At 68.3% G+C, this 115,343-nt stretch carries 89 protein-coding genes and 3 pseudogenes; 41 read left to right on the forward strand and 51 right to left on the reverse strand.

Annotated elements, in window-relative coordinates; genetic code table 11:
- Nucleotides 1–241 precede the first annotated feature (241 nt).
- The 7 genes from MFF21_RS12275 to MFF21_RS12305 are packed head-to-tail and all read right to left on the reverse strand — an operon-like array spanning nucleotide 242 to nucleotide 9,465.
- Nucleotides 242–1,915 carry an electron transfer flavoprotein-ubiquinone oxidoreductase gene (locus MFF21_RS12275; RefSeq protein WP_238311400.1) on the reverse strand — a complete coding sequence of 558 codons (1,674 nt, stop codon included), beginning with the start codon at nucleotides 1,913–1,915 and terminating at the stop codon, nucleotides 242–244.
- A 35-nt stretch (nucleotides 1,916–1,950) separates the two neighbouring features.
- On the reverse strand, nucleotides 1,951–3,081 hold the full coding sequence (locus tag MFF21_RS12280) for an NAD(P)/FAD-dependent oxidoreductase (RefSeq protein WP_238311401.1): 1,131 nt from the start codon (nucleotides 3,079–3,081) through the stop codon (nucleotides 1,951–1,953).
- Nucleotides 3,082–3,116: 35 nt separating this feature from the next.
- Nucleotides 3,117–4,289: an NAD(P)/FAD-dependent oxidoreductase gene (locus MFF21_RS12285; protein ID WP_238311402.1), complete on the reverse strand. Its 1,173-nt coding sequence runs from the start codon at nucleotides 4,287–4,289 to the stop codon at nucleotides 3,117–3,119.
- A gap of 8 nt (nucleotides 4,290–4,297) precedes the next feature.
- The gene (locus MFF21_RS12290) at nucleotides 4,298–5,905 is read right to left on the reverse strand and encodes an FAD-dependent oxidoreductase (RefSeq protein WP_238311403.1); all 1,608 of its coding nucleotides are present in this window, start codon (nucleotides 5,903–5,905) and stop codon (nucleotides 4,298–4,300) included.
- Between the two features lie 15 nt (nucleotides 5,906–5,920).
- Nucleotides 5,921–7,180, reverse strand: coding sequence for a cystathionine gamma-synthase family protein (locus tag MFF21_RS12295; protein WP_238311404.1), 1,260 nt, complete (start codon nucleotides 7,178–7,180; stop codon nucleotides 5,921–5,923).
- Nucleotides 7,180–8,226, reverse strand: a complete 1,047-nt coding sequence (locus tag MFF21_RS12300) for a flavin reductase family protein (RefSeq protein WP_238311405.1) — start codon at nucleotides 8,224–8,226, stop codon at nucleotides 7,180–7,182. Before MFF21_RS12300 ends, MFF21_RS12295 begins: the two co-directional genes overlap by 1 nt.
- A gap of 30 nt (nucleotides 8,227–8,256) precedes the next feature.
- Entirely contained in the window at nucleotides 8,257–9,465 is a 1,209-nt protein-coding gene (locus tag MFF21_RS12305) for an aromatic ring-hydroxylating oxygenase subunit alpha (protein WP_238311406.1), read from the reverse strand.
- Between the two features lie 267 nt (nucleotides 9,466–9,732).
- Here MFF21_RS12305 and MFF21_RS12310 point away from each other — a divergent pair, with 267 nt between their 5' ends.
- From MFF21_RS12310 to MFF21_RS12335, 6 genes are all read left to right on the forward strand, one after another.
- Complete coding sequence (locus tag MFF21_RS12310; protein WP_238311407.1) at nucleotides 9,733–10,671, forward strand: LysR substrate-binding domain-containing protein; 939 nt, start codon at nucleotides 9,733–9,735, stop codon at nucleotides 10,669–10,671.
- A 28-nt stretch (nucleotides 10,672–10,699) separates the two neighbouring features.
- On the forward strand, nucleotides 10,700–12,319 hold the full coding sequence (locus tag MFF21_RS12315) for an ABC transporter substrate-binding protein (protein ID WP_238311408.1): 1,620 nt from the start codon (nucleotides 10,700–10,702) through the stop codon (nucleotides 12,317–12,319).
- An 89-nt stretch (nucleotides 12,320–12,408) separates the two neighbouring features.
- Nucleotides 12,409–13,404: an ABC transporter permease gene (locus MFF21_RS12320; RefSeq protein WP_238311409.1), complete on the forward strand. Its 996-nt coding sequence runs from the start codon at nucleotides 12,409–12,411 to the stop codon at nucleotides 13,402–13,404.
- Nucleotides 13,404–14,270: an ABC transporter permease gene (locus MFF21_RS12325; RefSeq protein ID WP_238311410.1), complete on the forward strand. Its 867-nt coding sequence runs from the start codon at nucleotides 13,404–13,406 to the stop codon at nucleotides 14,268–14,270. Before MFF21_RS12320 ends, MFF21_RS12325 begins: the two co-directional genes overlap by 1 nt.
- A gap of 113 nt (nucleotides 14,271–14,383) precedes the next feature.
- Nucleotides 14,384–15,985, forward strand: coding sequence for a dipeptide ABC transporter ATP-binding protein (locus MFF21_RS12330; protein ID WP_238311411.1), 1,602 nt, complete (start codon nucleotides 14,384–14,386; stop codon nucleotides 15,983–15,985).
- Nucleotides 15,986–16,326: 341 nt separating this feature from the next.
- The gene (locus tag MFF21_RS12335) at nucleotides 16,327–17,691 is read left to right on the forward strand and encodes a hypothetical protein (protein ID WP_238311412.1); all 1,365 of its coding nucleotides are present in this window, start codon (nucleotides 16,327–16,329) and stop codon (nucleotides 17,689–17,691) included.
- Nucleotides 17,692–18,157: 466 nt separating this feature from the next.
- On the opposite strand, the pseudogene MFF21_RS12340 reads toward MFF21_RS12335, so the two are convergent.
- Both MFF21_RS12340 and MFF21_RS24110 read right to left on the reverse strand, forming a co-directional pair.
- Nucleotides 18,158–19,354, reverse strand: a pseudogene (locus tag MFF21_RS12340) (IS3 family transposase).
- A 45-nt stretch (nucleotides 19,355–19,399) separates the two neighbouring features.
- Nucleotides 19,400–19,504 (reverse strand): annotated as a pseudogene (locus MFF21_RS24110) (IS630 family transposase); the annotation flags it as partial.
- Nucleotides 19,505–19,740: 236 nt separating this feature from the next.
- Here MFF21_RS24110 and MFF21_RS12345 point away from each other — a divergent pair.
- On the forward strand, nucleotides 19,741–20,604 hold the full coding sequence (locus MFF21_RS12345; protein WP_283206529.1) for a LysR substrate-binding domain-containing protein: 864 nt from the start codon (nucleotides 19,741–19,743) through the stop codon (nucleotides 20,602–20,604).
- Here MFF21_RS12345 and MFF21_RS12350 read toward each other — a convergent pair.
- Both MFF21_RS12350 and MFF21_RS12355 read right to left on the reverse strand, forming a co-directional pair.
- Nucleotides 20,598–22,259 (reverse strand): DUF3987 domain-containing protein, encoded by a 1,662-nt coding sequence (locus MFF21_RS12350; RefSeq protein ID WP_238311414.1) that lies wholly within the window; start codon nucleotides 22,257–22,259, stop codon nucleotides 20,598–20,600. The two genes, MFF21_RS12345 and MFF21_RS12350, sit on opposite strands and share 7 nt — an antisense overlap.
- Before the next feature lie 252 nt (nucleotides 22,260–22,511).
- The gene (locus MFF21_RS12355; protein ID WP_238311415.1) at nucleotides 22,512–23,447 is read right to left on the reverse strand and encodes a plasmid recombination protein; all 936 of its coding nucleotides are present in this window, start codon (nucleotides 23,445–23,447) and stop codon (nucleotides 22,512–22,514) included.
- 351 nt (nucleotides 23,448–23,798) lie between these two features.
- On the opposite strand from MFF21_RS12355, the gene MFF21_RS12360 reads away from it, so the two are divergent.
- The gene (locus MFF21_RS12360; protein WP_238311416.1) at nucleotides 23,799–24,182 is read left to right on the forward strand and encodes a hypothetical protein; all 384 of its coding nucleotides are present in this window, start codon (nucleotides 23,799–23,801) and stop codon (nucleotides 24,180–24,182) included.
- Nucleotides 24,183–24,835: 653 nt separating this feature from the next.
- Nucleotides 24,836–25,507, forward strand: a complete 672-nt coding sequence (locus MFF21_RS12365; RefSeq protein ID WP_238311417.1) for a DUF6538 domain-containing protein — start codon at nucleotides 24,836–24,838, stop codon at nucleotides 25,505–25,507.
- Nucleotides 25,508–25,689: 182 nt separating this feature from the next.
- Here MFF21_RS12365 and MFF21_RS12370 read toward each other — a convergent pair whose 3' ends face one another.
- Together MFF21_RS12370 and MFF21_RS12375 are read right to left on the reverse strand one after the other, a co-directional pair.
- The gene (locus MFF21_RS12370) at nucleotides 25,690–26,637 is read right to left on the reverse strand and encodes a transporter (protein WP_238311418.1); all 948 of its coding nucleotides are present in this window, start codon (nucleotides 26,635–26,637) and stop codon (nucleotides 25,690–25,692) included.
- A 223-nt stretch (nucleotides 26,638–26,860) separates the two neighbouring features.
- Entirely contained in the window at nucleotides 26,861–27,745 is an 885-nt protein-coding gene (locus MFF21_RS12375; RefSeq protein ID WP_238311419.1) for an AraC family transcriptional regulator, read from the reverse strand.
- Between the two features lie 202 nt (nucleotides 27,746–27,947).
- On the opposite strand from MFF21_RS12375, the gene MFF21_RS12380 reads away from it, so the two are divergent.
- The 5 genes from MFF21_RS12380 (at nucleotide 27,948) to proA (ending at nucleotide 39,040) form a co-directional block, all read left to right on the forward strand.
- A complete protein-coding gene (locus tag MFF21_RS12380) occupies nucleotides 27,948–30,074 on the forward strand; it encodes a molybdopterin-containing oxidoreductase family protein (RefSeq protein ID WP_238311420.1) in 2,127 nt (708 codons plus the stop codon).
- A 45-nt stretch (nucleotides 30,075–30,119) separates the two neighbouring features.
- On the forward strand, nucleotides 30,120–30,425 hold the full coding sequence (locus tag MFF21_RS12385; RefSeq protein WP_238311421.1) for a ferredoxin family protein: 306 nt from the start codon (nucleotides 30,120–30,122) through the stop codon (nucleotides 30,423–30,425).
- Nucleotides 30,422–31,741 carry an FAD-dependent oxidoreductase gene (locus MFF21_RS12390; protein WP_238311422.1) on the forward strand — a complete coding sequence of 440 codons (1,320 nt, stop codon included), beginning with the start codon at nucleotides 30,422–30,424 and terminating at the stop codon, nucleotides 31,739–31,741. Before MFF21_RS12385 ends, MFF21_RS12390 begins: the two co-directional genes overlap by 4 nt.
- Nucleotide 31,742: 1 nt before the next feature.
- Entirely contained in the window at nucleotides 31,743–32,762 is a 1,020-nt protein-coding gene (moaA, locus tag MFF21_RS12395; protein ID WP_238311423.1) for a GTP 3',8-cyclase MoaA, read from the forward strand.
- Between the two features lie 410 nt (nucleotides 32,763–33,172).
- The gene (gene proA, locus MFF21_RS12400; protein WP_238311424.1) at nucleotides 33,173–39,040 is read left to right on the forward strand and encodes an anti-phage protein ProA; all 5,868 of its coding nucleotides are present in this window, start codon (nucleotides 33,173–33,175) and stop codon (nucleotides 39,038–39,040) included.
- 661 nt (nucleotides 39,041–39,701) lie between these two features.
- Here proA and MFF21_RS12405 read toward each other — a convergent pair.
- The 6 genes from MFF21_RS12405 to MFF21_RS12430 form a co-directional block, all read right to left on the reverse strand.
- Nucleotides 39,702–40,046, reverse strand: coding sequence for a hypothetical protein (locus MFF21_RS12405; RefSeq protein WP_238311425.1), 345 nt, complete (start codon nucleotides 40,044–40,046; stop codon nucleotides 39,702–39,704).
- Between the two features lie 115 nt (nucleotides 40,047–40,161).
- Nucleotides 40,162–41,679, reverse strand: coding sequence for an FAD-dependent monooxygenase (locus MFF21_RS12410; RefSeq protein ID WP_238311426.1), 1,518 nt, complete (start codon nucleotides 41,677–41,679; stop codon nucleotides 40,162–40,164).
- A gap of 510 nt (nucleotides 41,680–42,189) precedes the next feature.
- Nucleotides 42,190–44,448: a xanthine dehydrogenase family protein molybdopterin-binding subunit gene (locus MFF21_RS12415; protein ID WP_238311427.1), complete on the reverse strand. Its 2,259-nt coding sequence runs from the start codon at nucleotides 44,446–44,448 to the stop codon at nucleotides 42,190–42,192.
- A 10-nt stretch (nucleotides 44,449–44,458) separates the two neighbouring features.
- Nucleotides 44,459–44,905 carry a (2Fe-2S)-binding protein gene (locus tag MFF21_RS12420; protein ID WP_238311428.1) on the reverse strand — a complete coding sequence of 149 codons (447 nt, stop codon included), beginning with the start codon at nucleotides 44,903–44,905 and terminating at the stop codon, nucleotides 44,459–44,461.
- Nucleotides 44,906–45,145: 240 nt separating this feature from the next.
- On the reverse strand, nucleotides 45,146–45,628 hold the full coding sequence (locus MFF21_RS12425; protein ID WP_238311429.1) for a DUF302 domain-containing protein: 483 nt from the start codon (nucleotides 45,626–45,628) through the stop codon (nucleotides 45,146–45,148).
- A 17-nt stretch (nucleotides 45,629–45,645) separates the two neighbouring features.
- On the reverse strand, nucleotides 45,646–46,434 hold the full coding sequence (locus MFF21_RS12430; protein ID WP_238311430.1) for an SDR family NAD(P)-dependent oxidoreductase: 789 nt from the start codon (nucleotides 46,432–46,434) through the stop codon (nucleotides 45,646–45,648).
- Nucleotides 46,435–46,562: 128 nt separating this feature from the next.
- On the opposite strand from MFF21_RS12430, the gene MFF21_RS12435 reads away from it, so the two are divergent.
- The gene (locus MFF21_RS12435; protein ID WP_238311431.1) at nucleotides 46,563–47,519 is read left to right on the forward strand and encodes a GlxA family transcriptional regulator; all 957 of its coding nucleotides are present in this window, start codon (nucleotides 46,563–46,565) and stop codon (nucleotides 47,517–47,519) included.
- Between the two features lie 802 nt (nucleotides 47,520–48,321).
- Here the strand turns inward: MFF21_RS12435 and MFF21_RS12440 are convergent.
- The 3 genes and pseudogenes from MFF21_RS12440 to MFF21_RS12450 form a co-directional block, all read right to left on the reverse strand.
- A pseudogene (locus MFF21_RS12440) lies at nucleotides 48,322–48,596 on the reverse strand (hypothetical protein); the annotation flags it as partial.
- 110 nt (nucleotides 48,597–48,706) lie between these two features.
- On the reverse strand, nucleotides 48,707–49,879 hold the full coding sequence (locus MFF21_RS12445) for a CaiB/BaiF CoA transferase family protein (RefSeq protein WP_238311496.1): 1,173 nt from the start codon (nucleotides 49,877–49,879) through the stop codon (nucleotides 48,707–48,709).
- Nucleotides 49,880–49,881: 2 nt separating this feature from the next.
- Entirely contained in the window at nucleotides 49,882–51,099 is a 1,218-nt protein-coding gene (locus MFF21_RS12450) for an acyl-CoA dehydrogenase (protein WP_238311432.1), read from the reverse strand.
- 114 nt (nucleotides 51,100–51,213) lie between these two features.
- On the opposite strand from MFF21_RS12450, the gene MFF21_RS12455 reads away from it, so the two are divergent.
- Nucleotides 51,214–52,107: a LysR family transcriptional regulator gene (locus MFF21_RS12455; protein WP_238311497.1), complete on the forward strand. Its 894-nt coding sequence runs from the start codon at nucleotides 51,214–51,216 to the stop codon at nucleotides 52,105–52,107.
- 57 nt (nucleotides 52,108–52,164) lie between these two features.
- On the opposite strand, the gene MFF21_RS12460 is transcribed toward MFF21_RS12455, so the two are convergent.
- The 5 genes from MFF21_RS12460 to MFF21_RS12480 are packed head-to-tail and all read right to left on the reverse strand — an operon-like array spanning nucleotide 52,165 to nucleotide 56,790.
- Nucleotides 52,165–53,232: a branched-chain amino acid ABC transporter permease gene (locus MFF21_RS12460; RefSeq protein WP_238311433.1), complete on the reverse strand. Its 1,068-nt coding sequence runs from the start codon at nucleotides 53,230–53,232 to the stop codon at nucleotides 52,165–52,167.
- The gene (locus tag MFF21_RS12465; RefSeq protein ID WP_238311434.1) at nucleotides 53,232–54,086 is read right to left on the reverse strand and encodes a branched-chain amino acid ABC transporter permease; all 855 of its coding nucleotides are present in this window, start codon (nucleotides 54,084–54,086) and stop codon (nucleotides 53,232–53,234) included. The genes MFF21_RS12460 and MFF21_RS12465 overlap by 1 nt, the downstream gene beginning before the upstream one ends.
- Before the next feature lie 7 nt (nucleotides 54,087–54,093).
- Nucleotides 54,094–54,804 (reverse strand): ABC transporter ATP-binding protein, encoded by a 711-nt coding sequence (locus MFF21_RS12470; RefSeq protein ID WP_238311435.1) that lies wholly within the window; start codon nucleotides 54,802–54,804, stop codon nucleotides 54,094–54,096.
- Entirely contained in the window at nucleotides 54,801–55,574 is a 774-nt protein-coding gene (locus MFF21_RS12475) for an ABC transporter ATP-binding protein (protein WP_238311436.1), read from the reverse strand. Before MFF21_RS12475 ends, MFF21_RS12470 begins: the two co-directional genes overlap by 4 nt.
- Before the next feature lie 25 nt (nucleotides 55,575–55,599).
- Nucleotides 55,600–56,790 carry a substrate-binding protein gene (locus tag MFF21_RS12480; protein ID WP_238311437.1) on the reverse strand — a complete coding sequence of 397 codons (1,191 nt, stop codon included), beginning with the start codon at nucleotides 56,788–56,790 and terminating at the stop codon, nucleotides 55,600–55,602.
- Nucleotides 56,791–57,133: 343 nt separating this feature from the next.
- Between MFF21_RS12480 and MFF21_RS12485 the strand changes: the two genes are divergently transcribed.
- From MFF21_RS12485 to MFF21_RS12535, 11 genes are all read left to right on the forward strand, one after another.
- The gene (locus MFF21_RS12485; protein ID WP_238311438.1) at nucleotides 57,134–57,718 is read left to right on the forward strand and encodes an amino acid synthesis family protein; all 585 of its coding nucleotides are present in this window, start codon (nucleotides 57,134–57,136) and stop codon (nucleotides 57,716–57,718) included.
- On the forward strand, nucleotides 57,715–58,299 hold the full coding sequence (locus MFF21_RS12490; protein ID WP_238311439.1) for an amino acid synthesis family protein: 585 nt from the start codon (nucleotides 57,715–57,717) through the stop codon (nucleotides 58,297–58,299). Before MFF21_RS12485 ends, MFF21_RS12490 begins: the two co-directional genes overlap by 4 nt.
- Nucleotides 58,300–58,353: 54 nt before the next feature.
- The gene (locus tag MFF21_RS12495) at nucleotides 58,354–59,787 is read left to right on the forward strand and encodes an NAD-dependent succinate-semialdehyde dehydrogenase (protein WP_238311440.1); all 1,434 of its coding nucleotides are present in this window, start codon (nucleotides 58,354–58,356) and stop codon (nucleotides 59,785–59,787) included.
- 396 nt (nucleotides 59,788–60,183) lie between these two features.
- A complete protein-coding gene (locus MFF21_RS12500; RefSeq protein ID WP_238311498.1) occupies nucleotides 60,184–60,867 on the forward strand; it encodes a cysteine hydrolase family protein in 684 nt (227 codons plus the stop codon).
- A 1-nt stretch (nucleotide 60,868) separates the two neighbouring features.
- A complete protein-coding gene (locus tag MFF21_RS12505) occupies nucleotides 60,869–61,405 on the forward strand; it encodes a MarR family winged helix-turn-helix transcriptional regulator (protein ID WP_238311441.1) in 537 nt (178 codons plus the stop codon).
- A gap of 80 nt (nucleotides 61,406–61,485) precedes the next feature.
- The gene (locus tag MFF21_RS12510) at nucleotides 61,486–62,703 is read left to right on the forward strand and encodes an amidohydrolase family protein (RefSeq protein WP_238311442.1); all 1,218 of its coding nucleotides are present in this window, start codon (nucleotides 61,486–61,488) and stop codon (nucleotides 62,701–62,703) included.
- Nucleotides 62,704–62,799: 96 nt separating this feature from the next.
- A complete protein-coding gene (locus MFF21_RS12515; RefSeq protein ID WP_238311443.1) occupies nucleotides 62,800–63,042 on the forward strand; it encodes a hypothetical protein in 243 nt (80 codons plus the stop codon).
- Between the two features lie 174 nt (nucleotides 63,043–63,216).
- Nucleotides 63,217–63,540, forward strand: a complete 324-nt coding sequence (locus MFF21_RS12520; RefSeq protein WP_238311444.1) for a DUF971 domain-containing protein — start codon at nucleotides 63,217–63,219, stop codon at nucleotides 63,538–63,540.
- 70 nt (nucleotides 63,541–63,610) lie between these two features.
- Entirely contained in the window at nucleotides 63,611–65,356 is a 1,746-nt protein-coding gene (locus MFF21_RS12525) for a fumarate reductase/succinate dehydrogenase flavoprotein subunit (RefSeq protein ID WP_238311445.1), read from the forward strand.
- A 25-nt stretch (nucleotides 65,357–65,381) separates the two neighbouring features.
- A complete protein-coding gene (locus MFF21_RS12530) occupies nucleotides 65,382–65,615 on the forward strand; it encodes a 4Fe-4S dicluster domain-containing protein (protein ID WP_238311446.1) in 234 nt (77 codons plus the stop codon).
- Nucleotides 65,616–65,623: 8 nt separating this feature from the next.
- Nucleotides 65,624–66,589, forward strand: a complete 966-nt coding sequence (locus MFF21_RS12535; RefSeq protein WP_238311447.1) for a HEAT repeat domain-containing protein — start codon at nucleotides 65,624–65,626, stop codon at nucleotides 66,587–66,589.
- Nucleotides 66,590–66,766: 177 nt separating this feature from the next.
- Here MFF21_RS12535 and MFF21_RS12540 read toward each other — a convergent pair whose 3' ends face one another.
- From MFF21_RS12540 to MFF21_RS12555, 4 genes are all read right to left on the reverse strand, one after another.
- Nucleotides 66,767–68,332 carry a sodium:solute symporter family transporter gene (locus MFF21_RS12540; RefSeq protein ID WP_238311448.1) on the reverse strand — a complete coding sequence of 522 codons (1,566 nt, stop codon included), beginning with the start codon at nucleotides 68,330–68,332 and terminating at the stop codon, nucleotides 66,767–66,769.
- Nucleotides 68,333–68,342: 10 nt separating this feature from the next.
- Entirely contained in the window at nucleotides 68,343–68,639 is a 297-nt protein-coding gene (locus tag MFF21_RS12545) for a DUF485 domain-containing protein (protein ID WP_238311449.1), read from the reverse strand.
- A 105-nt stretch (nucleotides 68,640–68,744) separates the two neighbouring features.
- The gene (locus MFF21_RS12550; protein ID WP_238311450.1) at nucleotides 68,745–69,851 is read right to left on the reverse strand and encodes a carbon-nitrogen hydrolase family protein; all 1,107 of its coding nucleotides are present in this window, start codon (nucleotides 69,849–69,851) and stop codon (nucleotides 68,745–68,747) included.
- Between the two features lie 101 nt (nucleotides 69,852–69,952).
- Nucleotides 69,953–70,849 (reverse strand): LysR family transcriptional regulator, encoded by an 897-nt coding sequence (locus tag MFF21_RS12555; protein ID WP_238311451.1) that lies wholly within the window; start codon nucleotides 70,847–70,849, stop codon nucleotides 69,953–69,955.
- Between the two features lie 449 nt (nucleotides 70,850–71,298).
- Here MFF21_RS12555 and MFF21_RS12560 point away from each other — a divergent pair, with 449 nt between their 5' ends.
- Complete coding sequence (locus tag MFF21_RS12560; RefSeq protein WP_238311452.1) at nucleotides 71,299–74,595, forward strand: S8 family peptidase; 3,297 nt, start codon at nucleotides 71,299–71,301, stop codon at nucleotides 74,593–74,595.
- A gap of 78 nt (nucleotides 74,596–74,673) precedes the next feature.
- Here the strand turns inward: MFF21_RS12560 and MFF21_RS12565 are convergent, their stop codons facing one another.
- The 13 genes from MFF21_RS12565 to MFF21_RS12625 all read right to left on the reverse strand — a co-directional run bounded on the left by MFF21_RS12565 (nucleotide 74,674) and on the right by MFF21_RS12625 (nucleotide 90,367).
- On the reverse strand, nucleotides 74,674–76,011 hold the full coding sequence (locus tag MFF21_RS12565; RefSeq protein WP_238311453.1) for a methyl-accepting chemotaxis protein: 1,338 nt from the start codon (nucleotides 76,009–76,011) through the stop codon (nucleotides 74,674–74,676).
- A 30-nt stretch (nucleotides 76,012–76,041) separates the two neighbouring features.
- The gene (locus tag MFF21_RS12570) at nucleotides 76,042–76,428 is read right to left on the reverse strand and encodes a response regulator (protein ID WP_283206530.1); all 387 of its coding nucleotides are present in this window, start codon (nucleotides 76,426–76,428) and stop codon (nucleotides 76,042–76,044) included.
- 142 nt (nucleotides 76,429–76,570) lie between these two features.
- Nucleotides 76,571–77,341 (reverse strand): ParA family protein, encoded by a 771-nt coding sequence (locus tag MFF21_RS12575; RefSeq protein ID WP_238311455.1) that lies wholly within the window; start codon nucleotides 77,339–77,341, stop codon nucleotides 76,571–76,573.
- Nucleotides 77,338–77,601 (reverse strand): hypothetical protein, encoded by a 264-nt coding sequence (locus tag MFF21_RS12580; RefSeq protein ID WP_238311456.1) that lies wholly within the window; start codon nucleotides 77,599–77,601, stop codon nucleotides 77,338–77,340. Before MFF21_RS12580 ends, MFF21_RS12575 begins: the two co-directional genes overlap by 4 nt.
- On the reverse strand, nucleotides 77,601–80,177 hold the full coding sequence (locus tag MFF21_RS12585) for a chemotaxis protein CheA (RefSeq protein ID WP_238311457.1): 2,577 nt from the start codon (nucleotides 80,175–80,177) through the stop codon (nucleotides 77,601–77,603). Before MFF21_RS12585 ends, MFF21_RS12580 begins: the two co-directional genes overlap by 1 nt.
- Nucleotides 80,174–80,545, reverse strand: a complete 372-nt coding sequence (locus MFF21_RS12590; protein ID WP_238311458.1) for a response regulator — start codon at nucleotides 80,543–80,545, stop codon at nucleotides 80,174–80,176. Before MFF21_RS12590 ends, MFF21_RS12585 begins: the two co-directional genes overlap by 4 nt.
- A 1-nt stretch (nucleotide 80,546) precedes the next feature.
- The gene (locus MFF21_RS12595) at nucleotides 80,547–81,410 is read right to left on the reverse strand and encodes a CheR family methyltransferase (protein WP_238311459.1); all 864 of its coding nucleotides are present in this window, start codon (nucleotides 81,408–81,410) and stop codon (nucleotides 80,547–80,549) included.
- Between the two features lie 14 nt (nucleotides 81,411–81,424).
- Nucleotides 81,425–82,030 carry a HEAT repeat domain-containing protein gene (locus MFF21_RS12600; protein WP_238311460.1) on the reverse strand — a complete coding sequence of 202 codons (606 nt, stop codon included), beginning with the start codon at nucleotides 82,028–82,030 and terminating at the stop codon, nucleotides 81,425–81,427.
- A gap of 7 nt (nucleotides 82,031–82,037) precedes the next feature.
- On the reverse strand, nucleotides 82,038–83,084 hold the full coding sequence (gene cheB, locus MFF21_RS12605; RefSeq protein ID WP_238311461.1) for a chemotaxis-specific protein-glutamate methyltransferase CheB: 1,047 nt from the start codon (nucleotides 83,082–83,084) through the stop codon (nucleotides 82,038–82,040).
- A 76-nt stretch (nucleotides 83,085–83,160) separates the two neighbouring features.
- The gene (locus MFF21_RS12610; RefSeq protein ID WP_238311462.1) at nucleotides 83,161–84,717 is read right to left on the reverse strand and encodes a chemotaxis protein CheW; all 1,557 of its coding nucleotides are present in this window, start codon (nucleotides 84,715–84,717) and stop codon (nucleotides 83,161–83,163) included.
- Between the two features lie 192 nt (nucleotides 84,718–84,909).
- Nucleotides 84,910–86,838 (reverse strand): methyl-accepting chemotaxis protein, encoded by a 1,929-nt coding sequence (locus MFF21_RS12615; protein ID WP_238311463.1) that lies wholly within the window; start codon nucleotides 86,836–86,838, stop codon nucleotides 84,910–84,912.
- A 497-nt stretch (nucleotides 86,839–87,335) separates the two neighbouring features.
- Nucleotides 87,336–89,291 carry a putative bifunctional diguanylate cyclase/phosphodiesterase gene (locus tag MFF21_RS12620; RefSeq protein ID WP_238311464.1) on the reverse strand — a complete coding sequence of 652 codons (1,956 nt, stop codon included), beginning with the start codon at nucleotides 89,289–89,291 and terminating at the stop codon, nucleotides 87,336–87,338.
- 404 nt (nucleotides 89,292–89,695) lie between these two features.
- On the reverse strand, nucleotides 89,696–90,367 hold the full coding sequence (locus MFF21_RS12625) for a GntR family transcriptional regulator (RefSeq protein ID WP_238311465.1): 672 nt from the start codon (nucleotides 90,365–90,367) through the stop codon (nucleotides 89,696–89,698).
- A 404-nt stretch (nucleotides 90,368–90,771) separates the two neighbouring features.
- Here MFF21_RS12625 and MFF21_RS12630 point away from each other — a divergent pair, with 404 nt between their 5' ends.
- The 11 genes from MFF21_RS12630 to MFF21_RS12680 all read left to right on the forward strand — a co-directional run bounded on the left by MFF21_RS12630 (nucleotide 90,772) and on the right by MFF21_RS12680 (nucleotide 103,477).
- On the forward strand, nucleotides 90,772–91,362 hold the full coding sequence (locus MFF21_RS12630) for an amino acid synthesis family protein (RefSeq protein ID WP_238311466.1): 591 nt from the start codon (nucleotides 90,772–90,774) through the stop codon (nucleotides 91,360–91,362).
- Nucleotides 91,355–93,118 (forward strand): alpha/beta fold hydrolase, encoded by a 1,764-nt coding sequence (locus MFF21_RS12635; RefSeq protein WP_238311467.1) that lies wholly within the window; start codon nucleotides 91,355–91,357, stop codon nucleotides 93,116–93,118. Before MFF21_RS12630 ends, MFF21_RS12635 begins: the two co-directional genes overlap by 8 nt.
- 114 nt (nucleotides 93,119–93,232) lie before the next feature.
- Nucleotides 93,233–94,270 (forward strand): LLM class flavin-dependent oxidoreductase, encoded by a 1,038-nt coding sequence (locus tag MFF21_RS12640; protein ID WP_238311468.1) that lies wholly within the window; start codon nucleotides 93,233–93,235, stop codon nucleotides 94,268–94,270.
- A gap of 14 nt (nucleotides 94,271–94,284) precedes the next feature.
- Nucleotides 94,285–95,754, forward strand: coding sequence for an aldehyde dehydrogenase (locus MFF21_RS12645; protein WP_238311499.1), 1,470 nt, complete (start codon nucleotides 94,285–94,287; stop codon nucleotides 95,752–95,754).
- 10 nt (nucleotides 95,755–95,764) lie between these two features.
- Complete coding sequence (locus tag MFF21_RS12650; protein ID WP_238311469.1) at nucleotides 95,765–96,073, forward strand: NIPSNAP family protein; 309 nt, start codon at nucleotides 95,765–95,767, stop codon at nucleotides 96,071–96,073.
- Between the two features lie 172 nt (nucleotides 96,074–96,245).
- Entirely contained in the window at nucleotides 96,246–97,202 is a 957-nt protein-coding gene (locus MFF21_RS12655; protein ID WP_238311500.1) for an ABC transporter substrate-binding protein, read from the forward strand.
- Between the two features lie 44 nt (nucleotides 97,203–97,246).
- Entirely contained in the window at nucleotides 97,247–98,107 is an 861-nt protein-coding gene (locus MFF21_RS12660; protein ID WP_238311501.1) for an ABC transporter permease, read from the forward strand.
- Between the two features lie 10 nt (nucleotides 98,108–98,117).
- Nucleotides 98,118–98,921 (forward strand): ABC transporter permease, encoded by an 804-nt coding sequence (locus MFF21_RS12665; protein WP_238311470.1) that lies wholly within the window; start codon nucleotides 98,118–98,120, stop codon nucleotides 98,919–98,921.
- Nucleotides 98,918–100,012: an ABC transporter ATP-binding protein gene (locus tag MFF21_RS12670; protein WP_238311471.1), complete on the forward strand. Its 1,095-nt coding sequence runs from the start codon at nucleotides 98,918–98,920 to the stop codon at nucleotides 100,010–100,012. The genes MFF21_RS12665 and MFF21_RS12670 overlap by 4 nt, the downstream gene beginning before the upstream one ends.
- A 606-nt stretch (nucleotides 100,013–100,618) precedes the next feature.
- Complete coding sequence (locus MFF21_RS12675) at nucleotides 100,619–101,935, forward strand: hypothetical protein (protein WP_238311472.1); 1,317 nt, start codon at nucleotides 100,619–100,621, stop codon at nucleotides 101,933–101,935.
- A gap of 108 nt (nucleotides 101,936–102,043) precedes the next feature.
- On the forward strand, nucleotides 102,044–103,477 hold the full coding sequence (locus tag MFF21_RS12680; RefSeq protein WP_238311473.1) for an NAD-dependent succinate-semialdehyde dehydrogenase: 1,434 nt from the start codon (nucleotides 102,044–102,046) through the stop codon (nucleotides 103,475–103,477).
- A gap of 125 nt (nucleotides 103,478–103,602) precedes the next feature.
- Here the strand turns inward: MFF21_RS12680 and MFF21_RS12685 are convergent, their stop codons facing one another.
- From MFF21_RS12685 to MFF21_RS12705, 5 genes are all read right to left on the reverse strand, one after another.
- Nucleotides 103,603–105,294 carry a methyl-accepting chemotaxis protein gene (locus MFF21_RS12685; protein ID WP_238311502.1) on the reverse strand — a complete coding sequence of 564 codons (1,692 nt, stop codon included), beginning with the start codon at nucleotides 105,292–105,294 and terminating at the stop codon, nucleotides 103,603–103,605.
- A gap of 181 nt (nucleotides 105,295–105,475) precedes the next feature.
- Nucleotides 105,476–105,859: a hypothetical protein gene (locus MFF21_RS12690; RefSeq protein ID WP_238311474.1), complete on the reverse strand. Its 384-nt coding sequence runs from the start codon at nucleotides 105,857–105,859 to the stop codon at nucleotides 105,476–105,478.
- A gap of 265 nt (nucleotides 105,860–106,124) precedes the next feature.
- Nucleotides 106,125–107,141: an LLM class flavin-dependent oxidoreductase gene (locus tag MFF21_RS12695; RefSeq protein WP_238311475.1), complete on the reverse strand. Its 1,017-nt coding sequence runs from the start codon at nucleotides 107,139–107,141 to the stop codon at nucleotides 106,125–106,127.
- Between the two features lie 182 nt (nucleotides 107,142–107,323).
- Nucleotides 107,324–108,718 carry a sensor histidine kinase gene (locus tag MFF21_RS12700; RefSeq protein ID WP_238311476.1) on the reverse strand — a complete coding sequence of 465 codons (1,395 nt, stop codon included), beginning with the start codon at nucleotides 108,716–108,718 and terminating at the stop codon, nucleotides 107,324–107,326.
- Nucleotides 108,715–109,383 (reverse strand): response regulator, encoded by a 669-nt coding sequence (locus MFF21_RS12705; protein WP_238311477.1) that lies wholly within the window; start codon nucleotides 109,381–109,383, stop codon nucleotides 108,715–108,717. The genes MFF21_RS12700 and MFF21_RS12705 overlap by 4 nt, the downstream gene beginning before the upstream one ends.
- A gap of 142 nt (nucleotides 109,384–109,525) precedes the next feature.
- Between MFF21_RS12705 and MFF21_RS12710 the strand changes: the two genes are divergently transcribed.
- On the forward strand, nucleotides 109,526–110,197 hold the full coding sequence (locus MFF21_RS12710) for a DNA-binding protein (RefSeq protein WP_238311478.1): 672 nt from the start codon (nucleotides 109,526–109,528) through the stop codon (nucleotides 110,195–110,197).
- A gap of 458 nt (nucleotides 110,198–110,655) precedes the next feature.
- Entirely contained in the window at nucleotides 110,656–114,174 is a 3,519-nt protein-coding gene (locus MFF21_RS12715) for an autotransporter domain-containing protein (RefSeq protein ID WP_238311479.1), read from the forward strand.
- Nucleotides 114,175–114,294: 120 nt separating this feature from the next.
- On the opposite strand, the gene MFF21_RS12720 is transcribed toward MFF21_RS12715, so the two are convergent.
- The gene (locus MFF21_RS12720; protein WP_238311480.1) at nucleotides 114,295–114,963 is read right to left on the reverse strand and encodes a thioredoxin domain-containing protein; all 669 of its coding nucleotides are present in this window, start codon (nucleotides 114,961–114,963) and stop codon (nucleotides 114,295–114,297) included.
- Nucleotides 114,964–114,969: 6 nt separating this feature from the next.
- Nucleotides 114,970–115,182, reverse strand: coding sequence for a hypothetical protein (locus tag MFF21_RS12725; RefSeq protein ID WP_238311481.1), 213 nt, complete (start codon nucleotides 115,180–115,182; stop codon nucleotides 114,970–114,972).
- Nucleotides 115,183–115,343 lie beyond the last annotated feature (161 nt).

Raw genomic sequence — 115,343 nt, forward strand, 5'->3', positions numbered from 1 at the left:
AGCGGCCGGCGCGCGAAGGTCAGACCTGCGCGGGAAGGCTTGGTGGATCGCCGGTCGAAGATCGGACGGCTGCCCTGTCTCGACGTGCCGGCTTGGCGGAAGCCGTTCGTCGTCTGATGAACGGTGATTCCGAAAGGATCGCCTTCGGATGTCGTGCCGTGCCTGAGAATTCACCCAGGGCTCTGCCCTGGATCGACGAAGGTTCGCCCTTCGACATCCAGGTTTCTGCAACGTGTGAGAACTACATGTTCGGGTAGTTCGGCCCGCCCGGGCCCTCGGGGGTGACCCAGGTGATGTTCTGGTTGGGATCTTTGATGTCGCAGGTCTTGCAGTGGACGCAGTTCTGCGCGTTGATCTGGTAGCGCAGGCCGTCGCGGGCGGAGGCGTCCTCCACCCATTCGTAGACGCCGGCCGGGCAGTAGCGGCCGGAGGGGCCGCCATAGACGTCGTGCTCGGAGCGCTTCTGGAGCTCGCTGTCCGTCACCTTGAGGTGAGGCGGCTGGTCCTCCTCGTGGTTGGTGTTCGAGAGGTAGACCGAGGAGAGCCGGTCGAAGGTGAGCTTGCCGTCGGGCTTCGGGTAGGTGATCGGCGTCACCTCGGAGAGCGGCTTCAGGCAGGCATGGTCCGGCTTGCCGTGTTTGAGGGTGCCGAACAAAGAGGTGTCCGCGAGGGCATTGGTCCACATGTCGAGGCCGCCGAGCCCGACCCCGGCCAGGGTGCCGTATTTCGACCAGAGCGGCTTGACGTTGCGCACCGGCTTGAGGTCGCGCCCGATCGCGCTGCCGCGCCAGCCCTCCTCGTAGGCGGTCAGCTCGTCGCCCTGACGGCCCGCCGCGATCGCCGCGAAGATGGCGTCGGCCGCCTGGATGCCGGACAGGATCGCGTTGTGCGAGCCCTTGATGCGCGGCACGTTCACGAAGCCGGCCGAGTCGCCGACCAGGCAGCCGCCGGGGAAGACGAGCTTGGGCACCGATTGCCAGCCGCCCTCCATGATGGCGCGCGCGCCGTAGCCGATGCGCTTGGCCCCCTCGAAGGTCTCGCGGATCATCGGGTGGGTCTTGAAGCGCTGGAACTCCTCGAACGGCGACAGGGTCGGGTTCTCGTAGTTCAGGTGCGTGACGAAGCCGACCGAGAGCAGGTTGTCGTCGAAATGGTAGAGCCAGGAGCCGCCGCCGGCCTTGTTGGGCAGGGGCCAGCCCATGGTGTGCTGGACGAGGCCGGGCTCGAACTTCGCGTCGCTGAGCTGCCAGAGCTCCTTGATGCCGATGCCGTATTTCTGGTGGTCGCTGTGGCGGTTGAGCTGGAAGCGCTCGATCAGGGTCTTGGTGAGCGAGCCGCGGGCGCCCTCGCCGAAGACCGTGTATTTGGCGCGCAGCTCCATGCCGCGGGTGAAATCGGCGCGCGGCGCACCGTCGCGGCCGATGCCGAGATCGCCGGTGGCGATGCCGGTCACGGCGCCCTTGTCGTCGTAGAGCACCTCGGAGGCCGGGAAGCCCGGATAGATCTCGACGCCGAGGCCCTCCGCCTTCGCGCCCAGCCACTTCACCGTGTTGGAGAGCGAGCCGACGAAGTTGCCGTGGTTCGACAGGAGCTTGGGAAAGAACAGGTTCGGCAGGCGGACGCCGCTGTTCTTGGTGAGGTAGAGGAACTCGTCACGCTCGACCGCGGTCTTGAGCGGGCGTTCGGGATCCGTGCGCCAGTCGGGCAGCAGGGCGTCGAGGCCGATCGGGTCGACCACGGCGCCCGACAGGATATGCGCGCCGACCTCGCCGCCCTTCTCCACCACGACGACGGAGATCTCCTCGCCCTTCTCCGCGGAGAGCTGCTTGAGGCGGATCGCGGCGGCGAGGCCCGCGGGCCCCGCACCCACCACCACCACGTCGAAATCCATCCCCTCGCGTTCGGGAAGCGCCATCGTTCCGGAAGTCCCCTGTTCGTCGCCTGCGCCGGTCAGCGTCCGGCTGCCCAGGCCGGCAGATCGGCGGCGCTGCGCTCTCCCGCGATGACCCGGGCGACGCCCTCACCCATCAGAGGACCGAACTTGAAGCCATGCCCGGAACAGGCGCTGAGCACGTAGCCTTTCGCTCCGATCGCCTTGGCGATGAACGCCTCGTCCTCCGTGACCGTGTAGAAGCACGCCTTGCGCTCCAGCACCGTGTACCGGTCGAAATCCCGGTAGGAGAGGCGTGCCGCGGCATACAGGCGGGCCACGTCCTCGTCGGTGGCGAGCCGGTTCCCGTCGGGATCGCCCTGGCGCGTGAATTGGTGATCGCCGAGCTTCAGACGGGTACCGGGCCGGGGCGGCAGGGTATAGGTCCCGCTCTCTAGGCCGAGATCGATGAAGATCGGCGCGCGTGCCCAGGCATCCGCGAGCTCGACCGGCGGCGCCACGAAGGCCACGGCCTGACGGGAGGCGACGGCGACGCCCCGGAGGTCCGGCACGAGGCGATCGACCCACGCGCCCGCGGCGACGACCACGGCGTCCCCGCGATGCACCTGTGCGCCGACCCTCACGCTGGCCTGCTCCGCATCCACCTCCGTGACCGGCGAGCCCGGATGGAAGCGCACGCCCCGAGCGGCGAGGTGGACCACGAGATCGGTGAGGATCCGGATCGGGAACAGCATGCCCGCGCCATCTGCCTCGTAGGCGCCGGTGACGCCCTCGGGCTCGATCATCGGATAGCAGTCCGCGAGAGCGCCGAGGGGAATGTCGCGATAGCCGATTTCGAGCTCGTCCATGCTCGTCCGGCTCCCCTGGAACCACGTGACGGGCTCGCGCATCAGCACCACGAGAGGCAGCGCCTCGAAATGCCGGACGCCGAGATCGGACCAGAGCGCCTCGTAGGCCGCGAAGGCCTCCGGCATCAGGCGTGCGTAGCCGGGGAAATCGCCGTAGGCGTGCCGCGTGATGCGGTGCTCGTCGTAGGACGAAGCCATCGCGTGCGGGATCTGTCCCTGCTCGAACACCTCCACGGAGAAGCCGCGCCGGACGAGGGCCCAGGCCGTCGACAGGCCAGCGATGCCGCTGCCCACGACCAGCACCTTGCCGCGCCGGGCCGAGCCCTGCGGTTCCTGTATCATCGCGCTCTCTTTCGCTGAAGAAGGGGTCGGGGATCTCAGGCCGCCGCTGCGGCCGTCGGCGTGAGCCAGCCCTGGCGCTCGCGCCAATCGGGGGCGAGGTTGCGGAAGCGGTGCAGGCCGAGCTTCTCGATGTCGGTGAACGAGCAGCGCCCGTCGAGGACGAGGTCGCGGATCGCGTGGCCGCTGGCCGGCGACAATCCGAACCCGACGCCGGACATGGTGCAGACCGTGACGTTGCCGGGATCGGCGGGCCGGTCGATCACCGGACGCCCATCCGGCGTGTTCTCGATGATGCCGGCCCACGAGCGGATGACGCGGACATGGGCCGCCTTCGGGAACAGGTCGGCGAGGCGCCGCGACAGGTTGGCGAGGAGGGGCGAGCTCGGACGGGCGAACGGGCCGTCCGGCTCCACGTCGAGCCATTCATGCGGGCCGCCGCCATAGGCGAGGTTGCCGCGCAGCGTCTGACGCCCGTACAGGCCGTTGCCGTCGCAGCCCCCGATGCGCATGAGCGGCAGGGGCTCGGTGACGATCATCTCGGCGCGGGCCGAGGCCAGGGGCAGCCGGATCCCGGCCGGGGCCAGCAGCGCCTCGCTCTGCGGTCCCGCGGCCACCACGACGTGGTCGCATGCGATGAAGCCCCGCGGGGTCTCGACGCCTGCGGCCTTGCCGCCGCGCAGGACGATGCGCTGAGCCGGGCAGTGCTGCAGGATGCGCCCCCCGAGATCCTGCAGCGCCCAGGCATAGGCCTGCACCGTGCGCTGCGGGTTGGCATGGCCGCCGCCATGGACGTGGATCGCGCCGACGGCGTTGTCGCCGGCAAGCGGGATCGCTTCGCGGCAGGCTTGCGGGTCGAGTTCGTCGACGCGGATCCCGTGTTGGCGGATGATCTCGGCGATGCGCCGGTACTGGGCCCATTGCCGGTCGGTCACCGCGAGGATGATCCGCTCGCGGCGGTACTCGGTGGGGTAGCCGAGAAGCGCGTCCATCTGCGGCCACAGTCGCTGCTCCTCAAGGAAGAGCGGGCTCTGGTAGTGGGAGCAGCCGCCGCCGTTCCGGCCGGAGGCCTCCCAGCCGACCACCCCCTTGTCGAGGACGACCACGTCGACGCCAGAGCGGGCGAGCCACCAGGCGGCGCTGAGACCCGTGACGCCGGCACCGACGACGACGACGGATGCGCCGGAGGGCAGAGCGATCTGTTCGTTCATGGTCCGTCTCACAGGTGCATGTTGCCGCCGAGATACTCGGCCTCGCGGGGCGTCCCGATATCGGCATAGGGCACCCATTGGGTCGGGATGCCGAACCAGACGTCCCAATGCTCGCGCATCGCCGGGATCTCTTCGATGCGGCCGAGCAGGCCGAGGGTCAGGGGGCGGACCGGCGCGCGGTAGCCGGCGAGGGGCACGCCGGCGAGGTCGCGGTCGCCGCCGATCGCCAGCATCATCGCCACCTGCTCCCGGCAGCGCCGAGCCTGGCAGGGGCCCATGCAGGCGCGGGTCAGCCGCTTGATCTGGTCCTGGTTCACGGGACCGTCACGCAGGAGGCTGCCGAGGTCGCGTTTCTCGACCGCCGCCGGGGCAGGTCCGAGATAGCGGGGCGGCCGCACACCCAGGAGATCGCCGCGGGAGACCTCTTCGCATTGGCAGGCCAGAACCTCGGGCGAACCGACCGCGAGCAGAGCCCGCATCCAGTCGAGCCGGTAGGGGTGACGGTCCCGCGTCGGCCGGACGGCGGCGGGCTCCGTCGCCTCGACCGTGCGTCCGAGGGAGCGAAGCGCAGCGCGCGCGGCGAGCCGGCCCTGTGCCTCCGCCGGTGCGATCTCCCCCGGGGACGCGTCCGACAGGCCGGCGCAGTCGCCCGCGACGAAGACCTCCGGCCGCGACGTCGCCGCACCATCGAGCTGGGGCACGTAGCCGCCGCGGGCGCCGTCGAATTCGAGCGTCGCGCCGACGACGTCGAGGAGTTCGACGTTCGGGATCCTGTCGACCGCGAGGCAGATGGTGTCGCAGGCGATCCGCCGCTCCGCGCCATCGGGGCCGCGAAGCACCGCGCCGGTCGTTCCGAACGGCCCGCGCTCGGCGGCGCGGATCACGTGACCGGTCAGGATCTCGACGCCGCGGGCGGCGAGCCCGGCGCAATCGGTCTCGGGCGCCTCGCGCACCTCGACCAGGGCGCAGACGGTGAGGCCGCGGGCGAGGGCCAGTTCAGCCGTCTGCACGGCGAGGCTGCCGCTGCCCAGGATGAGGATGCGCCCGCCCTCGAAGGCGTCGTAGCGGGCGAGAAGCGCGTGCAGGGCCTGGGCGCCCATGATGCCGGGCTGATCGACGCCCTCGAAGAACAGGACGAGGTCGCGCGCGCCGGCGGCGAGGATCAGCCGATCGAAGCCGCACAACCAGGTGTCCGTCTCGTTCGCGAGGCCGACCACCGGTCCGGGGAGCGTCTGTGCGCCGGGACCGGGCGCGAAGGCGCCCCAGGCCTGGACGCCGAGGGCGACGTCGACGCCCGCCTCGAACGCCTCTTCCAGGCGCGGATTGCTGGAGAAGACCTGCTCCAGCATCCGCTCCGTGTTGTGGACCGCGGCCCCCGCCCGCCCGCCGTAGAACAGCGGCACGTCCATGCCGATGAGCTCGCCGGACAGCGGGTTCTCGTCCACCAGCTTGACCTGGGCACCGTGGGCGGCCGCCTCGATCGCCGCGGCGACGCCGGCGGGGCCTGCGCCGACGACCAGGATCTCGACATGCTCACGGGCAGCGGGAAATTTCCCGTGGAGCGATTTCAGGTCGACCTGCGCGGCAGGAACCCCGGCGATGATGGTGTCGTCCATTGCGGGCTTGCTCCTTCAGACGGCGTCGAGCGCCTGGACGAGGTCGGCGATCAGGTCGTCGGCATGCTCGATGCCGACCGAGATGCGCAGGGTGCCGTCATCGACGCCGACCTCCTCGCGCCGGTCGCGTGGGACCGAGTAGTGGGTGGTGGTGGCGGAGTGGCAGATCAGGGTCTCGGTCCCGCCGAGGCTGACCGCCATGCGGATCAGGCTCAGCCGGTCGAGCATGCGGAAGGCCTCGGCCTCCCCGCCGTGGATGCGGAAGGAGAAGGTCGAGCCGGTGCCGGAGCATTGGCGTGCCAGGAGCGCCCCGGCCGGCGTGTCGGGATCGGCATGGCCGAGGAAGGAGACCGAGCGGATCTTGGGGTGCAGGCTCAGGAAGTCTGCGATCTTCCGGGCATTCGCGCAGGCCCGCTCGGTGCGCAGGTGCAGCGTCTCGAAGGAGCGCAGCAGGCCGGCGCAGACATGCGGGTCCGGGTGGCTCCCGAGCAGTGTGCGCAGCTTCTTGAGGCGATCGATCAGCACAGCCGATCCGCTGACGCCGCCGGCCAGGAGGTCGCTGTGGCCGCCCGCATATTTCGTGAGCGAGGTGATGCAGAGGTCGGCTCCGTGCTCCAGCGGCGACTGGAGGAAGGGCCCGAGGAAGGTGTTGTCCACGCTGATGAGCGGCCGGCGCCCCTGCTTCAGCCGGACCGCCTCGGCGATCTCCGAGAGCAGTGCGATGTCGCTGACGGAGCCCGTCGGGTTGGCCGGCGTCTCGCAGTGGATCAGCCCGAGCGAGCCGGTCTGGAGCACGCGCTCGGCCTCGGCTCGGATCGCGGCCCCGTCGAGGCCGTCCTTGAACCCGAATGCCTTGATCCCGAAGGCGGCGAGTTCCCCGTAGAGGAGGCCGTCGGTGCCGCCGTAGAGCGGGCGAGAATGCAGGACCGTGTCGCCGGGCCGCAGGAAGGCGAGCATCACGGCGCTGATCGCGGCCATGCCGCTGCCGAACACCGCTGCGTCCGCCCCCTTGTCGAGGGCGGCAAGACGGCGCTCGACCATGGTCAGGTTCGGATGCCCGAGGCGGGCATAGATGTAGCCCGGATCCTCGTCATCCGGCATCGGCACGCCGTCGAAATAGGCGCGGTGTACGTCCTTCGCGTGCTGGGCCGAGCGGTAGAGATAGGTCGAGGAGGGAAAGATGGGCGGCTTGGCGGCCCCTCGATAGGCGTGCGGGTCGTAGCCATGCGTGATCGTCACCGTTTCGGGACGCAGGATGCGATCTGGAGGGCTCATCACGATACTTTCAGGGTGACGGGGCCTTGCGGATGGGCGCAGCAGGCGAGGATGTCCCCGTCCGCGATCTCCTCGTCGGAGATGCCGCCGGCATGGGTCATGCTGACCTCGCCGGAGACCTTGCGGACGCGGCAGGTGCCGCAGATCCCCTGGCGGCAGGAGTTCGGAATCCGCACGCCGACGCGCAGCGCGGCGTCGAGCAGGCTCTCGCCCGACCGCACCATCGCCTCGCGGCCGGAGGGCAGGAAGCGGGCAAGCTGTTCCGCCCCCGCCGCCTCCGAGGGCAGGACAGCCGGCGGCGCGGCCGTCGGAGCTTCGGTGCCGAAGCTCTCCTGATGGAAGCGGGCTGTCGCCGCCCCGGTCGTCCGGTGCGCGGCGGCGACGGCGCTCATGAAGGCGCCGGGCCCGCAGGCGAAGACCTCCGCGTCGCGAAGGCTCGGAATCAGCGTGGTCCAGAACCCGGCTTCCGGCCGCCCGGCCAGGATGCCGGGCTCGGGGGCGCCGCGCGTGACGATCCAGTCGAGCCGCCAAGTGCCGATTCGGTGGGCGAGGTCGGTCAGCTCCTCCCGGAAGAGCAGGTCCTCACGGGTGCGCCCCACATGGACATGGTGAACGGGCACCCGGAGGTCCCGGTCGGCGAGCCAGCGCAGGATCGCGGCCATCGGCGTCGCTCCGCTGCCGGCCGAGACCAGCACGAGCGGACGGTCCGGCGCCGCCGCCAGCCGGAAGCTGCCGGCGGGCGGACGCGACTCCAGACTCATGCCCGGCGCGAGGCTGTCGTGCAGCCAGCGCGTCGCCCGCCCGCCTGCCTGAGCCTTGATGGTCAGGTCGACGCCGTCGCCGCGCAGCGGCGAACTCGCGATGGTGAAGCTGCGCCAAGCCGCTTCGTCCCCGAGCGGTACCGCGATGGTGAGGAACTGCCCCGGATCGAACACGATCCGGGACCCCGAAGCCGGCACGAAGCGGAACGTCTTGACGCCCGGCGCCTCGTCGCGGATCGCCGCGCAGACGAGGCGATCTCCGCCACCCCGCCAGATGGCCTGCATGTCCATGGTTCGCCCGCCGCCGAGGGTTGCTCAGGCGTTCGCTTCGACGAAGCTGCGGGCCTTGTTGCAGTACCAGTCGACGAAGCGGCGGACGAGCTCCTCGGCCTCCTCCGAATACGGACCCGGCCGGTATCCCGCGCCGTTGACGCCCCGCTGATTGTTCTCCGCGAGGTCGCGGTCCTGCATGTTGGTCGTCGTCCAGAGACGGATCAACTCGTCGACCTTGTAGTCGACACCCTCCTCGGCATCCTTGTGGACGAGCCACTTCGAGGTGACGACCGTCTCCTGCGGTCCGGTCGGCATGGCCGAGAACATGAACACGAAATCGCCGACTGCGTGGGCGAAGCTGTGCGGCTCCAGCGCCCAGCGCATCGAGCCGATGTCGCCGCCGCCAGCCTCGCACATCAGCTTCGAGACGCAGGCCCGCCCGTCCTCCGACATCGAGGTGCAGCCCTCGTTCAGAGGGAAGCGCATGGCTTGGAACCAGTCGCCCTCGATGGGGCCGACCGGCAGACCGACCTCCTGCATGCGAGCGTTGAAGGCGGCGAGCTTCGGATCACCGTTGTAGTCGAAGTTCCGGCTCGTCCCGGTCGGGAAGGTGAAGGACAGCTCCGGATGCTTGGCATCGCAGTGGTAGCACTCGCGACCATTCTCCATCACGAGCTTCCAGTTCGCCCGCTCGACGAGGGTGCTCTGGTGCGCGAGCTTGGCGTTGGCGAGGTCGTGGGGAGCGAGCAGCGGCGTCAGGCCGTCGCGGAAGGCGCTGAAATCGGGCGGCGTGTCAGCGATGCAGGCATAGATGGTGCCCGCGACCAGCTCGACATGGATCGGCACCAGGGCGTGCTCGGACGGATCGAAGCTCTCCTGCATGCGGCCGGCATGGAGAAGCTTGCCATCGAGGCCGTAGGTCCACTGGTGGTAGGGGCAGACGAGGCGCGCGGACTTTCCGTGGCCATGCTCGCAGATCTGCGCCCCCCGGTGACGACACGAATTGAAGAAGCCGCGCACGTCGCCGTTTCGGTCGCGCACCACGACGACGGGAGTCTCGCCGATCTTGGTGGCGATATAGTTGCCCGGCTCCGAGATCTCGGTCTCAAACCCGATCATGATCCATGAGCGGCCGTAGATGGCGTCGAGATCGAAGCGATAGATCTCGGGATCATTATAGAAAGACTGCGGCAGAGTATAACCTGGACGGCGTTCGTCGAGAAGAGCGCGGATCCGCTTGAGGTCGTACATGGGTGTCTCCGGAATGTGCGGAGACGTTGCCACAAGCTTCCCGACTTAGAAAAACTCCATTTTGGAATGTCGGTATCGAATTTAAGCAATTGCAAGATGCTATCGCAAAATTGAGGATGCTTATCAGTAAAGCTCATTTGCCAGGCAGAATTTCACTGCATGGCGGCAAATAGTGCAGCGCCTGCCCTTAAGTTGGGCGATGCAGGCATCTTGCTTGTCCTCCGCAGGAGGCAGGCCGGTTGCGCCTCGCCGCACTAAGAGGATTCGATGATCGATCGACGCTGGCTCCCGCTGAATGCCCTGAGGGCCTTCGAGGCCGTTGGGAAGCATCTGAGCTTCACCGCAGGAGCCCAGGCCCTTCACGTGACCCAGAGCGCACTCAGCCGTCACGTCGCCAGCCTCGAGGTTCTGCTCGAATGCAAGCTCGTCGAGCGCAAGCCGCACGGGCTCATCCTCACCCCGGCGGGGGCCGCGCTCCTGCCGACGATCAGCAAGTCCTTCGACCGTCTCCAGGACACGATGAACGAGATCCTGCGAGACGGTAGCGGACTCGTGCGGACGCTGCGGGTCCACATGCCGCCGTCCTTCCTGCAGCACATGGCGATTCCGATGCTGCGGGATTTTAGACGGGAATTCCCCAACATTCCTGTCGACGTCTCCAGCTCTTCTGTCACCGGCGTCCCGTCGCGCGATCTCGACATCGCCGTGATCTACGACCGGCCCCGCCAGGGCGACGCGATTCGCGACCTGCTCTGGACGGTCCGCGTGACGCCGCTCTGCTCGCCCGAACTCGCCCGGGACAGCGAAGGGCTCGACCTCGCCGCCTTTCTCGCCGCCAACGAATTGCTGCATGTCCGCCTCGACGGCCAGCCACGCGGCTTCCTGTGGGACGCTTTCGCCGCGCAGGCTGGGATCGGGCTCAATACGGAGCGGGGCCTCGCCTTCGACACGGCCAGCCTCGCCGTCCAATACGCCCTCTCGGGGGCCGGCGTGGTCCTGGCCGACATCCATATGTTCGCCGACCTGATTGCCAGCGGCCAGCTCGTGCAGCCCTACGACACCGTCTGCGAGGACGGGCACGGCTACTACCTCACCTTCCATCCCGAAGACGTGACGGAGCCGGGCATCGCCCTGTTCCGCGCCTGGATGATCGAGCGATTCACGGGACCCGCGAAGAGCGGAGCGCACCCTGTGAAAGACCTTTGACAGCACGAACCGAGACAGGGGGAGCGGTATGTTCAGGTTGAAGACGTTGAGCGGTCGCCCGCAACATCCGGCGATCGAGGATCTCTGCCACAGTCTCGACAGGGGGCTGATCGGGCGGCGCGACTTCCTGCGCACCGCGGCCTGGCTCGGCGTGTCCGCGGCGAGCGCCGCCGCCTTCGCGGGGCGGACGACGGTCGCCGCGGCGGCCGAGGCGCCCAAGCGCGGCGGCAGCGTCCGGTTCGCCTGTCAGATCCAGGAGATGCAGGATCCGGCCGCATCCACCTATTTCGAGGCGGCCAACGTCTTCCGGAACGTGATCGAGTATCTGACCAAGGTCGATGCCGACAACGTCGTCCATCCCTATCTCGCCGCGAGCTGGGATCCTTCGGCCGATCTGAAGACCTGGACCTTCCGGCTGCAGCCGAACGTCAAGTGGTCGAACGGCGATGCCTTCACCAGCGCGGATGTGGCGGCCAATTTCCGCCGCTGGATCGGGCCGGCCTCGAAATCCTCCAACAAGACGACCTTCGCCGCCCTGCGGGACATCGAAATCCTCGGGCCGCTCGAACTGCGCCTGCATCTCGACCGGCCCCTGCTCGCCCTGCCGGAGATGCTCTACGCGCCGAACACGCCGATCATGCACCGCGACTTCGAGAAGATGGGCGGGGATTGGAGCAAGAACCCGATCGGCACGGGCCCTTATCGCTTGGCCGAGTTCCAGGTCGGACAGAAGGCGACCCTGGTGCGGCGCACCGAATATTGGGGCGAGATGCCCTATCTCGACGAGATCCGCTTCATCGACCTCGGCACGGATATCTCGACCCATCTCGCGGCCCTGGCCGCGCAGCAGGTCGACATGCTCTACCGCATCAACGTCTCGGATCTCGACCTCGCCAAGCGCCTGAGCGACGTGCAGATCCTCACCGGCCGCGCCGCGCAGACCCCGGTGATGCGCATGCAGGTCGACCAGAAGCCCTTCGACGACATCCGCGTGCGCCAAGCCGTGGTGCTGGCCTGCGACAACAGCCGCATCCTCGACGTGGCCATTCGCGGGGCCGGCGTGATCGGCGACAATTGCCACGTCGCTCCCTTCCAGCCCGAATACGCGCCCGTTGCCGCGCCCAAGCGCGACGTGGAGAAGGCGAAGCACCTGCTGCGGGAGGCGGGCCATGCGAACGGGCTCGATCTCGCGATCGCCGTCGGCAACACGCAGGGCGTCTGGGAGCAGAACACGGCCCAGGTGCTGCAGCAGCAATGCGCCGAGGCCGGCATCCGGGTGAAGCTCGACGTCATGCCGGCCGCGCAGTACTGGCCGATCTGGAACAAGGTTCCGTTCGGGCTGACCTACTGGGCCCACCGCCCCCTCGCCGTGCAGACCCTGGACCTGGCCTATCGCGGCGGCGCGGCCTGGAACGAGACGCATTTCGCGGATCCGGCCTTCGACGCAGCCCTCGACAACGCCATGGGCATTGTCGATCCGCAGGCCCGCAAGGCCGCTATGGTCTCGGTCGAGACGATCCTGCGCGACGCGGCGCTCATGGTGCAGCCGTTCTGGATGAACAAGTACACGGCGGTCGCGAGCCGTGTCCGCGGCTACGCGCTCAATCCGAGCGACTGCTTCGATCTCCACAAGGTCTGGCTCGCCTGATGCCGTCGCCGGTGCGGCCTGCCGCACCGACCCATGCCCCGAACCCGCCTCCGCCGAACCGCCGGCGGAGCGGCACGAAGGAATGCCTCATGATGCGCGCCGGCCTGACCCGCCTGTCCGAGATCGCCCTGACGATGCTCGCGGTCTCGTTCACGGTCTACTTTCTCCTCGAACTCGACGCGGACGATGTGGCCGTGAAGATGCTCGGGCAGTTTTCGACAGCCGCCCAGCGGGTCCAGTGGCTGCGCGAGCACGGCTACGATCAGCCCTTCCTCGCGCGGTACGTCCAATGGCTCCAGCGCTTCCTCTCCGGGGACTGGGGCCAATCCCTGCATTACCAAGTCCCCGTGTTCGACCTCGTCACGGAGCGCCTCGCCGCTACGGCCATCCTCGGCGGGGCGACGCTGGTGTTGATGGTGCCCATCGGCCTCGGCCTCGGCATCCTCTCTGGGACGCGGGAAGGATCCCTCGCCGATCGTCTCATCTCGGTCTTCAGCATCGTGACGACGTCGGTGCCGGAATTCGCAAGCGCCGTCTTCCTGTCGGGCCTGCTGGTCTTCTGGCTCGGCCTGCTCCCGGGCGCCAGCACGATGACCGGGGGCTTCTCCCTGCGCGAACTGGTGATGCCCCTCCTCGTCCTCGTCCTCTACGCGGCCGGCTATCTCGCGCGGGTCACCCGCGCGGCCGTGGCCGAGGTCATGACGGCGCCCTACGTGCGAACCGCCCGGATGAAGGGCGCTGATCCGCGCCGGATCGTCCTGCGGCACGTGCTGCGCAACGCCCTCGTGGCGCCCGTCACCGTGATCATGCTGCAGATCCCGTGGCTGCTCTCGGGCGTGATCGTGGTCGAGGTCTTCTTCGCGTATCGCGGCTTCGGCTCGCTCCTCTACGAGGCCGGACTGAACAGCGACATCGACGTGATCGAGGCCTGCGCGATGATCAGCGTGTTCGTCGTCGTCACGACCCAGCTCGCCTCCGATCTCGTGAACACGTGGCTCAATCCGCGGACACGGCCCGTCCGCGAGAGACGCCCGGCTGCGACCATCCGCAGGCTCTCCCTTTTGAAGAAGATGGAGGTGGTCTGATGCGCGCGCTCCTCGCTCTCCGCCATCGGCCCCTGGGTTCGATCGGCGGCCTCGTCGTCCTGTTCTGGCTGGTTTGCGCCCTGCTGGCCCCCTGGCTCGCGCCCCACGATCCGCTGCACAGCTTCGTCCCCCTGCAGACACCGCTCTCCCGCGGCTCCGACGGCACGTTCTTCCTTCTCGGGACCGACATCCTCGGCCGGGACATCTTCGCGCGGCTGATCTACGGCGCGCGCTCCGTGGTGATCTGGTCGGGGCTCGCCACCGGTACCGCCTACCTTCTCGGCATCGCCACCGGCCTCGTCGCGGGGTTCTATCGCGGTCCCCTCGACCGGGCGCTCTCGTTCGGCGCGAACGTCATCCTCTCCTTCCCCATCCTCGTTCTCTACCTCGTGGTGATCACCCGGTTCGGGGCGTCGGGCCTGAACATCATCCTGGCCGTGACCTTCGCGAGCTCGCCGGCGATCTTCCGGATCGTGCGGGCGCTCACCCTCGACATGCGCACGCGCGACTTCGTCGAGGCCTCCGTGACCCAGGGCGAGAGCGGGCTGCGGATCATGGCCATCGACATCCTGCCCAACGTCACGGGGCCGCTCGTGGTCGATGCCTGTCTGCGGCTCGGCTACACGGCGATCACCATCGGCGTCCTTGGCTTCCTCGGACTCGGCCTGCCCCCGCCCACTCCGGACTGGGGCGGCATGGTCAACGAGGGGCGCAGCCTCGCCATCGCCTTCCCCCACCTCATCCTCTTCCCCTGCATCGCGATCTCCTCGCTGATGCTCGGCCTCTCCCTGCTGGCCGACGCCCTGCGCGAGGGCGGCCGAGGGCCGGTCTCGGAAGAGGTGGCCGCCCCCGCCGTGCCGGTCTGACCCGCCCGGATCTGGGGAGCGCGCCTTCGGGCCACTCTCCACGCTTGCCCCAACCCGTCAGTGGGGTGGTTCGCCCCACACATTCCTCCCTGCCGTCGAGCCGGAAACGCCCTATGCTGGAGCCCGTTCTCTCCATCCAAGACCTCACGGTCCGGCTGCCGCGTGGTGCGGACCGACCCTTCGCCGTCGAAGGCGCGAGCCTCACCGTCAACCGAGGCGAGATCGTCTGCATCGTCGGCGAATCGGGCTCCGGCAAGTCCATCCTCTCGAGCGCCATCATGGGCGCGATCCCGCTCGGTCTCACGGCCGCCGGAGGGCGCATCCTGTTCGGGGACGAGGACATGCTGCGCCTGCCGGATGAGCGCCTCCGCCGGATCCGCGGCTGCGGCATCGCCATGATCTTCCAGGAGCCGATGGCCTCGCTGAACCCGGCCATGACGGTGGCCGCGCAGATCGGCGAGATGTTCGAGATCCACGAGCCGACCCTGTCCCGGGCCGAGATCCGAGAGCGCGTTCTCGGCCTCCTGCGCGATGTGCAACTGCCCGATCCGGAGGCGATGATGCACCGCCTGCCGCACCAGCTCTCCGGCGGCCAGTGCCAGCGCGTGGTGATCGCCATGGCGCTCAGCCTGCACCCTCGCCTGCTCATCGCCGACGAGCCGACCACAGCCCTCGACGTGACCACACAGGCCCAGATCCTGAACCTCGTCCGCGGCCTGCGGGACCGGAAGGAGCACGGCATCCTGTTCATCACGCACGATTTCGGCGTCGTCGCCGACATCGCCGACCGGGTGGTGGTGATGCGGCATGGCCGCATCGTCGAGCAGGGAACGGCAGAAGCGATCCTGAGCCATCCCTCCGATCCCTACACGCGCGCCTTGCTCGCGGCCGTGCCGAGCGGGACGATGCGCCGCGACATCGTCGCGAAGGGCTATCCGATCCTCTCGGTCCGCGCCTTGTCCAAGCGCTACGGCCAGATGCAGGCGCTCGACCGGATCGATCTCGAGGTGCTCAAAGGCCAGACGGTCGCGATCGTCGGTGAGTCCGGTTCGGGCAAGAGCACCCTTGCGCGCAGCATCATCCGCCTGATCCAGCCGACCAGCGGCCAAGTCGTCATCGAAGGGCGCGACTTCGCGCATCTGAGCGGACGGGAGCTGAACGCGAGCCGGCGCTTCATTCAGATGATCTTCCAGGACCCCTTCGGCTCGCTCAACCCGCAGCGCACCGTGGGCAGCATCCTGGAACGGGCCGGGTGCCTCGGCGGTCTCAACCGAGCCGAGGCAAAAGCGCAGGCCGAACGCCTTGTGCGCGAGGTCGGCTTGCCGGTTACCGTGCTGGCGCGCAAGCCCGGTGCCTTCTCCGGCGGCCAGCGGCAGCGCATCGGCATCGCCCGGGCGCTCGCGATGCGGCCCAAGATCATCATCGCGGACGAGAGCGTATCCGCCCTGGACGTGTCGATCCAGAAGCAGGTGCTCGATCTTCTCGACGGTTTACGCGCGCGCACCGAAACGACCATGCTCTTCATCACGCATGACCTTCGGGTGGCCGCACAGATCGCCGACACCGTCATCGTCATGCGGCGCGGCCAGATCGTCGAAAGCGGCAGCCCGAGCGCGGTGCTCTCGGCACCGAAACACGCCTATACCCGCGAACTCGTCGCAGCGATCCCAGGGCGGGCTTTCCACGCGGCGAAGCTGAAGGCGCCGGCCTCCTGAGCCGAGCCTGCGCTGGCCAAGGAATCGCTCCCGGCGCTTCGCCGCCGGGGAACGCGGCGGGGCGGAGATAGGCTCTGCCCGTCTGCGAAAGATCGACTCGGATGACCATAAATGACCGACCGCCGTGGCGGATCGGAAAGAAATGATCGCGCGCTGAGCGCAAAGCCTCCGGTTTAATCGACGCTCGTCCCAATTTTTCGGCAATGATAAAAAGTCATACCGTTTTAAGGATTTGTTTCTTGGAGCAATTCGATTTTGGATTCTAAATTTTATCGCCAACCGTTTGAATAAAAACAAATCAATACGGAAGGGCATAAATCAAAGACTTGGGGTGCTCCGAAATGCAGGACAGGGTCGGTACTCATTGGCTTGCCCGAGCCGTCGTTACAAGCGGCCTCGCCATTCTCGGTAGCGGCCTCGCGCACGCTCAGCAGCAAGAACTCGACGCGGAGCCGAGCCGCGTGAACCGCGCACAGAGGGTGACCGTCCCCGAACCGCGGCGGAAGAAGATCCCCGCGTCGGCGCCGAACCCCGTCGCTCCGCTGGCGGCTCCCTCCGTAGTCGACGGGAAATGGACGTTCGGCGGCGCGATCCGCGCCCGAATCGATGCGAATTTCGATGCTACGAACGCTCGAACCGGCGCGCCCGATACCCGGAGCTATTTCGGCTTCGACACGCTGATCGTGAAAGCGGCTTACGATTCCAGCACGTTGTTCGGAGCCGCCCAATACCGCTTCTACGGTGGTGCCTATCCCTACACGCGCGAGTCCGGCTACAAGAGTACTTTTGGAGAGTTCAACTTCCTGCAGTTCGCCTATGCCGGCGTCAAACTCTCTCCGGAGGATAGCATCTCCGTTGGCCTGCAACAGGTGCCGTTCGGATTGGTGCCTTACTTCAGTACGACGTTTTTCGAGACGGTGGGTTTTGTCGCCGGGCTGGAGGAGGTTTACAATACAGGCCTGAAGTTCTCTCACGTCGAAAAGGACTTCAATTACCAGCTTGGTTATTTTCCCGCAGACGGCGGGAATTACTTCGGCATCAGCCGCGAGGCCTCGCGGTACTCGACCAACGTCGTCAAGGCCGATAGCTACGTGGCAGGTGGCTCCAACAACGTCGAGCAGCACATGCTGGTCGGGCGAGGCGAGTACACCTTCTTCCGGAACGAGGCCGTAACGGCGACAGTCGGCGCCTCGATCTGGCACTCAAGCATCTACAATTACGACACCGGCACTTACGGCTCCAAACAGCAGGAGGCCCTCCATTTCGTCGGGACGTACGGGCCTTGGACCTTGCGTGCGATCGGTGCGCGGGTTGATATCGACCCACGGAACCCTGGGGGGCGTAACAGCCTGATCACCATCGGCAGCTACGATGGCTCGTACAATCTGGCAACAAAGGCGTTCTTCTTCTCTGGAGATGTCTCGTACAAGTTTACGCCGACTGTTGGCCCGTTCACTGAGATTGTGCCCTACTTTAACTACAGCGCATACTACAAGGATCAACGCGCCTACCGCGACACGGAACGCTACATCGTCGGATCAGCCTGGACGATCCGCAACATCAGCGGCCTTTACGTTTACACGGAAATGCGCATTGGCCGGAATGATCCCTATACAGGGGCTGGGCAATACACCCAGGGCCTGGCCGCAGGCGGCGACAACAAATTCAAGAAAAGCTTTTACGTCAACATCGGATATTATTTCTAATATGGTTATATTTTTGTAATCAGATGGTCGTCCATGCCGATTTAATGGGTTGGCATTCTGTCGTGATCGACAATATAATGCTATGAGTTATTCATATTATGGGTTTTGCAGGCAGTTGCGGCCCTGGACGCTATATCGTCCAGGGCCGCATGCGGGCATCAGTTTTCCGAAATAATACCCGTCATGCGATCTGCGCGCCGGGGACCGGCCGGCCAAAAAGGTAGCCCTGAACCTGTTTCAGCCCCTCCGCCCGGGCGAGGTGCCATGCGGCTCGGTCTCGGCGCCCTCCACGAGGGTGGTGATGCCCAGGCTCGTGCCGAGGCTGCCACTGGCAGGTGATCGATGCGGACGGACACGATGTCGATGCGGTCCTCAGTACGTCGGTCCATAGCCGCTACCATCGACGGCCCACCGACCTACCGGTCAGCGGCAATGATCCTCCCTCGACATCGCGGACACAGGGAGATCATTTCGCGGTCCTCTCGGCTTGCTCGGGGGTGAGATAGCCGATTGCCGAGTGGATGCGTTGCCGATTGTCGTAGCCCTCGATGTAAGAGAACAGATCGCGCCGCGCTTCATCCCGGGTCGCCCATCGTCGCTGATGGACGAGTTCGACCTTGAGGGTGTGGAAGAAGCTCTCCATCGGGGCGTTGTCGTAGCAGCAAGCCGTCCGGCTCATCGACGGCTTCGCCCCCATGCCGGCAAGCTGCCTCCGGTATGCCTCGGCCGCATACTGGCTGCCGCGATCCGAGTGGCAGATGAGCCCGGCGGCCGGCCGCTGCCGCTGGGCGGCCATCATCAATGCCGCTACGCTCAGCTCGGCGCGCATGTGATCGCGCATCGACCAACCGACGATCTTGCGCGTGGCCAGATCGAGGACGGCAGCCAAGTACAGCCAGCCCTCGCCGGTCGGCAGGTAGGTGATGTCGGCCAGCCAAACCGTGTTGGGCTGCGTGGCCGAGAAATCCTGCTTCAGGAGATTGGGGGCGCGATGGGGAGATCGTGACGGCTGTCAGTTGTGCAAGGCCGGAATCGACGCCCCGCCAGGACACGGATGCCATACCGGCGCATGAGACGCTCCACCCGCCCGCGGCTGACGGACCGGCCCTCGGCCCGCAGGGCGGCATGCACGCGCGGGGCACCGTAGCGCCGGTGGTGGGCGGCATGGATGCGCCGGACGTCGTCCAGGAGCTGGCGGTCGGAGACCGAGCGGGCGCTCTCAGGCCGTGACCACCAACCGTAGAAGCCACTGGGTGAGACTCCGAGCACGCGGCACTTGAGACGCACCGGCCAGGTCCGCGCATGCTGCTCGATGAAGGCGAAGCGGCCGTGCCGGTTCTTCGAGAAGGTGGAGTGGTCCGGCACCCGGCCATCGAGCCCGAGCCGGCAGAACCAGCGGTAGGCGAGGTTGAGATGAACCTCCTGGCATAGGCGCCGCTCGGAGCGAGCCGAGGCAGTAGCCGATGAGCAGCATGCGGATCATCAGCTCGGGATCGACGGAGGGGCGGCCTGTGGAGGCGTAGAACGGTGCCAACGCACGGCGCAAGTCGCTGAGATCGACGAAGCGGTCGATGGAGCGCAGTAGATGGTCGGCGGGAACGTGGGTGTCGAGCGAGAACTCGTAGAACAGAGCGCCCTGCTCGACTTGCCGAGGACCCATCATCTGCTTCGATCCCTGCCTCACAACGGCAGTGAATCACCTTAGAAATGCCGCTGCAACAGCCGAGTTTTTCAACAAAATCTGCCGCGAGGCGCCGGCCGCGACGGCATGGACCACGCGCTGACGCAGATCGACGGACAGGGCTGATGACATCGGCGCTCTCCTTCGCCGACCAACCCTTCACCTCGCTAGCCGTTTCATCACGCTCGGATGGTGCTCTAGCTATCTGGATGCGAGACCTGTTGGCTTCGTCTTAGACGCCAAGAGGTCTCGCATCCAGGCAGATAAGTCCCGCGGGAGAACTCCTAGCCAAGCACGCGCAGCGAATTCAAGTTTATACAGATCGAGTCGCGACAGAGATCCGCGAACTAAACGTTCTCACGCGATGATTGATCCGCATAGGAAGCTCGGAGGGATTTACTATTGGATTGCTGCCGCATATAATCCAGGAATTTCGACAGACATACCACGTAATACGATTTGAATTGACAGTTGGCTCCCCGGCTACGGTGGCGCGGCAAGTCGAACGTGGTGACATTGATTTGGGGCTTGCGTTTCCGACCGTGACGACTTCAGCCGTCGACGTCGTCTATCAATCGGTCGTCAAGATGGTGATAGCAGCTTCGATTGACCATCCACTCCCAAGTAGAAAGGAGGTAGATCTGCGCGATATATCGGCCTATCCGATTGCCTTGCCAGCGCGGAATACGACCCTGTGGCTCGCTTTCGAGTCTGCATGCCTCAGTGAAGGTCTATCGATCGAGACGGTCCTGGCCAAGAATGTGCTTGCGGTCCTCATCTCCTTTGTCCCAGATGGCCAAGCACTGGCTCCAATTGCAACGCTTTCGATCGGATCGCAGCTGCGCGAAAACTCAATCGTTGTACTACCCTTGCGGACGAAAATAAATTGCGACCGTCGCATGCAGATGCGAATAATGCGTGATTGGCATCTACTGAAGGCCTGCAAATACTTTATCAATCGTGTTTTAGGTATGCTCCCCCAAGGATCGGTCGATGATGTTCAGGACGGACTTGACCTGCTGGCTTTGGACCGGACTGATGAGTGCCTGTTTGAGCGCCTCTGCTGGTCGTCCCCATCTGTCTCGTGTGTCCACACATTTGGTTTGAGTCGAGCGGCTGGAGAACGAACCTTCGATTGTTGTTCTCAAGGCTGCGCGGAATGCGCAAAACGTGCAGAACACCGGGAGCGCGCGCTCTTGCTCCCGGCGCTCATGACCGGGCAGCCTCACTGAACCTTGCGGGCCGCCGTAACGAACTCGGGATGAGCGCGATAGTCGCTCCGGGTCCGGCCGGTGGCGTTGTGCCGCGGCGCCTCCGTGATACAGCCAAGATGGACTAGCCGCTCCAGCGCCTGTGTCCAGACGCGGTGGTCGCGGCCGGACGGCGCCCGCGGCGCTTCGCGCAAGGCTCGCGCGTTGAAGGTCGGGGCACCGACACGCTCGTCCTCGACGTGGCGGGCGATGAACCGGGCGATGTCGCGCAGGCCCCTGTCCGGGTCCGGACGTGCCTCGGCGCGTTCGAGCGCGCGCTCCGCGCTCGGCAGGTAATGCGTGTCGACCAGCGTCACCGCCGCGCGGACGCAGTCCTCGTTGAGGTATTGCGGGAAGCCGGCCTTGCCGGCGAGCACGTGCTCGAAGATTGCAAGCACGAGGCCCAGTCTCAGCGACTGGGTCGTGGCACGGTTGTAGGTCGAGGCCAGCATCCCGTCCGTATCGTCCGCCGTTTTCGCCCAGCGGCGCGAGGCGACCTCAACCGCCCGCCGGCCGTGCTCGCTCAGGAGTACGGTGTGGCCGCCGAAGCGCTCGCGCGCGGCCGGCAGCGCCAGGACATGGCGCAGCACCGCCTCGATCGGGGGCGCCGCCGCGGTGCCACGGGGTGCAAGTTCCGGATCGCGCTCGACCTGCGGGTAGCTGACCAGGCAGCGCGAAAGCAGGCCGTCATCCTCCCGGCCGATCAAAGCGCTGAGCTTGTCCGGGGTCACGCCGCCGCACAGGCTCAGTTGCAGAGCCGGGATCACCTGCGCACCTGTGGCGCGCTCCCGGACATAGGGGTCGCCGTCATAGGCCTGCAGCAGGGCCGAGCGGCCCTCGTCCGAACGCATCGTCGGGCCGCGCACGAGGCCGATCACGTCAGGCTGCGCCAGCAGCAGTCCGCGCGGCTGGGCCGCGATGCGATCGAGGATGCCGGGCAGGGTCGTGCTGGTGCAGGTGTTCAGCGCCGCCGGCCTCATGGCCGCCTCGTCGCGCACCATGTAGGCGGAGAAGTCGGTCTCCGCCCGGTCGAGCCCGTCGCGGATCGCCCGCTGCGTGCGCCGTCTGACTTCGGCACGGACCATCTGCGCCAGTTCCTCCTCGGCGGGGGCGGCCGCCGCGCGCTCCAGGGCCGCGATGCCGAGCGCGGTCAGCACGTGGACCGTCTTGCCCATCGCCACCGACTTGCCCATGCCGGCCGCGGCCACCATGAGGGTCCAGGCCACGCTGGGCTCGCGCCAATCGGCGCTCACCCAGAGATGGGCCGCCGTTCCGACCGCCCCGGCCAGCGTGGCGACGGCGCTGGTGAACACGAAGGCCGGATGGGTCTTCTGGCCCCGGACCGCCGCATCCACGAACTGCCGCACCCCATCGGGCAGCGCCTCGATCGGGAAGCCCGGCGCCGGCAGCATCGTGGGCGCGAGGAAGGACAGGTCTGGATCGCGCGGAAACGCGGCCTTGCTCACCTCCGAGAACGCGGCGAATCTGTCACCGCCCGCGGAGACGGCAGCACGGTCGTCGGCGAGGCCGGCCACTCCTGCCTCGGGCCGGAGGGGGGCGCCGTCGGAGGACTGGATTGCAGGGGCGAGGTCGGCCGGACGGTTCGGGTTGGGCCGGTCAGCTTGATCGAGGGTCATGGCGCACCTGAGCGGAAGTCGGTGCGGATCGCGTCGTCACGCGACCCGCGGGGAAGTCGGCCGATGCGCAGAGGGTCGAGGACAGAAGGGCCGCCGGGCTAGCGATACAATGTAGGATAATTCGAGAATCCTCTTCGACCGCCATTATTCGCCGTTGTGCGTGTCTTTCCAGCAACAGATCGGGGTCAGGTTGGGATACCGCGACGCGCCGGTGTAAGGAGGGGGCAGCGTCCCCCGCCGGCTCCGCCGTCTTCAGCGTCCGAAGCTCGGTCCGTCCTCCGGGGCGAGGCCTGCCAGCGCCTTCTGGAGACGCGTGCACTCGGCACTCAGCGCGGCGATGCGCTCCCGGTCGGCCTCGCGGCCCTGCGCAAGGGCATCCGCCCGCCTGCGCGTCTCCATCAGCACTGACGCGAACCGCTCCAGCATCTCGGCCTGGATTGCGGTCCTCAGTTGCGCTTCCTCCTCCGCATAGGCCCGCTCCCGCTCCGCCTCGCGCATCCGGGCTTGCTTCACAAGGAGATGCTCGGTGCGCTCCAGCCGACGCCGACGCGGTCCGACCCTGGCATGGCCGTAGCGCATGCTGAGCGCGGCATGGAACTCGTCCTGCAGGCGCTTCATCGCCTCCAGGTACGCTGCCCGCTGGCCGGCCTTGTCCCGCCCATCGGCCTCGGCCTGCTTCAGCGCGGCTCGCCCGGGATGGATCGCCTCCAGCGTCAGGCGGTTGCCCGGGCCGAGGGCCGGGACGGCGTAGGCATGCAGGTGTAGGTATTCTTCGTCGTGATGCTCGACCAGCGAGACGAGAGTGTCCCCGAACCGGTTGCGGCACCACTGCGCGGCCTCCGAACGCCAGGCGTTGTAAAGGTCTTGGGCATCCGGGGCCTCGCGGTCTTCCACGAGGGTGCGGGGGACTGGATAAGACAGGACGGCCGCCACGAGCACCGCACCGTCGCGGCGCAGGCGGCGGCCCTTGGCGTCGCGGGCCTGTTCGGCCCGCTCCAGGGCGATCCGGCCGGCTTCGATCGGCGAGCGCCCGTGCAGGACGGTCGGCTCGGCCGGATAGGCGACGTGGCGGGCCGCGCCGGGTGCGCGGGCGCCCTCGCTCACGATGCCGGCGATGCTGGACCAGGGGGGCTGCCCCTTGCGGGGCGCGGGGCCGTACAGGCTGATATGTAGGAATTGGGTCGACACGGGGCACCTCCACCCCGGATTATCGCCAGCACCCCGCAAGGAACCAGGCGCCGCCCGGCTTTCCGTTTACGGTGGGGTTAGGCTCGCGGTGCGCCGACGGCCCGAATGGCGCAGCCTGTCGATTCGCGGCAGACACGGCCGTGCAGGCCCACGATGTCCGCCCCGCGATGAGGCGGCCGTCACCTGTGCTGGTAACACAGGCGGGGCCTTGCCACAGCAACCACCTGTTGGAGAGGTGTGCACCATGGTTCCCAGGACCATTCGCTGACGCGTGCTCCGCGTCAACCCGATCCCTGCTTCCGCAGCCGGGCGTGCCGACCGCCCCGCCTCCGTACGATGCTGGAGGCGGCGATGAAGATCGTCGTCACCATCCTCAACGGCCAAGCGCGGGTCCACGTCGCCGCGACCTGGGCGCCCGACCTCCTGCGCCGGCAGATTGCGGCGCGGACTGGCCACGCCCTGCTGGCCGCCGTCGCGCTGGCCCCGCCGAGGCTCGGCCCGGAGGCCCTGATCGCCGGGATCGACCGGCGCCTGCAGGCCGACCGTCTCGCCCAGGGCCTTTATGCCGTCACCCCCGCTGCCGCAGCCCGGGCGGGATCCGGGGCCGGCTCGCCTTCCGCATCCGTTCGATCGTCACGCGCGCGAGGGAGCGGCTGCGGAGAGGGCTGCGGCGGAGGCTCAAGCAACTCCGTCTCTCCCGCGGGAGGAAGCCGCACGTGGCCTAATCCCGTGTAGGATGCTTGCGGCGGGCGGTGGAAGATCGCCTGTCACATCCTCGGCGCGACTGAGCAGGCGGTGGTTGCGGCGATCCCCGAGAGGAACGGTCCTGCGGTCGATGAGGAGAGGGGCTCGTGGCCTCCGTCTCGTGGCTTCCGTGTAGCGGTGTCGAGGGGGCGTGCCAGGCACACTTGCTGTCCGGGTGGGGCAACCTGGCAGGGACATCCTAGAGACCGACTAGGATGTCCTTAGGAGTGGGCTACCATCGGAGGATGGCGAGCGGATCGGAACCTTGGTCAAGCACGGTGAAATAGGGCCTTTGCTTTACCGGCATTTCGCGCGTTTTGCGCATTCTGAACGATCGGAGGCTGTAATGCGTGGCTTGTACCGAACGGAGCGAGCAGCCGCCCCCGGCAACAAAGGTGGTGGCAAACCTGAGCTGGCACACATTCCCTTGCATCGCGTCCTAACGGGTGCAATGTACACGTCGATGAAGCCAGCGCGGGCTCGGAGTGGATCCGTTCATGGCTCGGCGCTCTAGGTTCACATAATCTGGCGGATTATCCCCCCCCTCTCCGCCAAGTCGCCCTCAAGTCCCTGCGATAACGGTATCTTTCTGATTCCGTAGGCTTCTGAGCGCGCTCCTGCTACGTAAGGAGTGCTACGAAGCCATGAGGCAGATGGTGGGTTTGGTCCAGCGTCGGGGCATCTTCTATTCCCGTCGTACCATCCCGGAAGCGCTGCACGCCGGCATGCCGGCCGTGCTCGGAACGGCAGGGCCTGGGATCTTCGACGAGAGCGCCCCTGTCTCGCTGAAAGGGAGACGAGCGGGCCGGGCGTTCTGGGTCAGCCTCGCAACCCGCGATGAGGACGAGGCCCGAAGCCGGGCTCGCAGGCTGGACGGCGAAGCCGACGCCCTGATTCGCGTTGCCAAGCGCCACATTACACTCAGCGCCAAACCGAAGATCTCTGAACTTGACGATACGGTCATTCAGGGCTTGGTCACGACTTTCCGCCATCGCAAGCTCGCTGCGGATGAAGCTCGGCGACGCGGCGCTGAACCCCTGAGTCGCGAGGCATTCGCCGCTCTCGGGCAGGAGATCGCTGCAAGGGAGGCCGAGTTGCGTGACGCCAACGCGCGCGGCGACTGTGCCGCCACCCACTTCGATATCGATGCGATGATGACCGTCCTCGATGCCGAATTGAACATCGCGTTCGGGTCACCTGCGGATCGACGCCTCTATCTGGCGTTCGTCGAAGCCGAACTCGAGGTGATGACCATTATCAGGGATCGGCAAAGCGGGGCGACGCGACCGACACCGGTGCTGACCGAGGCTGTGTGAAAACGCCTCGATCTGCTAAGCTTGTTCCCGATCTGAGGAGGTCGGGATGGCCCGCTTCAGGGCGGACCACTTCAGTGGGAGCGGATCAGATCGCCCCCCGACTCGGCCAGAGCCTCAAGTTCCTCACGAACTACTGCCAGCGACTAACCTGTTAATTGTCTAATCTGAGGGGAAATCTCGAATTAAGGGAAGATCTTGGCAAGCCGCACTTGCACGAAGGTCGCCTGCTTCGTGCCGTTCTCGACCGTCAGATCACGGCCGATCATGGCCTGAACTTGGAAGGTCGGCTCCGGGAAGTAGGCGATCGCGAGACGCCCATAGCTGGTGCCTTGCGAATTCCGCAGCGACACCTGCTGGAAGGTCTGATTGCCGCCGAGCCGTCCGCCGAAGCCGCCAGCGACCTCAAGGGCGGGAGTGATCTTGTAGCGAAGGTAACCCTGCAATTCGTATTGTGGAGCCTGCGAAAGCTTTCCGATCCCATTCAGATTGTATCGATTGTTGTCGGAGTAGAAACTGACGTCCGCGATCGTATCGAAGGACCAGACCGGATCGAAATGCTTGACATAGGCAGCCTGGAGCACGCCCTGCCAGCGGTTGGAGCCGAAATTGAGCGGCCTGTTCTCGTCGTAGCTGCCTGTCGGCGCGATCAGGAACGGGCTGATCGCGAAAACGTCCTTGAACGCGGTATCGAGCTTGACCTTGATCGGTGCCGTCAGGATCACATCGCCGACGCCGCCCGGCGAACCGAGGGGGGCCAGCACGCCGCCCGTGGAAATCGCGCCGACCGGGAGGAGAAACTGCGGATCGATTGTCACGTTGGGGGCGATTTCGTAGACGTGCAGAAGGCGGATCAGCCCGACATTCGTGTCCAGCTTCGCGTCCGATGTCGTCTTGGCTCCCCGGCTATAGGCCTCATTGCCCTGGCCAAACTGGTAATAAAGCAGGCCGATCGTTGCGCCGGACGGGAACTGCTCATAATCTCCGGGATTGATCTCCAGTGCAGCGGCGCCGAAATTCATGGAAATTCCGGCCGCAATTGTTGCCAAGCCTAATCCAAACCTGATCGTGATCATCAGCCCCTCGCCCCGTTTTTGGAGTTTTATGAGAGGCAGAGCTTCCGGATTTTCCATCGATGGTCATTATCCAAGACCATCATTCGGTGTTCGATTCCTGCTGTAACGCCCTTCCGACGAGCCGGATCGACGCAAAGAGGTCGTGCGGCCTCGCGGCGGAAAACACGCCGTTTCGACGCTGGAGCCGCTTCCGATCGCGTTGCCATCGGGAGCGGCTCCAAGCCTTTGTCGTGACGCGCTCTCTTACGCCGAACCGGTGTCCACTTCGGCGCAGAGCGCTCTAGTTCTGGGCGGAAGCCCGCAGCTGAGCCGGGGTCACCCCGAGCGCTTTGCGGAAGGCGCGCGTAAAGTTCGCCTGCGACGAAAATCCGGTCGCGGCAGCGATCTCGGCGATTTGCGTATCCTCATTGAGAAGACGGCGCTTGGCCAGATCCAGCCGGCATCCGCTGACGTAGTCGTAGGGCGTTCGCCCCGTCGCCGCGCGGAAGCTGCGCGTGAAATGGGCAACGCTCATGCAGGCCACGGCCGCCAGCTCCGCGACCGTGAGGTCGTCGAAGAGGTGGTTCGCGATGAAGGCCTCCACCCGTTCCAGCCGCCGCCTGTCGAGCGGCTTGTCGGCGGTCTCCCTCTGCCGGACCTTCGCTGTCGAATAGCGATGGACGAGGTGGGCGGAGAGCGCGATGCCGAGCGATTCGATCAGGAGCCTTCCTGCCGCGCTCTCGCACTCCATTTCCTGAAGGATCCGGCTGGCGACGTAATCGATAAAAGGATCCTGCGGGATGACGTCGTAACGCAACTCGACCTTGGAAGGATCGACATTGAGATCACGGAGCATCGTTTCCTCGAACGGATGCGCCGGCAAGAAAATGTGCAGGCAATCGAGCATCGGGTCGGAGATGTTGATGTATTCCTCTTCAATCCCTGCCGGGCAGACCCAGACCGTGCCGCGATGGCCATGTGTTTGCTGGCGCTGGCCGCTTCCGATCCGGTCCACGAAAGACCGCCCCTGCAGGAGAATCGCGATCTCGGTATCCTTGGGCGTGAGCGCGGGGAGCTCTCCGGGCATGTGGCTCCAGCGCTCGGCATGAAGCTGCGTCCAGCCCAAACCATTCGACGTGTCGAGCAGCCGGCCCGTTACGTACTTGTCAACGGAATGCCCGAGCATGGACCCGTCCTCTCACCCCCATTTCGAATGATTCCAACGGCAAAGCACATCTCGCGCCACGGTGCGCGAGGGATGCTGGCCGGAAGCCCGATGAAAGGATCGCAATCAGGGAATACGAAGCCGCAGATTCCGATAAAGCCCGCTGCCCGAATCATTGGCACCTTTGAGGCGTGCTCAAGAACCGGTCAGCGGGAGAATGGATATGGCTCGTGAAGTCGTCATCGGGGCGTGCCCCCACGACTGTCCCGATACCTGCTCGATCCTGACGACAGTCGAGGATGGCAAGGCGATCGCGGTGCGGGGCAACCCGGATCATCCCTTCACCAAGGGGCGCCTTTGCGTGAAGGTGAACGACTACCAGAACCGGGTCTACAGCGACCAAAGGATCCTCTACCCGCTCAAGCGCGTCGGACCGAAAGGCAGCGGACAGTTCGCCCGGATCTCCTGGGACGAGGCCATGGAGACGGTGGCGGAGCGCTGGAAGGCGATCATCGCCGAGAGCGGGGCGCAGGCGATCCTGCCCTACAGCTATCTCGGCACGCAGGGCATCATCAATGGCCTCAACGTCGGCGACCCGCTGTTCAACAAGCTCGGCGCCACCGTCTGCGAACGCACCTTCTGCGACTCGGCCTCCTGCACCGCCTACATGATGACGATCGGGCACACGCCCGGCGTCGATCCCGAGAGTTTCGTCCATTCGAAGTACATCGTGCTCTGGGCCTGCAACACGCTCAGCACGAACTCGCACCACTGGCCGTTCATCGAGCAGGCCAAGCGCAACGGCGCCAAGCTCGTGGTGATCGACCCCGTCCGCACCCGGACGGCGAAGCTGGCCGACTGGCACATCCCGATCCGCCCCGGCACCGACGGAGCGCTGGCGCTCGCGATGATGCACATCATCATCAAGGAAGGGCTGATCGACCGAGACTACATCGACCGTCACACGATCGGCTTCGACGAACTGGCCGAGCGGGTCGAGCAATACGCCCCGGACTTCGCCTCGGCCGAGACCGGCATCCCGGTCGAGGACATCCTGAAGCTCGCCCGTGAATACGCCACGACGCCCCCCGCCGTGGTGCGGATCGGCGTGGCGGTCGAGCGTCATGCGGGCGGCGGCCAGACGGTACGGGCGATCGCCTGCCTGCCCGCGTTGATCGGCGCATGGCGGCATGTCGGCGGCGGCCTCCTGCAACTGCCGATCTGGGCCTTCCCGGTGAACTGGCCCGGCCTGATGCGGCCGGATCTTCAGCCCCCGTCCATGCGGGTGATCAATTCGTGGAAGCTTGGCCCCGCTCTCACCGGCGACATGCCCCTCGATCCGCCGATCCGCTCCCTGTTCGTCTACAACGCGAACCCGATGGCGATGGTCTCGCAGCAGGAGGCGATCGCGAAGGGTCTCGCCCGCGAGGACCTGTTCACGGTGGTGAGCGAGCACTTCCTGACGGATACCGCGCGCTACGCCGACATCGTGCTGCCGGCCACGACCCAGCTCGAACAGAAGGACATCATGTTCTCCTGGGGTCACCTCTACCTGTCGTACAACAACCCGGCCATCGCCCCGCTCGGCGAGGCCGTCCCGAACACCGAACTGTTCCGCCGCCTCGCCAAGGCGATGGACATCGACGATCCGTTCTTCTTCCGCACGGACGATGAGATGATCGAGGCGTCGATGGACTGGTCGAACCCCGCGCTCGCCGGGATCACCCTCGATGAGCTGAGGCAGAAGGGATACATGCGCCTGACGATGGATGCGGCGGACGCTTGGGCGCCGCATCGCGACGGCAACTTCCCGACCGGCTCCGGCAAGTGCGAGTTCAAGTCGAGCTTGGCCGCCGGCGGCAACTTCGTCGCTCCGCTGTTTCGCCAGGGCTATGGCGGGGACCAAGCCGGCGAGCCGGTGGATCCGCTGCCGCACTACGTGGCCCCGAACGAGAGCCCCCGCACCGCACCCGCGCTGGCCGAGCGCTTCCCGCTCAGCCTGATCTCGCCCAAGAGCCACGCCTTCCTCAACTCGAACTACGGCAACCTGCCGTCGCAGGTCGCACAGGCCGGAGAGCAGCAGGCGGTCCTTCTCCACCCGGAGGATGCGGAGCGCCGCGGGATCGCGGCGGGGACGCCGATCCGGGTGTTCAACGAGCGCGGGGCCTTCGAAGCTTTCGCGACGCTCTCGCCCGAGGTGATGCCCGGCGTCGTCGTGGCGCCCGCAGGCTATTGGCAGCGCTCCAACCAGCGTGGGCCGACCGTCCATGCCGTGACGCCGCCCGCCTTCGCCGATCTCGGCCGCGCCCCGACCTTCTCGGACATGCTGGTGGAGGTGGCCGTCGCCTGACAGCCTCCTTCCTCCCTCTCTCTTGCCCATCGAGGTGATGCCGACATGGCCTATGTGGTCACGGATTCCTGCCGAGGTTGCCGCTATACCGAGTGCGTCACGGTCTGCCCCGTCGAGTGCTTTCACCTCGATGAAAGCATGACCTACATCGATCCCGAGAACTGTATCGATTGCGGCGGCTGCGCCCCGATCTGTCCGGTCGGCGCGATCCATCCGTCCTGGCAGATGCCGGCGGGCAAGGCGGAGTGGATCGCGATCAACAAGTCGCGGGCCGCCGAGACGCCGGTGATCGCGGCGAAGCTCCCCCCGCTGCCCGGAGCCGATGAGCAGGCGAAGCGGTTGGCCTCATGAGCGCGCCTTATCGCATCGCCGTCGTCGGCAGCGGCCCGGCGGGCTTTTACGTGGCCGAAGCGCTCCTGCGATCGGGCGTGCCGCTGGCGGTCGATCTGTTCGAGCGCCTGCCCGCGCCGTTCGGACTGGTGCGCTTCGGCGTCGCGCCGGACCACCCGAAGCTGAAACAGGTGGTCACGGTGTTCGACCGGATCGCTGCCATGCCGGGCTTCCGCTTCGTCGGCGGGGTCGAGGTCGGCTCCGACGTGAGCGTCGCCGACCTCTCGGCCTCCTACCACGCGGTGATCCTGGCGAACGGTGCCGCGCTGGACCGACGCATGAACATTCCCGGCGAGGATCTGGCCGGAAGCCATGGGGCGAGCGCCTTCATCGGCTGGTACAACGGGCATCCCGACGCGGCCGGTCTCTCCTTCGATCTCTCCGGTGAGCGGGCTTTGGTGATCGGCCACGGCAACGTGGCGCTCGACGTCGCCCGCATCCTGGTCAAGACCCCCGACGAATTGCGGCACACCGACATCGCCGCCCACGCCCTCGACGCCCTGGCCGAGAGCCGGATCCGGGAGGTTCAGATCGTCGGACGCGGCGGAATCGATCGCGCCCGGTTCTCGACCAAGGAGCTCGCGGAGTTCGGTGAGTTGGCCGATTGCGAGACCCGGCTCGATCCCGGCGACTTCCCTCACAGTGTGCCGGACCTTCCCCCCGACGCATCCGCGGAGGTGCAGGCCAACGCGGCGATCCTGCGCCGCTATGCCGAAGCCGGCATCGGATCGGCCAAGCGTCGGCGATGCGTGATCCGCTTCGGTTTGGAGCCGGTGTCCATCATGGGGCAAGGCCGAGTCGAGCGCATGCATCTGCGCCGGACCGGCTCGGAGGAGCCGGTCGTGCTCGATTGCGGGCTCATCGTCTCCAGCATCGGGCGGCGGACGGCGCCGGTTCCGGGCGTTCCCTACGATGCCGGTACAGGAACCCACGCGAATGTCGGCGGTCGCCTGCAGGCCGATGGGGGAGCCGTGCCGGGGCTCTATGCCTGCGGCTGGAGCAAGCGCGGCCCTCGGGGCACGATCGGGACGAACCGGGCCTGCGGCGTCGAGACGGCGGACGCCGTGCTCGCTGATCTCGCGGCCTTGCCGACGCCGTCCCAGGATGCAGAGGCCGTGTTGAGGCGGTTTGCTGCGCGCAAGGGCCCGACCATCGATTACGCGGCCTGGCGCCGGATCGATGCGGCCGAGCGGAGCCGGGGACAAGCCGCCGGGAAGCCGCGGGAAAAATTCGTCACGCTCAGCGAGATGCTCGCCATCGCGGGCGAGGCGGCCTGACATGATGCCGTCCCCAGGCTCCGGAGGCTGCGGCCTCATCGACCGTTTCGGCCGGCGCGTGAGCTATCTGCGCCTCTCCGTGACCGATCGATGCGACCTTCGCTGCGTCTACTGCATGTCGGAGGACATGACGTTCCGCTCCCGGCGGGACATCCTGACCCTGGAGGAGCTGGCGCGGCTTGCCCATCTGTTCATTGCCCGAGGCATCGACAAGGTGCGCATCACCGGCGGCGAGCCGCTGGTTCGCCAAGGCATCCTCGACCTGTTCAGGTCGCTGTCGGGATCTCTGAGAGACGGATCGCTGCGCGAACTCACGCTCACGACGAATGGGACGCAGCTCTCCCGCTTCGCCGACGATCTGGCTCGCCTGGGCGTGCGTCGGATCAATGTCTCGCTCGATACGCTCGATCCGGATCGCTTCCGGCAACTGACCCGCGGTGGGAGCCTGACACAGGTCCTGTCAGGGATCGAGGCGGCCCGCGAGGCGGGTCTCGCGGTCAAGCTCAACGCCGTCGCGCTGAAGGACGGGACGGAAGAAGAGATCGACGACCTCATCGCCTTCGCTCACACAAGAGGCATGGCCCTCAGCCTGATCGAGACGATGCCGCTCGGCGACGTCGGAGCCGACCGCCTCGACCAGTACCTGCCTCTGGATCTCCTGCGACAGAGGATCGAAGCACGCTGGACGTTGGTCGATGTTCCGATGCGCAGCGGCGGGCCGGCCCGCTACGCCCGCATCCTTGAGACGGGCGGTCTGATCGGCTTCATCACGCCGCACACGCACAACTTCTGCGCCGATTGCAACCGCGTCCGCGTGACGGCGGCAGGGACATTGCACACCTGTCTGGGCCATGAGGATGCGACGGATCTCAAGGCCATTCTGCGGGATTCCGGTTCGGACGACGAGATCGTCCGCGTCATCGATGAAGCGATGGGCCGGAAGCCAATCGGACACAGCTTCGTCCTGCAACGCGGCGCATCGCCAGTGATTCCCCGCCGAATGTCGGAGACGGGCGGCTGATTGGCCCTCGCCACCTTGAGTATGACGCAGGGCTGCAACATAGGCTCTGCCTATGCGGCCTCAGAGCTTTTGTCCTGCGCTCGCGTTCCCGCAGATCTACTATCATTCAATGCTGGTAAATCACCGCATGGAGCTGGTTGCTTCGAAAATCTTTGATCGGCGGTGAAGTCGGAAATGTTTGGTGGTGGCCGTTCCGCAACTCAATCCGACGCGAAGCAGCATCTACGCCACGAAAATCTCGGTGTGCCGATTTGAATTGGGCTGCCGACGAATCGCCGACCTTGCGCTACTTGAGGCTGTCCCCATACAGTCCAGCTCAGGACAAGGGGGAAGCCGTGTCGGACGGTATCCAAATCACGTGCTCGGTCACGGAGCATGTCAGTCTCGCGTACCACGAGAATGCGGTTCCGGTGATCCGCGAAGTGGTGATCGAGAACACCTCCGAGGTTGAGCTTTCGGATGTCCGCGTGCGGATCGAAAGCCGGCCGGCCGTCGTGCAGCCGCTCACGCTCCGGATCGATCGCATCCCGGCGGGATCGAACCATCACATCGCGTTGCCGGATGTCCGGCTCGATGCCGCCCTGCTCTCCGGATTTACCGAGGCGAGCCGTTTGGAATTGACGGTGGTCGTCGAGGATGCCGGCGGCGAAACAGCCCGGCAGGTCGAGGAACTGCGCCTGCTGCCGCCCTCGCATTGGGGTGGCGGCCGGAGCGCGCCCGAACTCCTCGCGGCCTTCGTCCGCCCCAACGATCCGGCCGTCGACGTCGTTCTGCGCGATGCTGCGACCAAGCTCGGCGAAGCCGGGCGCGAGACGGGCTTGAACGGCTACACGACCGCCAAGAAGTCTCGTGCCTGGGAGTTGGCCGAGGCGATCTGGGCAGCGATTGCGGACCGGCGGATCGCCTACGTCCTGCCGCCCGCGAGCTTCGAGCGGGCCGGGCAGAAGGTGCGCGGACCGAGCGACGTGCTGGAGCCCAAGGTCGGCACCTGCCTCGATCTCTCGCTGCTCTACGCCGCCTGCCTCGAGCAGGCGGGGCTGAACCCCGTGCTGGTGCTCACGGCCGGCCATGCCTTCGTCGGCGTCTGGCTGCAGGACGACGACTTCGCGAACGCGACCGTCGACGACATGCAGCTGCTCCGCAAGCGACGCGACCTCCAGGATCTCGTCTTCGTCGAGACGACGCTTCTCACCTCCGACCCGCCGGCGACGTTCAAGGTTGCCGTCGCGCAGGGCAGCGTCCAGGTCGAGGACGAAGCACCGGCGGCGCTCGAGATTGCCATCGACGTCAGGCGCTGCCGTCGGCGGGGGATCCGGCCGATGGATCTCGGTGACGGGAAGCCGACCAGTGTCGCACCCGCTCCCACCCAGCCGATCAATCAGCCGATCGGAGCACTACCGCCTTTCGAGGATGAGCCACGCGCGCCGGTCGACGAAGCCCCCGAGACCCCGGTCGGACGCGTGGAGCGCTGGAAGCGCAAGCTGCTCGATCTGACGCTCCGCAACAAGCTGCTGAACTTCAAGCTGGGCAAGGGCTCCGTCAGCCTCGAATGCGTGTCGCCCGGAGCGTTGGAAGACGGCCTCGCTGCGGGGACCGAGTTTCGTCTGAAGCCGCTCTCGGACGTGCTGACCGGATCCGACGAGCGCAGCGCCGATCTCTACGCGCGTCGTCACCACGACGATGGCCGTCGCAGCTATCTGGAGGCGGCGCTCGCCCGGAAGGAGATCTACACGACGTCGACCGAGGCCGACCTCGACCGTCGCCTGCTCGACCTCTACCGGCTCGCCCGCAACGGCTTCGAAGAGGGCGGAGCCAACATCCTGTTTCTCGCCATCGGCTTCCTGTCATGGACCAAGAAGGAGGGCGAGGCCGCCTATCGCGCCCCGCTGCTCCTCGTCCCGGTCACTCTCAAGCGGTCGAGCGTGCGGGCCGGCTTCAAGCTCGCCCTCCACGACGACGAGGTGCGGATCAATCCGACCCTGCTCGAAATGCTGCGTGAGGACTTCAAGCTCCGGATGCCGGAGTTGGAAGGGGATCTCCCTCGCGACGGCTCCGGGTACGACGTCGACGGCATCTTCCGGATCGTCCGCCAGCACGTGAAGGAACTGCGCGGCTGGGAGGTGGTGCCGGACGTCGTGCTCTCGGCCTTCTCCTTCACCAAGTATCTGATGTGGAAGGACTTGGTCGACCGGGCAGAGGTGCTGAAGCGCAACCCGGTGGTTCGCCATCTCATCGACACGCCGAAGCACTCCTATGGCGACGGCACGCCGTTCCCCGAGCCAGCCCGTCTCGACCGGGAGCACCCGCCCGAGACCGTCTTCGCGCCGCTCTCGGCGGATTCCTCGCAACTCTCGGCGGTCCTCGCCGCCGCCGGCGGCAAGGATTTCGTGCTGTTCGGGCCGCCCGGCACGGGCAAGAGCCAGACGATCGGCAACATGATCGCCCAGTGCCTCGCGCAGGGGCGCACCGTGCTGTTCGTCTCGCAGAAGACCGCCGCCCTGGAGGTCGTGCAGCGCCGCCTTCAGGAGATCGGCCTCGGCGACTACTGCCTGGAGGTCCATTCGACCAAGGCGCAGAAATCGGCCGTTCTCGGGCAGCTGCGTCGGGCCTGGCACGAGCGCTCGACCCCATCGCAGGGCACCTGGGATGCGGCGACGAGCGAGCTCGCGAGCCTGCGCGAGGAACTGAACGGCCTCGTGAAGGCCCTGCATCGGCGGCGCGAGAACGGGCTCTCCGCCTACGAGGCCTTCGGGCGCGTCATCGCGGCCGGCAGCGGCGAGCCTCCGCTCGTCCTCACATGGCCGGATCACCTCGCCCACGACGAGACGACGCTCGCCACCCTGCGCGCGGCTTGCCGGGAGCTTCGCCCCGTGCTGGCCTCGGTCGGATCGCTGGTGGATCACCCGCTTCAGGGGGTGGAGGCCACCCAGTGGTCGCCGGTCTGGCGCGACGATATGGGCGCGGCGATCCGGACCGTCGAGCAGACGCTCGGCGCGCTTCGGGTCAGCGGTCAGACCTTCGCCGAGGCGATCGGGCTACCCTCCCTGCTCGCGACCTGCGCTGGCACGCGCGGGCTGGTGGTGCTCGGCAACTACCTCGTGCGGTCGGAAGCGCGCTGCGGAGTCGCCTTCCTCGCCGACGGTGCTGGCGACCTGCGCAGGGCCGTTTCCGCGCGGGAGCGTTTCCAGACTACGAAGGCCCAACTGCTCGGCCGGCTTACCGGCCGCTACGGACCGGGCATCCTCGATCAGAACCTGGGGGCGCTGCTGGCTGAATGGGTCGCCGCGCAGGGTTCGAACTTCCTGGTCAAGGGCGGCAAGCTGAGACGCGTCGCGGCACAGGTGCAGCCCTACGCGGAAGGGCCGCTTCCAGCCGATCTCGGGCCGGATCTCACGGGGCTGATCGAAGTCGCCAAGCACGTCAAAGCCGGATGCCTGGAGGAGCTGATCCTCGCCCGGCTCGGGCTGCCGTGGAGCAATCCGGACTGCGCGGCGTCGGAGTTCGCCCCGGCGATCACCTGGGCCGAGAAAGTCGAACAGCTGCTCGACATCCTCGGGCCCCTGTCCCTCGGGATCGATGCCCTGCGCGACCACCTCGTGCAGCTCGTCGAGCGACAGGGCCGTGCGCTTGCGGAGGGTGGTCGCATCGCGCAGAGCTACGCCGCCTTCGCGCAGAACCGTGCGAGGGCGAACGAGGCGATGAAGGCGCTCAGCCTCCTGGCCGGTCGCACCAATCCGGAAGAGCCGCTGGCCGCCGACGCCGACTGGATCGAGCAGAGCCTCGCGCTCGCCCGGCGCTGGGGCTCGGGACTGGGACGCGCCCAGGGGTGGTGCGCATGGCAGTCCGCCGCCCAGAACGCACGCCAGACCGGTCTCACGCCGCTGATCGACGCCCTGGAAGAGGGCCGCGTTGCCCCCGACCGTGCCGAGACCGCCTTCGAGACCGCCTATGCGCGCTGGTGGATCGACCGTGTCGTCAGCCACGATCCGGTGCTGCGGCGCTTCCTGCCGGAGCGGCACGAGGATGCCATCCAGCGCTTCCGCGCCGCCGATGCCCGCGTCACGGAACTCTCCAAACAGGTCGTCCGCTCGCGCCTCGGCGGCGGCATCCCTGGGCCGACTGCCTTCGGGAGCGACCCAGAATGGGGCACGCTCTCGCACGAACTGACAAAGAGGACGCAGCACATGCCGCTGCGCAAGCTGTTCGGGAAGATGCCGACGGCGCTGACCAAGCTCACCCCCTGCGTGATGATGAGCCCGCTCTCGATCGCGCAGTACCTGCCGCCCGACAAGGAGCCGTTCGACGTCGTCATCTTCGACGAGGCCTCCCAGATCTCGCCGTGGGACGCCATCGGCGCGCTCGCCCGGGCGAAGCAGGTCGTCATCGTCGGCGATCCCGAGCAGCTGCCGCCGACCAATGTCGGTGACCGCGGCGTCGACGACATCGAGGACGGGAGCGACGTCACGGATCAGGAGTCGATCCTCGACGAGTGCTTGGCCGCCAACATCCCCCGGCGGAACCTCGACTGGCACTACCGCAGCCGCCACGAGAGCCTGATCGCCTTCTCGAACAGCCGCTACTACCGTGGCCGGCTCGTGACCTTCCCGTCACCGGTGACCGACGACCGGGCCGTCCGGCTCACCCTCGTGCCGGATGGGGTCTACGAGCGGGGAGCGGGCCGCGTGAACCGCCCCGAAGCCCGCGCCGTCGTCGCCGAGATCGTGCGTCGCCTGCGCGACCCGAGCTTCGCGGAGGAGCGGCGCTCGCTCGGCGTGGTCACCTTCAATGGCGAGCAGCAGCGCCTGATCGAGAACCTCCTCGACGAGCAGCGACGGTCGTATCCCGAACTGGAGCCGTTCTTCGACAAGGACCGCTGGCACGAGCCGGTGTTCGTGAAGAATCTCGAGAACGTGCAGGGCGACGAGCGCGACGCCATCATCTTCTCCGTCGCGGTCGGGCCGGACCCAAGCGGGCGTCCGATCAGCACGGTGTCCTCGCTCAACAAGGACGGCGGCCACCGCCGCCTGAACGTCGCGATCACCCGCGCCCGGCGCGAACTCGTCGTGTTCGCGTCGCTCCGTCCCGAGCAGATCGATCTCGGCCGCACCCAGGCGCAAGGCGTCCGCGACTTCAAGCACTTCCTCGAGTTTGCCGACCGCGGGGCGCGGGCGCTGGCCGAAGCCTTCGCGCCGACCGGCGGCGACGTGGAATCACCCTTCGAAGCTGCGGTGATGGCCGGTCTCCAGGCGAAAGGCTGGACCGTCCATACGCAGATCGGCGTCTCCGGCTTCCGGATCGACCTCGGTATCGTCCATCCCGATGCTCCCGGGCGCTACCTCGCCGGTGTCGAGTGCGATGGCGCGACCTACCACAGCTCCGCTACGGCCCGGGATCGCGACCGCCTGCGCGAGCATGTGCTGACCGATCTCGGCTGGCGTATCCGCCGGGTGTGGAGCACCGAGTGGTGGATGGACGCCGAAGGCGCGCTCGCCAAGCTCGATCAGCGCTTGATCGAGGATCTCGAAGCCGATCGCGCCAGGGCTGCGTCGGTAGCGCCAATCGACGTGGCTGTCGAACCCGAGGCTCTCGAACAGGACCGCGACGAACCGACAGGGGAGCCTGAGGTCGCTTCATCCATCGACGAGATGCCGAGCGAGCCCGCGAACGACGCGGGTCCTGTCATCGAAGCCATTCCGCAGCGCCTCTACGCCGATCGGGCCCTGCCGGTCGAGCCGCCAACTGCAAGGCTGGAAGCCAAGGATGACATGCGGGACTACAGGCTCGCGGACCTGAACGATCTCGGCCGACCGGTCGAACCGGGCCGGTTCTATGATGCGTCCTACCGACCGGCGCTCAGCGCCATGGTCGGCCACGTCCTCTCCGTGGAAGGGCCGATCTACGAGGAGCTGCTCATACGGCGCATCGCCCGCGCTCACGACATTCAGCGGGTTGGTCCGCTCGTCCGTGAGGCCATCGCCACCCAGATCGATGCATCCGTCGCGCGAACCGAGGATGACGGACGCACCGTGCTCTGGCCGTGTGGCGAGGAGCCCCGAACAAGCTATCCCTACCGCCCGGCGGATCCCACCGTCCGCAGTCATACCGATACGCCCATGCCGGAACTCGTCGGGATCGCGAGCACCCTGCCATCCAATGCCTCGGAGGCGGAGCGCGCGAGATTGATCGGCCAGCGTCTCGGGCTTTCACGCATCGAAGCTTCCGCGCGAGCTCGGTTCGAGAAGGCGAGCGAACTCGCCCGCCAGTCAGCCGCGTCGTGAGGCAGAGATGCGCGTCGGGATCGTCACGGTTCTGATTCTGCTGAGCACCATCAAGGCCGCGGTCGCACAAGGTATCCAAGACGATCCGCGCCGGAGGCGGCTCGTCCGCCTTCGGTCCGAGAGGCGACCGACTGCATCTCACGTGAGGCACTGAACGAACCGGGTATCGAAGGCGCTACGAGGCCAGGCCAGTTCCGAGCTGCTCTCGCTTCGCCCATGCGCCGGTGTGCCGACGCGGTGATCGCGGCTCATGATCGAGTCTACTATCCTGGCTACGGCGAAGCTTTTTTCCAAGGCCCGTACTGCAGGATCTCGTTCGAGCTATCCAGAAGCGCATCGGGCCTGACCTCGCACGTCGCGCCTCGGAAGCCGCCGAACCTTCCGCTCTCGCGCAAACAGCCGAGTCCTGGCTTCCAGGTCGCCCAGCCGGTTCCGAAGCCCTTCGATCAGGTCGCTGAGCAGGCCAAGCGCGGGGCTGAAGAGCGCGAGAAGCGCGAAGTCGACGCGATGTGGCCGCGTGCCCGTCAGGCAAACGCCGCACCCGCTCCACGGATACGCACTGAGCTGAGCGAGGCCGTCGATGCGCTCTATGATTTAGGCCGCGCTCATGGAAATCCGCCGATGATGGTGGTGGCACCGGCTGGGGCAGCCGGCGAGCGTGTCACTGCGCCTTCGGCGTCACCGCGATGTCGGCACCCCAGTAACGGTTCGCGATCAACTGCTGGTTTCGAATGAGCCCGATCGCCTTCTTGGCATTCCCACCTTCGAAGGTGCCTACCGTGGCGCCGCAGATCGTGAGGTACATCCGCTGATGGACTACGGCATCGAAATATCCTTTGGGAGCGGGCGCGAAGTTGAGGCGGGCGGCGAGAACCTGGTCGCGCATTTGCTCGACCGCTTCGGCCACGGCAGCGTGTACCTTCTCCATCATCGCTCGCTGTGCGTGATCTAGTATCTCGGCAGCCTTGCGCTCCTCGGGGGACAGCAAGGCGCAAGCATTGGCCATAGCAACCTCGTTCGAGACCGAAGGCGAGGCTGGCTACCGACTGGTACGGGAATGTGACGCCGCCGTATCAATTCTTCGCAGCGAAGAGCAGGCGAGGCCGTTCAGTGCCCGGCCTTCATTCGCCGAACCATCGCGTCACGGCTCGGCCGATGGTCGCCTCGTCGGGAACGGTGTCACTGGCCCAGGCCACGATCCCGTCGGGCCGCACCAGCACGGCTTGGAGGCCCAGCCGGTCCCGCGCATCCGCCGCAACGTAGCTCATCCGCGCGGGGCGCCGCTGAGCGAGAGCCTGGAGCAGCGGGTTCCGGTCGAAGTCGAGGAGCAAGCCCTTGCCGTCGCGCATGAGGGTGCCGACCCTCTGCCCGTCGCCCAGCATGAAATCGGGAACGCTGCATCCGACCAGCGGGTGGCTGTCGCCGAGATCGTAACGTAGCGTGACGCCCCAGACGCGCTCGGCGAAGTAGGTTGCGCCGTCCGGCGTCTCGATGAGGTCGCGGAGAATGGCTTCGAGGGCGCGCGAACTTCGGCTCGGCCGCATGAGCGCGACCTGGGCGCGGGACCAGTCAAGCACGCGCGCGCCGACCGGATGCCGTTCGCCCGCGTAGCTGTCGAGCAGGCCGGCCGGCGCGTCGCCCCGGATCGTGGCGGCGAGCTTCCAGCCCAGATTCATCGCGTCGCCGAGGCCGAGGTTGAGGCCCTGCCCGCCCAGCGGTGAATGGATGTGCGCGGCGTCGCCGGCCAGCAGCACGCGCCCGTCGCGATACGCGGCCGCCTGATGGGCGCGGTCGGTCCAGGTGGTGGCGAGGTCGAGTCTGGTCACCGTGACGTCGACACCCGAGATCCTGCGCAGGACAGCCTCGACATGCTCGCGGGTGATCGGTGCGGAGCGGTGGAAGGCGCCGCCATCGAAATCGGCCAGCGCGACCGTGCCGGGGGGCGTGAACTGGACCATGCCCTGCGCGGTGTAGTGGCGGCCGGCCTTGAGGCCGTCCGCGCCGGCCAACTCGGCCTGGACGGAGTAGCCCGTGAACTCGGGCTCGGTGCCGGTGAAACCGATGCCCGCCGCTTTGCGCACCACGCTGCGGGCACCGTCGCAGCCAACGAGCCACCGGCCCCGGTAAGTCTCGCCGTCCGCCTGGACGGTGACGGACGCGTCCGTCTGGGTGAAGCCCTCGACACCGACGCCCCGCAGGACCGTGACGCCCGACGCCTCCGCCCGCGCGGCCAGGACGGCTTCGAGGGTCGCCACCTCCGTGGCGCCGCTGCCGACCGGTCCGGGCAGGCGATACGGCCAGCGCCCGGTGTCGATCCGGTCGTAGAAGAACTGGATGCCGGCGAAGTGGCCGCCCGGACGGCGGGGTTGCGTCATCCAATGCGCCGTCCCCGGCATGGCGCGGGTGGCCGCGTGGGCCTCGATCTCGCCCAACAGGCCGCGTCGGTCGAGGCTCTCGAGGGTCGGGACGGACAGGCCGCGCAGCCCGAACGGTACACGCTTCAGCGGGGAGGACGGGTCGGGCGCCTGTTCGAGAACCAGCACGGAGCCGCCGGCCCGCGACAACTCGCAGGCGAGGAACAGGCCGACGGGACCGGCACCCGCGATGATCGTGTCGTAGAGCGTGGTGGATATGGGCATGGTCGAGCTCCTGGGTCGCTGTTCGACCGGAGCGTTCCCCGAACCCGAGACCCGCGCGGACGAACGGCCGGACGCGCAAGGGCGTCCTTGAGTTCGTCGCGGGGACCTCTGGCACAGGGCCAAAGACCAGAGCTTTCGTTACCGAAAGGACTTGGGCTTACCAAACCAAGTCTGCCTTTTCCGACACCGTCAGCTTAGCGCAACGGCCCACGACCCGCAACGGCCACGCTGCGATGGCGTGCGGCATCCCGATACAGAGACCTCGCAGAACTTATACATCAGCGTACGGTGATTGATCCTGCATAGCCTGGACGCCCTCGTCGCCCGATCCCTGCCCCACCTCTCGCCCTCACCGGTGAGCGGCCGACGCATCGCGCCCGAGCCCCCCGCGGGTATCGATGCCGCGCAGGCCGGCCGGAGCACGGATGCCCGCCCATGACGGGGGCGTGGGCTTGGGGCATCCAATGTGTCGACGCGCTGCCATCGACGGGCGACGGGACGGAGAGCGCCTCAAACATCGGAGAGGCGCGTCTTGGCGAGCGGCAGGCTGCGCACGCGCTGCCCGGTGAGCGCCGCGACCGCGTTGACCACAGCAGGCGGAACGCCGGGCAGGCCCGGCTCGCCGATGCCGCCCATCGGCGCCCCGCTCTCGACGATGGCCACCTGCACCCGCGGCATCCGCGCGCGGTCGAGGATCGGATAGGCGTCGAAGTTCCGCGCCTGCCGCTGCCCCGCCTCGTAGACCACCTGTTCGAGGAGCGTGGAGGAGAGGCCCAGCGCCGCGGCGCTCTCCACCTGCCGCTTGACGATCGCCGGATTGACGACGCTGCCCGGATCGATGGCGATCCAGAGGTCGTGCACCCGCGCCTCGCCGGCCTTCAGAGAGACCTCCGCGATGGTGGCGGTCTCCGAGCCGAAGGGCGAGGCCATCGAGAGGCCCCGCGCCCGGCGCGTGCCATCCTCCGCCGCGAACGGGCCGCGCTTCCAGCCGCCGGCCAGTTCCGCCACTCTCCGCAGCAGGGTGACGTGGCGCGGACTGTCCTTCACGAGCGCGAGGCGCAGCTCGAACGGGTCATTGTTCCCGGCCGCGGCGATCTCGTCTAAAAAACTCTCGTAGAAATAGTCGTTCATCGAGTGGCCGACCGAGCGCCAGAAGGCGATCGTGACCGGGTGGGCCACCTTCACGTAGTCGAGGCGCCGGTTCGGGATGGCGTAGGGCTTCTTGTCGAGGCCCTCGACGACGGAGGAATCGACCGGCGACTTGAACAGCGCGCCGAACCAGCGGCCGATCGGCCCCTCGCCGATCGCGGTGGTCTGAAGCGCCACCGGCATGCCGTCCGCCCCGAGGGCGGCCTTGAAGCGGGCAAAGCTCAGGGGACGCACCGCATCCATGCCGAACTCCTCCTCGCGCGACCACAACACCCGCACCGGGCGGCCGGTCGCCTTGGCGAGCAGGATCGCCTGCGGGAAAGGGTTGGCCGGCCCGTAGTAGAAGTGGCGCCCGAAGAAGCCGCCGAGCATCGGCGAGTGGATGCGCACCTGCTCCGGCGCGAGACCGGCCGTCTTCGCCGCGATCTGCTGGAACAGCTCCGGCATCTGGTTAGGCAGCCAGAGATCGAGGGTGCCGTCTTCCGTGAACCGGGCCACCGCCGAGGGCGGTTCGAGCTGGGCGTGGGCGAGGTAGGGCGCATCATATTCCGCCTCGATCACCTTGGCGGCGCCCGCGAAGGCCGCGGCGGGGTCACCCTCCTGCTCGGCCGGAATGCCGGATTCGCGGGTGCCTTTCAGCGCGGCCAGCATCGCCGCCGACGAGAAGTTTTTCGAGACCGTGGCGATCCCATCCGCGGCGGGTTCGGTCCAGATGACCTGCAGGGCCTCCGCGGCCTTGCGCGCCCGCCACCAGGACTCTGCCACGACCGCCACGGCACCGGGCAGGCGGTGGACCGAGTGGACGCCCGGCATCGCGCGGATGTCCGCCTCGTTGACGAAGGATCGCGGCTCGGTGCCGAGATGCGGCGCATGCTGCACGGCCGCGTGGAGCATGCCCTCCAGGCGGATGTCGATGCCGTAGACGGCCCGGCCCGTGGACTTGTCGTGCCTGTCGAGCCGCGCCACCGGCTTGCCGATCCAGCGGAACTTTTGCGGGTCCTTCAGGGCGACATCGTCGCGCGGCGGCAGCGCCCGGGCGGCCTCGGCCAGTTCGCCGTAGCCCAGCGAGCGGCCCGAAGCGGCGTGGATCACGCGCCCGTCCTCGGTCGTCAGGCTGTCCTGCGGCACGGCGAGCCGGGCGGCGGCGGCGCGCAGCAGCATCTCGCGGGCGGTGGCGCCGAGGCGGCGCATGGCCTCGAAGCTGGAGCGCGTCGAGAAGCTGCCGCCGGTCATGCGCAGGCCGTTGACCACCGCGTAGTCGGGCCCGGGCGGCGCGCATTCCACGGCGAAGCGGGCGGGATCGAGATCGAGTTCCTCGCCGATGGTCTGGGCGAGGCCGGTATCGATGCCCTGGCCGCCTTCGACGAACGGGCTGAGCAGGCGGACCGAATTGTCCGGGCGGATCTCCAGGAAGGCGGCGACCCGCGTGCCGGGCTTCGGCACCACCGCGGCCGGGCCTTCCGCCCGGGTCTGCGCCGCGGCCCCGTTCCGCAAATCGATGCCCAGCAGGAGGGCGCCCGAGGCGACGCCGAGGAAGCCGCGCCGCGAGAGGTTGCGCACCGGTGCGCGGTCGCGCTCCGTGGCGATGCCGAGACGGTGCAGGGGGGTGAGCTCGTTCATCCCCGCCTCCTCAGGCCGCGGCCTGCCGCACGGCGGCGGCGATGGCGTTGTAGGTGCCGCAGCGGCAGAGATTGGTCATCGCGGCGGCGATCTCGTCGTCGGACGGCTTCGGCGTCTCCTTGAGCAGGCCGGTCGCGGCCATGACTTGCCCGGACTGGCAATAGCCGCATTGCGGCACCTCGATGCCGACCCAGGCCGCCACGACCCGAGCGCCGACCGGATCCGCCTCGATCGCCTCGATGGTCGTCACCGACTGCGCAGCGACGCTCTCCGCCGGCACCTGGCAGGAGCGGGTCGCCTGCCCGTCGATGAGCACGGTGCAGGCCCCGCACTGGCCGATGCCGCACCCGTATTTGGTGCCGGTGAGACCGATCGTGTCCCGCAGCACGAAGAGAAGCGGCGTATCCGGCTCGGCCTCGATTGCGTGCTGTCGCCCGTTGATCGTCAGGTTCATCATGGCTGTGATCCTCCGCAGAGCAGAACACAGGGACGTGATGCTAAGGACGGCCATCGACGCGGACCACGCCATAAAAGCCGCGTTTCCGGACATGCTGGACCGGCTCGGACCACCGCCAAGGGTACCGCGAAGGGTCCGGCCGCCCGGCGGATCGCCCACGGCACTCGCCGTGGACCCGCAGGAGTGCCAGGGCGTCGTGCCGTGCCGGCCCTTCAGGAGCCCGGCGGCCGCCGAGAAAGCCTAGCCGGCCGCCGCTTTCAGGGATTCGGACAGGCGTTCATCGAGTTCCCGCGCGACCGCATCGACGGCATCGCTCCCGAACTGCCCAAAGGTGCTGGCCGGCCGGTCGTACTCGAAGGCGACGCCCTCCTCCCCTTCCCGCAGGAGGACGCGGATCGGCGCATAGAGGGCGGCCGAGAGCGCGTGGCGCGTCATGCGCGAGGCGGTCAGCGGGTTGCCGATATCGTACTGGATCGCCCGGCGCTCCAGGCCGGCGATGCGCAACAGGGCGCCGTGATCGCGCCGGCCGAAAATCGAGAGGGGTGCGCCGCTCTCCAGCAGGCGCAAGGCCTCCTGCGCCCGGCCCGCCTGGACGAGGGCCGCGTAGCCGTGATCGAGGAGCGGCAGGGCCGCCTCCAGGGCCTGCCGGACGGTGCCGAAGTCTCGGGCCGAGCGGATCGTGACGTGCTCGACCGTGACGGACCTGATGGACGTCTCGCTCATCGATGCCCTCCCTCTGCTCAAGCCGCGCGGTAGCGGACGGCCGGGACGGCGCTCGACAGGTGGGGCAGCATCGTCGCGCGCGCCGTCTCCCAGGCCTCCCACTCGGACGCGTCCTGCAGCGAGGGCACGGTGGCGAATTCGCCCCGGTCGAGGCCGGCGAGCGCGGCATCGACCAGATCCTCGGCCGACATCACCCACTCCTTCGGCAGGTTGCTCGCGGGTAGGCCCGCCACGTCCCAGAACTCGGTGCCGGTAGCACCCGGCAGCACGACCTGAACGCGCACGCCGGTGCCCTCGAGTTCCTTGCGCAGGTTGTGGCTGAAGCCGAGGACGAAGGACTTCGAGCCGCCATAGACCCCGTTCAACACCTCCGGCCCGATGGCGACGATCGAGGCGATGTTGACGATCGTGCCCTTTCCGCGGGCCGTGAAGGCCGGCACCGCCGCGTAGGTCAGGCGCATCGGCGCGGTGACGTTGATGGCGATCATCCGCTCCATCTCGTCGACGGAGGCGGAGGCCAGCGGGGCGGCGGAGCCGAAGCCGGCATTGTTGACGAGATGCGTGATCGACGCATCGCTCTTCAGGATGTCTTCGACCGCGGCGAGCCCCGCCCGGTCCGTCAGGTCGCCCTCGACGGTCCGCACCGTGACGCCGTGGCGGCGGACGAGGTCTTCGGCGACCGTGTCGAGCCGGGCCTTGTTGCGGGCGACGAGGATGAGGTCGTGTCCGCGGCGGGCGAAGCGGTCGGCGTAGACGGCGCCGATGCCGGAGGAGGCGCCGGTGATGAGAACGGTTCCCTGGGTCATGATCGTCGGTCCTGTCGCAAAGCCCGTCCGGCCTGCCCGGCGCTGGCGATGTCAGGACCCTAAGACTGGACCGCGATGTCTGAAATGACGTATAAACGTCAAATCAAGACATGGCGAGGAGCGAGCCGATGCGGCAGGTCGGATTCATTCTCGAGGACGGCTTTCAGGTCATGGGACTGGCCGCGCTCTCGGCCTTCGAGTTCGCCAACGTGCATCTCGGCCGGGAGGCCTACCGCCTGGTCGTGATGTCGGAGCGGGGCGGCACCGTCCGCTCCTCGCTGAACATCGGCATCGAGACCGTGCCGCTGGCGGAGGCCCCCGACACGCTGATGGTGGTGGGCGAGCTGCTGCCCCGGCCGCTCTCACCGCGGCTGCGCGATTACATCGTCGCGGCCGGCCGGGTCTCGCGCCGCGTGGCGGGCCTCTGCACCGGCACATTCGCGCTCGCCGAGGCCGGGCTGCTCGACGGCCGGGTGGCGACCACCCACTGGGCCCATGCCCGCGACCTGCAGGAGCGCTTTCCCCTGATCCGCGTGGACGACGACCGCATCTTCGTGGCCGACGGCAATGTCTGGACCTCGGCCGGGATGAGCGCGGCGATCGATCTGACGCTGGCGCTGATCGAGGACGACCACGGCGCGGAGCTGTCACGGGCCATCGCCCGCAAGCTCGTGGTCTATCATCGCCGCCCCGGCGGCCAGTCGCAGTTCTCGGCGCTGCTCGAACTAGAGCCGCGCTCCGACCGGATCCGCCGCGCGATCGTCTACGCCAAGGAACACCTGAACAGGCCCCTGACCGTCGAGGAATTGGCGGAAGCCGCGAGCGTCAGCCCGCGCCAGTTCAGCCGGCTGTTTCGCGAGGAAACGGGCCAATCCCCGGCGAAGGCCGTGGAGCGGCTGCGGCTCGAAGCGGCCAAGGCCATGCTCGAAGAGGGGCGCCACGCGCTCGATGTCGTCGCGCGCGACACCGGCTTCACCGACCGCGACCGCATGCGACGCGCTTTCCTGCGCGCCTTCGGCCACCCGCCACAGAGCCTGCGCCGCAGTCTGCGTCTGATGGAGGGCAAGGAGGCGGCGGCGGGATGACGGGCAATCCCGATGCCCGCCCTTGAGCGGCCGCCGGGCGCTCGACACGCGACGATAGCCCTATAGACGGGCATCACGCTCTTCGACCTAGCACTGCCTGGGCAGTTCAAGGTGCCCAGGTAGCGCTAAACCCAGAAAGCCATGGCATTTGTGCTGAACGATACCATTCCGACCGCTGCGATAAGGGCGCAATAGAACATGTTTCACTCCTCGACCTGACCGTGCAACCACACAGAAGCATTTGGCTATAAAGTGGTTCTGAGAGGATCTATGCATTTGTTCGCAAAAAGATGTGCTGCAGCACACGCTAAGGCATTGAATTTATAGCGCCATCGCGTCAAGTTCGCGGTTAATTTTCTATAAATAAATTTGATAAAACTTTATTTTGACGGGCGATCATGTTGTCGATTTGGTGCGGACGCATTCGGGCGGGTTCGCCTATTTTTGAGGCGCAGAATTTTTCCAAGTACTGACGGCTTGAGTGATATCGCGCACGTCTATCCTGGCTCGGAGGCGTCTATTGTGCCTGCGTCGGATCTCAATTCGAGATTTGAATGGATCATTGCCGAAAGAGATCGGGAAAGGGCTTCTAGTCATGTCTGCATGTTCTATAAATCTGAACGACTCGCAGCTGGACCATGTCGTGGGTGGGTGGTCCTTTTTCCCTCATCCGGATATACAGGTCATTAGGTGGGATGGTAGTAAGCTCAAGTTGATGGACATCAAAAAATACAAAGACGGAAAATACGTGTCGGACAAGGAAGCTCTTGAAAAAGCAAGAAAAAGCGGATTATGACCAAAGTCATCGCCGTTGCCGTGCTCTATGGGCTGTTATAAACCGGCTGTGAGTTGGAGCGGCCTGTGTGAGCATGATGCAGGCGAAAGCGACGAGGTGCAGATCTGCCCGAGTGCTGGCGTAGGCTCGTAATCTTTGACGAGCCTACGGAAGCGGGTGGCCCATGCAAAGGAGCGCTCGCCCGCTCATCGGCGCGGGAGCAAGACGAAGCCGCGTTTGGCCTCGGGCAACTTCACCACCTCCAGTTTGATGCCCTGCGCGCGGGCCGCCGCGGCCGGACGGCAGACGTCTGGCTGGCCAGGGATTGGCCTGCTTCAATCGGTGCCGAACCGCTTGCGGTATAAAAGGTTTTGCGCGTTGAACCTGACGACGCAGTGTGTTTCAGGGGAAATCAGGGCTCGCTGTCCGTCGCCGTTTCGAACCCCCAATGTCCATCGCGGAGGGCGGGGGCCGTTCGCCGCAAATTCAGCGCGCTGCGCGACAGGTTGATCGGCGTCCGCAGGCCCGGCTGCCCCTTGGGATCGATCCGCAGGCCTCGTGCCGCCACCTGCGGATCGGCTAGCGCCTCCGCCACGGTGTTGATCGGTCCGGCCGGAACCCCCGCCTGTTCCAGAGCCGTGATCAGCTCCCCCTTTCGCCAAGTCCGGGTTCGGCCCGCGATAAGCTCGGCCAGGGCGACGCGGTGGGCGACGCGGGTCTCGTTGGTGGCGTAGCGTGGATCCGTCGCGATCTCGGGGCGATCGAGCAAGGTGCAGAGTGCCGTGAACTGGCGATCGTTGCCGCAGGCGATGATGAGATGACCATCGCGTGCCGGGAACACCTGATAAGGCACGATGTTGGGATGGGCGTTTCCCATGCGTCGCGGCACGGTGCCGTCGACGAGGTGGTTCATCGCCTGGTTGGCCAGGACCGCCACCCCCACATCGAGGAGCGACAGGTCGACATGCTGACCGAGGCCGGAACGCTGCCGCTCAGCGAGGGCCGCCTGGATGCCGATGACGCCGTAGAGCCCCGTGAAGATGTCGATCCAGGCGACCCCGACCTTCTGCGGCTCGCCGCCGGGCTCGCCGGTCAGATCCATGATGCCGCACAGGCCCTGGATCATGAAATCGTAGCCCGGCTGCTTCGCCCGCGGCCCGTTCTGCCCGAACCCCGTGACGGAACAATAGACCAGGCGGGGATGAGCCTTCGACAGGCTCTCGAAATCGAGGCCGAACTTCCTGAGGCCTCCGACCTTGAAGTTCTCGACGACGACATCGGCCTCGGCGATCAGGCCCTTCAGCCGGGCAAGATCGGCCGGATCGTGGAAATCGCAGGTGACCGAGCGCTTGCCCCTGTTGGCCGCCAGGAAATAGGCGGCGGTCCGCTCGGTGCCGCCTTTCCCGTCCGGGCGCTCGACGAAGGGCGGGCCCCAGGTCCGGGTATCGTCCCCCTCCGGGCTTTCCACCTTGATGACCTCGGCGCCGAGATCGGCCAGCGTCTGGCCGATCCAGGGGCCCGCCAGGATGCGGGCCAGTTCCACCACCTTCAGCCCCACGAGGGGGGCCTCCCCCTGAAAGGGCATCATCAGAAGGCCTGGAGACCGGTCTGAGCGCGGCCGAGAATGAGGGCATGGATGTCATGCGTGCCCTCGTAGGTATTCACCGTCTCCAGGTTCTGGGCATGGCGCATGACGTGATATTCGATCTGGATGCCGTTGCCGCCATGCATGTCGCGGGCGGTGCGTGCGATCTCCAGCGCCTTGCCGCAATTGTTGCGCTTGATCAGCGAGATCATCTCCGGCTCGAAACGATCCTCGTTCATCAGTTCCCCGACCCGCAGGGAGGCCTGAAGACCGAGGGCGATCTCCGTCTGCATGTCGGCGAGCTTCTTCTGGAACAGCTGCGTCTGGGCGAGCGGGCGCCCGAACTGCCGGCGGTCGAGACCGTATTGCCGGGCGCGGTGCCAGCAATCCTCCGCCGCCCCCATCACGCCCCAGGCAATGCCGTACCGGGCCCGGTTGAGGCAGCCGAACGGTCCCCGTAGGCCCGACACGTTCGGCAGGAGCGCCCCTTCGCCGACCTCGACGCCGTCCAGCACGATCTCCCCCGTGACCGAGGCGCGCAGGGACAGCTTCCCGCCGATCTTCGGGGCCGACAGCCCCTTCATGCCTTTCTCCAGCACGAAGCCGCGGATCTTGCCGCCATGGGCCTCGGATTTGGCCCAGACGATGAAGACATCGGCGATCGGTGCGTTGGAAATCCAGGTCTTGGCGCCGCGCAGGCGGTAGCCGCCCGCGATCTTCTCGGCCCGGGTCGTCATGGAGCCGGGATCCGAGCCCGCATCCGGCTCGGTCAGGCCGAAGCAGCCGATCAATTCGCCCGACACGAGGCCGGGCAGATAGGTCCGGCGCTGCTCGTCAGACCCGTAGGCGAAGATCGGATGGATGACGAGCGAGGATTGAACGCTCATCATGGAACGGTAGCCGGAATCGACCCGCTCGACCTCGCGGGCGACGAGACCGTAGGCGATGTAGGAGGCGTTGGCCGCGCCGTATTCCTCCGGCAGGGTGACGCCGAGAAGGCCCGCCTGCCCCATCAGGCGGAACAGGCCGGGCTCGGTCCGCTCCTCGAGATAGGCTTCCTGCACACGGGGAGCGAGTTCGGCGGCGGCGAAGGCGGCGGCGGTGTCGCGGATCATCCGCTCTTCCTCGCTGAGCCGATCCTCCAGCAGGAAGGGATCGGCCCAGGCGAAGGCGCCGGTCCTGGGCGCGGCCGAAGCAGCGTCACGTACGATATCGCTCATGGCAGCGTCCCTGTCCTCCGCGGGAGATGGCGTGCCGGTTTTTTATTGCTGGATCGGCGTGCTCGCCAACGGTATTACGCTCTAAGTTTATGCATAAAATGCATCGATGATCGCATGCGTCCGCGTCGCTTCCTCCCTTCCGTCAGCCAACTCTCCGCCTTCGAATCCGTGCTGCGCACCGGATCGACGGCGGCGGCGGCCCGTGACATGAACCTGGCGCAGGGAACGGTCAGCCGGCTGGTCCAGTCCCTGGAAGGCCAGCTCGGGCGCGCGCTGTTCGTGCGCCGGAATCAGCGGCTCGTGGCGACGCCCGCCGCCCTCGCCTATGGCCGCGAGGTCACCCGCGCCCTCGACATTCTGCAGCGCGCGAGCGTCGATCTGGCTTCCAACCCGGATGGAGGCGCCCTGTCCCTGGCCATCCTGCCCGCCTTCGGCACGCGCTGGCTCTCACCCCGGCTCAGCCGTTTCCTGGTCAAGCATCCGGGCGTCAGCATCCATCTCGGGACGCGCCTCAAGCGATTCGACTTCGATGCGGAAGCTTTCGACGCGGCGATCCACTTCGGCCACGACGACTGGCCGGAGACCGAGCGGATGGAATTGTTCAAGGAGGGGCTGACCGCCTGCGTCGCGCCGGACCTCCTGGCCCGCACGCCGATCCAATGCCTTGAAGACATGAAGAAGCTGCCGCTCCTGCGGATCGAAACCCGCCCGACCGCGTGGCGGACATGGTTCGAGGCGCAGGGGGCGCCGCCACCGGCGATCACCGGCATGCTGTTCGACCAATTCGCTCCCATGACCCAGGCAGCGATCTACGGTCTGGGTGTCGCGCTCCTGCCGCACTACCTGGCGGAGGCGGAAATCGCCGAGGGCCGGCTGGTGCCGCTGTTTCGCCAAGCGGTCCCGGGCTCCGGATCGTATTGGCTGGTCTGGCCTCGGTCGCGGCCTCCCTCCCCTGCCCTCATCGCCCTGTTGGAATGGCTGCGCTCGGAAATCGGCGGGCAGACCTGACCAGGCCCCGAACCGCCGTTCCGACGTTGCCGGCACGATGCCGCGTGTTCGAGCGCCTTACGGCACCCCGGCCGCAGCCCCATCGGCCCGCGGCGTGGCGACGGCATCGTCGGCGTCACGCCGGGCGGCAACCGAACCGGCAGACCCCGGCGTCAGGCGCCGTCGCAGGCGGCGGGGCGGCGGAAGATGAAGCAGGCCGGCCAGCAGACCCTGGGGCGCGAGCACCACGGTCGCCACGAACAGGAGCCCGAGCGCGAGCAGCCAGTAATCGGCAAGGGTCGCCGACATGACGTTCTCGGCCGAGCGCACCAGGAGGGCGCCGAGGAAGGCCGCCATCAGGACCGCGCGTCCCCCGACCGCCACCCAGATCAGCACCTCGGTGGACAAGGCGAACCCGACGAGGCTCGGCGACACGAAGTTGAACTGGACGGCGAAGAGCGCGCCCGCCAGCCCCGCGATCCCGCCGGAGACGGTGAAGACGAAGATCTTGTGGCTGCGGACATTGTAGCCGAGATGGGCGGTGCGGTTCTCGTCGTTGCGGATCGCCGCGAGCACCGTGCCGAGGGGCGAGCGGGTGATGGCGAGGCCGAGGAGATAGGCCGCGAGCGCCGCCGCCAGCGTGGCGTAGGCGGTGCCGATGCCCGACAGCGTGTCGCCCTCGAAGGGGAAGGCCAGGGGCGGCACGCCGAACAGGCCGTTGAAGCCGCCGATGAAGTCCCAGCGCCGTGCCGCCGTCTCGGCGACCACCGCCGCGCAGAGGGTGACGATGCCGAGTTGCGCTCCCGCCAAAGCGCGCCCGCGGAAGAGCAGCCAGCCGATCAGTGCCGCGGCCGCCGCCGGCAGGGCGAGGGCGAGGGCGAGGCCGGTCCATTGGCTGGTGCCGAGGGCCGGGAGCTTGCCGAGGGTGACCAGGGCCATGCTGTAGGCGCCGATCCCGAAGAAGATGGCCTGCCCGAAGCACAGGATGCCGGCCGTGCCCCAGAGAAGGCCGAGGCTGAGGGCGAAGATGCCGTAGGTGACGTATTGGGCCAGCAGGCTGGCGTTCCAGTCGCCGAGCATCGGCGGCAGGATCGCGAGCATTGCCCAGCACAGGAGCGTCAGGAGGGTTCCACGAGCCACGCGCATCAGCGCCGACCTCCCGTCAGACCTTGAGGAAAGAAGCGGATCACCACGATGGCGAGCAGGAAGACCAGGATCTGCGCATCGGCCTGATCGAGCCGGGCCGAGAGCAATGTGGTCGTGCCGCCGATCACGCCCGAGCCGAGGGCGGCGCCGACCAGCGAGTTCACGCCGCCGACGAGGACGGCCAGGAAGGAGGGCACGAGGAAGCCCATCCCCATCTGCGGATCGACGCTCATGATCGGGGACATCACGGCCCCGGCGAAGCCGGCCAGGGCCGCGCCGGTGGCGAAGGTCGCCCAGTCCATGCGGCGGGTGTTGACGCCGAGCGAGGCGGCCATGGCCCGGTTGGCGATGACGCCGCGCGCCTGGAGGCCGAGGGAGGTGCGGAAGAACAGCCAGTAGGTGGCGAGGGCCAGGCCCAGACCCATGGCCATGATGAAGAGGCGGTAGGCCGGATAGGCGACGCCGATGAGGTCGATCGTGCCGGGGATCGGATTGGGCACGCTCTGCGAACCGGGGCCGAACAGGATGATCACCCCCTGCTTCAGGGCCAGCGAGAGGCCCCATGTGGCTAGGATCGTATCGATGAAGCGGCGGTAGATGTGACGCACGACCAGCCATTCGATCGCGAAGCCGAGCAGGGCGAGGAGGCAGGGGGCGAGCACCAGGCCGAGCCAGAACGAGCCGCCGGCCCGCGTGATCGCCACCACCGCGTAGGCGCCGATCAGGAAGAACTCGCCATGCGCCATGTTGATGACGTTCATCATGCCGAAGATGACCACGAGACCGAGCGTCACCAGCAGCAGGGTCAGCGTGAACGAGAGCGTGTCGATCGAGAGCGCGATCACGGTGGCCATGGGCGCCTCAGATCGAAAGAAAGCGATGGACGAGGTCGGGATTGGAGCGCAGCTCGCCCACCCCGGCTTGCTCCGGCGCGATCCGGCCGTTCTCCATGAACAGGATCCGGCTCGCGAGCTGCTCCACGAAGTCGAGATTCTGCTCGACGATCAGCACGGTCAGCTTCCTCTCGCGGGCGATCCGACCCAGGGTGACCGCGATCTCGTCGACGATCGAGGGCTGGATCCCTTCCGAGGGCTCGTCGAGGAGCAGGAGCCGCGGCTGGCCCACCAGCGCCCGCATGATGGCGAGCTGCTGCTGCTGCCCGCCCGAGAGCGTGCCGGCGCGCTGGGCGCGGCGCTCGCCGAGGATGGGGAAGATCTCGAAGGCCTCGGCCGGAACGCTCCGGGGCAGACCCGGCTTGCCGAGGGCCCCCAGCATCAGGTTTTCCTCGACTGTGAACTGCGCAAACACTTCCCGGCCCTGCGGCACGTAGCCGATGCCCGCCCGGGCGAACTGGAAGGTCGGTTGGCCGCCGAGGCTGCGCCCTCCGAGCCGGATCGTGCCGGCCTGGAGCGGCAGCTGCCCGCACAGGGCGCGCATCAGCGTCGTCTTGCCCATGCCGTTGCGGCCGAGCAGGGCGACGATCTCGCCCTCCTTCAGCTCCAGCGCGACGCCGTCCAAGATGCGCCCGCCGGACGGATAGCCGGCCGCCAGGCCCTCGACATGCAGCATCATCGGACGCGTCCAAGGTAAGACTGGATGACCGCCGGGTCGCGACTAACCTCGTCATAGTTGCCGCGGGCGATCACCTTGCCGCGGACCATGACCACGATCGGGCATCCGAGGGCGCGGACGAAGCCCATGTCGTGCTCGATCAGGAGCACCGCCCGGCCGTGCTTGTTCTGAAGCTCGATCACGAGATCGCAGACCGCCTGCGTCTCCACGGTGGACATGCCGGCCGTGGGCTCGTCGAGCAGAAGGATCCGCGAGCCCCGCGCCAGCAGCATCGCGATCTCCAGGCGCTGGCGCTCGCCATGCGAGATGGTCGCGACCGCCTGCTCCGCCTTGGCGGCGAGGCCGCAGAGGTCGAGCAGCTCGTCCCGGCGCGTCCGGCTCACCGCCCCGCCGCCGAGCCGCCGCAGGAGCGCGAGGGGGCCGTTTCCGGCCCCGCCCGCCATGAGCGGAACCTCGAGATTCTCGGCCACGGTCAGTTCGGGATAGATGCCGGGCACCTGGAATTTGCGCCCGACCCCCTTGCGCGAGATCTCGTGCGGGGCGAGCCCGCCCACCTCCGCGCCGTCGACCCGGATGGTTCCCCCGTCCGGCGTGAGGGCGCCGGTGATGAGGTTGAACAGGGTGGTCTTGCCACAACCGTTCGGGCCCAGGATGCAAGCCATGGCGCCGCGACCGAGCTGAAGATCCAGCCCATCGAGGACGGTCAGCCCGCCGAAGCGCTTGGAGACGCCCGTCAGTTCGAGGGCGGGCGGGAGGCCAGGCTCGCTCATGGCTCTTCTCCGCAGCCGCGCCGCCTCAACCGCACTGGCTCGGGGCTTCGATCCGGCCGAGATCCTTGACGACCTTGAGCTTGCCGGCCTGGGCCTGGACGATCAGGACGTTGAGATCGGCATGCCGGTCGGAGGCGCGCATCACTACCTCGCCGTTGCCGGACATCAGGGGATGGCCGACCATCGCCTGGGCCACGGCCTGCTTGTCGACCGTGCCGGCCCGCTTCACGCCCTCGATGAAGAAGCGCGTCAGCGTGTAGTGGGCATCGACGGTGTTGGAGACGACGGTCGACGCGCCGTAGCGCGCCCGCACCTTGGCGACGAAGGCCTGCGCCTCGGGCTTGTCGAGCGTCTGGACGAAGTTGGACGGGGCGACGATGCCTTCGGATTCCTCGGCCGACAGGCCGGCCATATAATTCTCGCCGAAGCCGAAGAAGATCATCCGGATCCGCTTGTTGAGCCCGGCGGCCGTGAACTGCTTGACGAAGGTGATCGCGTCCGCCCCGACGATGGAGACCACCACGACCTCGGCTCCCGAGCTCTCGATCTTGCGCAGCGTCGCCGAATAGTCCTTCGCGCCCCACGGCGTGTATTCCTCGCCGAGGACGCGGCCGCCGGCCTTCTCGGCCTGCGTGCGGAAGGCGGCGTTCATCTTCTGCGGCCAGACATAGTCGGACCCGATGAGATAGAATGCCTTGCCGAGATTGGAGAGGGCGTAGGGAATCAGCGGGTTCACCCAATGCGCCGGCAGGGCGCTGTAGCAGAAGACCCGCGGATCGCAGACGCCGCCCTCGTAGTCGGTGGCGTAGAGCAGAAGCGACTGGAAACGACGGACGGTCGGCAGGATCGCGTCCCTGTTGGCGCTCGTCACCGGGCCGACGATCGCGGCGACCTCGTTCCGGCGAATCAGTTCGAGCGTCCGCTCCACGGCCGTTTTCGGATCGGTCCGGTCGTCGGCTCGGACGATCTCGAAGGGACGGCCGCCGAGCACGCCCCCGGCCTCGTTGGCCTCCAGCAATGCCAGCTCGGTCCCCTGCGCGCCCTGCGTGCCCAGAACCTCGAGACCGCCTGAGAAGGGCTGAAGGATGCCGACCCGAATCGGCTCGGCCGCGCGGGCCAGATAGGGCCGCCCGAGGCTGACGGCGAGGGCGCCGGCACTGCCGAGGATGAGGCCGCGGCGGGATATGGGCCGATGCGCGGAAGAGAGAATGCTCATTGTCCGTCCCCCTGTGCCTGAAGACGCGCGAGGCGGACGGCTCGGCCGCTGTTTGCGGCCATTCCCACCGATGCCCAGCGACGCCTGTTCGATCGTCGCTCCCGCAATCCGGCTCGAAGCGACCTCCGAAACCTAAAGCGGCACACCAAAATTTGTTGGTGCTCGCATGAGATTATGAGTGGTCTAACAACCTGTCAATCGACTTGACCGGGTCTCCAAGACATGACCCGGCGCTCTTCGCCGGCAAGGATTTGATGGCGCCCCTTCGGCGATCCCTGCTTGACAGCAACCCGATGACAGATTTTGTTTGTGTACCAACGAAAGGGTCATGGAAGGCAGTGGGATGGCAACGCCAAGCGTTCGCAAGTTCGTGACGATCGTGGACGAGGTCTTCCACGAGAACGGTCCGCCCGCGTCGACGCCCCAGCGCCGCGGCGCGATCCTGGCGGTCATCGAGAATCCGTTCGCAGGCCGTTACGTGGAGGAGATCCAGCCCTTCATGACGGATCTGGAGCCCCTCGGCCTCGAGATGGCGCGGCGGCTGATCGAGGCCCTCGGCGGGGCGCCCGAAACCGTGGAGGCTTATGGCAAGGGGGCCATCGCCGGGACCGCCGGCGAGCTCGAACACGCCGCCCTCTGGCACGCGCCGGGGGGCTACGGCATGCGGGAGGCCCTCGGCGGCGCCAAGGCCATCGTCCCCTCCGCGAAGAAGGTGGGCGCACCGGGAACGCGCATCGACATCCCGATCGCGCACAAGGACGCCTCCTACGTCCGCAGCCATTTCGACGCCATGGAGGTCGGCATCAACGATGCGCCCCGGGCGAACGAGCTGGTGGTCGTGCTGGCCATGACGACGGGCGCCCGCGTCCATAGCCGCTCCGGCGGTCTGGAGGCCTCCGCCATCGAGGGCAAGGACGGCCTGCGATGAGCAAGGATATCCGCCGTATCGTCACGATCGTCGAAGAGACGCTGCAGGAAGGCGGGCGGCCCGTTGCCTCCCCCATCCGGCGCTGCGCCGCGGTGGCGGTGATTCGCAACCCGCATGCCGGCCGCTTCGTCGAGGATCTGTCCGATCTCACCGCCATGGGCACGGCGCTCGGCCGGATCCTGCCCGAGCGGGCTCTGTCGGCGCTGAAGCTGCCCGGCGCGGCCGTGCAGAGCTTCGGGAAGGCCGCGCTCGTCGGCGCCGAGGGCGAGCTGGAGCATGCCGCCGCCCTGCTGCATCCGACGCTCGGCACGCCGTTTCGGGAGGTGCTCGGCAAGGGAGCGGCCCTGATCCCCTCCTCGAAGAAGCGGGGACGGCCCGGTGCCGCCTTCGACATCCCCCTCGGCCACAAGGACGCGGCCAAGGTGCGCAGCCATTTCGACGGCATGGAGGTCCTCGTGCCGGATGCGCCGCGGGAGGACGAGATCGCGGTCGCCATCGCCATCACGGATGGCGGCCGTCCGCATCCGCGCGTCGGCGGCCTTCGGCTGGAGGCGATCAAGGGCGAGGACGGCTTGGTCTGAGCCGGGCCGATCCTGATCGAATCGGGCCGGAGGTCCGGACAGAAAGTGAAACCCATGGCCTATCCGAACACCGGACTGCAGATCGGGGGCACCTGGATCGCGGCGGAAGCCCGCGCGGCGCTCCCGGTCGTCAACCCGGCCACCGGCGCGGTGATCGGGGCGGTCGCCAAGGCCACCGCCGACGATCTCGACCGGGCGCTGGCCGCGGCCAAGCGCGGCTTCGCGGCCTGGCGGGCCGTCTCCGCCCTCGAACGCGGGCTGATCCTGCGCCGGGCCGCCGAGCTGCTGCGCGCGCGCGTCGAGACGATCGCCCGGCTGATGACCCTGGAACAGGGCAAGCCCCTGCGCGAGGCGCGGGTCGAGACCTTGGCCGCCGCCGACACCCTGGACTGGTTCGCCGAGGAGGGCCGGCGCGCCTATGGCCGGGTGATCCCGGCGCGGGCCGAGGGCGTGATGCAGACGGTGATCCGCGAGCCTGTCGGGCCGGTCGCCGCCTTCACGCCCTGGAACTTCCCGCTCAACCAGGCGGTGCGCAAGGTCGCCGCCGCCCTCTGCGTCGGCTGCAGCGTGATCCTGAAAGGGGCGGAGGATACGCCGGCGAGCTGCGCCGCGCTGGTGCAGGCGCTGCTCGATGCCGGCGTGCCGGGCGAGGCGCTCGGCCTGCTCTACGGCGATCCGCCCTCGATCTCGGCCTACCTGATTGCGGCGCCGGAGATCGCCAAGATCTCCTTCACCGGCTCGACCGCGGTCGGGAAGCTGCTCGCGACGCTGGCCGGCACCCACATGAAGCGGGTGACGATGGAGCTCGGCGGGCACGCTCCGGCGATCGTCTGCGCCGATGCCGATCTCGAACGGGCGGTCGAGATCCTGGCCGCCAACAAGTTCCGCAATGCCGGCCAGGTCTGCGTCGCGCCGACGCGCTTCCTCGTCGAGCGGCCGGTCTACGAGGACTTCGTCGAGCGCTTCGCCGCGCGGGCGGCGGCGATCACGGTCGGCGACGGCCTCGCCGAGGCCACGCAGATGGGGCCGCTGATCCACGAGCGCCGCCGCCGCGCCGTGGAGGAGCTGATCGCCGAGGCCGAGGCCGCCGGCGGCCGGATCGTGACCGGGGGCCGCCGCCCGCACAACCGGGGCTTCTTCCTGGCCCCGACGGTGCTCACCGACGTGCCGGTGAGCGCCCGCATCCTGAACGAGGAGCCGTTCGGCCCGGTCGCGACGGTGGCGGCCTTCTCGGATCTGGACGAGGCGCTGGCCGAGGCGAACCGTCTGCCGTTCGGGCTGGCGGCCTATGCCTATACCCGGTCGAGCCGGACGGCGTCGCGGCTGGGGTCCGGCCTCGCCTGCGGCATGCTCGGCATCAACCATCACGGCCTGGGCCTGCCCGAGACGCCGTTCGGCGGGGTGGGCGATTCCGGCTACGGCAGCGAGGGCGGACCGGAGGCCCTGGAAGGCTACCTCGCGACGAAGTTCATCACGATGGCAGCGTAGGGCCGTTCGCTCTCGGTCCCTATATTGCCTACGACTTCGGAAGCTTCGCGATCTCGGCCTGGTACGACCAGCATATCAGGACGCGGAATGCGGCGGCCGCCAACATCGCCTGGCTGAGGGTTTCGGTGCCTCTCGGCAATCCCTTCACCGCGGAGCCTCAGGCTCCGCCGGTGACCCTGCCGGACCGAAAGGTTCCGTAGCAGACTTCATCCGCCTGGAGCATTTTCCGTGATCCGATGATCATGGGAAATGCTCCAGGCGCCCGCCGGCCCCGGCCGTCTCGCAGAGACGGGACGGCCGCAGCGGTTTGGGACAGCGATCCTTGACTTCTGGCCGATTCAGTTTGTATGTGTACGAACAATCTCAAGCCGCGCGGGGGAGTCTGCCTTGGTCGAGATGCGAGATGCCGAGCCGCTGTCGGACCAGGCCGGCTCCTCCTCGGATGTGTTCTCCGCCAACCGGTTGCGGGAGACCGTCCGCCTCGATGCGGCCCGGACGGCGGTGGTCGTGATCGACATGGTCAACGACTTCTGCAAGCCGGGCGGCGCGATGGTCCTGCCGGGATACGAGCGCCTCGTCGGCCCTCAACGCGCGATCATCGAAGCGGCCCGCTCCGTCGGTGCGCCGGTGGTCTGGGTGCACGATTCCCATCGCCGGAACCTGCGTCGGGACCGTGAGTGGCTGAAGCGCACGCCGCATTGCGTCGAGGGCACCTGGGGCGTCGAGGTCATCACGGATCTGAACGCCCGCGACGACGAGATCCATGTCGTCAAGCATCGCTATTCGGCCTTCTTCAACACCGACCTCGATGTGACGATGAAGGACATGCTCGTGGACCAGCTGGTCGTGATGGGCGTGGTCACCAATATCTGCGTGCGCTCGACCGTCCATGACGGCTTCTTCCTCGGCTACGAGATCGTCGTGCCCGAGGATGCCTGCGCGGCCACCGGCCCGCGCGAGCAGGCAAGTTCCCTCTACGACATCGCGACCCATTTCGGCGTGGTGAGCGACGCTGCCAGCGTCGCGCACGCCCTGGTGAACGGAGCCGAGATCAGCAACCGCGCCGATCTCGGAGCCTGACATGCGCCCCGATCACGCAGCGCACGACGCGTTGGCGAACGATCCGCGCTCCCAGGGGGCGGGCGAGCCTACCCGGCGCGAGGAGGCCTTGGCGGTCTTCGCGAAGGTCGGCTACGACTTGGAGCGCCATCCCGCGCATGTGATCCGCCGCGTCCATCAGCGGGCGACATCCTGCTTCCAGCAGGTCATGGCGGGGGAGACGCTGTCCCCGACGCAGTTCGCGGCGCTCGCCACGATCCTGAAGCACGGGGAAATCTCCCAGAACCATCTCGGCCGGCTGACGGCGATGGACCCGTCGACCACCAGCCTCGTGGTGCGCAAGCTCGTCAAGGACGGGCTGATCTCGCGCAGCACCTCCAAGGCAGATCAGCGGCTCACGATCATCCGGCTGACCGACGAGGGGCTGCGATACACCGCCAACCGCCTGGAGCGCAGCCTGGAGGTCGGCCGGCGGCTGCTCAGCCCCCTGAAGCCGAGCGAGCAGAAAGTCTTCCTCGCGTTGCTCGAACGCATCGCGAACGACGAGACCCCGCTTTGAGCGCGCGCCGAAACGCCACCCCCTTCGGCGGAGAGCGCGCCATCGCGTCCCGCCCCTCTCGATGATCTGAAGGACGAGTCATGGCTGCGCCCAGCGCGGAAATCCGGCAACAGGGCCAGATTGCGATCCGCAATATCGGCCTGCTTCTCAGCGGCGACATCTCCCGGCCGATCCTCGACGCCGATACGATCCTGATCGAGGACGGGCTCATCAAGGCGGTCGGCCGGGCCGATGCGATCGATCTCGCCGCCGCCCATACCGTGACCGATGCCTGCGGTGCGGTCGTCACGCCGGGCCTCATCGACAACCACGTCCATACGACGGCAGGCGACTGGACGCCGCGCCAGAACCAGCTCGGCTGGATCGAGGCGAGCATGCATGGCGGCGTCACCACCATGATTTCGGCGGGTGAGGCGCATTATCCCGGTCGGCCGCGCGATCGCGTGGGCATCAAGGCGCTGGCGATCGCCGCCCAGCGCAGCTACGTCAACTTCCGTCCCGGCGGCGTGAAGGTCATCGCCGGCGCGCCGGTGCTCGAGCCGGGCTTCACGGAGGCGGATTTCCGCGAGTTGGCCGAGGCGGGAGTCTCGCTCATCGGCGAAATCGGCCTCGGCGGCATCAATGACGGCCCCCGGGGACGGCAGATGATCGCCTGGGCCCGCGCCCACGGCATGACCTCCATGACCCATACCGGCGGCCCGTCCATTCCCGGCTCCAGCCGGATCGGGGCCGACACGGTGATCGAGGTGGATGCCGACATCGCGGCCCACATCAATGGCGGGCCGACGGCGCTGCCCTTCGAGGAGCTCGACCGCATCGTCGACGAGAGCGATCAGGCGCTCGAGATCGTCCATAACGGCAATCTGCGGGCCGGTCTCCATGTGCTCGAGCGGGCGGCGCGGCGCGGTGCGCTCGACCGCATCCTCCTGGGCACGGACGGCCCGGCGGGTTCGGGTGCGCAGCCCCTCGGCATCCTTCGGATGATCGTGATGTTGGCCTCGCTGAGCGAGATTCCCGTGGAGACGGTCTTCTGCTTCGCGACGGGCAATGTCGCCCGTGTGCGCAAGCTGTCCGACCGCGGCGTGATCGAGCCCGGCCGTGCCGCCGACCTGATCGTCATGGATCGCGCCGCGGGCGGCGCCGGGACGACGTTCCGGGAAAGCCTCGCGCTTGGAAACATCCCGGGCATCAGCATGGTGCTGATCGATGGCGTGACGCGAACCACGCGAAGCCGCAACACCCCCCCGGCCGACAGAGTGCCGTCGACCACAATGCCCCTCGGGCCTGTCGTCGCCTGAATCGTTTGGCCGCCCACGCGTGTTGCCCCTCCGAGGCGGGAGGGACGATGCTGAGCGACACGGTCTGCGTTGGCTCGCCCATTCGTCTGGCGGCCGGTGATAGGCATCGCCCATGCTGATCACCTTCTCGGCCTATCCGGTGATGGCCTGGCCCGGGCGATCTTCGGCGGCTTCGCGCCGGCGGTGTACACCGACCTCATTCACGAGACCGGAAACCGGGCGATGCCGGGCCTGCGGCTCGCTTGCCCCGCCTTGTTCTCTATCACCGGGACACTGACGCTGTTCCGGAACACGAGCCTGTTCCGCAGGCCCTCGCCACCGACCTCCGCCGCGATCTGAGCGGCGGCTCCCACGTCGTTCCCCTCCGGGCGGCGCGGCCTGCCTCGGCGTGCTCCCGCGCTGAGCCATGCCGCACGTCCGTGTTTCGGCCGCTTCCGGCAACTAATTGCTCGCTGGCGTGACGCCCGCCGGGTCTAATCCGTCTGCCCTCTGGCACCCGTGGAGGACGGACCCATGCAATTGCCCGATTCACCGCCTTTCGATCCCGACGCGGTTCCGACCGACGCGGTGCTCTCCCGCGGTGGGCGCGATCTGCGCCTGGTCTGGGGCAACGGCGAGGAGGCCGTGCTCCCGGCGGAGACCCTGCGCCTGCGCTGCCGCTGCGCCTGGTGCACCCGCGACCGGATCGAGGGGCGCTTCCCCGCGGCCTTCGACGCGGTGGCCGTCACCAAGCTCGATCCGCTCGGCGGCTACGCCGTGCATATCGGTTTCTCCGACGGGCATGCCCGCGGGATCTTTCCCTGGATCTACCTGCGCGATCTCAGCCGCGCGGCCTGAGCGCCCCCTCCCCGTCCCTGCCGATTTCCGCGCGCGGCCCCGGCCTGCGCCCGACCAGCGAGTGCCCGTCATGCGCGTCAGCAGCCCCGAGACCGAGATCATCGAGACCGACCTGCTGGTCATCGGCGGCGGCACCGGCGGTCCGATGGCCGCGATCAAGGCCAAGGAAGCCGATCCGAAGCTCCGCGTCGTCCTGATGGAGAAGGCGAACGTGAAGCGCTCGGGCGCGATCAGCATGGGCATGGACGGGCTGAACAACGCCGTCGTGCCGGGCTACGCGACGCCGGAGCAATACGTGAAGGAGATCACGGTCGCCAATGACGGCATCGTGAACCAGAAGGCGGTGATGGCCTACGCCCAGGGCTCCTTCCCGATGATCCAGTACCTCGACAAGCTCGGGGTGAAATTCGAGAAGGACGGCTCCGGCGAATACAATATGCGCAAGGTCCACCATATGGGGACCTACGTGCTGCCGATGCCGGAAGGGCACAACGTCAAGAAGGTGCTCTACCGGCAATTGCGCCGCCTCCAGGTCGGCGTCACCAACCGCTACATGGCGACCCGCCTGCTCAAGGGGCCGGACGGGCGCATCGCCGGCGCGGTCGGCGTCAACACCCGCACCTCCGCGTTCCTGGTGGTGAAGGCCAAGGCCGTGGTGCTCGCCTGCGGCGCCGCCGGGCGGCTCGGCCTGCCGGCCTCCGGCTACCTGTTCGGCACCTACGAGAACGCGGCCAATTGCGGCGACGGCTACGCGATGGCCTACCACGCGGGCGCGCAGCTCGCGAACCTCGAATGCTACCAGATCAACCCCTTGATCAAGGACTATAACGGCCCCTCCTGCGCCTACGTCACCGGTCCTTTCGGCGGATACACGGCCAACAACAAGGGCGAGCGCTTCATCGAGTGCGACTACTGGTCGGGTCAGATGATGCTCGAGTTCTGGCGCGAGCTGCAGGGCGGCAACGGCCCGGTCTTCCTCAAGATGGACCACCTGCGCGAGGAGACGATCTCGGAGATCGAGACCATCCTGCATACCAACGAGCGGCCCTCGCGCGGGCGCTTCCACGCGCGGCGGGGCACCGATTACCGGCATCGCCCGGTGGAGATGCACATCTCCGAGATCGGCTTCTGCTCCGGCCACTCCGCCTCGGGCGTCTTCGTCGACGAGAACGCCCGCACCACGGTGCCCGGCCTCTACGCCGTCGGCGACATGGCGAGCGTGCCGCACAACTACATGCTCGGCGCCTTCGTGAACGGCGGCATCGCCGGCGCGGACGCCGCCGCCTATTGCGCGGCGACAAGCCTCGCCGATTACGACGAGGGCGCCCTCCTCGCCGAGCAGGCGCGCGTGCTCGCCCCGACGCGCCGGGAGGACGGCCTCACCCCGCACGAGATGGAGTTCAAGACCCGCCGCCTCGTGAACGATTACCTGGAGCCGCCCAAGGTCACGGCCAAGATGGAGCTCGGCCAGCGCCGCTTCGCGGAGATCCGCGACGACCTCGACCTGCTCTGCGCCCGCGACCCCCACGAGCTGCACCGGGCGCTGGAGATGCAGTCGATCCTCGACTGCGCCGACATGGCGGCGGCGGCCTCGCTCTACCGCACCGAGAGCCGCTGGGGCTTCTACCACCTGCGCACGGATTTTCCCGAAACCGACAACGCCAACTGGAACTGCCACACCGTCCTCTTCAAGGACGATACGGGCCGCATGGCGAGCGCCAAGCGCGCCGTCGATCCCTTCATCGTGCCCGTCGCCGAGGCGGAGATGAGCGCCTACCACCAGCTCCGCATCAAGACGCCGGTCGCCGCGGAATAAGTCGCTAGCTTATCCGGAGATTTCCATGCCGATCATCACTCAGGCCAAGAGTGCCGCAGTCGTCATCGACGACGACAAGTGCATCGCCGAGAAGGGCTGCCGCGTCTGCGTCGATGTCTGCCCGCTCGACATCCTCGCCATCGATGAGGACAAGCAGAAGGCCTACATGAAGTACGACGAGTGCTGGTACTGCATGCCCTGCGAGGTCGACTGCCCGACGAACGCGGTGAAGGTCAACATTCCCTACCTGCTGCGTTGAGGTCGACCATGGCATCCCTGTTCGAAAGCTTCGATGACGACCTTGAGGATCTCGCCGAGCGCGCCGCCAGCCCCGATGCCGGCATCCGCCGCGTGGCGATGATGGAACTGGCCGAGGCGGTCGGCGCCGAGGCCAAGGTCCTGCTGCTCAAGGGGCTCGGCGACGACGATGCCACGGTGCGCGCCGCCGCCGCCAAGGCGCTGGACGAGCATGACGGGCCGGAGGTGGTGGAGGGGCTGGTGCGTTCCCTCGAGGATGCGGATGCCGAGGTGCGCCGCACCGCCGCCGAGACGCTCTCCGAGAAGAAGGAGCCCGCCTGCGGCCCGCTGCTGATCGCGCGCGCGGAGCATGCCGATCCCTTCGTCCAGGCCGCGGCCCTGCGGGCGCTGCGCGAGCTGGTCCTCCCCGATGCGCTCGCCGCCGCCCTGAAGGCCCTGCGCAGCCCGAGCCCGGAGGTGCGCCGCGAGGGGCTCGGCGTGATCGGCTACCTCAAGGCCGAGGAGGCGCTGCCCGCCCTGATCGCCACGGCGCGGGATCCCGACGCCGGCGTGCGCCGGGCCACGATGTCGGCCCTGGTCTTCCTGCGCTCCGGCGGCCCCGGTGTCACGACGCTTCTGGCCGGCCTGCAGGACGAGAATTGGCAGGTGCGCGAGGAGGCCGCCCTCTCCATCGCCAAGAGCCGGCTGTCCGAGGCCGTCGAGCCGCTGATCGCCGCCATGGCCGATCCGGTCTGGCCGGTGAAGACCAAGGCGGCCCATGCGCTGGGCCGGATCGGCGCCTCCGCCGCCGTCGACGTGCTCGGTCAGGCCCTGGCGTCCGATGTCAGCAACCTGCGCAAGGAGGCCGCCGCGGCGCTCGGCGAGATCGCCCATCCCCGGGCCCTCGCCTTCCTGGAGCGCGCGGCGGAGGATCCCGATCCCGACGTGCGCAAGCTGATCCGCTGGGCCATCGGCCGCTGCCAGGCAGAGGCCTGAGCCGGGCACGAGCCCGATCCGGCCAACTCGCCAGCATGATCCCTCTCGTCGGATCGGCGCGTATCTCGGCGCGCGGGTCGCGCCGGCGCTGGCGCCCCTCGCGGCAGAGGGGCCCTGAAACGAAGCGGGACGGGGCTCTGCTAACCCCGTCCCGTCATGCTGGGGAGCGTTTGAAGATCAGCGTCCGGTCCGAGCCGCCGCCGCCCCGAACATGATCCTCAGGCGCATTTCCCGGAAGGCGCCCTCCGCCCCATCCTCCTCGGTCAAGAGCGAGACGATGACCGCGACGAAGAAGGACAGGGGCATGCTGATGAGGGCCGGGTTCTTCATCGGAACGAACCACCAGGCTTGCGAGACCTCGGCGAGGCTCCGCCCGAGCACGTCCACTTGGATCGTGGGCGAGAGGCAGATCAGCAGCAGCGAGGAGAACGTCCCGACCAGGATGCTGGCGACCGCCGCCGAGGTCGTGAACCGCTTCCAAGTGATGGACAGCAGCAGGGCGGGGAAGTTGGCCGCTGCGGCGACGGCGAAGGCCAGCCCGGCCATGAAGGCGACGTTCTGGCCCTCGAACACGATTCCGAGGAACACGGCCAGGACGGCAATGGCGACCGTCGCGATCCGGGCGACGGTGAGTTGCTCGCGCTCCGGCGCATGGCCGTTGCGGACGACGTTGACCCAGAGATCGTGGCAGACCGTGGCAACCCCGGAGAGCGTCAGCCCGGCGACGACCGCGAGCATCGTCGCGAAGGCGACCGCGCAGATGAACCCGAAGAACCCGTTGCCGCCGACCGTGAGGGCGAGGAGCGGGGCCGCCATGTTGCCGCCGCCGCCGGCCTTGATCACGGTCTCGGGCCCGACGAGGACCATGGCCCCGAAGCCGATCACGAAGACCAGAAGGTGGAACGAGCCGATGATGCCGGTGGCGTAGAGGATCGACATCCGGGCTTCCTTCACGTCGGGAACCGTGAAGGCGCGCATCAGGATGTGCGGCAGTGCCGCCGTTCCGAACATCAAGCCGACGCCCAGCGAGATCGCGTCCCATCCGCTTCCCGCGACCTTGGAGCCCGGCTGGAGCACGCGCTCGCCGTATTTGTCGGCGGCCGCCAAGAAGAGCCGCAGCGGATTCATGTCGAAATGGGCGAGCACCAGGAGCGCCAGGACGAGCCCACCGAGGGAGAGAAGCACGGCCTTGATGACCTGAACCCAGGTGGTCGCCAGCATGCCGCCGAAGATCACGTAGGTGAGCATCGCCGTGCCGACCACGATGACCGAGGCGACATAAGGCAGGCCGAAGAGGAGTTTGATCAGCGAGCCCGTCGCGACCATCTGCGCGATCAGGTAGAGCAGGATGACGGTCAGCGTGCCGATGGCGGCGGCCATGCGCACCGGCCGCTGCCGCAGGCGGTAGGCGACGACGTCCGCAAAGGTGAACTTGCCCAGGTTGCGCAGCGGCTCGACGATCAGGAAGGAAATGATCGGCCAGCCGACGAGGAAGCCGATGGAATAGATCAACCCGTCGAAGCCGTTCGACGTGATGATGCCGGCGATTCCCAGGAGCGCGGCCGCGCTCAGGAAGTCCCCCGCGAGGGCCCAGCCGTTCTGCCACGCCGTAATCTGGCCCCCCGCGGCGAAGAACTGTTCCGTGGTGCGGGTTCGCCTGGCGGCCCAGTAGGTGATGCCGAGCGTCAGCGCCATGAAGACGAAGAAGAAGGTGACGGCCAGTGGATTGTTCGCTGCCTGCATGGTCCCCTCCTCAGTTCAGGATGCGGCGCACGGCCTGGTCGTAGAACCGGTTCGCCCAGACGACGTAGACGAGACAGAGCGCGAACGATCCGACGATGGTGCCCGCACCGAGCAGGATGCAGAGCGACAGGCCAGGCACCAGGATCGTCCCCATGATGGGCTTCGCGAACGCAAACATGCTCATGAAGCCAAAATACATCGCGATCATCACAACGCTCAGAACGAGCGCGACGCGAGATCTTGTTCGCGAGAGTCTTGCGAATTCTTCGTCTTTTTCGTGCGGGGCTATTCTGTCCGGTGAAAGCATGCTGCGCCTCCGTCAATCGGCGTATGGTCCGGCGAAACCCTTCCCGGAGACCGAAGCCTCCGAAGCCAGGGCGGCGTGTCTCGAAGACGGGTCGTGCCCGCGCCCTCAGTGGCCGCCGCGGCGATGCGGTTCGGCCGCCCGCTCTCCGAGGCCGGGTTGTGCTGTGCCGGCCCCCGGGCCGAAGGCGTCCGGACCGTCGCCGCTGTCGGCGCCGTAGCCCGAGGTCTGGACGGTCGCGTCGAAGCTGACCGGCTCCCGCGGCGTGCGGTCGACGTTGAGTTGGAAAATATCGAAGCGGTTGTAGTAGCCGACCACGTCGTGAAACTGCTTGGGTTCCACGCAGGCGGAGACGTCGATATCGGCATAGACGATGGCCTCATCGCCCTGATGCGGCTCCACGACATGCGAGCCGGTGGGGTCCAAGACCATGGACACGCCCGCGGGAGTCCGCTCGACGATGTCGGCCAGCGATGTGTCACCGCCGCAGACCGTCTCCTTCGCCGCCGCGTCCAGGACTGCGGAGCAGACGATGTTGAACACCTTGGCCTCGAAGGCGTGGGCTCCGGCGCGGATCTCGATGGCCCGCTTCAGATCGTAGGCCGCGCTCTCTCCCGGCGGCCGGGTCGGCCAAGCTGGCGGATAGGTCGAGATATGGACCTGCTCGCCCTGCGCCATCAGCGCGTATCGGGCCAGCGGATTGGTGTTCTCCCCGCAGATGAGCATGCCGATCCGGCCGATCTCCGTGGGCGTCACCCGCAGACCTCGGGCATCTCCGTTTGCCCAGACGAGCTTCTCGTAGAAGGTCGGCACGAGCTTGCGGTGGTGATTGAGGATAGCGCCGTTTCGCCCGATCAGGACGTTCGCGTTCCACAGGCAGCCGACGCTGGCCTCGGTGCTCTCGCTGAAGCCGAGCGAGACAAGGACGCCATGGCGCCGGGCGGCCGCACGTACCGCGCCGATCTCCGGCCCGTCGAGGCGGACGGACTGGGCCGCCAGGCGCTTGAACAGGTCGTGGTTGTGGATCGGGGCCCGGAGGGCCACCCAGAGGGGGAAGCCCGGCATGTAGCCCTCGGGGAACACCACGAGACCGGCACCCGCACGCGCCGCCTCGCCGATCAGGGCCACCGCCTTCTCGGCCGTAGCAGCACTGTCCAAGAAGACCGGGGCAACGTGGCAGGCGGCAGCCTTGAACTGCGGATACGGTACGGACATCGACGCGGCTCCAGATCGGGATGCCGCATTTGCAGCAGAGGCCGCCGAGGCCGCGAAGGCGGAAAATCCGCAACGGCCCCTGCAATCCTGCCGTCTCATGCTCAAAATCGGTTCAAGTAATCTGCCTCTTGCGTGAACAGGTCGGCCAGGAAGCGCGTCACCGCCCGGATACGCCCGACATGCTCGATGTCTTCGTGGACACCGAGATAAAGCTCGCGGCGTACGACGATATCCTCGGGCAAAACCGGTACGAGGGCCGGGTTGGTCTTTGCCGAGAAAAGCGGCAGCAGGGCGATTCCTGCCCCCGTCGCGACGGCGGTCTGCTGGGCCGCCATGCTGGTCGACCGGAAGACCACGTTCGTCGGCTTCAGGACCTCGAGCAGCCAATGCACCGGCTCGATGGCGACGAGGTCGTCGACATAGTCCACGAAGTCGTGGTCTTGGAGGTCGGCGCGCGACGCGGGTCGGCCGCGTCGCGCGAGGTAGGGTTCCGAGGCGAACAGGGCCAGGCGAAACTCGCCGACCCGCCTTACCTTGAGCCGCGGACCCTGAGGAGGCACAAAGGACACCGAGATGTCGGCCTCGCGTTTGGTCAAATTGATCAGATGCCGCTCGGTGACGAGTTCGACGACGAGGCCCGGCATGGTCGCGGCGAACTCGGCGAACTTGGCCGACAGGTAGAACGCGGCGATGCCTTCCATGCTGGCGACCCGCACCCGGCCGGCGGGCTGGGTGCTACCGGGCAGGCCGAGGGCCTCGGGCACGGAGAACATCTTCTGCTCGATGGCTTCCGCGATCACGAAGAGCTTGTGGCCGCCCTCGGTCAGCAGGAAGCCGTCCGAGCAGCGCTGGAAGAGCTTCGTGTCGAGGCTCCGTTCCAACTCGGCGATGCGACGGCTGACTGTCGTGTTGTCGACCTTGAGCCGGCGGGCGGCCGGCATCAGCCGGCCATGCCGTGCCAGCTCAAGGAAAAAGGTAAGGTCGTTCCAGTCGAACATCGGGTGCGCCGGTGCGAAGCACGGCCAGAATCTATTCCCTCTGTTTCCACGGTGGAAGCAATGACTTGGCGGTGGGGAGCCACGAACCCCCTCCCCCTGCTGCCTGGAGGCGCGCGAGCGAGTTCCAGCGGGATGCTGCCGGATCACCCTGTCGCTCTGAGGAGCGGGACGGCCCATGCGCGCTGCGCGTCTTGGACCTCGTTCCGTCCGGCCTTGACCGATCCCAGACCTCCGGCGCCGGGTTTGATCGACAAAGCCCGCGACCCTTCGCGGCTGCGACAAGCATCCCAAAAGAGGTTCACGGCGTCCCAACACTCTTGTTGAGGGAGATCTGTTTCGCGCGCGGCATAGTCAGTCGCACGAATGGCTTTTAAGCGCTCGGCCTGAAGTATCGTCTCATCGTTGTGGAGGCTCTCTGCCGTTGAGGCGCGAACAGGCAGGGGGATCTGGTGATCGCGAGGGGATATTTGCGCTTCGGGCTGCACGTCCTGCTGGCATCGATGATGCTCGCGGGCGTCCGCATCGCCCCGGCGAGCGCGCAGCAGGCGGGCGGCCTCGATCTCGCGACCTTTCCCTATTTTCCGCAGCGATCCTCTCCCGGGGCGCCGGTGGATCCTTACGGCTCTCTCATCGATCGTCCGTCCTTGGCGGCCGGCACGCCGAACGCCACCCGCCTCGAATTCAACGCGAACTGGGGCAACCGCGCCATCGGCCAGGGGGCCGCTCTCACCGCCACCGAGACGCGCAACGGCATGCCGGTCGACGGCCTCACCGGCCGCGGCGTCACCGTGGCCGTGATCGACTCGGGCATCGATGCCAGGTTTCAGACGGCCAACCCCGCCGATGGCTTCTCCAGCGTCCACCCCGAGTTTCTGAATCGCCTCGACATCCGCAGCAGGGCATTCATCGAGAACGAAGGGTCGTCGCTGGACATCTTCGACCGCGACGGACACGGCACCCATGTGGCCGGGACGGTCGGCGCGGCTCGCGACGGCGTCGGCATGATGGGCATCGCGCCGGAGGCGAACCTGCTGGTCCTGAAGGGGATCGGCGCCAAAACGGAGACGGCGTCCTTCGATTCGACGAGCGCCCTCGTCTACGCGGCGAGCCTTCCGGACGTCCGCGTCATCAACGGCAGCTACGGGCCGATGATTCCGAAGGGCTCGACCATCTGGAACACCGAGCAGGGTGGAGCGTCCCTCGATCGAGAGTACCGAGCGGTCTACGCCGCGTTGGCGGCGGGCAAGGTGCTCGTCTACGCGAACGGCAACGACGGCATCGACTCTCCGGTCCAGGCGCGCAATCCCTCCGGCGTGCCACTGTTTCCGTTCATCCGTCCCGCAAATGCGCGGTCAGGCGTCTACAACGACGCAGGCAAGAACTACGATTTCTCCGCGCTCGCGAGCCTCCCGGGCAGCATCGTGGCGGTCGCCAATCTCGATGCGAGTCTGACGATTTCTCCGAACTCGAACCGGTGCGGCGTCACGGCGCGCTGGTGCGTCTCGGCTCCGGGCGGTGGCGAGGGTTCGGGAGCCGAAGGCATCCTCTCGGCCTATCCGCGGACCCTTCCCGGCCTGCCGGGCCTGCCCGCCGGGACGAACTACGTCTACGAGGCCGGGACATCCATGGCCGCCCCGCATGTCGCCGGCGCGCTGGCGGTGCTGTTCCAGGCCTACCCGACCTACCTCGCCCTCGACATCGTAAGGCTGCTCTTCGCCACCGCCCAGGATCTCGGCGCGAAAGGCATCGACGATGTCTACGGGCATGGCCTGATCCGACTCGACCGCGCGCTGAGCGCGCCGCTGATCGATCCGAACGCCGCCGCGAACAGCGAGAGCCTCGGTGCGGGCGAGACGCGCTACTGGTCGGCACCGTTCACGGCGGCGGGCAGCCTCGTGGTGACGGGCGCGAGTCGCGAGCCGGGCACCGGCAGCGAACTGGTGGTCGCCGGCCGCACCACGGTGCGGGGCGCCGTGCGGGCCGAGAGCGTCGATATCGAGGTCGACGGCACGCTGACCACCCCCCATCTCACGATCGCGACCAACGCCTCCCTCAGCGGCGAGGGCGACATCTTCGGCAATGTCGATGTTCGGGGCCTCTTCAGCCCTGGCTCCGGCAATTCCGGCGACCTTGTGATCCACGGCAACCTCAGCATGGCCCAGGGCTCCGCGTTCCTGGCCTTTCTCGACGGTTCGGACCACGAGGAGGCCGGGATCGGCTACAGCTTGGCGGTCGTCACCGGCATAGGCAACACCTTCACCGCCGGCGGCCACCTCGTGTTCGATATGGTCGGCATGCCGGCCGGCACCGTGGTCGTCCCGCTCGGAAGCAAGATCCCCGTCGTCCTGGCCGAGAACGGCGCACGCATTCTCGGCCGCTTCGAGAGCATCGAGGTCACGTCCGAGAACGGCGCGACCGGTCTTCCCGACGCCTCGCGCATCGATCTCCTGTATCGGCCTGACGCCATTGTCGGCGCGGTCACGCCGGCGGCCTATGCACGCCTGGAAGCGAACGGCGTCGCGATGACCGGGCGCCAGCGGGCGGTCGGGGGGGCCCTCGACCGCGCCCGTGGTGCTCCGGGCGATCCGATGTCCGAACGGGCGCTCGACCTCTTCGATCCGCTGTTCGATCTCTCCGCGCAGGCGCTGCCGAGGGCCTTCGATCAGCTCTCGGGCGCGGGCAGCAGCGCTTCCGCGCAAGCGTCCGTGGAGGATGCCCGCCGGTTCGGCGGGGTCATCGGACAGCGCCTCGCCGCCGTGAGGGGCGGTACGGCGGGGGTGCAAGCGGGCTTCGCCCCCAATCTCGGCACCGTCGAGAGCGGGACCGGTGGCCTCTTCGTATCGCCGACGAACCTTCTTCCGACCCGCTTCGCGGCCCTCGACGGCGAGGCCGCCGCGGGCCTCGCCCCGATCCAGAGGGCCGGCGCGGGCGTCTGGGGGCTCGGGTTCGGCAGCGGCTTCCGGATCGGCCAGGATGCCTCGGGCCCCGGCCTGCGGGCGCAGGGTGGCGGCATCGCGTTGGGCGTCGATCGCGCCGTCGATGCGGAGTTCGTCCTCGGCGGAGCCTTCGGCTATGCGCGCTCCGGCGTGTCCTCAGCCGGCGTCAGGGGCAACGCAGACACCTATCTCGGCGCCGCCTATCTCGGCTTCCAGCGAGGCGGCCTCGAGGTCGATGCCAGCGCCGGCCTTGCCTATGCGATCCTCGACACGGTCCGTACCTTCCAGCCCTTCGGCACGCCGCTGACGGCGCGCCAGAAGGCGGATGGGCTCGGCGCCCTCGCCTCGGTCGAAACGGGGTACCGTGTCGCGATCCCGACGTCGGCGGGGCGCCTCGACGTCAAGCCGCTCGTCGGCTTCGCCTATCACGACCTGCATCGGGGCGCCTTCACGGAGACGGGCCGCTTCGGCCTCGGTTTCGCGGCCCAGACCTTCGGCCGGGCGACCACGCTCGTCGGCGCGAGGACCGGGCTCGACCTCGTCGGCGCGGATGGCCTCAGGTTTCGGCCGGAGCTTCGCATCGGCTGGACGCACGATCTCCTGCAAGCGTCTCCTTTCGGGACCGCGGCGCTGCTCGACCAACCTTTTCTCGCCCGTGACGCCCGGCCCGGCCGCGACGGGGCGCTGATCGAGGCGAGCCTCAGCGTCTGGTCGAGCGAGAGCGTGAGCGTTTTCGCCGGGTTCCGGGGCGAGTACCGGGCGCAGGGGGCCAGCCATCAGGGCCATGCGGGGCTGAGGCTCGCATGGTGAGAACGGCGATCTTGGCGGCGGGGCGGCGAACGCAAATCCGCCCCTCAAGACCCGCCGCGGATTCGCCGCGCGCGGCTGTCAAAACAGCTCGATCATCGATGTCTCGGTGTCCTGCAGCCGGGTACCGAGCGCTTTGGCGTCCGTCTCGCGCTGGACCTGTGACACGTAGCGGGCACGGACCGCCTCCAGCAGGCTATCCGGCTGGATCGGATGGGAGAGCTCGAAGCCTTCCAGCGACTGCCTGAGCGCGTCCAGCAGGCCGTGCAGCATGCGCACCGCCTCGCCCACCGCCTCGATCTGCTGCCGGACCACGTCTTGGAACTGGACTTGGCCGAAGACCATGAGCACCTGCTCGCCGACCTGTCCGCTCAGCGCCTCGATTTCCGCGAACTCGGCCTGCGCCATGCCGGCGACGGCCCGCGTTGTGCGCTCGGCGATGCCGTTGAGATCGGCCATCAGCGTCTGGATGCGCGTCTCTTCCGCCTGCGTGCGCTCGGCGTCGCGGGCCGCGACCACGACGCCTTCGATCGTCTGCTGGACGGCCGCGACTTGGCGTCGTGCCTGCGCGATCGCCGCCTGAGAGCCCTGGGCCAGGGCCTGGAGTTCGCGGGCGATGACCTGAAAGCCGATGCCGTGGCTGCCGGCGCGGGTCGCCTCGATATTCGCGTTGAGGGCGAGCATGCGCGTGGAGGCGCCGACCTTCTCCAGACCCGCGGTCAGCGCATCGAGGCTGCGCATCTGCTCGCCGACGCTGCAGATGGAATCGCGCTCCGCGCGGGTGCTCTCGAGGCGGTCGCGCAGATAGGCATTAAGGGTGCCGGCAAGGGCACGCAGCGCCGCGTCGCCATCCTCGGCGAGGCCGACCATGCCGTCGCGTGTCCGGGCGACGCAGGCGGCACTGCGGGCCTGCGCCGCGTCGAGGGTCTGAAGGGCCGCGATGATGTCGCCGGCCGCCGTTTCCGTCTGGGTGACGACGCTGTGCAACTGCTGCTCGGTCACGCTGAAGAAGGGATCGAGCTGCGCGAGCGTGGCGGCGGCCTCGGTCATCCCGCCGGAAGGCGCGGTCGGAACCGTGGCGTCCCGTGCCGCCTCCGGTGGAGCGGAGGGAGCCGCCGGCGCTTCCTCGGCCCGCGGCGGCGCACGATCGTCACGCTGCAGAAGCCGCACGGCCAGGCCGCCGCAGCCCGCATAGGCCACCCCATGAAGAAGGTACCATGGCTGCACGACATCAAGGAGCGAGAGCACGGTGCCTGCGGCCATGCCTGCGGCCATGCCTGCGGCCCCTCCGAGCAGGAGCGCCTTCTGTTCGAACCGGTCCAGGGGGAGGATGTCTGCGATCTGCATCGGGGCATGAGCCATGGAAAGGGGAACTGGCGTGGCAGCCCGAGACGCCGATCCGAGCTTGCGGCGTTGCATGCGCCGGGTCCGAGGTGGCCCGGCGGGAAATCAGGCGGCGCGTGGCTGGACGGCGGGCGCGACCTGCTTGATGACCTGCAGGAGCTTGTCGGGCTGGACGGGCTTCACCAGCCAGCCGGTCGCGCCGGCCTTGCGGGCCTCGTCGCGCTTCTCCTGCTGCGACTCCGTCGTCAGCACGAGCATCGGCACGAAGCGGGTGGGAGCGAGCTTGCGCAGCTCCTGGATCAGCTGCACGCCGTTGATGCCCGGCATGTGGAAGTCGGTGATGACGAGGCCGGGCACCAGGCCCGCCCGCACCTTGGCCAGCGCGGCCTCGCCATGGGCGGCCTGCTCCGTGGCGTAGCCGGACCGGGCGAGAATGCCGGCCATGCTCGACAGGATCGTCGGAGAATCATCGACAAGTAGGATCGTACTCATAAGACTCAACCCCTGATCAGAATTCCGGAGGACGGCCCTTTTTCGTTGAGAGGGCAGATTCGACAGTGAGGTCGCGTACAACGATGACTCAAACGAAGAATATGATTCTTTGGTAATCAGTTCGTTTCGTCGTTGTGTGCGGCTATTTTTTACTATAAGAGATAATCCTGCGGATCACATTTTCACAGAGTAGTTCAAAATCTTCAACAGAACGTGTTTTTGGTTTGAAATATTTGACGGGTCGCTGGTGTCCGAAGGCTTCGGCCAGGGCGATGTCGGACCGGATCCCGGCGAGCAGGCGCTCCCGGCCGAACCGGGTGCCGAGCTGCTCCAGGACCTCCCGCTGCATAGTCACCCGCAGATCGAGCTGGACGGGCAGGATCGACAGGCCCTGGAGGTCGGCATTCAGAGTGGTAGCGACCTGGAAGAAGGAACGCGCGAACTGGCTGACGCCGTCGATGGCGAGGTGGTGCAGGGTGGTGGGGACGAGGACATGGTGCGCGCTGGCGAGCGCGCTCACGAGCAGCGCGTCGGCGGTGGGCGCGGTATCGATCAGGATCACCTGATACATCTCGGCGAGCGGCTGGAGCGCCAGGGCGAGGCAGAGGGGCGGGATCGAGGCGGACACGCCCTCGAAGCCGCGATCGGCCGGCAGGATGTCGATGTTGGGATAGGCGGTCGTGCGGATACTTCCGGCAAGGGGCGCCCCGATGCCCCGGAACACGTCGTGCACCGTCGGCTGGCCGGGGGCCGCCTTCACGCCGAAGCCGAGACCGGCATGGCCCTGGCTGTCGAGATCGACCACGAGCACGCGGCAGCCACGATCACCGAGCGCGGCGGCGAGATTGACGGTGGTCGTCGTCTTCGCCGTCCCGCCCTTGCGGTTGGAGACGGCGATCACCCGCCCGCTCATCCCACGCGCTCTCCCCTCGGTGCCTCCGCCCGCGGCAGCCCGTCCAGACAGGCCGCGGCCGCGGGATCGGCCGGGCAGCCGCGGATCGTGGGGGCGGCCGCCATCAGCACCTGGAGGACGGCGGTGTGGGCCTGTTCGAGGCCGGAGAGATCGACGACGGGATCCGCCGCCCCGCGCAAGACGTCGAGCAGCCGCTCGGCCTCCTCGATGGGGCAATGCCCGGTGAGCAGAACGCAATCGTCGCGAAGGTCGAGGGGCATCAGACGAGGTCCGGCAGGTTGAGGATGAGGAGGACGCGGCCATCGCCGAGGAGCGCCGTGCCCGAGAAGCCCGAGAGCCCGGCGAGCAGCCCCTCCAGGGGGCGCACGATCACTTCCATCCGCTCGCGGAAGCCGTCGACGAGGATCCCGACCCGGTCCCGCCCGACCCGGACCACCATCACGGCCTCCTCCTCCGGCGGTTCGTCGTCCGCAGGCGGCAGGCCGAGGCTGTCGGCGAGCCGCACGAGGGGGATCACCGCGTCGCGCAGGACGAAGGTCTCACGCTGCTTGATGCGGTGGATCTGGGCATGGGGAACCTTCACCGTCTCGGCCACGGATTCCATGACCACCCCGAACTGCTGACCGCGCACCGCGATGGTCACGATGCGCGTCACGGCCATGGTGAGCGGCAGCTGCACGGTCACGCAGGTTCCCGCACCGACCCGGCTGGTCAGCCAGACATCGCCGCCCGCCTTGCGCACGGCGGAGCGGACCACGTCCATGCCGACGCCCCGGCCCGACAGGTCCGAGACCTCCTCCTTGGTGGAGAAGCCGGCGGCGAAGACGAGGTTGATCGCCTCCTCCGGGCTCATCTGCGCCGCCTGCTCGGCGGAGATCAGGCCGCTGCGCAGGGCTTTCTCGCGCACCGCCTGCGGGTCGATGCCCCGGCCGTCGTCGGAGACCTCGATGATGACGTTGTCGTTCTCCTGGCGCGCGGTGAGGCGCAGGGTGCCCTGGGCCGGCTTGCCCGACGCCCGCCGAGCTTCGGGGGATTCGATGCCGTGGTCCAGGCTGTTGCGGACCATGTGGATGAGCGGGTCGGCCAGACTCTCCAGCACGGTCTTGTCGGCCTCGGTATCCTCGCCCTGGATGACGAGCGCGACCTCCTTGCCGAGTTTGCGCGAGATGTCCCGGACGAGCCGCGGGAAGCGCTGGAAGACCTGGCTCACCGGCATCATGCGGATCGCCATCACGCCGACCTGCAGGCTTTGGGCGATGCGGTCGATGAAGGCGTATTGCTCCTTGATTTCCCGCCCGAGCTGGCGCGAGCCCGAGACCTGTTCGACCCGCTCGGCGAGATAGGCGAGGCCGTTCTTGGCCACCGTCAGCTCGGCGACGAAGTTCATCAGCGCATCGACCTTGCCCTGTTCCACCCGCAGCATGCGGGCCGGTGCCCGGCTCTCCTCGCCGGGCTTCGGCTCCGCCGGGCCGCGGGCGGGAGGCACGGGGTCCGCAGGCGGGCGTTCCGGTGCGGCGATGGCGATCGGCACCGGTGCAGACCGGTCGGCCTGCGCCTCGCGGGCGAGCAGGGCTTCGGCGAGCCGGGATCCGTCGCCGCCATGCGCGGCGAGGGCTTGGCGCAGCTGCGTCGCCCGATCGGGGGCGAGATGCGGGAGGCAGCGTTCGACGACAAGACGAACGGCCTCGAGCCGGCCTTCCGCGACGCCGTCGTCGGTGATCACGCCGAGAAGTTCGGCCTGGGCGATCAGGATCTCCTCGGCCACCCGGCGCAGCCCCGAGGGTGCCCCCGCTCCGGGGGCGAGAGGCGGCACTGCGTCATCCTCTTCCGCCGGTATCGGGCGGCCGCCCGCGACCGCCTCGACGAGGCGCAGGAGAAGACCGGCTTCCTCCGAGGAGGCGAGAATGGCGATCCAGCGCAGGGCAGAGGCCTGCCGGCTGCCGGGTCCGACGATCCGCAGGAGCGCGGCGGCCGCGGCGGCGAGGCCGTCCCGATCGTCGGCGGCGAGGGAGCGCCGCGCCCCGGCGGCGAAGTCGCCGAAGACCTCGGATCCGTCCTGCGGTCCCGTCAGCGCGATCAGATCGCCCGGCCGGATGGTGGCCACGCTGGTCTGGTCGCTGACGTAGCGAAGGTGGTCGGCGACCGCCTCTGCGGGGGCCGTGGAGAGCGCCTCGAAGCGCAGGACGCACAGGAAGGGGTCGAAGGTCTCGATCGGCGGGAAAGGTTGGCGCGCCACCACGCGCAGACGGACCAATCCGGGCGAGAAGGAGACGAGATGGGCCGGGTCGTCGCCGCGGAAGAAGCAGGCCTCGTCCGGCTCGTAGCTCCAGGCGGTGAGCGCTCTGCCGGCCGCCGCGCGGTAGGCCTCGCGCAGCGATTCCTCCGGCCAGCCGGCGATCCAGGCCGGCGCCGCGGCCGGCCCGGCCTCGAGTCCCGCCTGTTGCGGGGCGGGGGCCTCGAGCCAGCGGCGCAGGACGGCGACGCGCTCCGCCATCACCCCCTCCGCGTCCTCCGGCAGCCGCTCGCGGCTCTCGAGGGCGTCGATCCAGTGGCCGACGAGGTCGAGGCTGTCGAGCAGCCCGTCGACGATCTCCGGCTCCAGGGCGAGGGCGCCGGCCCGGACCTCGACGAGCAGATCCTCCGCCGCGTGGACGAGGGCGGTGAGGGGGGCCACGTCGAACAGCCCGGAGGTGCCCTTCAGGGTGTGCACCGCCCGGAAGATGTCGTTCAGCGCGTCGGCGTCCTGCGCCTTCTCGAGCTGCAGCATGCCGCTGCCGGCGACCTCGAGGAGCTCCCGCGCCTCGGGGATGAACTGGGCGAGCAGGGCGTTCTTCACGACGCGGCTCCGGCCATCACGCGCGCGGCCTCCGCCAGCACCTGCGGCTGGACCGGCTTGACGAGGTAGAGATTGGCCCCGGCCGCGTAGGCGCGGGCCCGGTCCTGCGGCTCGCTCTCCGTCGAGATCATCAGGGCGGGCACGCCCCGCAGCTCGGGGGTGACGCGGCCCTGGCGCAGGAAGGCGTAGCCGTCCATCTTGGGCATGTTCACGTCGACCACGAGCAGGTCGAAGCTCTGCGCGATGGCCTTCTCCAGGCCCTCGAAGCCGTTCACCGCCTCCTCGACGGTGAAGCCCGCCTCTTCCAGGACGTCGCGGTAATACATGCGGACGGTCGTGGCATCGTCCACGACAAGGACACGCGCCATCTCAGGCCTCCGCGTCGAAGGGTTTCTGGTAGACGATCGCCTCCGCGAACTTGCGGATGGCGAACAGCGACGAGATCCGGCTCATCGATTCCGAATGGCCGAGGCAGACGAAGCCGCCGGGCCTGAGGGCCTCGAAGATCGTCTGGGCGGCGTCGCGCCGCGAGGCGTCGTCGAAGTAGATGAGCAGGTTGCGGCAGAACACGACGTCGAAGCCGCGGAACTGCCGGGTCGACAGCGGGTCGGACAGGTTGACCTGGTGGAAGGCGATCGAGTCCCGGATGTCGGGGAGCACCTCGTAGGCGCCGCGCACCCGCCGGGTGAACCGGTCCAGCGTGGCCTTCGGCACGTGCTGCACGGCGCGCTCCCCGTAGAGGCCGCGCCGGGCCTGCTCGATCACCGTGGTGTCGATGTCGGAGGCGACGATCTCGATGTCGTAGCGGTCGACCTCGGCCCAGTTGTCCAGCAGCTGGAAGGCGATGGAATAGGGCTCCTCCCCGGTGGAGCAGGGAACCGACCAGATCCGCACCGGCGCGCCCGGCCGCTTGGCGCGCACGACCTCGGGGAGGATCGAGCGGATCAGGCAGTGGAACTGGTATTCCTCGCGGTAGAAATAGGTCTCGTTGACCGTCATCAGGTTGACGAGCGCCTGGAACTCGGCGCCGCTCGCCTGGAAGCGGAGCGTGTTGAAGTAGTCGCGGAAGGCGACCTGCCCGGTCGCCAGCATCCGTTCCTGCAGGCGCTTGTCCACGAAGTAGCGCTTGTTGTCGCCGAACATGATGCCGGTCTTGCGGTAGAAGAAGTCGCGGAAGCGCGTGAAGTCGCTCTCGGAGACGTCGGGGTTGTGGGCGGCGGGCAGCGCGCTCATCGGCACCGGGCCCGTCAGGCGATGCGGCGCTGGGCGGCCTTGGCCGCGAAGCGCAGGAAGGGCTCGTCGGGGAAGCGCGCCACCACCGCCTCGATCTCCGGGATCATCTCCGGCGTGCCGATCTCGGCGAGGACGTCGAGGGCGGCGGCGCAGACATTCACGTGCGGGTCGCGGGCGAGGGCGCGCAGGGCGAGGGTGGCCGCCTGCGGATGGCGCAGGGACACGAGCACGTTGACGGCGAAGATGCGCCGGTCGCTGTCGGGATGGTCGAGGCCGCGCTCCAGGGCGCCGAGCATCCCCGCCTCCATCATCTGCAGGGTCTCGATCGCGGCGTTGCGCAGCCAGACGTCCTCGCTGCCGAGCAGGCCGAACAGATGCTCGGCCGCCTCCGCCGTGCCGATCCGCCCGAGGGCGGCGAGGATCGCCTCGCGCACGCTGGTCTCGGGCTCGCGGGCGAGCTGCGCGGCCAGGGCGTCGATGGCGCCGACGGTATCGGGATCGGCGGCGAGGCGGCGGGCGGCCTCGCGCCGCACCGCCGCCGCGGGGGCGCCGAGGGCCGCGCGGGGATCCGGGAGGTCGTCCGCCGGAGCGGGGGCGGCGATGCGGCGGACAAGGGCCATGGCGACCTCAGGACACCCAGCTGACGAGCTGGGTCGGAATGGAACGGGCCGGGAGCGTGAGCGTCGCGCCCCCGCGGCGGATGAGCTCGGCCGGCATGCCGAACACGACGGCGCTCGATTCCGCCTCGGCGATGGTGCGGCCGCCGGCGGCGTGCAGCTCGCTCATCGCCGCGGCGCCGTCGTCGCCCATGCCGGTGAGCTCGACGGCGACGAGGCCCTGGGGGGGCAGCACCGCCAGGGCGGAGCGCACCAGGCGGTCGACGCTCGGATGCCAGCGCAGGGCCGGGTCGCTCGGCAGCGAGGCGACCACGAGCCGCCCGAGCCGGCGCTCGATCACCACGTCGGAATCGCCCTGGCCGATATAGACGTGGCCCGGGGCGAGGGGCACCGGCGTGGTCACCTCGCGGACGGTGAGGGCGCAGATCCGGTCGAGGCGCTGGGCGAAGGGGCCGGTGAAGGAGCCCGGCATGTGCTGGGCGATCACCACGGGCCAGGGCAGGTCCGCCGGCAGCTCGGGCAGGATGTCCTCCAGGGTGCGGGGCCCCCCGGTGGAGACGCCCATCAGGATGCAGCCCTCCGGCCGCCGGGCCGCCGGCGCGCGGCGCGGCTGGGCCTGCCGGGTGCGGCGCATGCGGTCGAGCAGCCCGTGGGCGCGCCGCGGCTTCGCCCGGGCGGCGACGCGGACCTTGTCCACCATCGCGTCGCGGATGGTGCCGATGTTGAGCGAGACCGTGCCCCCGGGCTTCTCGACATAATCGACCGCGCCGAGCTGCATCGCCTCCAGGGTCACCGCGGCGCTCTCGCTGGTCAGGGAGGAGACCATGACCACCGGACGGGGCGTCTCGGCCATGATCTCGCTGAGGCAGGTCAGGCCGTCCATCTCCGGCATGTTGATGTCGAGGGTGACGACGTCGGGATCGAACAGGGCGACCTGTTCGAGGGCGTCGCGCCCGTTGCGGGCGGTCCGCACCTCGGAGAAGCCGCTCTCCTCGAAGATCATGCGCAGGAATTTGCGCATCAGGGCCGAGTCGTCGACGATCAGGAGCTTGGTCATCGGGGCAACGGGGTCGGGTTGGCGTCCGGGTCCGGCCGCCGCGCCTCGCGGCGCGGCGGCCTCGGGGCACGCCGCCTCAGGCGGCGCGGCGCAGGTCGGCGACTTCGCGCCGGTTCAGGAGCCGGTCGACGTTCAGCATCAGGATGATGCGCTTGGCGTCGGCGAGGTTGGCGATGCGCTCGATGGCGCTGCCCTCGTCCTGGGCGAGGTCCGGCGCCGGGGCGATCGCCGAGCGGGGAATCCTCAGCACCTCCGAGACCGAGTCGACGATGAAGCCCGTGCGCACGTTCTCGATCATGAACACCATGATCCGCTGGCGGTCGTTGCGCTCGGTGTCCGGCAGCTGGAAGCGGCGGCGCTGGTCCACCACCGGCAGCACCGCCCCGCGCAGGTTGACCACGCCCTCGATGAAGCGGGGCGTGCGCGGCACGCGGGTGAGCTGCTCGGGCACCCGCACGATCTCGTGCACCGCGTCGATCGACACGCCGTATTCCTCGTCGGCGAGGCGGAAGACCACGAACTGTTCCTCCTCGTCGGCCGACACCGTCCCGTCCGTCCGCATGTCCCGCATCGTCTCCTCCTTCCCGGCCGTGTCGCCCATGGTCAGGGCCGCGCTGTCGAACAGGCGCTCCGCCGACAGGATCGAGACGAGGCGGCGGCCCTGGTCGATCCGGCAGATCGCCTCGATCTCGCGCAGGCCCCCCGAGCCCGAGAGCAGGTCCGGAAGCGGGTCCACGATCCCGCGGGCCACGCGCAGCACCTCCTTGACCGTGTCGGTCACGATCCCGACCGAGCCGTCGGCGGCGCCGTTCCAGGACACCACGACGATGCGGCTCTGCTCGCTGAGGCCCGCCTCGGCGATGCCGAACAGCCGGCGCAGGCTGACCAGGGGCAGCAGGCGCTCGCGCAGGGTGATCACGCCGATGACGTGGCGCGGCGCGTTGGGCACGGCGCTCACGATCTCCGGCACCTGCACGATCTCCTGAACGTGCTCGATCGGCAGGGCGTATTCCTGGCCCGCGAGCTCGAAGGACACGAGCTGAATCTCGTCGGAGGTGCCGCCGGCCTCGGCCTCGCCGCGGGAGCTGGAGAGCGGGCCGGCTTCCGCCAGCAGCTCCGCCCGCGGCCCGGCGACGACGGCGCGGGCGCCGCCGCTGCGCTGCAGCAGGCGGGCGGGGTCGATGATCATGACCATGCCGCTCTCGCGCTTGATCACCCCCGACAGCATGTCGGTGTCGACGCTGCCGCCGAGGCTCTCGGTGCCCTCGATCTCGCCGAGCTCGGCGGTGACCACGCTCGCCATGCGGTCGACGACGAAGCCGAAGGGCGTGCCCTGGCTGACGACGACGACGCGGGTGGCGTCGTCGTGCGGGCGGTCGGCCAGGGCGAACAGGCGGCGCAGGCTGGCGATGGGCAGGACCGAGCCGCGCAGGTTGGCGAGCCCGGCCAGGCAGGTGGGGGCGAGGGGCACGTCGACCATCTCGGGCAGCCGGATGATCTCCTGCACCTCGGCGAGCGGGACGGCGTAGGTCTCGCGCTCGATATGGAAGGTCACGAATTGCCGGACGTTCTGGCCGGTCTGGGCCGCGGCGCCCTCGCGCTCCGCGGTCTCGGGCTGGGCTGAGCTGGACATCGGATTCCCTCGATCCCGCTGCGCGGTCCGCGGACCGGCCGGTGCTCGCTGTGACGGGGGTCCGAAGGCGGTGCCCGGGGCCACCGCCTTCTCGGATCGTCCCGGCCGGAGGGCGCGGGACGCGCGCGGTTCGCTGGCCGGGGGCGGGCGTGGCGGAGGCCGCGCCCGCGCCCCGCGCGGCGGGCGACCGGATCAGTCCTGGTTCTGCAGCTCGTCGGCGAGCGAGGCGATCTCCTCGATCGCGGCCGCCAGCTCCTCGGCGCCCTTGGACTGCTCGCGGGCCGCCTGCTGCGCCTCGACCGCCGCCTGGCCCGCCTGCTTGGCCGCGGCGGCGATCTGGTCGACGCCGCGCTGGGCCTCCTGGACGTTGCGCAGGATCATGTCGGAGCCCTGGAGGATCTGCCGGTTGCCGTCGAGCACGATCACCATGTCGTCGGCGGTGGTCCCGAGATCGCGGGTGATCGCCTTGTTCTTCTCGACCTCGGAGGCGGCGGCGGCGGAGATCTCCTCCAGGTCGCGGCGGACGAAGACGATCTGGTCCTGGATCGCCTTGACGAGATCCTTGATCCGCTCGGCATTCTCCGAGGAATCCCGGGCGAGATTGCGGATGTCGGTGGAGACCACCATGAAGCCCTTGCCGAACTCGCCGGCCCGGGCCGCCTCGATCGAGCCGTTGACGGCGAGCATGTTGGTCTGGATCGCCACGGTGGTGATGGCGTCGACGATCTTGTCGATCTTCCGGCTCACCTGCTCCAGCGCGTTGATCTGCTCGCGGCTCTTGTTGGTCTCCTCCAGGGAGCGGGTGACGCCGACGACCAGGCCGTCCACCGCGGCCCGGTTCTCCTGGAGCTGGGCGGTGATCGCATCGCCGCGCTCCAGGGACTCGCGCGCCCGTTCCTGCGCCAGGGCGGCGCCCTTCTCGATCTGGGAGATCGCGGCGGCGGATTGCTGGGAGGCGGACGATTGCTGCTGGGCGCCGCGGTTGATCTGGTCGAGGGCGGTCATGATCTGGCTGGCGGCCCGGTTGATCTCCTCCACCGCCGAGGACAGCTCCTCGGCCGCGGAGGCGACCTCCTCCGCGCTCTTGCCGATATCGGTGGCGTTCTTCAGCTCGTCGGCCAGCGTCGAGAGCTCGGTGGCGGCCTGCTCGCTCTGCTCGAGCGCCGTGGTCTGCTGTTCGACCGTCTTGAGCGATTCCTGGCAGGCGGAGGATTGCTCCTCGGCCGCGGCGGCGATGGCCTCGGACCCCTTCTGGGCCTCGAGCGCCGCCTTCTCGGATTCGAGCGCGGCCCGGCGGATGTCGTCGCCCGCGCTCATGATCGCGACCATCGCGGAGCGCACGCTCTCGAGCTGCGCCGTGACCATCTTGCCCTTCTCCACCTCCTGCCGGCTGCTCTCGGCGGCGCCGTTGATGCCGTCGGCGATCACCTTCACGTCGCCCTGGATCCGGCCGATCAGCTCCTGGATCTCCTGGGCGCTCTTCTCGGAGGTCTCGGCCAGGGTGCGGACCTCGTCGGCCACCACCGCGAAGCCCTTGCCGTGCTGGCCGGCCCGGGCGGCCTCGATGGCGGCGTTGAGGGCGAGGAGGTTGGTCTGGTCGGCGATGCGGGCGACCGCGCGGACGATGTCGCCGATATTGGCGGCCTGACGCTCGAGCTCGACGATGAGCTTGACCGATTCCGACTGGCGCTCGGCGGCCGTGGCGATCGAGACGATGCTGGCGGCGACCTGCTGGCTGACCCCGGCGATCAGGGTCTGCAGCGCGCCGCTCTTCTGGCTGGAGGTCTCGGCCTCGTTCCGCGAGGCGACGATCGCCTCCGTGACGCCGACCACCGCGCGCTGCGACTGCTCGGCGGCGCTCGCCGCCTGCTGCGCGCCGCTGGCGATCTGCTCCATGGCCTTGCGCAGCTCCTCGGCGGCCGAGGAGGCCTCCGTGACGCCGCTGGCGAGCTCGGTGGTGGCCGCGGCGATCCGCTCGGCGGCCTTCTGCTGCTTGGCGTAGGTGCGCGCCTTGCGGCGGTGCTCCTCGTTGAGACGGCCGAGCTGGTTGAGGGTGCTGTGCTCACTGCCGCGCGCGAGCGATTGCTGCCCGGAAAGGGCGGCCTTTTTGACGAGAGCCATGGAGACGGTCCCTGGGCATGTGGCCAAGATTGCACGCCCCGGCACGGATCATGTCGATGATCCAGTCACCCGCGGAGCGGACGGATCATGGATAGTATTGCCTGGTTAATTTTTGGTAAATCTTGCGGCTATACGCGTAAATACGTCAAAATAAAATCACAAGTTGCAAATAAATATGAGTCATACTTTGGATAATAGCTACGCGAGGGCAAAAACGGCAAGACCATCGCAATTTTTGACGATTCCCATTCGAAGCGCCGGGTCGTAACGGCTTGCCCGCGTTGTCGGGTCGCTGGGAGAGCGGCCTCGTTTCGCGTCCCAGGCGATTCTTCCCTCGCGAAATAATCTTCTTTCAGGTTTGATCGTGCAACCTGAAGGCTATCTATAGCGCGCTGAGGGAGTGGGTATTGTACGGTGCAAGACTTTTGTTGGGTCGCGTCTGGGTTGTTGTGCCTCGCACCACTTGCGGATGTACCCACCCTCCCCTGTCGGAACGGTCAGGCCGTTTCCCCGACGGTCAGAGGCGTGCGCGTCAGATAGGAGGCGATCGCTTCGGGCGGCATGGGCCGGGCGAAGTGATAGCCCTGGAAGACGGTGCAGCCGATGGCCTTGAGATGTTCCAATTGCTCCGCCGTCTCGACGCCCTCGACGATGCAGATCAGGCTCATGTCGCGGCACAGGGCAATGAGGGATCTGACGATCTTGCTCGAATTGTTGTCGGTGCCCAGGTCTTTTACGAAGCTCTTGTCGATCTTGACCTTGTCGACCGGCAGGCAATTGAGATAGCTGATGCTCGAATATCCCGTGCCGAAATCGTCGATCGAGATCTGAATCCCGATCTTTTTGAGCATATTGACGTGTTCGACGGCGGTGTCCGCATTCGACATCATCGCGGTCTCGGTGATCTCCATGTCGATGCGGCGCGGATCGAACCCGCTGGCGGCGATCACCGCCATGAGGGCACGGATGTTCTCGGCGCTGGCGACATCGTGAGCGGAGAGATTGAACGACAAGCGGATCGGGGGCGGCCAGGTCGTGGCGACTTGCAGGGCCTTGCGCAGGAGGATGGGCGTGAGCCCGGTGATGAGCCCGGCTCTTTCCGCCGCCGCGATGAAGGTCGCCGGTGCGACGGCCCCCAGCGTCGGGCTCGTCCAGCGCGCCAACCCCTCGAAGGCCAGGGGACGCCCCGTCGCCGCCTCGACGATGGGCTGGAAGACGAGATGCAGTTCCTTCTCCAGATCGGCGGTCCGGAGCGCGGCCTCGATGGCAGCCTGTTCCTTGATGAGGTCTTCGTGACGTTGGCTCGACATCACGATCCGGCCGCGCCCCAGGCGCTTGGCATGATACAGGGCGTGGTCGGCCCGGTCGTAGAGCCGCTCGGGCGTCTGCTCCCGGTCCGTCAACACGGCGAAGCCGATCGAGCCGCTGACCGTCAGCACGACGTCGTCCAGTCGGATCGGTTGCCGCAAGGCGTGTAGGGCGCGCTCGCCGAGGGCCACGAGGAACTCCTCGGAAAGGGCGCCCTGTACGATCAGGGCGAATTCATCGCCGCCGAGGCGACAGGCGATGGCGTCATCGCCGAGGGTCGCCCGCAGCCGCCGGCCGACTTCCCGCAGGACGCCGTCCCCGATTCGATGGCCGTGCAGATCGTTGATCTGCTTGAAGCCGTCGAGGTCGATGATCCCGATGGCAAGTTTCGGTTCGCCGGGCGCAAAGCCTTCGAAGAGGGTGGCGAGTTCGGAGAAGAAATGCCGTCGGTTCGGCAGATCCGTCAGCATGTCGATATTGGCCAGGCGCCGATTCTCGCGGCTCAGATGTTCCGTCTTCGCATGCTCGCGCGCGATCGAGTCCCTTGCCTCGACCAGGTTCGCGAACTCCCGCGTATAGCTCTGTGTCGCGAAGACCATCGCGGCCGTGACGACGGTGATGTTACAGGCGATCGCCCAGGCGCTGCTCGTGTCCTGGCTGAGCAGCATGCACAAACAGGGGATCGTGATCAGGCAGACCATGATCAGGGCCGCCGACCGCAGCTGCATCAGGCAGAAGAAACTGCACATCGCCGATGAAAGCATCGAAAGGATGAGCATCATCCTCGTGTCTTGATCGCCGTAATGATAAAGCGCAAAATTTATCGCGATATAGATCGCGGTCATGCCGAAGAGCCACTTCTGGGCTCTTGCAAGAATGGCCGCGGCAGCCTCGGCCGTGAGATCGTCGTCGCGATGTTTGATCCACCATGCCGCGCGCAGGAGGCTTGCCGATGGTGCGAAAATGCCAAGGAGCAAGCACAGCCATCCCGGCGCTTGAGGCGAGAACACGTAAGCGATCGCCATCTTGCTGGCGCCGACGGACAGGTAGAGGGCGGGCATCTTGTGGGCGAAGGCACGGAACTGCGCGAGTGCCAAACTTGATGAGGTTATCTCCTGGCTGAATGTTGTATTGGCACCGGGCATTGATCGATGTGCCTTGGAAAGCAGTTTAGGCTTGGATCACCTCACGATCATTTGAAGGTTTTCTCGAAAATCCGCATCTGTAGAGCTGGATTCCTGCAATTTTTGATGTGGATAATTCGGTAAAATCCAATGAAGCTCGCCCTTCGTGCGAGGATTTCGCGGCCTTGAGAGGGCGCGCGCCCGGGCACAGGGTGCAGATCTCTCCCGCGAAGCGCCGTCGGCTGCTTGTGAGGCGGCGTCGCCAGGAACATCTGGCCTGGCCGCGGGCCTGCCTTCGTGGCGGGCCCTCCCCGCGCGGGCCAGCGACGGCTGCGGCGATCCGGACGCCACGCCGTCTGCTCCGGCGTGCCCGAACGGCCCTGATCGCGCGTCCCCGATCGTACGTCCTGCCCGGGCCTCCCGGCCTAGGTCGTGATCTCGGAAATCGCCAATGTCTCGGCGCGCTGGACATGCGAGAGGCTGGCCTGGAAGGCGGTCTCGCCGTCGCGGGCCCGGATCGCGGCCACGATGCGCCGCATCTCCTCGGGGCCGTCCGTGGCGCGGCCGGGCGTGGCGATCGTGATCGAGCGCAGATGCGTGATGCGCATGTGCAGCGCCGACACGATGTCCCAGGCGATCTCCCGGCCGCTCGCCAGGAACATGCGCTCGTAGAACTCGGCGGTCGCTTCGAGGATCAGGGCGGCATCGTTGGTCGCGTAGCCATGGGCGATGCGGAGCAGCCGCGCGTCCAGCACGTCCGCCACCGCCGGCGCGTCCGGGCTCTCGGCGCAGCCCCGGGCGGCCAGCGCCTCCAGATAGCCGCGCACCTCGTAGATCTGGCGCGCCTGCGCGCGGGTGAGCACCGCGACGATCGGGCCGCGATTGGGAACGATCTCGACGATGCCCTCCGCCTCGAGGTGCCGGAGCACCTCGCGGACGACGGAGCGGCTGACGGCGAGCTGGTCGCAGAGCTCGCGCTCGACCAGGCGGTCGCCGGGCTTGAAATGCTGGTCGAGGATCGCCCGGCGCATCTTGTCGAGCGTCATCTCGCGCAGCGACTTGGTTTCCCGCTCGACCCGTAAGATCCCCGCCACCATCGAAGCCCGCTTCCTGCCTCGCTCGCCCCCCGCGACGCCTCATGGCGAGGGCGCGGGCGGGTGCCCAGACGTCACATAGCATACCGAATCGGTGCGGCCCCGCCTGGTGTGCGGCAGACGGACCGCCCTGCCCGTTCCGATAGGCTGGGCGGTAGCCGGCCCGCAAGCGCTGACCTTCGGACCGGGCTCCGATCCGTGGGCGCTGCAAAAGTTTTGTGCATGGCAATAATTTCATCGGTCCGGCTTTGTGCCGAATGGACTGATTTATATTGCGGTTTCTTGAGAAATTTCTGCAGGGAACACTTTGTGCGCTGCAATGTGGATGAGAAATTGAGCAAAATGATGCGCAAAACGCCTTGCAGTCTTATGGTATACCGTAATACGGCTACGCCCATCGCAGGGAGTTGCCCGTGTCGTCGATCCGCAAGCTCGTCGCTTATCAAGAGACCACCTTCATCGAGGGCGGACGCTCCGCCCCAAGGCCGCTCAAGCTGTTCGGCGTCGCCGCCGTCCTGAAGAATCCCTGGGCCGGCCGCGGCTTCGTCGAGGATCTCCGGCCCGAGATCCGCAGCATCGCGCCGGAACTCGGCGCCCTGCTGACCGCCGAGATCATCCGCGCCGTCGGGTCCGGCGAAGCGGTCGAGGGCTACGGCAAGGCCGCCGTCGTCGGCACGGATGGCGAGGTCGAGCACGCCTCGGCCCTGATCCACACCCTGCGCTTCGGCAATCATTACCGGCAGGCGGTCGGGGCCAAGAGCTACCTGAGCTTCACCAACACCCGCGGCGGGCCCGATTGCCCGATCGTGATCCCGCTCATGCACAAGCACGACGAGGGCATGCGCTCGCATTACCTGACCGTGCAGTTCTCGATCCTCGATGCGCCGGCTCCCGACGAGATCGTGGTCGCCCTCGGCGCCTCGGTCGGCGGCCGCCCGCATCACCGCATCGGCGACCGCTATCAGGACCTGCGCGAGATCGAGGCGGGCGATGCCTGAGGTCGCCTCCCGAAGCGTCCCGACCGGCGGCACGGGGCGGCGCACCCTGATCGTCTCCGCAGGCGCGGAGACGGGCGCGACCCCGATCCTGTTCATCCACGGGGTCGGCCTCGACCATACCGTGTGGCGGCCGCAGATGGCGGCCTTCGCCGGACAGCGTCCGGTCCACGCCTACGACATGATGGGGCATGGCGGCTCGGACGGCCCCGCGGGCAAGCCGGAGCTGGCGGATTACGCCGCCCAGCTCGTCGGCGTGCTCGATGCCTTGAAGATCGGGCGCGCCCACCTCGTCGGCCATTCCATGGGGGCGATGGTGGCGCTGGAAGCGGCTCTGTCGCATCCGGAGCGGGTGGGCAGCGTCACCGCCCTCAACGCCGTCTATCGCCGCAGCGCCGAGCAGAGTCGGGCGGTCCTGCGCCGGGTCGAGGCTCTGGAGGCGGGCGAGGCCGGCCCCGGCGTCGAGACGACGCTGGCACGCTGGTTCGGCTCTCCGGTGCCGCCGTCTCTCGCCGAGGAGGCGGAACGGATGCGGGCCCTGCTGGAGCGGGCCGACGGGCGCGGCTACGCCCTGGCCTACCGGGTCTTCGCCACCGCCGACGCCGCCTATGCCGAGCGTCTCCCGGGCCTGTCGGTGCCGGCTCTGTTCATGACCGGCCAGCACGATCCCAACTCGACCCCGGACATGACGCGGGCCATGGCCGCGGCGGTTCCCGGCGCCCGGGGGCTCGTCCTGTCGGGCGAGCGCCACATGATGCCCCTGGTCGGGGCAGCCCGGGTCAATGCCGAGATCGCCCGTTTCCTCGCCGGCCTCGAGACGCAGGAGCCGGCCGCGGCCCCGAAGCGCTTCCGCAACGCGCTGGGCGCCTTCGCCACCGGCGTCACCGTGGTGACGACGCTGCAGGAGGATGGCGAGCCGCGGGGATTCACCGCGAACTCGTTCAGCTCGGTCTCCCTCGATCCGCCGCTCGTCTCGATCTGCATCGCCCGCACGGCGTCGAGCCATCCGGTGTTCAAGGCGGCGCCGCGCTTCGCCGTGAACATCCTGGCCCAGGATCAGCGCGACGTCTCCGGCGTCTTCGCCTCCAAGCGGCCCGACAAGTTCGAGCAGGTGGCCTGGGCCTCCGGCGCCACCGGCTCGCCGGTCCTGGAAGGCTGCGCGGCCTGGTTCGATTGCCGCCTGCATCAGGTGGTGGCGGCCGGCGACCACGACATCCTCATCGGCGAGGTGGTGGATTTCGACGGCAGCGGCCGGATGCCCCTCGGCTATTGCCGGGGAGCCTATGTCGAGTTCGGCCTCGCCCAGGAGGCCGTGGCCGCGGCCGCGCGCTCCATCGAGGTCAAGGCGATCCTCGAAGCCGAGGGCGAGATCCTTCTGGTCGAGGCGGCCGACGGGACGCTGTCCCTGCCCGCCGCGCACCACCTGGAGCCGCTTTCGGATCCGACCAGCCTCCACGGCAAGCTCGCGGAGCTGGGCGTGGCGGCGGAGCTCGGCTTCCTGTTCGCGGTCTACGAGGATCCGGGTGCGCCCGGTGCGCCGACCTCAATCGTCTATCGCGGCGCCTTCTCCGGCACGCCGGGGCGCGGCACGCGGCTGTGGCCGGTGACGGAACTGGCCGATTGCCCCGTGCGGGATCCGGCGAGCCGGACGATGCTGGAGCGCTACGCCCGCGAAAGCCGGGAGAACGCCTTCGGCGTCTATTCGGGCAATGCCTCCGAGGGCCGGGTCTACGCCCTCCGGCACGATTCCGCAGCCTGAGCCCGGCTGCCGCTCGCAACGCCCCGCTCGCGAGGAGCGGGGCGGACCAGAGATGACGAGACCCGGCCCTTACCGATCTGGGCATGGCTCTCGCGTTCCGAAGCCGAGGCCGACATGAAGTTCTCTCTCTTCGTCCATATGGAGCGCTTCGACGACGCGCAGCCCCATGCCGCGCTGTTCGACGAGCTGACCGATCTCGTGCAGACCGCCGAGCGGGGCGGCTTCGAGACGGCCTGGATCGGCGAGCACCACGGGATGGAGTTCACGATCGCTCCCAACCCCTTCATCAATCTCGCCTATCTCGGCGCGCGCACCGCGCGCATCCGCCTCGGGACCGGCACGGTGATCGCGCCGTTCTGGCACCCGATCCGGCTGGCCGGCGAGGCGGCGATGACCGATCTCGCCACCGGCGGCCGCCTCGATCTCGGCATCGCCCGCGGCGCCTACAGCTTCGAATACGAGCGCCTGATGCCCGGCCTCGATGCCTGGGGCGCCGGCCAGCGGATGCGCGAGATGATCCCGGCGCTGCGCGGCCTCTGGGCGGGCGATTACACCCACGAGGGCGAGTTCTGGCGCTTCCCGAAGACCACGTCCGCGCCCAAGCCGGTGCAGCGGCCGGAGATCCCGATCTGGGTCGCGGCGCGGGACCCGAACTCCCACGCCTTCGCCGTCGAGAACGGCTGCAACGTTCAGGTCACGCCCCTCGCCTCGGGCGACGGCGAGGTCGAGACCCTGATGGGCCGCTTCAACCAGGCCTGCGCCAACGCCCCCGCGGTGCCGCGCCCTCAGATCATGCTGCTGCAGCACACCTTCGTCTCGGACTCGCCCGAGGAGACCGCGCGGCTGAGCCAGGATCTGAGCCGGTTCTACTGCACCTTCGGCGCCCTGTTCCAGAACAAGCTTCCCATCGAGCAGGGCTTCCTGCGCGGGGTCGATGCCGCGGTACAGGCTTCCATGCCGCAATACGCGCCGGAGACCATCGCCCGGAACCTCGTCATCGGCGAGCCCGAGGCGGTCGTCACCCGCCTCAAGGCCTACGAGGCGATGGGCTACGACCAATACGCGGTCTGGATCGACAGCGGCATCGAGCACGCGCGCAAGAAGCGCTCGCTGGAGCTGTTCATCCGCGACGTCATGCCGGCCTTCGCGTGAGCACCCCCGCCATGCTGCCCACCTTCCGCGCCTATATCGACGGCGCCTTCCCCGAGCCGGCCGCGACCTTCGAGAGCCTCGATCCGGCGACCGGCCGCCCCTGGGCGCGGATGCCGGCGGCGAGCCCCGCCGATGTCGACGCAGCCGTGCGGGCCGCCGACCGGGCCCTGCGCGATCCGGCCTGGGCCGACCTCGTGCCGACCCGGCGCGGCGCGCTCCTGATGCGGCTCGCCGACCTCGTCGCCGCGCGGGCGAGCTATCTCGCCGGGCTCGAGACCCGCGACACCGGCAAGATCATCCGCGAGACCCGCAGCCAGATCGGCTACGTCGCGGAGTATTACCGCTATTTCGGCGGCCTCGCGGACAAGCTGCACGGCGCCCACCTGCCGGTCGACAAGCCGGACATGGAGGTGTTCACCCGGCGGGAACCGATCGGCGTCGTCGCCGCGATCGTCCCCTGGAACTCCTCGCTGTTCCTCTCGGCGGTCAAGCTCGGGCCGGCCCTGGCGGCGGGCTGCACCGTGGTGCTGAAGGCCTCGGAAGAGGCGCCCGCCCCGCTGCTCGCCTTCGCCGAGCTGGTCCACGAGGCCGGATTCCCGCCGGGCGTGGTCAACATCGTGACCGGCGACGCGGCGGGCTGCGGCGCGCCGCTGACGCGCCATCCCCTCGTCGCCCGCGTCGCCTTCACCGGCGGCCCCGGCACCGCCCGCCACATCGTGCACAACACCGCCGACAACCTCGCGGCGACCTCGCTGGAGCTCGGCGGCAAGTCGCCGGTGCTCGTCTTCGCCGATGCCGACCTGGAGAGCGCCGCCAACGCGGTCGTCGCCGGCATCTTCGCCGCCGCCGGCCAGAGCTGCGTCGCCGGCTCGCGCCTGCTGGTCGAGCGCCGCGTGCACGACCGCTTCGTCGCGATCCTGGCCGAGAAGGCCCGGGCGATCCGCCTCGGCGTGCCGGAAGACCCCGAGACCGAGGTCGGCCCGCTCGCGACCGCGCGCCAGCGGGCGCATATCGAGACGGTGGTGGAGGCGAGCCTCGCGGCGGGCGGCCGCCTCGTCGTGGGCGGCGCGCGGCCGGAGGGCTTTTCGGAGGGCTTCTACTACCTGCCGACCATCATCGCCGACGCCCGGCCCGACACGCCCTGCGCCGCCGAGGAGCTGTTCGGTCCGGTCCTCACGGTCATTCCGTTCGAGGGCGAGGACGAGGCGGTCGCGCTCGCCAACGACTCGCCCTTCGGCCTCGCCTCGGGCGTGTTCACTGCGAACCTGACGCGGGCCCACCGCTGCATCCGGCGGCTGCGCGCGGGCATCGTCTGGGTCAACACCTATCGGGCGATCTCGCCGATCGTGCCGTTCGGCGGCTTCGGCCTCTCGGGGCTCGGACGCGAGGGCGGGCTCGAATCGATGCTCGACTACACCCGCACCAAGTCGGTCTGGATCCGCACCTCCGACGACCCGATCCCCGACCCGTTCGTGATGCGCTGAGGAGGAGCCGGTGATCTACGAGATGCGGACCTACCGGCTCAAGACCGGCACCGTCCCCGCCTACCTCAAGCTCGTCGGCGAGGAGGGCATCGCGATCCAGCGCGGCCATCTCGGCAACCTCGTCGGCTACTACGCGACCGAGATCGGTCCGCTCAACGAGATCGTCCATGTCTGGGGCTACCGGGACCTCGCCGACCGCGAGAGCCGCCGGGCCGCGCTCGCCGCCGATCCGGCCTGGACGGCCTTCCTGCCCAAGATCCAGGCGCTGATCGAGACGATGGAATCCAAGATCCTCCGGGCCGCTCCGTTCCACCCGTAGCCGGCCCGAACCCACCACGAAGACGAACCGCTCAGCCGGACACCGCAACCAGCCACACGCATCACAGCCAGAGGGGGCCAGTATGAAGCGCAGGACCATCATCGGCATCGGCGCCGCACTCGGAGGCGTCGCCCTTGCGGCGCTGCCGGCCGCATCCCTGCTGCCGCCGGCCATGGCGGCGGCGGGCAGTCTGGTCTTCACGAGCTGGGGCGGCACCACCCAGGAGGCGCAGAAGACCGCCTGGGTCCGGCCCTTCACCAAGGCCAGCGGCGTCCGCGTGCAGATGGACGGCCCGACCGATTACGGGAAGCTCAAGGCCATGGTCGAGAGCGGCAATGTCGGCTGGGACGTCGTCGACGTCGAGTACGACTTCGCCGCCCAAGCCGCCCGGGACGGGCTGCTGGAGCCGATCGATTTTGCGGTGGTCAAGCGCGACGCGCTCGATCCCCGCTTCGTGACCGATCACGCGGTCGGCAGCTTCTACTACGCCTTCGTCCTCGGCTACGGCACGAAGGCCGTGCCGGCGGCGCCGAAGGGCTGGGCCGACCTGTTCGACACCAAGACGTTCCCGGGCAAGCGCACCTTCTACAAATGGTCGGCGCCGGGCGCGCTGGAGATCGCGCTCCTGGCCGACGGCGTGGCGCCGGACAAGCTCTACCCGCTCGACCTCGACCGGGCCTTCGCCAAGCTCGACACCATCAAGTCCGAGATCATCTGGTGGTCGGGGGGCGCGCAGTCGCAGCAGCTCCTGGCCTCCGGCGAGGTGGCGCTGGGCCAGTTCTGGAACGGGCGCATCGCCGCCCTGGAGCAGGACAAGCAGCCGGTCGGGATCGCCTGGGAGCAGAACCTCACTACCGCCGACATGCTGGTGGTACCCAAGGGCAGCCGCAACAAGAAGGCGGCGATGGAGTTCCTCGCCGCCGCCACGGACGCGAAGGAACAGGCCGATTTCGCCGCCGCCACCCGCTACGCCCCGATCAATCTCGGCTCGGCCAAGCTGATGGATCCCGCGATCGCCGAAACCCTGCCGGATCGGCACAAGGCGTCTCAGATCAACCTCAACATGGAATACTGGGCCAAGAACCGCGAGGAGATCGGCAAGCGGTGGTACGCGTGGCAGGCCCGGTGATGGGCCCGATGCGAAACGGAGCCGCCACCATGACCCTGGCACGGATGCAGCGGGCCCTGCCGTTGCCAGGGGCGCCCCCTGCCTGGACCCGGCGCCTGCGCGGTCTCGGCGCGGTCCTCCCCGCCCTCGCCCTCGTCGCCCTGCTGTTCGTCGTCCCGGTCTTCGGGCTGCTCCTGCGCAGCGTCACCGAGCCGGCGCCGGGCCTGGGCAACTACGCGACCTTCTTCGGCGGCACGACCTACCTCAAGGTTCTGGGCAATACCTTCCTCGTCGCCGGCCTCGTCACCGCCGCGACCCTCGTCATCGGCTTCCCGACGGCGTGGTTCCTGGCCATCGCGCCGCGCCGGGTGGCGGGACTCCTCACCGGCATCGTCGTCCTGTCGATGTGGACCAACCTGCTGGCGCGGACCTATGCCTGGATGGTGCTGCTCCAGGGAACCGGCCTGATCAACCGGGCCCTGATGAGTCTCGGCCTGATCGCGGCGCCGCTCACCCTGACCAACAACCTCGTCGGCGTCACCATCGGCATGACCTACATCATGCTGCCCTTCATGGTGCTGCCCCTGGCCTCGGCCCTGCGGGCGATCGATCCGAGCGTGCTCCAGGCCGCCTCCCTGTGCGGCGCCACCCGGTGGCAATGCCTGACCCGCATCCTGCTGCCCATGGCCTCGGGCGCCATCGCCTCCGGTGCGCTGATGGTGTTCGTGATGTCGCTCGGCTACTTCGTCACGCCCGCGCTGCTCGGCGGCACCGCCAACATGATGCTGCCCGAACTGATCGCGCAGCTCGTCCAGTCGCTGCTCGACTGGGGGCTGGCCAGCACCGCCGCGACCATCCTGCTGGTCCTCACCCTGATCCTCTACACGATCCAGATCCGGTTCTTCGGAACCCGCGGCGCGGCCTGAGGAGGGACGGATGCTTCTCACCTATTCCCGCCTCGGGTCCCTGCGCTTCGTGCTCGGCGGCATCGGCCTCGCGGTGGGGTTGTTCCTGCTCCTCCCGATCCTGGTGCTCGTCGCGCTGTCCTTCGGCGACTCGCAATGGATGCAGTTCCCGCCGCCGGGCTGGACCCTGCGCTGGTACGCGGAATTGCTCGACGATCCGGACTGGATCTTCGCCTTCCTGACGAGCCTGCGGATCGCCGCCTGGGTCACGGTCCTGAGCGTGCTCCTCGGTCTCGCGGCCTCCTTCGGCCTCGTGCGCGGCCGCTTTCCCGGCCGGGAGGCGGTGCGGGCGCTGTTCCTGATGCCGATGATCCTGCCGGTCGTCGTTCTGGCGGTGGCGCTCTACGCCCTGTTCCTCAGGCTCCAGCTCAACGGGACGGAGACCGGCTTCGTCCTCGCCCACCTCCTCCTCGCCCTGCCCTTCTCGGTGATCGCGATCAGCGGCGCCCTGGAGCGCTTCGACCCGGCCATCGAGGATGCCGCCGTGCTGTGCGGCGCCTCGCCCCTCGAAGCCAAGCTCTGCGTCACCCTGCCGGGGATCATGCCGGGCATCGCCACCGCGGCGCTGTTCTCCTTCCTCGCCTCCTGGGACGAGGTCGTCGTCGCGATCTTCATGGCCAGCCCGGACATCCAGACGCTTCCGGTCCGGATCTGGGGCGTGCTGCGCCAGGATCTTTCCCCCGTCGTCGCCGCCGTCTCGACGCTGCTCGTCGCGCTCACGGCCGTGCTGATGCTGCTCTCCGCCGCGCTGAAGAAGAAGGACCTCCGCGCATGAGCGCTTCCTCCGGCCATCCCTTCCTCGCCATCCGCGGAATCCGGCGCAGCTACGGCGCGGTGGTGGCGGTCGAGGCGGTCAGCCTCGACATCGCCCGCGGCGAGTTCGTGACCTTCCTCGGGCCCTCCGGCTCCGGCAAGAGCACGACGCTCTACGTCATCGCCGGCTTCCAGGAGCCGAATGCCGGCGACGTGCTGATCGAGGGGCGCTCGATCCTGAACACGCCCTCGAACAAGCGCAACATCGGCATGGTGTTCCAGCGCTACACCCTGTTCCCGCAGATGACGATCGCCGAGAATGTCGGCTTCCCGCTCAAGGTCCGGCGCTGGAGCCGCGCCGACATCGACGCGCGGGTCAAGGCGATGCTCAAGCTCGTGCATCTGGAGGCCTATGCCGACCGCAAGCCGGCGCAGCTCTCCGGCGGCCAGCAGCAGCGGGTCGCGCTGGCTCGGGCGCTCGCCTACGAGCCGCCGCTCCTGCTGATGGACGAGCCGCTCTCGGCCCTCGACAAGAGCCTGCGCGAGGAGCTCCAGCACGAGATCAAGCGGGTCCACCACGAGACCGGCGTGACCATCCTCTACGTGACCCACGATCAGGAGGAGGCCCTGCGCCTGTCCGACCGGATCGCCCTGTTCCGGCAGGGGCGGATCGAGCAGCTCGGCACCGGGCGCGATCTCTACGACGCGCCCTCCTCCCGCTTCGTCGCCGGCTTCATCGGGCATTCGAACTTCATGCCCTGCCGCATCGACCGTCGGCTCGGCGGTGCGGGGGACGGGGCGATCCTCCTCGCGGACGGGACGTCGCTCGAAGGGCTGTCGCTGGCGGCGATGCCCGCGCAGTGCGAGGCCGGCGTGCTGATGGTCCGGCCCGACGCGATCCGGCTGCACGCTCCCGACAACGCCCCGGCGGGGGCGATCTTCGGGACCGTCGACGAGGCGAGCTTCTGCGGCGAGGCGATGCAGTACAGCGTCGCCACCGCCTGGGGCGACAGCGTCACGGTGCGCATTCCCTGCGATGCCGGCCGCGCACGGGTGGGCGAGCGGGTCGCCCTGGCCTGGCGGCCGGAGCAGGCGCAGATCTTCCCGAACTGACCCGGTCTCGGGCCGGCCCGACCCCCCGCGGCCGGGCCGGCCGCCGCTGTTTCGGGACGAGGACGCGGGCACCGCGCCAGCGGGCGGGCCTTCGATGGGGCACGCACGCCTCCCGGCCTCTCTCATCTTGCGATCGGCACGTCGGATCCGGCGAATATTTGGCGAAATCTAACATTTCATCGAAATGCCTCTCGAATTGGCTTGCCATCTTACGGTCTTCCGTAATACGGTAAGACATCGGAACAGAGGCAGGGATCCGCTCCCCCGCGCAGGGCAAGCGTCGATCCCGCCCGGCTTCAAGTATTTGCAAGATCATTTCAAATATTGATTGCAATCAAAGAATGCGCGGTCATGGCCGTGCATGGCAATTCGTGTGTCCGGCGCTGTTCGAAGCGACGATCCGCGTAGTGCCTGTTCAATGAATGCGAGAAACGCTCGATCCCTCCCGTGCGGCAACCTTTTCACGGTCTCCGCGCGGTGAGCGCAAGCCCGACGACGGGGCGTGCGCGGTCGGACCGAAGGCCGGGGTCACCCCATTCATCCTCCGTGGGCCGACTCGGCCGCGACACGGATCCCGTCACCCGGACAGGCGAGAGGTAGCGCACCATGAAGTCGATGAAGCTGGCAGCCGTTCTCGCTCTCTGTGCGGGCGCAGGCCCGTTCTGGGAGCATCCCGCCCGCGCCCAGGACCAGGGGACGCAGGAGATCGATGCCGAGCCGAGCCCGGTCAATCGCGAGCAGCCGATCGCGGTGCCCGACCCGACGCCGAATCCCGAGCCGTCGACCGCGATCGGCAAGTTCACCTTCGGCGGCGCGTTCCGGATGCGCTACGACATGCGCTTCGACGATGTCAGCCGGGGCGGCGTCCCCAAGACCTCGGAGCACTTCTCCTTCGATGCGCTGTCCCTGAAGGCGGTCTACGATTCCGACACGATTTTCGGCGCGGCGCAGTATCGCTTCTACGGCGGCAACTTCCTCTACGGGCCGCGCTTCGGTTACGACGGCCATCCGGGCGAGGTGAACTTCCCGATGTGGGCCTATATCGGCCTCAAGCTGACGCCGGAGGACAGCCTCACTGTCGGCATGAATCAGGTGCCGTTCGGCCTGACCCCGTACTTCTCCAACACCTTCCTCGGCTCGCTCGGCTTCGTGATGGGCGTCGAGGAAGTCTACAATCTCGGGCTGAAATACGCCCATGTCGAGCCGGACTTCAATTACCAGCTCGGCTTCTATCCCGGCGCCAACCCCAACGCCTTCGGCCTGAGCCGCGACAGCGCGCGCTATTCGACGAACGTCGTGATCGCGGACAGCTACATCCCGTTCGGGACGCGCAACAACGAAGAGAACATGTTCATAGGCCGGGCGGAATACTTCCTCGTCAAGAACGAGGTTGCCTCGCTCGCGCTCGGTGCCTCGCTCTGGCATTCGAACATCTACAATTTCGACACGCGCCAGACCGGCTCGAAGCAGCTCGAAAGCGTGCATCTCAACGCCACCCACGGCCCCTGGGGCTTCAAGGCCGTGTATGTCCGCCAGGACATCGATCCGAGGAACCCGATCCGCAACGACCTCCTGACCGTCGGCGGCTTCGACGTGTCGTACAACATGGCCACGCGCGGCAACTTCGTCTCGGCCGACATTTCCTACAAGGTCGCCGATCCGATCGGCCCGTTCACGATCGTGCCCTATCTGAACTATAGCGCCTACTTCAAGGACCGGGCCGATTTCAAGACGTCCGAGCGCTACACCCTCGGCACGATCTGGACACTGACGGCCGACCCGAGCCTCGTGATCTATACGGAAGGATTGTTCGGCCGGAACGATCCCTATGTCGGCGCCGGGCAGTACACGAGCGGTCTCGCCATGGGCGGTGACAGCAAGTGGAAGAAGGCGATCTTCATCAATATCGGATATTACTTCTAACAACACTCGCTCGCCCGCGCTGGATCGAAGACCGGCCGGGCGAGCCAGCTTTCAGGCCGTCGCCCGGCCGGTTCGTGAAACGGGCGCGTGACAAGGATCCGAGACTCCATGGCCTATCCGAACACCGGACTGCAGATCGGGGGCACCTGGATCGCGGCGGAAGCCCGCGCGGCGCTCCCGGTCGTCAACCCGGCCACCGGCGCGGTGATCGGGGCGGTCGCCAAGGCCACCGCCGACGATCTCGACCATGCGCTGGCCGCGGCCAAGCGCGGCTTCGCGGCCTGGCGGGCCGTCTCCGCCCTCGAACGCGGGCTGATCCTGCGCCGGGCCGCCGAGCTGCTGCGCGCGCGCGTCGAGACGATCGCCCGGCTGATGACCCTGGAACAGGGCAAGCCCCTGCGCGAGGCGCGGGTCGAGACGCTGGCCGCCGCCGACACCCTGGACTGGTTCGCCGAGGAGGGCCGGCGCGCCTATGGCCGGGTGATCCCGGCGCGGGCCGAGGGCGTGATGCAGACGGTGATCCGCGAGCCTGTCGGGCCGGTCGCCGCCTTCACGCCCTGGAACTTCCCGCTCAATCAGGCGGTGCGCAAGGTCGCCGCCGCTCTCTGCGTCGGCTGCAGCGTGATCCTGAAAGGGCCGGAGGACACGCCGGCGAGCTGCGCCGCGCTGGTGCAGGCGCTGCTCGATGCCGGCGTGCCGGGCGAGGCGCTCGGCCTGCTCTACGGCGATCCGGCCCCGATCTCGGCCTACCTGATTGCGGCGCCGGAGATCGCCAAGATCTCCTTCACCGGCTCGACGGCGGTCGGGAAGCTGCTCGCGACGCTGGCCGGCACCCACATGAAGCGGGTGACGATGGAGCTCGGCGGGCATGCCCCGGCGATCGTCTGCGCCGATGCCGATCTCGAACGGGCGGTCGAGATCCTGGCCGCCAACAAGTTCCGCAATGCCGGCCAGGTCTGCGTCGCGCCGACGCGCTTCCTCGTCGAGCGGCCGGTCTACGAGGACTTCGTCGAGCGCTTCGCCGCGCGGGCGGCGGCGATCACGGTCGGCGACGGCCTCGACGAGGCCACGCAGATGGGTCCGCTGATCCACGAGCGCCGCCGCCGCGCCTTGGAGGAGCTGATCGCCGAGGCCGAGGCCGCCGGCGGCCGGATCGTGACCGGGGGCAGCCGCCCGCACAACCAGGGCTTCTTCCTGGCACCGACGGTGCTCACCGAGGTGCCGACGAGCGCCCGCATCCTCAACGAGGAGCCGTTCGGCCCGGTCGCGACGGTGGCGGCCTTCTCGGATCTGGACGAGGCGCTGGCCGAGGCGAACCGCCTGCCGTTCGGGCTGGCGGCCTATGCCTATACCCGGTCGAGCCGGACGGCGTCGCGGCTGGGGTCCGGCCTCGCCTGCGGCATGCTCGGCATCAACCATCACGGCCTGGGCCTGCCCGAGACGCCCTTCGGCGGGGTGGGCGATTCCGGCTACGGCAGCGAGGGCGGGCCGGAGGCCCTGGAAGGCTACCTCGCGACGAAGTTCATCACGATGGCAGCGTAGGGCTCTCCCCTCGCGACGGGATGCCCCTTGGCCGCCCTGCCGCGTCGACACCAAAACCCCGCCCTTCGGGGCGGGGTCGGGAAGCGTGCGATCGGGGTGGCTCCGAGCCGTCGTCGTGACGCACCCTAGGCGGCGCGCACCGTCGCCAGGAAGCGCTGAACCTCGGCGGACAGATGCTCGGATTGGCGTGAGAGTTCCGAGGCCGATACCAGCACCTGGCTGGCCGCCGCGCCGGTTTCCTCCGAGGCCTGGGCCACGCCGGTGATGTTGTTCGTGACCTCCGTGGTGCCGTTCGAGGCCTCGGCCACGTTGCGCACGATCTCCTGCGTCGCGGAGCCCTGCTGCTCGACCGCGGCGGCAATGGTGGAGGCCACGGCGTTGATCTCCTGGATCCGTGCCGTGATCGCGCCGATCGCACTGACGGCCTGCCCGGTGGAGCCTTGCACCTCGCCGATCTGACGGGCGATCTCGTCCGTGGCCTGGGCGGTCTGGTTGGCGAGTTCCTTGACCTCGGCGGCGACCACCGCGAAGCCGCGCCCCGCCTCGCCGGCCCGGGCCGCCTCGATGGTGGCGTTCAGGGCGAGCAGGTTGGTCTGCCCCGCCACGGTCGAGATCAGCTGAACCACGTCCCCGATCTTCGCCACGGCCGTGCTCAGGTCATGCACCAGGGAGGCGGTCTGATCGGCCTCGCCGACCGCCCGCCGGGCGAGATCCGACGAGCCGGAGACCTGCCGGCTGATCTCCTGCACCGAAGCGCCGAGTTCCTCGGCCGCCGACGCGACCGTGCTGACATTGGCCGAAGCCTCCTCGGCCGCCTCTGCGACGGTGCTCGACTGGCTGGCGGTCTGGGTCGCGGTCACGGTCATCTGCTGCGCGGTGGCCTGCAGCTCGGTCGCCGCGGACGAGACCAGCCCGACGATGCCGCCCACGGCCCGCTCGAACTCGTCCGCGAGTTCCATCATCGCGCGCTTGCGCTCGGCCGCGGCCGCGGCCTCCGCGATCTGCTTGCGCTCGGCCTCTTCGGCGGCCCTCTCGGCGACCATCGCCTTGATGCCCTCGACGGCCCGGCCCACGTCTCCGATCTCGTCGCCGCGCGCGGCCTCCTTGATCTCGGCCTCGATCTCGCCCCTGGCCATGCGCTGGAGGACGCCGACCAGGCTCCCGAGCGGGCGCGTGATCCCGAGGACGGAGACGAGCGCGGCGGCGATCAGACCGATCATCAGTCCCAGGGCGCTGAAGATCATGAGGTTGTGGCGGGTGGCGTTCGTCTGCACGGTCAGGTCATCGGACGCCCGCTGCACGTAAGCGACGATCTGGTCGCTCAGCTTGCCGGTGTTCTTGGCAAGATCCAGGAAGATCGGATCGACCGCGCGGTGCATGAGCGCCAGCGCGTCGCCGTTGCGCTGCAGGTTTGCCAGGCGGACCGCCTCGGAGGTTTCGAGGACGAAGGCCTCGATCCGCTTTTCGAGATCGGCGATGTCCGATCCGAACGTGGGTGCTTTCGCCTTCAGGTTCTCGAAGTCCTTGCGCAGCGCCGGCCGTGCCCTGTCGAAGCCGGCGCTGGCCCGTTTCATCTCCTCCGTGTCGGTCTCGGCAATGAGGCGGTAGATCCAGTAGTTCAGCTCGAAGAGGCGTCGATCGATACGCTGCGTCGTCGCCTCGGCACGGGCGTCACGCTCGAGATACACCGTGTAGGCGTCGTCGATCCCCGTCATGCGCGTCTGCGCATACCAGATACAGGCGCCGACGGTCAGTCCGATCAGGACAATAGCCAGCGAAAGCTTGGGAAGGATTCGAAACCGAGCCAGCAGCGGCATGCAGACCTCAATCATGAGAGATCGTGGTCTGATACAATGGGTTCTTCACTGGTCCCATTAATATGATCTGCTCAAATCTCCGTATTAACTCATGCCTAAATAGAAATTCCGCAAAATCACATGTAATAGTTGTTTTGGTGAAATGGTGCATGGTCGCGCCAGTGGCCGTTCGCGTACAGTCTCATGTGCGCAAGACTTCACCATCCCCGGCCGCAGAACCGCACCGGCTCCGATCGATCGCCTCCGGGAGGCAGCCCGGCGGGATCATGGGACGGCTCCTGCAGACCCGGTCGGGGGGCATGCGATGGTTCGCGCCTTTCGGCGGCCCTGCACGGCGGGCCGAAGCCTGTCCGTTCGAGGCCGCCAGGACGTCGAGCCTCACCGTGGCGCGATCGTCCTCGGCCGGGCCGTCCAGAGGCGCCACGGGCGAGCCCGCCTCTGCCGTCGCGGCAAGTGTGTGCAGGATCAGGTCTTCGAGGACGACCTCCATCGACAGGCCCGTCCTGCGGGCGTGCCGGGACAACAGCTCGTAGGCCGCGGCGGATGTGCGAATACGATGGGTCATGCGACGCGCCCCGAACCCTTGCCAGCGCAGGATGTGCGGGTGAACGGCCACGCTGGTGCTTGGCTCCGTCAAAGGGTCTCGCGCCTGCCGGGATGGGAAAGGAAACGTTGCGCAGCCAACCATCGGTCCGTGCCGTTCCGATATCGCGCCTGACGGCCAGGGTTCGGGGCGCTGCCGTCTCCGGCCGGAGGCCATCCTGCGTCGCGCAATCCTGCCTCCGCCGGCGCGCGGAGGATCCGAACCCGGCGAAGCCGTTCCCCGAGGCTCACCGCCAGCCGAGCGCCGGGGCGACCTGCGTCAGGATGGTCTCGATGACGTGGGCATTGTAGGCCACGCCCAGCTGGTTCGGCACCGTGAGGAGGAGCGTGTCGGCCTCGGCGATCGCCTCGTCGGCCCGGAGCGCCTCGACCAGGGCCTCCGGCTCCGCGGCGTAGGAGCGTCCGAAGACCGCCCGCATGTTGTCGATGATGCCGATCTGATCGCTGTTCTCGCCGCGCCCGAAATAGGCGCGGTCGAGGTCGCTCACGAGGGCGAAGATCGACCGGGAGACGGAGACCCGCGGCTCCCGTGCATGGCCCGCCGCCTTCCAGGCCTGCCGGTAGCGGCGGATCTGCTGGGCCTGCTGGATATGGAACGGCTCGCCGGTCTCGTCCGCCTTGAGGGTCGAGCTCTGCAGGTTCATCCCCTGCCCCGCCGCCCATATGGCGGTGGCGTCGGACGCGGAGCCCCACCAGATCCGCTCGCGCAAGCCTTCGGAGTGCGGTTCGAGGCGCAGCCGTCCCGGCGGGTTGGGAAACATCGGTCGCGGATGGGGTTGGGCGAAGCCCTCCCCCTTCAGCAGGTCGAGAAACACCTCGGCATGCCGGCGGCCCATCTCCGCGTCGCTCTCGCCCTCGGCCGGCGCGTAGCCGAAATGCCGCCAGCCCTCGACGACCTGCTCGGGGGAGCCCCGGCTGATGCCGAGCTGCAGGCGCCCGCCCGAGATCAGATCCGCCGCGCCGGCATCCTCGGCCATGTAGAACGGATTCTCGTAGCGCATGTCGATGACGCCGGTGCCGATCTCGATGCGCCGTGTCCTGGCGCCGATCGCGGCGAGCAGCGGAAAGGGCGAGGCGAGCTGCCGGGCGAAATGATGGACCCGGAAATAGGCGCCGTCCGCTCCGAGTTCCTCGGCCGCCACGGCGAGGTCGATCGACTGCAACAGGGTGTCGCGCGCCGAACGCGTCGCCGAGGGCGATGTCGGCGACCAATGCCCGAAGGACAGGAACCCGATCTTCTTCATCGCTTCACTCGTTTCACGGCCCGGCGCGACTCCCTTACGCCACCGGCTCGGCCGCGCGAAATGAGCGGACTATCCCTATGAGCGGATGGTCTGCCTGCGCCGCAAGAGCTGCGCCATGACCGACCATCGATCCGCCGGATCCCGTCGGTGTTTCCTGGGAGGACTGCGCGGCGGCACGGCGATTACGCCGGCAAGGTCAGGCGTGCTTCGAGCCCGCCGAATTCGGATGCCGCGAGCGCGACGGACCCGCCATAGAGCTCGGCCAGCTCCATGGCGATGGGCAGGCCGAACCCGTGGCCCGGCCGGCTCTCGTCGAGGCGGCGGCCTCGCATCATCGCCTCGGCTCTGGCGGCCTCGTCCAGGCCCGGCCCGTCATCCTCGACCCGGACGACGACAGCGCCGCCCTGGCGCGCCGCCCGGATCCGCACGCGCCCACGGCACCATTTGCACGCATTCTCGGTCAGATTTCCCAACATCTCGTCGAGATCCTGCGGGTCGCACGCGACCGTGAGACCGTCGGGCACCGCGGTGACGACGTCGATGTCCTTGTCGGCATGGAGGCGTACCAGCGCCATCGACAGGTCGGCCACCTGCGCGGCGAGGTCGGCCCTGATCCGGGAGGGGCCGGCAATGGCGGCGGCCCGGGCACGGCGCAGGTGATGGCGGATGCGCCGGTCCATGCCCTCGACATGCCGCGCCAGGCCGAGATCGCGCTCGGAGCCGGTCTCGGCGAGCGCCATCGCCAGGGTCGCCAGCGGCGTCTTCAGGCCATGGGCCAGATTCGCGACATGGGCCCGGGCATGCTCCAGATTGGCCGCGTTCTGGGCGAGCAGCGCGTTCATCTCGGCGACCAGGGGCCGGACCTCGGCCGGCTGCGGACCGGGCAGCCGGTCGAGCCCGCCGGCCCGCACCGCCGCGAGCTGGTCGCGCAGCCGGTGCAGCGGGCGCAACCCGAGGCGGATCTGGAAGACGACGCCGGCGAAGAGGAACAACCCGATCAGGCCGAGGCAGACGGCCAGCGTCCGCAAGGCCTCCAGGACCGGCCCGCGCAGGGCCGCGGCCGGGGCCGAGGCGGCGTAGACGGTCGGAGGCGCGCCGCCCTGACCCGGCACGGCCAGCACCCGCAGGATCAGGCTGTCGCCCCACGGGCCGATGCCGTCCGCGGATACCGGGGCATCGTCCTCCAGGCGCTCCGCTGGCAGCGCCGGAACGGCGAGAGCCCGGCTCTCCAGGGAATCGGAGCGCAGAACCGCCTCGCCGCGGCGCACCTGCCAGTACCAGCCGGAGCGGGGCCGGTCGAAGGGCGGTCCATCCCGGTCGCGCCCCAGGGACAAGCCGCCTTCGGCCGCCGGGCGCAGATCCGAGACCAGGGACAGAAGGCGGTCGTCGAGCCGGCCGTCGACCTGCCCGCGGACGAAGCGGTGCAGGATGAAGCCGATGGACAGGCCGGCGGCGACGAGCGCGATTCCCAGGAACGCGCCCGCCGCCAGCAGGAGGCGGCGCTGAAGGGAGCCGGACCCGCCGAACGGCCGCAGCCGCGACGGCAACCAGGCGCGGGAGGGCGCCGGCGGATTCACGCGGCGCCCGCCGGCATCAGCCGGTAGCCGTACCCGCGCACGGTCTCGATCGCGGCCGGGGCGATCTTGCGGCGAAGCCGCGTGATGATGACCTCGACCGAGTTGGAATCGACCTCGGCGTCGCCGTCATAGACCCGCTCGATCAACTGCCCGCGGGGCACCACCGCCTCCTTGCGCAGGATGAGCGTGCACAGCACCCGCCATTCGAGCCCGGTCAGGCGCAGGGGCAACCCGTCATGCTCGAAGGTGCCGAGGCCGGCGTCGAAGGTGAGCGGGCCGCAGGCGACCCGGGCGGCGCCGTTGGCCTGGGCGCGGCGCATCAGGGCCCGCAGCCGCATCACGAGTTCCTCCACCCGGAACGGCTTGACGAGGTAGTCGTCGGCGCCGGCCTTGAAGCCCGCGACCTTGTCGCTCCAGCCGTCGCGCGCCGTGAGGACGAGGACCGGCATGGTACGCCCGGCGGCCCGCCAGCCCTGCAGCACCGAGACGCCGTCGCGCTGGGGCAGGCCGAGATCGAGCACGACCGCATCGTAGGCCTCGGTCTCGCCCAGGTGCCCCGCATCCACGCCGTCCCGCGCCAGGTCGAGGGCGAAGCCTTCGGTGCGCAGAACCTTGGCGAGCTCTGCGGCGAGCGCCTCGTCGTCCTCGACCAGCAGGATCTTCATCGCGACCCCTTCCCCCTTGATGGCGCCCCTATCGGTGGCCCTTTAACCGAACCTGAACGAAGTGGTTCAGGGTGGGTTTCGGCCCCTGTCCTAGACGTTGGTCACCCGAGAGGGACGACAACGAACAGGAAAGCCAATCATCATGAGCGACGACAAGACTATCGAGGGTCAGGCGCAGGAGATGCCGCAGCAGGCGGCGTCCCCGGCCCGGCCCCATCGGAACCGGCGCGGTCTCGTGGTCGGTGCCATCGCCGCGCCGCTCGCCCTCGGCGCCATCGGCCTCTCCCTGGCCAAGCCCGGCCCGTCGGTGACGCCCACGCCGGTGGCACCGAGCGCGATCTCGGCGCTGGCCCCGTCCGGCGCCATCGCGGCCAGGGGCGAGGTCGCCGAGGTCTTCGGCAACAAGTTCGTCATCCAGGACGCCACCGGTCGCGCCCTGGTCGAGACCGGCCGCGACGGGGAGGACGGCAAGCTCGTCAAGAAGGGCGAGACCGTCACCGTCCAGGGCCGCTTCGAGAAGGGCTTCCTGCACGCCAAGCTGATCACCGGCGCGGACGGCAAGCAGACCGTCCTAGGCCGGCCCGGCGGCCCGCCGCCCGGGACCGCGGACTGGGCGAAGGACAGGCTCGGCCTCGGCCCCGCGCTCGACCTGCCCGGGCTGACCGCGGCGGTCGAGAAGGCCGGCTACGGCGATGTCCGGATCATCGGCCGCGGCCCCCGCCACCTGGAGGTCGCCGCCAAGGGCCCGGACGGCGGCGAGCGCCTGCTCCATGTCGACTTCGACGGCCGCATCCGCGAGCGGCCGCTGCTCTGACGCCGCCCTACCCGGGCGCGCCGCGCGCGAAGGTGAGCCGACGAACCGTCGGCTCGTCCTCGCGGAGAGGGCCTGCCGTCGCTCGCTGCGCCTCCGCAGGACGGGCCGAGGACAAGCCGGACGCGCCGAACCGCAGCGCGCTCATGGTTGCGCATGGCAGAAAAGACCCTCGACGCCAGCTTTCTCGGAGAAAACAATCGAAGATCTCGATCGTGTTGCCGTAATAGCACAGTGTTATGCAACTAAAAAATGTGACTTGCATGTCACATTCGCGTCATCCGCCAAGATTAATGCGCCCTCAAGGCCAATAGATAGGCCATGAGCGGGTCATGACGAAGAAATTTATTTCGCTTTTGCTCGCATCGACGGGTATGATTCCGATCGGTGCCCTCGCACAACAGGTGCCGACTGCGCCCGGCATCGGGTTCGCGAACAGCACCTCGGTCAATCCGGGAACCGTGATCCCGCGCCTCCTCGACGCCTATGTCGGGCTGATGGCCGGCAATCCTGCGGTCCTGACGCAGAACTATCAGACCGTCATTGCCATGACCCAGGGCCGGACGGCGGATCAGACGCTGGCCGCGATCCATGACGACCGGACCGGCCAAGCCTACAGCATCCTGAACGGGCTCGGGCCGCTGACCTCCGCCTATCTCACCGGGGCAGGCGCCAGCTTCACCGGCACGAAGCCGAACGCCCTGACCCCGACGACCTACGCGACGACCAAGCTTTCGGATTACGCCGCCAACCTCAACGCCGGCTCCGACGCCAATGGCGGGAGCACGACCTTCGGCAACGGCAGCGCCACCCCTCTCGCTGCGGCGGTCGCCTTTATCGACAACACGGTCCGGGCCAACGCCTCCACCGAGCCTTCGAAGCGCGTCTTCGGGCGCTACCAGGGCGCCAACCCGGCGATCGATCCCCTGGATTCCCGCTTCAACACCTACAACGCCGCGACGAACAGGCGGGGCCTGTCGGCCGCCGACACGGCCGGCATGGTCGTGCCGGGCTATCTGTCGAACTTCACGGTGCCGGCGGTCTACGGGACGACGGAACGCTGGGTGAAGGGCTTCACCGTCACCCAGGCGATGATCGACGCCAATGGCGGGCGTCCGCTCACGGCGCCCAATGTCGGGTCCTACGATTCGACCGGCGCCTTCACGCCCACGACCTTCGGCGTCGGCGACTACGTCCCGGGCATCGGCACCTCCCCGCGCCCGTTCCGGGTCTCGACCAGCGTGGCCGTGCCGACGCTGCTGAACCCCCGGGTCAACGGCACCAACGCCTACGCGGATGGCGGCTTCCCGAGCGGCCACACCAATTCCGGCTATCTCCAGGCCCTGGGCGTCGGCTTCCTCGTGCCGCAGCGCTGGCAGGAGATGCTGACGCGGGCCTCCGAGCTCGGCAACAACCGCATCCTGGCCGGCATGCACTCGCCCCTCGACGTGATGGGCGGCCGGATGCAGGCGACGGCCATCGCCGCCACCAACATCTATGCCGCGCTCTACGACGACCAGGGCAACCGGGTCGACTGGACGAACCCCGCCAACACCAAGGCCTATGCCGTCTACCAGGCCTACCAGCAGACCCAGGCCTATCTGGCGGCGAGCTGTGGCGCGGTGAGCGTCAATGCCTGCCTCGCCAATGCCGCGGCCTCCGGTGCCGCCGATGCCTTCGGCGATGCCGCCCGGAACAAGGCCGATTACACCGCGCGCCTGACCTACGGCTTCCAGCCCGTCGGCCCGAGCGCGCCGATGACCGCGGCGGAGGTGCCGGTCCAGGCGCCGGTGCTGCTGCTGACCCGCTTCCCCTACCTGACCGACGCGCAGCGCCGGGAGGTGCTGGCGACGACGGGGCTGCCCTCGGGCTACCCGCTCCTGAGCGGCAACACCTATGACGGCTGGGGCCGGCTCAACCTCTACGCGGCCATGGACGGCTACGGCGCCTTCAACGGCACGGTCACCGTCACGATGGATGCGGCCCAGGGCGGCTACAGCGCCCTCGACACCTGGAAGAACGACATTTCCGGCAGCGGCGGCCTGACCAAGGCCGGCAGCGGCACGCTGATCCTGACCGGCCGGAACAGCTATGCCGGCGGCACCGCCGTGGCGGGCGGCACCCTGGTCGGCTCGGCAACGAGCTTCGGCTCCGGCGCCATCGTCGACAATGCCAGCCTGATCCTCGACCAGGCCGGCGACGCCGCCATGGCCAACCCGATCTCCGGCACGGGCAGCCTGACCAAGATCGGGGCCGGCACGCTCAGCCTCACCGGCACGAGCACCTTCACCGGCGCGACCGGCGTGGCCCAGGGCCGTCTGGCGGTGAATGGCAGCCTCGCCGGCTCCCTCGTCACCGTCGGCTCCGGGGCCAGCCTCGGCGGCACCGGCACGGTCGGCGGCGTGGTCGCGACCTCCGGCGCCACCGTGGCCCCGGGCAATTCCATCGGCACCCTGAACGTCGCCGGCGCCGTGACCTTCGCGGCCGGTTCCGTCTACGGCGTCGAGGCCAACGCCTCCGGCCAGTCGGACCGGATCGCCGCCACCGGCAGCGCCACCCTCAACGGCGGCACCGTCCAGGTCACGGCGGCCGGCGGCACCTACGATCCGCGCACCCGCTATACCATCCTCACGGCGGCCGGCGGCGTGACGGGGCAGTTCGCGAACGTCACCGCGAATCTCGCCTTCCTCTATCCGACGCTGACCTATTCGGCGGATGCGGTCGCCCTGAACCTGACGCGCAACGACATCGCCTTCTCGACCATCGCCCAGAACCGGAACCAGGCCGGGGTGGCGGATGCGATCCAGGCCGGCGGCCCGAACACCGCCCCGTTCCAGCGCACCGTCGGCCTCACGGCCTCCGAGGCGCAGGCAGCCTTCCAGGCGCTCTCGGGCGACGTGCATGGCAGCACCGTCTCGACCTCCTACGCCACCGCCTTCTTCGTGCGCGAGGCCATCCTCGACCGCCTGCGCTGGGGCGCCACCCCCGGCACCGCCGAGGGCCTGAACTACGGCAGCCTGCCGGCGACCTACACCGCCGACCTGCCCGGTCGGGCGGCGCCGGTCGTCGCGATGCCCGCCCGCCTCCTCGACCCGCGGGTCTTCGGCCTCTGGGGCCAGGGCTTCGGCAGCTTCGGAACGGCGCGCTCGGACGGCAACGCGGCGGGCTTCGACCGCCAGATCTCGGGCTTCGCCCTCGGCGCCGATGTCAGGCTGGAGAACGGGATCAAGCTCGGCGTGGTCGGCGGCTACACCACCGCCAGCCTCGACACGACGGGCCGGCTGCAATCCGGCACGATCGAGGGCGCCTATGGCGGCGTCTATGGTGGCTACGAGGTCGGGCCGGTCTCGCTGCGGCTCGGCGCGACCTATGCCGATGACGGCATCCGCACCCGCCGCACCGTCGCGGTGGCGGGTCTCTCGGACTCGGCCAGCGCCCGCGCGGGCGGGGCGACGATCCAGGGCTTCGGCGAGATCGGCTACCGCTTCTTCCTCGGCGCGGAGGGGCCGGCGCCGCTCCTGTCGAAGGACGGCCCGGTGCCGGTCCAGGCCGGCGCCAGCTACATCGAGCCGTTCGTGGGCGGCTCCTATGTCGCGATCGGCCGCGACCGCTTCGTCGAGACCGGGGGCGTGGCGGCGCTGACGGGCTTTGCCCGCGACTACGACGTGGGCGCGGTCACCGCCGGCTTGCGCGGGCAGACCGCGCTCGGGTTCGAGGCCGGGGCGCCGCTCTCGGCCCACGGGCTGGTGGGCTACCGCCGCGCCTTCGGCGACGTGGTGCCGGCGGCCCTGCTGTCCTTCGGCAACGGCCCGACCTTCCTGAGCGCCGGCATCCCGATCGCCCGGGACGCCCTCGTGGCCGAGGCCGGTCTCGACCTGCGGGTGGCGCCGAACGCGACCCTCGGCGTGGCCTATACCGGCCAGGTCGGCGACCGGATCCAGGACCATGCGGTGAAGGGCAATTTCACCTGGCAGTTCTGACCTGCCGGCCTCCGGGCCGCGTCGCGACGGCCCCCGCGGATCGCGCGGGAGGCCGTCGCGGCGTCTCTCGGGTTGTTGGGACGGCATTCCGGCGGACCGGGGGACGCTCCCGGACTGCGCTCAGCCCGAGGCGGCGCGGATGGCCTCGCCGAGGGCTTCGGCCGTCGCCGCCCCGTCATGGCGGGTGTCGTTCACGTAGAATGTCGGCGTCGCATGGACGCCGAGCACCGAGGCCGCCCGCGTCTGGACGAGGGTCACCGCCTCGTAGAGGGCCTGGTCGTTTAGGGTCGCCTCGAAGCGCTCCCGGCTGAATCCGGCCTGGCGCATCAGGTCGCGAAGCGCGTCGAGGGGCTCGGGCACGAATGCCCAGAGGGCCTGCTTCTCGAAAAGCAGGTCGGTGATCGCGTAGTAGTGGCGGTCGTCGCCCGCCCGGGCGAGCATGAAGCCGGCCGTGTCGAGCGGGCTCAGGGCGAAGCCGCGCAGGGCGAAGCGCAGCTGCCCGGTATCGACCCAGCGCGCCTTGAGGGCCGGCCAGGTCCGCGCGTGAAATGCCGCGCAATGCGTGCAGGTCACCGCGGCGTAGGCGATCAGCATGACCTTCGCCGGCGGCGCGCCGATCCAGACATCGCCGAGCGGACCGGCGAGGGCGGCGTCGCCGACGGAGGGGGCGGGCGCCGTCCGGGACCCTGTCACCGCGGCCAGGCCGAGGGGCGCGAGCCCGACGGCCGCGGCGGCGAGCGCGGCGCGGCGGGTGATCCGGGGCGGTGTCGATCGTGGGACGGGGGCCATCCGACGCTAGGCTCCGCGGGTGGGGGGCGCCGGGGCGAGGCGTCCGTGCCGGTCGCCGCGAGAGGCCGCGACCCCGGGAGGGGCCTGCCCCGTGGCCGCGTGCATGGCCCGCGGGGCCGCCCTGGCGCCGCCACCGTGGCCCGTCATCGACGCGAGCACGCCCATGGCGAGGGCCGTCGCGACCTGCCAGAGCGGCGATGAGAGGTTGGATGACGCCATCTGTCCGTTCCTCCGGCGTCGCGCCGCCCGTGACCGGTTCGTTCGACGGGGCGCATCGTCGGATCTTCGGAATTCCGCCGTGTGACCGGGCGTGAAGCCCGTGTAACGTTTTGTGACAGCGGCCGCTTTCGCGTTGCCGGCGCGCGCGGGCCTCCTATGGT

This window comes from Methylobacterium organophilum (assembly GCF_022179465.1).
Taxonomy (GTDB): domain Bacteria; phylum Pseudomonadota; class Alphaproteobacteria; order Rhizobiales; family Beijerinckiaceae; genus Methylobacterium; species Methylobacterium organophilum.

Bases quoted from the DNA above. Each gene is read 5' to 3' on its own strand.
- MFF21_RS12275 (WP_238311400.1), bottom strand. From the start codon at position 1,915: ATGGCGCTTCCCGAACGCGAGGGGATGGATTTCGACGTGGTGGTGGTG.
- MFF21_RS12280 (WP_238311401.1), bottom strand. From the start codon at position 3,081: ATGATACAGGAACCGCAGGGCTCGGCCCGGCGCGGCAAGGTGCTGGTC.
- MFF21_RS12285 (WP_238311402.1), bottom strand. From the start codon at position 4,289: ATGAACGAACAGATCGCTCTGCCCTCCGGCGCATCCGTCGTCGTCGTC.
- MFF21_RS12290 (WP_238311403.1), bottom strand. From the start codon at position 5,905: ATGGACGACACCATCATCGCCGGGGTTCCTGCCGCGCAGGTCGACCTG.
- MFF21_RS12295 (WP_238311404.1), bottom strand. From the start codon at position 7,180: ATGAGCCCTCCAGATCGCATCCTGCGTCCCGAAACGGTGACGATCACG.
- MFF21_RS12300 (WP_238311405.1), bottom strand. From the start codon at position 8,226: ATGCAGGCCATCTGGCGGGGTGGCGGAGATCGCCTCGTCTGCGCGGCG.
- MFF21_RS12305 (WP_238311406.1), bottom strand. From the start codon at position 9,465: ATGTACGACCTCAAGCGGATCCGCGCTCTTCTCGACGAACGCCGTCCA.
- MFF21_RS12310 (WP_238311407.1), top strand. From the start codon at position 9,733: ATGATCGATCGACGCTGGCTCCCGCTGAATGCCCTGAGGGCCTTCGAG.
- MFF21_RS12315 (WP_238311408.1), top strand. From the start codon at position 10,700: ATGTTCAGGTTGAAGACGTTGAGCGGTCGCCCGCAACATCCGGCGATC.
- MFF21_RS12320 (WP_238311409.1), top strand. From the start codon at position 12,409: ATGATGCGCGCCGGCCTGACCCGCCTGTCCGAGATCGCCCTGACGATG.
- MFF21_RS12325 (WP_238311410.1), top strand. From the start codon at position 13,404: ATGCGCGCGCTCCTCGCTCTCCGCCATCGGCCCCTGGGTTCGATCGGC.
- MFF21_RS12330 (WP_238311411.1), top strand. From the start codon at position 14,384: ATGCTGGAGCCCGTTCTCTCCATCCAAGACCTCACGGTCCGGCTGCCG.
- MFF21_RS12335 (WP_238311412.1), top strand. From the start codon at position 16,327: ATGCAGGACAGGGTCGGTACTCATTGGCTTGCCCGAGCCGTCGTTACA.
- MFF21_RS12350 (WP_238311414.1), bottom strand. From the start codon at position 22,259: ATGACCCTCGATCAAGCTGACCGGCCCAACCCGAACCGTCCGGCCGAC.
- MFF21_RS12360 (WP_238311416.1), top strand. From the start codon at position 23,799: ATGAAGATCGTCGTCACCATCCTCAACGGCCAAGCGCGGGTCCACGTC.
- MFF21_RS12365 (WP_238311417.1), top strand. From the start codon at position 24,836: ATGAGGCAGATGGTGGGTTTGGTCCAGCGTCGGGGCATCTTCTATTCC.
- MFF21_RS12370 (WP_238311418.1), bottom strand. From the start codon at position 26,637: ATGGAAAATCCGGAAGCTCTGCCTCTCATAAAACTCCAAAAACGGGGC.
- MFF21_RS12375 (WP_238311419.1), bottom strand. From the start codon at position 27,745: ATGCTCGGGCATTCCGTTGACAAGTACGTAACGGGCCGGCTGCTCGAC.
- MFF21_RS12380 (WP_238311420.1), top strand. From the start codon at position 27,948: ATGGCTCGTGAAGTCGTCATCGGGGCGTGCCCCCACGACTGTCCCGAT.
- MFF21_RS12385 (WP_238311421.1), top strand. From the start codon at position 30,120: ATGGCCTATGTGGTCACGGATTCCTGCCGAGGTTGCCGCTATACCGAG.
- MFF21_RS12390 (WP_238311422.1), top strand. From the start codon at position 30,422: ATGAGCGCGCCTTATCGCATCGCCGTCGTCGGCAGCGGCCCGGCGGGC.
- moaA (WP_238311423.1), top strand. From the start codon at position 31,743: ATGATGCCGTCCCCAGGCTCCGGAGGCTGCGGCCTCATCGACCGTTTC.
- MFF21_RS12405 (WP_238311425.1), bottom strand. From the start codon at position 40,046: ATGGCCAATGCTTGCGCCTTGCTGTCCCCCGAGGAGCGCAAGGCTGCC.
- MFF21_RS12410 (WP_238311426.1), bottom strand. From the start codon at position 41,679: ATGCCCATATCCACCACGCTCTACGACACGATCATCGCGGGTGCCGGT.
- MFF21_RS12415 (WP_238311427.1), bottom strand. From the start codon at position 44,448: ATGAACGAGCTCACCCCCCTGCACCGTCTCGGCATCGCCACGGAGCGC.
- MFF21_RS12420 (WP_238311428.1), bottom strand. From the start codon at position 44,905: ATGATGAACCTGACGATCAACGGGCGACAGCACGCAATCGAGGCCGAG.
- MFF21_RS12425 (WP_238311429.1), bottom strand. From the start codon at position 45,628: ATGAGCGAGACGTCCATCAGGTCCGTCACGGTCGAGCACGTCACGATC.
- MFF21_RS12430 (WP_238311430.1), bottom strand. From the start codon at position 46,434: ATGACCCAGGGAACCGTTCTCATCACCGGCGCCTCCTCCGGCATCGGC.
- MFF21_RS12435 (WP_238311431.1), top strand. From the start codon at position 46,563: ATGCGGCAGGTCGGATTCATTCTCGAGGACGGCTTTCAGGTCATGGGA.
- MFF21_RS12445 (WP_238311496.1), bottom strand. From the start codon at position 49,879: ATGCCCTTTCAGGGGGAGGCCCCCCTCGTGGGGCTGAAGGTGGTGGAA.
- MFF21_RS12450 (WP_238311432.1), bottom strand. From the start codon at position 51,099: ATGAGCGATATCGTACGTGACGCTGCTTCGGCCGCGCCCAGGACCGGC.
- MFF21_RS12455 (WP_238311497.1), top strand. From the start codon at position 51,214: ATGCGTCCGCGTCGCTTCCTCCCTTCCGTCAGCCAACTCTCCGCCTTC.
- MFF21_RS12460 (WP_238311433.1), bottom strand. From the start codon at position 53,232: ATGCGCGTGGCTCGTGGAACCCTCCTGACGCTCCTGTGCTGGGCAATG.
- MFF21_RS12465 (WP_238311434.1), bottom strand. From the start codon at position 54,086: ATGGCCACCGTGATCGCGCTCTCGATCGACACGCTCTCGTTCACGCTG.
- MFF21_RS12470 (WP_238311435.1), bottom strand. From the start codon at position 54,804: ATGATGCTGCATGTCGAGGGCCTGGCGGCCGGCTATCCGTCCGGCGGG.
- MFF21_RS12475 (WP_238311436.1), bottom strand. From the start codon at position 55,574: ATGAGCGAGCCTGGCCTCCCGCCCGCCCTCGAACTGACGGGCGTCTCC.
- MFF21_RS12480 (WP_238311437.1), bottom strand. From the start codon at position 56,790: ATGAGCATTCTCTCTTCCGCGCATCGGCCCATATCCCGCCGCGGCCTC.
- MFF21_RS12485 (WP_238311438.1), top strand. From the start codon at position 57,134: ATGGCAACGCCAAGCGTTCGCAAGTTCGTGACGATCGTGGACGAGGTC.
- MFF21_RS12490 (WP_238311439.1), top strand. From the start codon at position 57,715: ATGAGCAAGGATATCCGCCGTATCGTCACGATCGTCGAAGAGACGCTG.
- MFF21_RS12495 (WP_238311440.1), top strand. From the start codon at position 58,354: ATGGCCTATCCGAACACCGGACTGCAGATCGGGGGCACCTGGATCGCG.
- MFF21_RS12500 (WP_238311498.1), top strand. From the start codon at position 60,184: ATGCGAGATGCCGAGCCGCTGTCGGACCAGGCCGGCTCCTCCTCGGAT.
- MFF21_RS12505 (WP_238311441.1), top strand. From the start codon at position 60,869: ATGCGCCCCGATCACGCAGCGCACGACGCGTTGGCGAACGATCCGCGC.
- MFF21_RS12510 (WP_238311442.1), top strand. From the start codon at position 61,486: ATGGCTGCGCCCAGCGCGGAAATCCGGCAACAGGGCCAGATTGCGATC.
- MFF21_RS12520 (WP_238311444.1), top strand. From the start codon at position 63,217: ATGCAATTGCCCGATTCACCGCCTTTCGATCCCGACGCGGTTCCGACC.
- MFF21_RS12525 (WP_238311445.1), top strand. From the start codon at position 63,611: ATGCGCGTCAGCAGCCCCGAGACCGAGATCATCGAGACCGACCTGCTG.
- MFF21_RS12530 (WP_238311446.1), top strand. From the start codon at position 65,382: ATGCCGATCATCACTCAGGCCAAGAGTGCCGCAGTCGTCATCGACGAC.
- MFF21_RS12535 (WP_238311447.1), top strand. From the start codon at position 65,624: ATGGCATCCCTGTTCGAAAGCTTCGATGACGACCTTGAGGATCTCGCC.
- MFF21_RS12540 (WP_238311448.1), bottom strand. From the start codon at position 68,332: ATGCAGGCAGCGAACAATCCACTGGCCGTCACCTTCTTCTTCGTCTTC.
- MFF21_RS12545 (WP_238311449.1), bottom strand. From the start codon at position 68,639: ATGCTTTCACCGGACAGAATAGCCCCGCACGAAAAAGACGAAGAATTC.
- MFF21_RS12550 (WP_238311450.1), bottom strand. From the start codon at position 69,851: ATGTCCGTACCGTATCCGCAGTTCAAGGCTGCCGCCTGCCACGTTGCC.
- MFF21_RS12555 (WP_238311451.1), bottom strand. From the start codon at position 70,849: ATGTTCGACTGGAACGACCTTACCTTTTTCCTTGAGCTGGCACGGCAT.
- MFF21_RS12565 (WP_238311453.1), bottom strand. From the start codon at position 76,011: ATGCAACGCCGCAAGCTCGGATCGGCGTCTCGGGCTGCCACGCCAGTT.
- MFF21_RS12570 (WP_283206530.1), bottom strand. From the start codon at position 76,428: ATGAGTACGATCCTACTTGTCGATGATTCTCCGACGATCCTGTCGAGC.
- MFF21_RS12575 (WP_238311455.1), bottom strand. From the start codon at position 77,341: ATGAGCGGGCGGGTGATCGCCGTCTCCAACCGCAAGGGCGGGACGGCG.
- MFF21_RS12580 (WP_238311456.1), bottom strand. From the start codon at position 77,601: ATGCCCCTCGACCTTCGCGACGATTGCGTTCTGCTCACCGGGCATTGC.
- MFF21_RS12590 (WP_238311458.1), bottom strand. From the start codon at position 80,545: ATGGCGCGTGTCCTTGTCGTGGACGATGCCACGACCGTCCGCATGTAT.
- MFF21_RS12595 (WP_238311459.1), bottom strand. From the start codon at position 81,410: ATGAGCGCGCTGCCCGCCGCCCACAACCCCGACGTCTCCGAGAGCGAC.
- MFF21_RS12600 (WP_238311460.1), bottom strand. From the start codon at position 82,030: ATGGCCCTTGTCCGCCGCATCGCCGCCCCCGCTCCGGCGGACGACCTC.
- cheB (WP_238311461.1), bottom strand. From the start codon at position 83,084: ATGACCAAGCTCCTGATCGTCGACGACTCGGCCCTGATGCGCAAATTC.
- MFF21_RS12610 (WP_238311462.1), bottom strand. From the start codon at position 84,717: ATGTCCAGCTCAGCCCAGCCCGAGACCGCGGAGCGCGAGGGCGCCGCG.
- MFF21_RS12615 (WP_238311463.1), bottom strand. From the start codon at position 86,838: ATGGCTCTCGTCAAAAAGGCCGCCCTTTCCGGGCAGCAATCGCTCGCG.
- MFF21_RS12620 (WP_238311464.1), bottom strand. From the start codon at position 89,291: ATGCCCGGTGCCAATACAACATTCAGCCAGGAGATAACCTCATCAAGT.
- MFF21_RS12625 (WP_238311465.1), bottom strand. From the start codon at position 90,367: ATGGTGGCGGGGATCTTACGGGTCGAGCGGGAAACCAAGTCGCTGCGC.
- MFF21_RS12635 (WP_238311467.1), top strand. From the start codon at position 91,355: ATGCCTGAGGTCGCCTCCCGAAGCGTCCCGACCGGCGGCACGGGGCGG.
- MFF21_RS12640 (WP_238311468.1), top strand. From the start codon at position 93,233: ATGAAGTTCTCTCTCTTCGTCCATATGGAGCGCTTCGACGACGCGCAG.
- MFF21_RS12655 (WP_238311500.1), top strand. From the start codon at position 96,246: ATGGCGGCGGCGGGCAGTCTGGTCTTCACGAGCTGGGGCGGCACCACC.
- MFF21_RS12660 (WP_238311501.1), top strand. From the start codon at position 97,247: ATGCAGCGGGCCCTGCCGTTGCCAGGGGCGCCCCCTGCCTGGACCCGG.
- MFF21_RS12665 (WP_238311470.1), top strand. From the start codon at position 98,118: ATGCTTCTCACCTATTCCCGCCTCGGGTCCCTGCGCTTCGTGCTCGGC.
- MFF21_RS12670 (WP_238311471.1), top strand. From the start codon at position 98,918: ATGAGCGCTTCCTCCGGCCATCCCTTCCTCGCCATCCGCGGAATCCGG.
- MFF21_RS12675 (WP_238311472.1), top strand. From the start codon at position 100,619: ATGAAGTCGATGAAGCTGGCAGCCGTTCTCGCTCTCTGTGCGGGCGCA.
- MFF21_RS12680 (WP_238311473.1), top strand. From the start codon at position 102,044: ATGGCCTATCCGAACACCGGACTGCAGATCGGGGGCACCTGGATCGCG.
- MFF21_RS12685 (WP_238311502.1), bottom strand. From the start codon at position 105,294: ATGCCGCTGCTGGCTCGGTTTCGAATCCTTCCCAAGCTTTCGCTGGCT.
- MFF21_RS12690 (WP_238311474.1), bottom strand. From the start codon at position 105,859: ATGACCCATCGTATTCGCACATCCGCCGCGGCCTACGAGCTGTTGTCC.
- MFF21_RS12695 (WP_238311475.1), bottom strand. From the start codon at position 107,141: ATGAAGAAGATCGGGTTCCTGTCCTTCGGGCATTGGTCGCCGACATCG.
- MFF21_RS12705 (WP_238311477.1), bottom strand. From the start codon at position 109,383: ATGAAGATCCTGCTGGTCGAGGACGACGAGGCGCTCGCCGCAGAGCTC.
- MFF21_RS12710 (WP_238311478.1), top strand. From the start codon at position 109,526: ATGAGCGACGACAAGACTATCGAGGGTCAGGCGCAGGAGATGCCGCAG.
- MFF21_RS12720 (WP_238311480.1), bottom strand. From the start codon at position 114,963: ATGGCCCCCGTCCCACGATCGACACCGCCCCGGATCACCCGCCGCGCC.
- MFF21_RS12725 (WP_238311481.1), bottom strand. From the start codon at position 115,182: ATGGCGTCATCCAACCTCTCATCGCCGCTCTGGCAGGTCGCGACGGCC.